This window comes from Tolumonas osonensis, assembly GCF_014202415.1.
Classification (GTDB): domain Bacteria; phylum Pseudomonadota; class Gammaproteobacteria; order Enterobacterales; family Aeromonadaceae; genus Tolumonas; species Tolumonas osonensis.
Genome location: NZ_JACHGR010000001.1, coordinates 57,672 through 173,014 on the forward strand (window position 1 = coordinate 57,672; position 115,343 = coordinate 173,014).

The window sequence follows — 115,343 nt, forward strand, 5'->3', positions numbered from 1 at the left end:
TGGTTTCCGGTAAACACAAGGCAGGCTGGATCAGTGAATCGATCCGTAAACTCTTATCCTCCAGCAATTGCGCCAGGACATCACGCTTGCGGATAATTCCCAGTGGCGCATCCCGGTTATTGTCACGGGTCACGACCAGCCGCGAATGCGGCGTTTGCGCGAGCAGTTGCAAAATGTCCTGTTGCGGCGCCGTCAGATCCAACATTTCAATATCACGGCGCACGGTCATCACCGCCCGGATCGGCAACGATGAAAGTTGCAATACCCGCGACACCATGTCTTTTTCTTCCTCACTGAAGATCTCTTCGCGCGGTTCGGAAAGACGGGATGTCTCTTCATGATGAGGTTGAGTTTCGGGTTTGACACCCAGCAGACTCATCACCATCTCCGCGGTACGTTCACGGCGGCGGAGCTTGCCTTTAAACAGTTTTTCCTGATTGGCGCGGGCCAGCTGGTTAAAAAACTCGATCAGGATAGAGAAACCGATCGCGGCATAGAGATAACCTTTCGGCACATGGAATCCCAGGCCATCCGCCATCAGACTGAAACCAATCATCAGCAGGAAACCCAGGCAGAGGATCACCAGCGTCGGATGACGGTTAATGAACAATGTCAGCGGTTTGCTCGCCCACATCATGATGACAATAGCGATAGTCACCGCAATCATCATGATCGCCAGATGATCGGACATACCAACCGCCGTGATCACCGCATCCAGAGAGAATACAGCATCCAGCACGACAATCTGTGCCACCACGACCCAGAAACCCAGATAGACTTTCTTCTGTTCATCACTGTGCAATACACCTTCTATCCGGCCATGTAACTCCCGGGTCGCCTTGAATAACAGAAAGAATCCGCCCAGCAGCAGGATCAGATCCCGTCCTGACAGGGGCAATGACCAGATTGTGAACAGTGGCTGGGTGAAGGTAACCAGATGCGACAGACTGGCCAGCAGGCCAAAACGCATCAGCAGCGCCAGCGCCAGACCGTAATAACGGGCGCGATCACGTTGTTCCGGCGGCAGTTTTTCCGCCAGAATGGCGATAAAAAGCAGGTTGTCGATACCGAGAACAATCTCCAGTACGACCAGCGTTAATAAACCCAGCCATGCCGTGGGATCAATCATCCACTCAAACATGTCTCACCTCCGGCGAAACAGAGTAAACACTCCGTTTTACAGGGAAATGATGGTGATCGGATAACAATTCAGACCAGACGGCTGAACCATCTGAAAAGGATGAGAAAAAACAGGAAAAACAGAAACTAGCTGAATAGTAGTCACGGTGACGACTGCTATCGTCCATACAGGGCCTCATAGGTTAACCAGACGGCACTAGCGTATTGATAGAAGCGGGTTCGGTCAAGCAGGAGAAGGAGCATCCGCTGCCGGATACTCCAAATTATGCAGTAAATCAGATCATGCTGCTGAGGATCAGCGTACCAACCAGTCCGCAAATCGCGATCAGCGTTTCCAGAACTGACCAGGATTTGAATGTTTCTGGAATAGAAAGGTTGAAATACTCTTTGAAAATCCAGAAGCCCGGGTCGTTCACGTGAGAGAAGATCACGCTGCCGGCGCCGGTAGCAATCACCATCAGTTCAGGGCTGACACCGGTCGTTGCAATGATTGGCGCAACAATACCGGCAGTAGTCATGGCTGCAACGGTGGCTGAACCCAGTGCCAGACGCAGTGCAGAAGCGACGCCCCATGCCAGTACCAGCGGCGAAATACCACTACCGTTCATCATGCCTGCAATATATTTATCGACGCCACTATCAACCAGTACCTGTTTGAAAGCACCACCACCCCCAATAACCAGAATGATCATGGCAATCGCACTGATCGACTCTGCAATAGTGCCCATCACCTCTTTCATGTCTTTACCGCAGTTCAGACCAAAGGTGAAGATAGCGATTAATACGGACAACATGGTCGCAATGACCGGATCACCGAAGAAGCCGGTGTAGTCCAGAATTACCGAATCGGCAGGCAATGTCATTTTAGCGATAGCCTGAATCGCCATCAGAATAACCGGTACCAGCGCAGTCAACACACTCACACCAAAGCCCGGCATTTCTTCTTCAGTAAACACTTTCGGGTTGTATAAACCGGCAGGAATTGGTTTATCGATTTTCTTCAGCATCATCGCAAACAGCGGACCAGAGATGATCACGGTCGGAATCGCCAGGATGATACCGTAGAGCAGGGTTTTACCCATGTCCGCACCATAAACGCCAGCGATGGCAGTCGGGCCCGGATGCGGCGGCAGGAAGCCGTGCGTTACCGACAGTGCAGCCGCCATCGGAACACCGATATACAGCAGAGGAATACGGGCTGATGCCGCAATGGTAAATACCAGCGGGATCATCAGTACGAAACCCACTTCATAGAACAGCGCAAAGCCCACCACGAAACCGGTCAGCACGACGGCCCACTGGATTCGTTTCACACCAAACCAGGCAATCAGTGTGGTCGCGATACGCTGTGCACCGCCACAATCAGCCATCAGTTTGCCCAGCATGGCGCCAAACGCCAGTACCAGTGCCAGACTGCCTAACGTACCACCCACCCCGGCCTTCACGGATGCCATGACTTTGGCAATCGGCATCCCTTCCATCAGTCCGACAGCTAATGCCACCAGAATCAGTGACAGAAAACCATTTACTTTAAAACGCAACATCAGCAGAAGCAGCAGCGCCACCCCGATAGCAACAATAATTAACGGCATGATTGAACTCCTGTAAACGCGCTGAATACACACACTGAAAATGAGCTCAGAATGCATGGCGGCGGCGATATTGGCATAATGACGGTGGTTGCAAACATAGTTGTCTCTCTTATTGGTGATGGTTCAGATTGAATTTGTGGCGCGCTTCACAAATATCCTTGTTACCGGTAACATGATACCGGTAACATGCTAAGGTACAACCATCATCCACCGGCAATTATCAAATTTGAGACTGAGGTCAAATTATGACAGGACATAGCATTATCCTGATGGGAGTATCTGGTTGCGGTAAATCTTCTGTAGGTGCCGCACTGAGTAGAGCTTTAAACGCGAAGTTTATTGATGGTGACGATCTGCATCCCCGGGCCAACATACAGAAAATGGCTAGCGGCTCACCACTGAATGATGATGACCGGGCGCCATGGCTGGAACGCCTTAGTGATGCGGCTTATAGCCTGTGCCACAAAAACGAAACCGGCATCATTGTCTGTTCTGCGCTGAAACGCCGTTACCGGGATCGTCTGCGGGAAGGGAATCCGACCATGCGCTTTATTTATCTGCATGGCAGCTATGAATTAATCGAAGCCCGCATGAAAGCCCGGGCAGGTCATTTCATGCCGACCGGTTTACTGAAAAGCCAGTTCGAAGCCCTGGAAGTACCGGGAGAAGAAGAACCGGATGTTTTACACGTCAGTATTGACGGTGATTTAAATACGGTGGTCAACCGATGTGTAGCCGCATTACAGGGGGAAACAACATGCACTCAGTGATTCAACAGGTAACTGACCGTATTCGTGAACGCAGTGCCGCACTGCGTACGGATTATGTCGCACGGATGCAGGCACAGGCGGCAGCCGGACGCCCTCGCGGCACGCTGGCTTGCGGCAACCTGGCACATGTGCTGGCCGCTTGCCCGCATTCCCAGAAAAACACCCTGATGGACATGACCCGCGTCAACGTCGCTATCGTTACTGCTTACAACGATATGCTGAGTGCCCATCAGCCTTATCAGCAATATCCTGATCAAATCAAAGCCGTGCTGGCGGCAGAAGGTCATAGTGCTCAAGTTGCCGGTGGTGTTCCAGCCATGTGTGATGGTGTCACACAGGGTCAGGCAGGCATGGATCTGTCGCTGTTTTCCCGTGATGTGATTGCCCAGGCCACTGCCGTATCACTGAGCCACAATGCGTTTGATGCCACCCTGTTGCTGGGGATCTGCGACAAAATCGCACCGGGTCAGCTGATTGGCGCACTTTCTTTCGGTCATCTGCCGGCGGCGTTCGTACCCGCTGGTCCGATGAGCACCGGCATCAGTAACGATGAAAAAGTCCGTATCCGTCAGAAATATGCCGCCGGCGAACTCGACAAAACCGCATTGCAGGAGATGGAGAACCAGGCCTATCACAGTCCGGGAACCTGTACTTTCTACGGTACGGCCAACACCAACCAGCTAGTGTTTGAAGCCATGGGGCTGATGCTGCCGGGATCAGCATTTATACCGCCTGATTCAGAACTGCGTCATGCACTGACCGATGAAGTGGCGGCACTGATGCCAACCCTGGTCTCCGGCTCTACCAACTACCGTCCGCTGTATCAGCTGGTTGATGAAAAATCGCTGGTGAACGGTCTGGTTGCTCTGCTGGCATCCGGTGGTAGTACCAACCATACCATGCATATGGTGGCGGTTGCCCGGGCAGCCGGTATCATCCTGACCTGGGACGACTTCCGCGATCTGTCTGATGTGGTTCCTCTGTTGGCCAAAGTGTATCCGAACGGTCCGGCCGATATTAATGCCTTCCATCAGGCAGGTGGCGTACCGCTGCTGCTGCGTGGTCTGGCCAGTCGTGGCATGCTGCATATGGATGCCACCCCACTGACCGGCAATATGCAGGATTACCTGCAGCATCCGTCGCTGGATAACAGCAAGCTGTGCTGGACACCTGTCACCCAGAGTCAGGATCCAGCTGTGTTATCGGATGACGAACAGGTATTCAGCGCCACCGGTGGTCTGAAAGTACTGTCCGGTAATCTGGGGCGCTGTGTTATCAAGGTCAGCGCGGTTGCCAAAGAGCACCACTATATCGAGGCAGAGGCTGTCATCTTTGATTCCCAGCATGATGTGGAAAAAGCCTACAAAGCTGGTGAGCTGAACCGGGACGCCATCATCGTGGTTCGTTTCAACGGGCCGGCCGCCAACGGGATGCCGGAACTGCACAAACTGATGCCAATACTGGGCAACTTGCAGAAAGCCGGTCACAAAGTGGCACTGGTTACCGATGGCCGTTTGTCGGGGGCTTCCGGCAAAATTCCTGCCGCCATTCACGTGACGCCGGAAGCGGCAAAAGGTGGTCCACTCGCACAACTGCAAACCGGTGATCGCATCCGTCTGGATGCAACCAGCGGTACCCTGCATGTACTGGACGATATCCGGCAGCGTCCTCTGGCACAAAGCGATCTGAAATCACAGCATTTTGGTCTGGGACGAGAACTGTTTGGCGCTTTCCGCCATATCGTCACCAGCGCAGAACAAGGTGCTTCTATTTTATTCTCTGATAACGATTGATAAGGATTACAACATGAACTGGACTTTGTCTCCTGCGACTGTTTTTGCAACCTCACCGGTAGTACCTGTGATGGTGATCGATAAAGTGGAAGACGCCGTGCCGATGGCAAAAGCACTGGCGGCTGGCGGTATTACCGTGTTTGAAATCACGCTACGTACCCCTGCCGCACTGGATGCGATTCGCGCCATTCGTGACGCGATGCCGGATGCGCTGGTCGGTGCCGGCACCGTGCTGAATCCGGAACAATATGATCAGGCGGTTGCTGCAGGCGCACAATTCATCATCTCTCCGGGCTTTACCGACAAACTGCTGGCTCACGCCGCCGCGAATGCCGTGCCATTGATCCCAGGCGTGAGCACGCCATCAGAAATCATGACCGCACTGGACCTGGGTTACACTCATCTGAAATTCTTCCCGGCAGAAGCAAACGGCGGCGCCCCTGCGTTGGCTGCAATTTCCGCTCCGTTGCCGCAGATCAAATTCTGTCCGACTGGTGGTGTCAGTCCGAAAAACGTTGCAGCCTATCTGGCACTGAAATGTGTCGCGACGGTAGGTGGTTCGTGGATGATCCCGGCTGACAAAGTCAAAGCCGGCGCATGGGATGAAATTACCAAGCTGTCCGCCGAAGCAGTCGCGCTGATTGATAGTTTAAAAAAATAGGTTACCAGGCAAGGACTGGTAATAAATAAGCAGACCGTCGGCGGCAAGGATGCCGCCGCTCGAGCGTCCATGGATGGATTAACAGCGAGTCTGCGTTTTATTACCAGTTCATGCCCGCTAAGGAATCAGATACTCTGCCCTGCCGACAGATCAAAACCTAAATCAATGATCGGGTCTGTTAATTCAGCACCATTAATCCGGGCTAATAACTGCTCAGCCGCGATCCGGCCGATCGCTTCACGCGGCGTGATCACACTCGCCAGTTTCGGCACCATGGCCTGTCCGATGTCATGACCGTGGAAGCCCGCAATACCTATTTCCTCCGGAATGGCAATGCCCTGACGCTGACACTCGAAAATGGCGCCAACGGCCAGGTCATCGTTGGTACAGATGATGCCATCCATATCGGGGTAGCGAGCCCGAGCCTCCAGCAACAATTTAGCCCCTAGCGAAAATGATGAAGCAGCATCGGTCGCCATACTGACCGGTTCCAGTCCGTGTGCCTGCATGGCGGCGGCATAACCTTCCATTTTCAGTTTGGTACGTACGTCCATCCGGGCACCAAAATAGACAATGCGTCGATACCCTTTTTGCAGCATCAGCTCTGTCATGGCATAACAGGCTGCCGCATTATCAAAACCCACTGCCTGTTCAATCACCGGAGAACAGGAGTCCATGATTTCCACCACCGGAATACCGGCGGTATGGATCATGCGCAGCGTCCGCTCGGTATGATAACTTTCAGAGAGGATCAGGCCATCAACATGATATGACAGCAATGAGGCAATACGCTCCTGTTCAACCTCGGAACTATAGCCATAGTGCGCCAGCATCGTCTGATATCCGGCTGCTTCAGTTATCGACTCCACCCCCCTGATCACTTCAGAGAATACCTGGTTGGTCAGCGATGGCAGTAACACCCCTATCGCCTTGCTTTTGGCATTCGACAGCAAATCAGGAGCCCGATTTGGGATATACCCCAGCTCATCCAGCGCGACTGCTATTTTTTCCTGAACCAAAGCAGATACCAGCGACGGATCTTTTAAATAACGGCTTACCGTCATTTTGGTGATACCGACACGATCGGCGACATCCTGCAGGGTTGGACGACGAGGCTTGCTGCTCATTTTCTCTTTTAATCCGGAATCAAAATGTTACTTGTAACATAACAAACTATTCCATTTGCTACCATGAAATTGCTGCAAATCCGTTTTTTCCATCTCTTTTGTTACAACATATTAACAATATAGGATTATTATGCTTATATTGTGATTCAGTGCACAGACAAGAACCGGAACATCATATGCGACCAATTAACAACCTCATCAGAACTGCGCTGGAATGGATGCAGGATATCGGTCTGGTGATCATCGCGATTGCCAGTATTTTTGCGATCGGTACAGAGGTCCTGTCCATGATCAGCCTGCAAAAAGTCGCGCTGGCTGATTTACTACTGATGTTTATCTATCTGGAGGTACTGGCGATGGTCTCCATGTATCTGCAGTCGGGAAAAATGCCGATCCGCATCCCACTCTATATCGCCATTGTGGCACTGGCCCGTTATCTGATTCTGGATATGAAATCGATGGATGCCTGGCAACTCGTCGGCGTCTCTGCCAGTGCGTTCCTGCTGGCGGTCACCGTACTGGTGATCCGTTATGGCCATCTTAAGTTTCCTTATGAATCTGACAGTAAAGATAAGCATTCCGAACTTTAATCTCTGCCGATTCTGGCAATCACCCCGATACATTCCGGTTGATTGCCATTATTCACCTGTTGATTGATAGGTTATTCCGATTAAAACATTCTGTTTTTTCAATTGGATATGCCACAGCTTTGCGCCTAATATTTATACATGCGCGGGAAATACCCCACAAATGTTTCGGAAAATCAAAGGCAACTAAGGAGCACACCATGTCACATCAACCCATTGATATCGGTATTACTGAAAAAGATCGTCTTGAAATCGCAGCGGGCCTTTCCCGTTTTCTGGCTGACAGTTACACCTTATATCTGAAAACCCATTACTATCACTGGAACGTGACAGGTCCGATGTTCAACACATTGCACCTGATGTTTGAAACCCAGTACAACGAACTGGCTCTGGCGGTGGATCTGATTGCTGAACGAATCCGGGCGCTGGGTGTCTATGCACCGGGTACCTACCAGGAATTTGCCAAACTGACGGTGATCCCGGAGGATACCAGTGTACCGAAAGCGGAAGAGATGATTAAAAACCTGGTGGCAGGTCAGGAAGCTGTCGTACGTACCGCACGTTCCCTGTTCCCGGTTGTAGAAAAAGCCAGTGATGAAGCCACGGCAGATCTGCTGACTCAGCGTATCCAGTTACATGAAAAAACCGCATGGATGCTACGCAGCCTGCTGGAGTAATCGCAGCTAAAGTTGGCCCGGCCTGAGTAAACAGATTCAAACAGGAGCGTTTATGAATCAAGCTATCTGGGCCGGATTGCTGGCCAGTTTTATCGCCGGCGGGATCGGCACAGCAGCCGGGGCCGGTGGTGTATTTGTTTTCCGCCAACTCTCCGCCAGACTGGAAGATGCCTTATTGAGTGTCGCTGCCGGCATTATGCTGGCAGCCACCTTCTTCTCGCTGTTATTACCAGCACTGGAACACGCGGAAGCATTAATCGGCCTAAAATTCCCCGCGGTACTCCTGGTCAGTAGCGGGATCTTGCTGGGGGCTGTCGGGCTCTGGTACCTGCACCAGCATTTGCCGCATGAGCATTTCATTATCGGCAACGATAATCAGATGAACACCAAAATACGCAAGATCTGGCTGTTTATCATGGCCATCACACTGCATAACTTTCCGGAAGGTATGGCGGTGGGCGTTGCGTTTGCTGGCAGTGACCCGGCAAATGCGATCACGCTGGCAACCGGTATCGGATTGCAGAACCTACCCGAAGGACTCGCCGTAGCAGCTTCCTTGCTCGCTATCAATTACAGCCGCAAACTGGCGTTTCTGATTGCTGCCCTGACCGGTCTGGTTGAACCGATTGGCGGATTCATTGGTGCATCATTAGGGATCGTTTCAGTTGCCATGCTGCCTTGTATGCTGGGACTGGCGGCAGGCGCCATGCTGTTTGTGATCAGCCATGAGATTATTCCGGAAACACACCGACGAGGCTACGAACACCTGGCCACATTTTCTCTGATCGCCGGTTTCATTGTGATGATGCTGCTGGATGCGACACTGGGCTGATAACCCATCATTAATGGAAACCATGTCATGGCACAGTTTACGCAGGAATGAGGCGTAATCATGTGCCAGCGTCTGTTTGTTATATTTGTCTTGTCGTTTTTGCTACATTTTTACTGTGATGCGACAATGCTCAAGGCCCGGCTGGCAATTCCTTTTCCCTTTATCAGAGGAATGTCCCTATGCCCTGCAGCTGTAAACAGAAAAAGAACAATCCCCCTATTTCCACAACCGATCGCTATATCACATTTGATGGTATCGACTGTGATGGTAATGCCCGCATCCTGATGTCTTACATCCGCAGCCATATCGATGACCCGCAGAAAACCAACAAATTCTGGGAATATTTCAAACAAAAGGCAGCAGGCGGTAGTGGTCCGAAACCGGATGATCTGTTCCTTATCCACAGTAATCTTAATCAAATCAGGGAATTATTCGAGCTGTATGAAGACAATGAAGCGCTGGCATTGCTGGATGTGGTCGAGATAGAGTGCTGCTGAAACAACAGAGCCCCAACAAGGGGCTCTGATGCAAGATTAATTTTCGCCGTTATACAGCTCTAAATCTGCCGTGGATTCGCTCCACTCACGATCCGCTTTCGCATCATCGTTACGCAGGCTATTCAGATAGGCCAGATAACTTTCATTGATATCACCGGTGATGTATTTACCGTTGAATACCGAGGTTTCAAACTGCTTGATCTCCGGATTGCATTCGCGCACGGCGGCTTCCAGATCAGGCAGATCCTGATAAATCAAACCATCAGCACGGATCAGCTGACAAATCTCATCCACTTCGCGCCCGTAAGCAATCAGCTCGCTGGCTACCGGCATGTCGATACCATAGACGTTCGGATAACGGATTTCCGGTGCAGCGGAGGCAAAGTAAACTTTTGCGGCTCCGGCTTCACGCGCCATATCGACGATTTGCGCTGAGGTCGTACCACGCACGATGGAGTCATCCACCAGCAGCACGCGTTTGCCTTTAAACTCGGAAGAAATCGCATTCAGTTTGTTGCGTACTGATTTTTTACGCTGCGTCTGGCCAGGCATAATGAAGGTACGACCGATATAACGATTTTTCACAAAACCCTGACGATAAGGCTTGTTCAGAACCTGGGCAATTTCCAGTGCGATGTCACAGGATGTTTCCGGGATCGGAATCACCACATCGATATCCAGATCTTTCCACTCGCGGGCAATTTTCTTGCCCAGTTTCTCACCCATATGCACCCGGGCTGCATACACCGAAACTTTATCAATGAATGAATCCGGACGGGCAAAATAAACGTATTCGAAGATGCATGGACAATGATTGGCATGCGCGCATTGCTGAGTAAACAGTTCACCGGCAGCAGAGATATAGACCGCTTCACCCGGTGCCACATCACGCATCACCTCAAAGCCCTGTACATCCAGCGCAACACTTTCAGAAGCCACCATATATTCATAGCGACCGGCAACTTCTTCGGATTTGCGACGACCTAACACCAGCGGACGAATACCATTCGGATCGCGGAATGCCAGCAAACCATGGCCGATGATCACGGCAACCACGGCATAAGCACCACGGATCTGAGCATGAACACGGCTGACTGCCGCAAAAATCTCGTCTGCAGAAAGTTCAGTGCCTTCGGTTTTATCCAGCTCATACGCGAAGGTATTCAGCAACACTTCGGAGTCAGAAGTAGTATTGATGTGACGGCGGGTCTGTTGGGTTTGCAGCTCGCGCAGTTCCTTGGCATTGGTCAGATTACCATTGTGTGCCAGAGCGATACCAAATGGCGAGTTAACATAAAACGGCTGTGCTTCTGCGGCGCTGGAACTACCGGCTGTCGGATAACGCACATGGCCGATACCGATATTGCCTTTCAGACGCTGCATATGACGCGTTTCGAACACATCTTTGACCAGACCATTGGCTTTACGCTGCTTGAACGTGTTATCACTGATAGTCACGATCCCTGCGGCGTCCTGCCCGCGGTGTTGTAACACCGTCAGTGAATCATATAAGGCCTGGTTGACAGGACTGGTGCCAACAATGCCGACAATACCACACATCTCTTTTTCTTCCTCGAAATGCCAATAATCACTTAATAAAACTTGATGAGTGTTTCATGAACTCAAAAAACCAGTTCACCACCACACCAAATTCTGGAATAAGTATGGATTGTTTCCACCAGACTGCATCATGTGCACTAGTGAAAGTATCCATAAAAAACAGCAACGCACTTACAATCAATACGCCACGAATTGCGCCGAAACAGACACCTAAAACCCGATCGGTTCCGGATAAACCGGTTTTGTTCACCAATACACTGACGACATAGTTAACAATGGCACCCACAACCAGCGTTGCGACAAACAACACGGCTATCGCCATGCCATTACGAACCATGCTATCGGAAACGGAAGTGAAGAATACGGCCAGATCACCAAAAAAACGACTGGCGATAAAGAATGCGGCAAACCAGGTTACCAGAGAAAGGGCTTCTTTAACGAAACCACGGATCAGACTGATCAGGGATGACAGACCAATCACCGCCATGATTGCATAATCAATCCAGACCACATGAACTCCCTGTATCCACTAAACTGGCGCGCATTTTAACAGAGAGGCAGAGGCATTGCTTGCAAAATATGGCCTCTGCCCTCCCGCCACTTAGCGGGTTCGTGCTCCGCTGCCTTGAGGGCGTTTATTTGACGCAGGTTTACTGTTTGCCGACGGCTTACCCCGTGCAGGTTTGGCTGCATTTGGTTTGGCCAGTACCGGTTTTTTATTCGAGCCGGGACGAGCATGACCTGCCGGTTTGGCTTTGCCACCCTCCGCAGAGGTGCGTTTCTGCTGTTCCATCGGCAAATGGCGGGTTAACGCGATCTGCCCCGATTTCTGCAATGCATCCAGCCGGCGCTGACGGCTCGGCGTTTTGCTCTCTTCCGGAATCAGGCAGCCCGGACCTTTACCAATCAGATGTCCCCAGCCGCGCGCCAGAAACTCTTCACGCAGTTTCGGCCAGTTCGCCGGGTCGTGATAGCGCAGCACGGCTTTATGGAAGCGGCGACGGATTTCACCTTTCGCCACAAACATCTTCTCCGACTTGTAATCCACCTTATGCAGCGGATCGAGTTCGGTGTAATACATGGTGGTGGCATTGGCCAGCGGTGACGGATAGAAGTTCTGCACCTGATCCAGACGGAAGCCATTTTGTTTCAGCCATAACGCCAGATTCACCATGTCCTCATCCGTTGTGCCCGGATGGGCGGAGATAAAATACGGGATCAGGAATTGCTCTTTACCGGCTTCTTTCGAATACTTGTCGAACAGCTCCTTGAATTTGTAATAGCTGCTCATGCCCGGCTTCATCATCTTCGATAACGGGCCTTCTTCGGTATGCTCCGGCGCGATCTTCAGATAGCCACCGACATGGTATTTCACCAGTTCTTTGACATAGCGCGGATCCTGCACGGCCAAATCGTAACGTACGCCTGATGCGATCAGGATTTTCTTGATGCCTTTCAGATCGCGGGCTTTGCGGTACAGCTCAATGGTTGGTGTGTGGTCGGTGTCCATGTGCGGACAGATACTCGGGAACACACAGGAGGCACGCCGGCAGGTTTCTTCGGCCCGCGGACTCTTGCAACGCAACTTGTACATATTGGCGGTCGGCCCGCCCAGATCGGAGATTACACCGGTAAAGCCCGGTACCTTATCGCGGATCTCTTCAATCTCGGTCAGGATTGATTCGTGCGAACGGCTCTGGATCTGACGTCCTTCATGTTCGGTAATGGAACAGAATGAACAGCCGCCAAAACAGCCGCGCATGATGTTGACCGACGTCTTGATCATGTCATACGCCGGGATCTTCGCGCCTTTATACGCCGGATGCGGCACACGCTGGAACGGCAGCGCAAACACCCAGTCCATCTCTTCGGTACTCAGCGGCAGCGCAGGCGGATTCACCCATACCGTCTTGTCACCATGCTGTTGCAGCAACGCACGGGCACAGCCCGGATTGGTTTCATGGTGCAGGATACGGGAAGTATGTGCATACAGCACACGATCGGCTTTTACCTTTTCATAGGACGGCAACAGCACATAGGTCTTTTCCCATGGTTTTGGTTTCGCTGGCTGCACAACTACCGCTTTTGGCTTTTCAGGCTCGGCAGGGGTGTCTGTCGCGCATGGCGCACCTTCCATATACGGATTCGGGATCGGATCAATATGACCAATCTGATCCAGACGGGATGAATCGACCCCTTTCCAGCCTGGCAGCGGCCCTTTGCGCATCACGGCGGTGCCGCGGATATCCTGCATATCTGCAATGGTTTCACCACGGGCAAAGCGATGGGCGATTTCAGTCAGCGGACGTTCGCCATTGCCGAATACCAGAATATCGGCTTTGGCATCAACCAATACGGAACGACGGATGGTTTCCGACCAGTAATCGTAGTGACCGATACGGCGCAGTGAGGCTTCAATACCACCCAGCACTACCGGCACATCCTTATAGGCTTCTTTACAGCGCTGCGAATACACCAGTGTGGCACGATCAGGGCGCTTGCCACCTTCGTTGTTCGGCGTATAAGCATCGTCGTGACGCAATTTTTTATCAGCAGTGTAGCGGTTGATCATCGAATCCATGTTGCCGGCGCTGACACCGAAAAACAGGTTCGGTTTACCCAGTTTCATGAAATCCGTTTTGCTGTTCCAGTCAGGCTGGCAAATCAGCCCTACCCGAAAGCCCTGCGCTTCCAGAAAGCGACCAACAATCGCCATCCCGAAACTTGGATGATCCACATACGCATCACCACAGATGATGATGATGTCACAGCTATCCCAGCCTAATTGATCCATCTCGTCGCGGGACATAGGCAGAAAAGGCGCTGGCCCAAAACATTCAGCCCAATATTTCGGATAATCAAACAGTAAGGTTTCTGGTTGGATCATGGTCTTTCTACATCACTGATAAAAATGGCGGCGGATTATAGCCCGTGTCACACACTTTGACGATGGTTATTTTTTAACCACTCAAAACACAGGGATTTCAGGTAAAGGTTACTTTACCGCTGTTTTCAAAACGGAAAACTCAGCCCACAGCGGATTATGATCAGAGGTATGAGTGTTCTTACTCTCGGCCCGTTGCAGATCCAGTTTGCGGTAAAAAATATGATCTACCGGCTCGGAAAGTACCTTCAGCCGTACATCAGGCGCAGGGATCACTTCGTCAAAACCACTTTGTTGTGCCAGCGTTGACAAATAATGACTCCGCTTATTGCCCCAGGCCGCAAAATCCCCCGCCAGAACAGCGGGTCCCGGATAACGTTTTGCCAGGTGGAATAAACGCGTCATCTGACGACGATAAGCCGCCACACCCAGTTCGAAATTAACGCCGTGGACATTAACCACCAGCAAGGGATAGCTGCTGCCATCCAGTGGATAGAGCGTCAGCAACGTGGATTTCGGAAGCCGGCTGACGGGTTCAGGTTCCCGTAATGAGCAATTATATAAGGCTGCTGCCGGCGCAGCATTCACCACCCCGGTCGCCTCGCCTTCCAGCCGGAACGCCTGTAACTGCAGCCAGTTAAAATTTGCTTGTTGCAGCAACTGACTTAGCGCAGGTCGCTCCATTGCTTCCTGCAGCAGCAACAAATCACTGCGTTGTGCCCAGCCATTCAGCTCCTGCTGCCAGCCGGCACGCCGGAATTTGTTCATGTTCCATGTGGTAATACGGAAGGTTGATTTTAAATCCCCGCCCTGCTGCCGGATCGCTGGCACGATCTCGGGGCAATGATCCACCAGCCGGGTTCCTTCATTGGTCGACAGGGTTTCCTGCGGCGGGATCTCCAGACATCCGCTTAATAACACAGCAGTAATGACGCTAGAAAAAGTAAGGAATCTCATCATTCACCTGTTGTTGTTTGTTGCAACCACTGCAGAAGATTACGAACCTGATATTGATAACCCGGTACTGACTCAATCTTGCTGGCATCAATCAGCTTGCCATCATCGTTCATGTGACTGAACAGTGGTAAAGCTAACCCGGCTAACTGACAGGCCTGGGAGTAAAACACCGCCCGGGCAGGATGATCAGGTGCAGCCAGATTAAAGATGTCACTGCGGGGATACGTCAGTAATGTCATGATGGCGCCAATCACATCGCATTGATGCACCAGATTGACCATCCGGCCACCACTATCCAGTGTTTTACCGCTAAGAAAACGACCGGGATACCGGCCCGGACCAAATAATCCGGAAGGACGCAAAATATGCCAGCAGGGAAAACCCGCGTCCTGCACCAATTGCTCAACCTGTATCAGTGTCGCAGCCTGTGCTGTTTCCGGCATCAATGGTGATGACTCATCACAACGTCCCGTTCCACCATAGACAGAGGTCGAGCTGATATAAATCAGATGGCTGACACCACCTTGCCGGGCCTGAGAAATCAGCGTCTGTAATGCGGCGCAGTAATTCCTGAGTTTGCCCGGCGGAATGGTGATGATCATAACCGGCGCACACAACGAGGACGGTAGTTGTTCTTCTGCCTGCCAGCACAGAACCTTCACCGCCGGCTCTTCGACCATGAGCTGTTGCTGTTTTGCTGTCGTCGTGACCGTGCCGGTAACCTGATATCCCTCCGCTACCAGCTGTTTTGCCAGAGGCCATCCCAGCCAGCCGAGGCCAATAATCGATATCTCGTTTGTCGGCATGCCGGCTCCGGATGATTAGTAACGTAAACGGCGTTCACTGTCGGTCAGGAAACGAACCGGCCGGTTCAGACGATCCTGATAGATAGCATTAAATACCAGCACATTTTGGACATAGTTACGGGTTTCTTTATACGGGATATTTTCCACCCACAGATCTACCGGCTGGCCACTGCTTTGCTGACGCCATTTGCGTACCCGACCCGGACCGGCGTTGTAGGCTGCGGTAGCCAGTACCCGGTTACCGTCATATTGCTCCAGCAATCGCTTGATATAGGCACTACCCAGACGGACGTTGGTATCGGCATTAGTCAGTGCCAGCGGTGATGGCGGTGTTTCACCTAATTTCTGTGCCGTTTCTGCCGCTGTCGCCGGCATCAGTTGCATCAGACCGGATGCACCGACAGATGACTGAGCCTGTTCATACATCGCACTTTCCTGGCGGGCCAGTGCATACAACAGACTGATATCCATATTGCGCTCTTTGGCATAACGACTGAATACCGCTTTTTTCGGGGTCGGGAACCGCAGCGCCAGCGCATCTTTGGCTTTCGCCCGGATACTGGCCTGGATCCCTAAGTGAGCCCATCCACGCTGCTGAGCAACCAGACCCAGCTGTAACTTGCTGTCATAGTTGGACTGATCCAGCAGGAACAGCCACTCGTTGCGGGCCATACTGGTTTCACTCAGCGCGATCAACTCTTCAATCCGCAGTAACGCCGGCCACTGACGAGCCGCATTTTTCCAGTTATATTCCGGTTGCAGGACTTCCTCGGTAATACGCAGCGGCATCCCGGACTGCAACGCAGCCATGAACCCATAATAGCTGCGATCATAACTCGCCTGCTGGAACAGGGCCCTGGCATGTGTTTTATTACCTAACTGCTGTTCCGCCCGGGCCAGCCAGTAAGTCCAGTGAATATCATCCCGACCCGCCCTTGGCATCAGATTGATCCACTTTTTAATGCCGCGCCAGTCCATTTCAGCCAGGGCAAGACGCACCCGTAACTCCAGCAGAGAATTATCACGCAGTTGAAGCAAGGTATTATCCAGCCAGGCACGGGATGTCTTAATCCGCTCCAGCATCATGTCTCGGGCAATCTGCTTTTTCACCACGATCAGATCAGCTTCGCTCAGCTGATAACGGGCCTTTAATGCCAGATAACGCGACAGAACCGCTTCGGTGTTTTTATCCGCCCAGCGTTGCAATGCAAGACTGGCAATTTCCCGGGTGCGGGCATCACGGGAAGCCGATACCAGGGTCTCGATATTTTCGGGTTGTGAGTAAACGGAAATCAGTTTACTCGCATAATAAATATTGTTTGTCGTGCTCATTTGCTGCAGCAAATGATTCATCAGACGCGGTTCGTTTGCCTTGAAAGCCAGCACCATCCGTTTCCAGATGTCCTCTTCCGTCATGCCGCCATTTTCTTTCCATAAGGAGAACAGGCTGTCGCAGGTGGTCGGGCGGGAATGGCCGTAAAACCAGATTTTCCGGGCAAAGCTGATTGCCTGATCTGTTTTCCCGGTCTGATATTGCGCCATCTGCCAGGCACAACGTAATGTCATGGATTGCGGTTCAGCCGGTTGTAATTGCAGATACTCCTTCCACATATTGTTCTGCATCATCAGGAGGGCGTAACGTTCTGTCAGCCGGCTGGCCAGATAACTTTGCGGATACCGTGCGACAAACCGTTTAACGTCGTTAAAACGGTTAATATCCGGCTGATATGAAAGAGCGTAATAATCCAGATAAGGAACCAATGGATAATCATCCAGCTCATCTTTCGCCGGGGCCAGCTCACTAAAATTACCATTTTTCACTTGCTGGGATACCGCAATAAAACGGGCACGCTGAGAAGTCAGAGATGATGCCACTGCATTGAATGCCATTAATCCACTCAGTAACAGCACAACTATTCGCGTTTTCATGAAAATGCAATCCATTCTGGGTCTAACAAGACAACAGCACCACTCCGGCTGTCACCTGAGAATTATAAACACAGCCAGAAAGAGCTGACAGTGAATTTACGGTCTGATATCAAAACTGACACATAACTGTTGTATAAAACAGCAAACTCATAGCCGGCAAAGATATGGATTATGTTCGCATAATAGTCAGCCCGGCATAAGGATCACACATTGAGAAATCCCGGGATTCCTATTCTTTATTAAGGTGATCCTGGTCGCAAATTTACTTTATCAAAACGGTATTCTTTAACCGTGGGTTGTAGAAAACAAAGCAGGAGGATGCGACTATGCTGATCGAAATTACCAGCAAAATTATTGATGTAACCCCATCCATCCGCGAGTATGTGGCGTCCAGATTCGAGAAGCTGGAGCGCATGCAGGTACCGATGATTTCTCCACATGTATATGTTGGCAAGGAAGGTGAACATTACGTTATCGAAGCAAAAATTCAGATTCCGTTTGGCAAATTATTCGCCGAAGCAGAACACGAAGATCTTTTCGCGGCAATCAATGCATTAGAGCAGAAACTGGAACGACAGATTATCAGACATATTCATCGTCCGGATGCTCGCCGCAACAGAAATATCCAGCGTCCGCATTCTATGGCGGCAATGTTCTGATATTCTTTCCCTGTGTTCTCAGACGCGCCTTCTCGGCGCGTTTTTTATTTCTGATTACAATACGGAACGCTGCAGCACTACCCCATACAATTGTTGCCGTAACACATCATAACGGGCATCAGATCGCAGCAGCCGCATCTTTTCACACCACAGCAGACTGATCATATCCACAACCGGTAACATCTTGACTACCCGCTCAGCAGCACAACCTCCACCCGCCGTCTGATAAACCGACACCAACTGGCGTAACTGTTCATCACTCAATTGTCCGGCGCGGCAGATCCCGGCCAGTTCAAAAGCCGGATCCCCCATCGCGGCATACTCCCAGTCAATCAGCCAGGGTTTCTTCCCCAGCAAGTTGGCCGGATTGATATCGTTGTGGCAAAACACGGCACGAGTCGGTGGTAATGCCTGCAGCATCGCCTGCAAATGGTCAATCCGGGACAACAACTCTGCCGGCAGTGAAGGTAAACTAGCGGTAAAACGCTGCAGGTAATCGGAAAGCGTTAGCTGTTTTAGGCTGGCGGGAAGTGCGTGAACCCGGGCAGCCAGTGCTCCCAGCCGGGTAATGCCCTCATCAGAGGAAAATGCAGCCATACTCCAGGCGGGCTCATCACACCATGCGAGTACCAGTTGCTGGCCATCTGCGGAATGATAATGAATCCGGGGCAATAACCCTGCGTCTGCGGCTATTCGCAGCGCCTGACGTTCCTGCTGACGATCGATGAAAAGGGTTTCCGGCTGGGCGATCCCCTGCCGGTAAAAATAGCGTGTACCACGAAGTTGCAAACGGTAGGCGCTGTTGGTTAATCCTTGCACCAACAGCGTGGCTTCGGCCTGATCATACGGTGCCGGTAATGCAGAGATGATCATTTACGCAGAGATTGTTTATCACTGAATAGCAGCTCGCCTGATTTCAGTTCCATCAGATGCGTCGTCAGTTGATAAGTATTGCTCTTTTGGACCCGGCTGACTGTCCCGTACAGAATCAGGTCAGCACCGGTCTGCCGCCCTAACTGCACCGCCGTGGACGGATTCATGGCGCCTTCACTCTGCTGATAGTCCAGTGATTGCTGATACGCCGCATTCTTTTCCAGCGGAATCAGCTTGAAGCGACCGGAACGAGCCAGCTCCTTGTGCAGGGTAGCGGTTATTTTCGCGGTATCCTGCTGTCTGCCGGTGCCGTTACGAAGCATATCGACATACAACGTCGGCTTTACTGCCAGCCCGAGCCCTGCACTGCGTTTTACAATCGACGCGGCCGCGCGTTTCGCCAGCGGCTGCAGATCCACCTGACGAGGCTTGGCTTGTGTGGCTGGTCGCGCCGTACCGGTCGTCACGGTCTGGCCGGACGGGCGTGAACCGGAAGATTGATACTGCGTGGTAGTACAGCCGGCCAGCGTAAATGCCGCCAGCCAGAACAACCAGCGGCGCTGAGTGACACGAGGTAACGTTAACGCCGTCATTATGCGTCCGCCTGAACCAGACGACCGATACGTTTTCCGCCCAGCAGATGCATGTGCAGATGGAATACTTCCTGTCCACCATCACGGTTGCAGTTCACCACCAGACGATAACCGGATTCATCGATCCCCTCTTCTGTGGCCAGCTTGCGGGCTACCGTGAACAGACGTCCCAGCGCCACTTCATCTTCTGTCGTCACATCATTCACTGTCGGGATCACTTTGTTGGGCACGATTAGGATATGTGTTGGCGCTTGCGGATGAATATCGCGGAACGCGCTGACCAGCTCATCCTGATACAGCAATTTTGCGGGAATTTCCTGACGGATGATTTTACTGAAAATGGTTTCTTCGGCCATGATGCTTCCTTAAATTCGACAGGGATAAAAAGAAAAAGCTGCGCCTATTCTGGCACAGCCTGTTGTTCAGTACAGCCTGAAAATCGCTTAACGGACTCAAAGCACTTCTATCGCGCCTTTACCCACGCCTTCATAGGCCACCACTTTCAGCTCTTTATCCTTTAACTGCGGTTTCAGCTGATGCGCGATGTAGGTTGCCAGCAGTTCAACCGTGGTATCGGTATCGATGATTTCACAGCTTTCTTTCGGAATGGCCAGCTGGAAATCGCCCTGCGCCGAGGTATAACGGAAACAATAATGCTGCTGGTCACTGACCAGTTCCTGTCCGGTTTCGCTCAGTGTCAGTTCAGCCACCGAGACCAGATCTGCCTCTGTGCCCAGATAGATATCCTGCCAGCGGGTCGCCCAGTATTGTTCCAGGGCATGATCGCGCACACCATCGACCCACAGTTCAATCATCGAACGATGACCATGCGCGATACGCTGACAGTTGCCGTCGTGCTTTTTCAGACCATGCGTATAGTGATAGCTCGGGGTCGGAATATGTTCATGCCGCAGCGTAATTTTCAGACCATCAATGTTGCCAGGCAACTGATCACGGATCAGCGTCAGCAGGTAATCGGTGACTGTTTCGGCCGTGATTTCAGTTGCTGGAATAACGGCAAACGCCTGCTCCGGACAATGCAGATGAATGGTATGTTCTTCGGAAAGGAAATCGACAAACAGATAACCCGCTTCTGCTGGTTCAATCATGGTTTCCGATGCTTTTTGTGGCACCAGCAGACGGTGATCGACTTCAGCATCAATAATGGCTTTCAGCTGTTTTTTTACCCGGGAGAAATCGAGCAGCATACTCATTTCATTGAGTTCACCGGTGAGCTCGACATCAACCAGCCAGCTTTCTCCCACCACACCACGGTGAGGACATAAATAAGCGGCATCAATTACAGTGAGATCGCGAACAAATAATATCATATGAAAAACCCTATAAATCCCGTGTATCTGACAGACATATTTGCGTTTATTATTACTACAACATCCCTGCAAATAAGTGTGTGACTACCATGGAAAGACTGTTAATCAAAAATGCCACCCTGGTCAATGAAGATCGTCAACAACAGGCCGATGTATTGATCGTTGGGCAGCGCATCGAAAAAATTGCGGCTGCTATTCCTCATGATGGTCAGTCTAAGTTACTGGATGCGACCGGACTACATTTATTACCCGGCATGATTGATGACCAGGTGCATTTTCGTGAGCCGGGTCTGACACATAAAGGCACTTTAGCCAGCGAATCACGCGCGGCGGTTGCGGGTGGTACCACCAGTTTTATGGAAATGCCGAACACTACGCCGCAAACCGTAACAGTAGAAGCGCTGGAAGCCAAATATGAATTGGCCAGCCAGAACGCGATTGCCAACCACAGCTTCTATTTTGGTGCTACGAACGACAACCTGGAACAGATCAAACGGCTGGAAGCTAACCAGACCTGCGGCATCAAGGTTTTCATGGGCGCTTCTACCGGCAACATGCTGGTCGATAATACCGACACACTCGCCGCTATTTTCCGTGAAGCCCCCATGCTGATTGCAACGCATTGTGAAAACACGCCGATGATCAAGGTACTGGAAGATGCGGCCCGCGAGAAATACGGTGAAGATGTGCCGGCATGGGAACATGCCAACATTCGTTCCGCCGATGCCTGTTATGCCTCATCCAGCATGGCCGTTGAACTGGCGAAAAAATACAATACCAAGCTGCATGTATTGCACATTACTACCGCCAAAGAGCTGGCATTGTTTACCGCCAGCAAGGATCTCAGCGAACTCGCCAGCAAAAACATTACGGCTGAAGTCTGCGCACACCACCTGTTCTTTAATCAGGCCGACTATGAACGTCTGGGCCATCTGATCAAATGTAATCCATCGATCAAGACAGCGGCGGATCAGCAGGCGTTAATGGCTGCCGTCAACAGCGGTGTCATTGACATTATTGCGACTGACCATGCGCCACACACCTGGCAGGAAAAACAGAATACCTATTTCAAGGCGCCGTCTGGTCTGCCACTGTGTCAGCATGCATTAGTGTCATTACTGGAGCATTATCACAACGGGATCTTCTCGCTGGAAACGATAGTGAAACGCACGTCTCACGCGGTGGCTGAACGCTATCAGATCCGTGAGCGCGGTTATATCCGCGAAGGCTATTTTGCCGATCTGGTGCTGGTGGATCTGAACAGCCCGTATCTGGTGACACCGGAAAACACACTGTATCTGTGTGGCTGGTCACCGTTCGAGGGATATCAGTTCCGCAGCCGGATCCATACCACGCTGGTGAACGGTACGATTGCTTACCAGAACGGTCTGATCCAGACCGCGCAGTTTGGTCAGCGTTTGCAATTTAACCGCCGGTAATTGTGCAGAACTTCAGCAATTGATGACACAGGAAACAGCGCACGGTTGACAAGGGTTCGCACCGGAACATAGACTCTTGGTAACCGTTAAACAATGATTTTGTTTAATATCCGGCGCGTAGCGCAGCCTGGTAGCGCACTGTCATGGGGTGTCAGGGGTCGGAGGTTCAAATCCTCTCGCGCCGACCAAATCATCCTCAAAAGCCACCTGAATTCTCAGGTGGCTTTTTTTATATCTGCGAAAATGGATATGGATAAAAATTGAATGGGGCAAGATCAATAAAGACCCAGACTAACCTCGGCAGGTCGCTTTTCTGCGGCTTTGCGTTCCGAACTATTCGTGTTTCGTCACGTTTCGTTGTGAAATATATTGTTACATTCAATATCAATCGGCGTATAATGAATACATTCCCTTATTTATTAAACTAATAAAATCAAGAGGCTATAATGATTGATACTAAAAACATCACGGTGAAACGAATTGATATCCATAACCAGTCTGAAGTCATGAACTGGTGTGAAGACTTTGGTTGCACTGAAAAACAGCTGACAGAAGCCATTAATAGTGTGGGTTCTATTGCTGCGGCAGTCAGAAAGCATCTGGATTTTTTAGCTTACTAATCACCCCGGTTCATATTTTACCGGTCTGATGTGCTGTCTTCGTTTTTTATTGAAAGAGAGCCATTTGTTTTGTGTAATAAGCGTCAGCTATACAGATAAAAGCCTTACTAAATGTAAGGCTTTTTTTTATTTTCTACTGCATTTCCTTCTCTGTGATGAGGTTTCGCCAATGGGTTATTTAGTGGCTGTGACGCTGCTCTGGGCATTTTCTTTCAGTCTGATTGGCGAATATCTGGCAGGTCAGGTCGATTCCTATTTTGCCGTTCTTACCCGAACTTTGCTGGCAACGCTGGTGTTTGTTCCGTTTCTGCGCCGCCGCTGGCTGAATCTGAAACTGGCAGTACAATTAATGCTGATCGGCGCGGTTCAGCTGGGCGTGATGTATATCTTTTACTATCAGTCATTCCTGTTACTGACCGTGCCTGAAGTTCTGATTTTCACCATTTTTACACCGATTTATATCACCTTGTATTACGACTGGCTCGCCCGTCGCTTTTCCCCCTATTATCTGCTGACGGCGGTGCTTTCCGTTATCGGTGCAGCCCTGATCCGGTATGACAACCTCACCAGTGACTATCTGGTTGGATTCCTGGTGGTACAAGGTGCCAATATCTGTTTTGCTACCGGACAGGTCGCTTATAAACAGTTACTGGCAAAGCAGACGACCCCGCCGCCACATCTGGCCATTTTCGGCTGTTTTCATATCGGAGCATTACTGGTTTCCATCATTAGCTGGCTGTTCTTTGGCAAGGCCCATTACCCGACCCAAACCATGCAATGGGTTATCCTGATCTGGCTGGGTGCCGGCGCTTCGGGGCTCGGCTATTTTCTGTGGAACAAGGGGGCGACTTTGGTCAACGCAGGCGCGTTAGCCATCATGAATAATGCATTGATTCCGGCCGGATTACTGGTGAATCTGCTGATCTGGAACCGGGATACCAACCTGCTGAAACTGTTCACCGGTGGCAGCGTAATTCTGTTATCGCTCTACTTAAATGAACGTTACACCCGGCGCAGAAAACCTTAACGTGATATCCCTTTATTCAAACCTTTGATACAGATCATCGGATTTTATTCAGTTCCATTTGCCAATAATATCCCTCATCCCGTAACCTGTACCCAACAGGGTACGGATTGAAGGGGATTGGTGTGTCAGAAAAATATTCAGTAAAGCTCTATGATGTTGTCATTGGCTATACCCGGTTCGAAAAGGCTGACCCGCCTCTTGGCATGGTGGCCGGCAAAATAGAATTGCTGAATATCGATTCAGGCTACGATTTCTTCTCTGTTTACTGCAAAGAAACGGAGGCTCAAATCAATGTCGATTACCCCGATTTTAAATTCCTCGATGCTGAATCGATTCGGGGGCTCGGTGTCTTCCATCCGCAGGAGGCCGCTGTCAATGGAACGGCCGTGACTATTCGCGGTTTCGACAGTGACGGTTTTGAAATTGAAGTCGCGGGAATTCCTAAAATCGAATACGAAACCTTCTTCCCGGAACATACCGCCGCGTATGAAGATATGTTCAATGTTCAGTTGCGCACAGAATAATTCTTTTCGTTAAAAGCACCGTTTCTGCGGTGCTTTCTCTCTGTAACCATCCCAGACAAATAACATCGAAGTCAGGCTGATGCCAGACGGGTATTATTTTTTCGCCGGCCAAAACATGTTAATATCATGCACATCTAAAGCAGACAGATTGACCGGCGGTGGCTATTCCGTCCGGGATTTCACCCCGTTAATCAGAAATAGGTGCAAAATGAGCGGTTTACCTCAATGTCCGAAATGTAATTCAGAATACACATACGAAGATGGCAACATGTATGTTTGCCCTGAATGTGCGCACGAATGGCCGCAACACGCTGAAGAAACTGCTGAAGAAGTGAAAGTTATTCGCGATGCCGTCGGTAATGAACTGAAAGACGGTGATACCGTGACTGTGATTAAAGACCTGAAGGTGAAAGGCTCTTCACTGGTGGTCAAAATCGGCACCAAAGTGAAAAACATCCGTCTGGTTGATGGCGACCACGATATCGATTGCAAAATCGACGGCATCGGTGCCATGGGCCTGAAATCTGAATTCGTGAAAAAAGTATAATTTCATCAGGCCGGATATCTGTTGTCCGGCCTGATTCCCATCTTCTTGTTCCCACCGGAAATTACTGTGACTAATAATGATGTTCTGCGTCGCCTTCGCTACGTGTTCAGTTTCAACGATACACAAATGATTCAGATTTTTGCACTGGCAAACTGGGAAGTGACCGCTTCTGATGTGCAAGGCTGGTTGAAACATGAAGAAGAACCAGGATATGTCCGTTGTGATGATATGAGCTTCAACTGTTTTCTGAATGGGTTGATCATTCATCGTCGCGGCGCCAAAGATGGTGAAGCGCCGAAACCAGAAAAAACAGCAATTAATAACAATCAGATTTTCAGAAAACTGAAAATTGCGCTCGATTTCCGCGATGAGGATATCTTAGAAGCGATGGCATTGGCTGATTTCCGTATGAGTAAACATGAACTCAGCGCTTTCTTCCGCAAGCCTGACCATAAAAACTACCGGGAATGTAAAGATCAGGTGCTGCGCTATTTTCTCAAAGGTATTCAACTGAAATACCGACCAGGAATTTCAGAAACCGCCGCGAGCAAAGCCAGCAAACAAACTCTCATCGCCAAGAAAAGTTCGCCTTGGGATTCAGCCAAAAAATAATCCGGACCCAGAGCCTTTATCCCATAATGAAAGCGCTCTGGTCTCACACCTTAAACGCTCACTGAACGTTGGATTGTCTATACTGACAACATGAGCGCCTATCCCGTTCCTATGTATCCCACCATCCTGTTTGGTGCCTTTGATCGCCATAACTTTGGTGATCTGCTGTTTCCCCATATAGCAGCAACCTTGCTGCAGGATACCCCTGTGCTGTTTGCCGGCCTGACTGCGGTTGATTTGCGCCAATATGGCGGTCATCAGGTTCAGGCTATTGCCCGGTTAGCGTCTGAATGGAAGAAATCGCCGGTGAACCTGATGCACGTGGGCGGAGAGATTCTGACCTGCGATGCCTGGCTGGCCGCGGTCATGCTGTTACCGCCGGAGCAGGTGCAGTCCGTGATTGCCCGGTTTGATAACAAACCGGCGGAAAGGTTAGGCTGGGCCCGGGAACAACTGGGGCTGGCCGGATTAGCCCCCTACTGTGCGCCGCGGACGTTATTCCCACAGATGAACCACATGATTTACACCGCCGTGGGCGGTGTGGATTTCAGTGATTACCCAGCTGAGTTCCGGGCGGAAGTGATCAGCAAACTCAAGGAGGCTGAGGTCGTCAGTGTCAGGGATCAGCAGACCTTATCACAGTTGCAACCTAACGGCATCGACGCCCGGCTCATCCCCGATCCGGCGGTGATGGTGGCAGAACTCTTCGCCCCGCAAATCCGGCACCATGCCCAATCGGCTGACATGCTTCAGATAAAAAACGCCTGCCCTCAAGGCTATATCGCCATGCAGTTCAGTGCTGATTTCGGCGATGATAAAACGCTTTCCACCATCGCCGCGCAACTGGATAACGTCGTTACCGCTACGGGTTATGCTGTCGTGTTCTTTCGCGCCGGCGCCGCTCCCTGGCACGATGATCTGAGCTGTTATCAGCGCGTCGCATCCCGCATGTCGGCACCGGCAGCCATTCTGTTTGAATCGCTGAATATCTGGGATATCTGCGCGCTGATCGCCGACAGCCGGCTCTATTGCGGCAGTAGCCTGCACGGCCGGATCATCGCGATGAGTTTTGCCCGGCCCCGCGTGAATTTGTGCCATTCTGTACAAAGAGACGGTATGACGAAACAGGCGGCTTTCGCTGCGACGTGGGAGCTCGCAAGTCTGCCTGCGACGGTGGTGCCGGAAACGATGACACAAGGGATCCTTGCCGCGCTGGCTATTGACCGGAGTGCGTTACAGCGAAAAGCCCATGACCTGGTGCAACGTTATCGTCAGGGATTCACCGCGCTCTGTGCTGGCCTGAAACCATAACCGCAGGGGAGACGTAGCATTATGATGTTCGTGTCGTCACCCACAGAACTGACCACCAGCGTCACCGATCTCCTGCTTGCCATCGAGAGTCTCGGTATCTTCTTTCTGTTACCGGATCGACACTGGCAGCAGCGGCTCTGGCGCCGGATTTTCGCCTTACTGGCCTTTTCATCCCTGCTGGGTGCGATCGCTCATGGTCTGGATTTGTCTGAAGAGACCAAAAGTCTGCTCTGGAAACCGCTGTATCTGAGCCTCGGCATCATGATGGCGCTGTTTTTTACGGTCGCTATTGCCGCTCGGGCAGGAGACGGGTTCGCCCGCCACCTGTTGCCGTTTTGCGTTGCCACCGGCCTTGTTTTTTACGGCCTGACCGAGTGGTTTGGCGGCAACTTTCTTATCTTCACTGTTTATGAAGCGATCATGATGCTCGGCGCCTTGTGGATTTACGGTGTCATTGCCGTGACCCGAAAACGGATGGCAGCTGGCATCATGTCTGTCGCCATTGGTATTAATCTGCTGGCGGCTGGCGTACAAGGCAGCAGTCTGTCGTTCCCGGTGGGGCCGATAATCTTTGATCATAACGGGTTGTTTCATCTGATTCAGATGATCGGTCTTGCTTTATTGGGGCTGGGTGCAAGCCGGATATCGGCTCCCGATGATGCCAAAGCGGAGGCATGAGATGTCATTTCGCCGGAGAACCCGCATTCTGATGATCATGGCCGTTGTTTGTCTGGCAGGAATTGCGCTGCTCCGCAGCTTGCTGCAACCGGGAGGGGACATCCGCCACTATCAGCACTATTACCTTCATGACCCCGCCGCGCCTCAGCCCGGTGAAGTAAAGATCACCTTTTTAGGTGCCACATCCTTTTTAATCGAGGATGACGAGACCCGCTTCATGCTGGACGGTTTTATCTCCCGCCCGCCTCTGTGGCGGGTGGCGTTCACCAAACTGGCAACCGATGAACAAGCCGCAGAAGTCATGCTGCAGCAATTAAAAATAACCCGGCTGGACGCTATGCTGGTCAGTCATTCGCATTATGACCATGCCCTTGATGTTGCCTATATTGCCAAACGTACCGGCGCGAAGATCCATGGCTCCGCATCCACCCTGAATATCGCCCGGGGAGGCGGTTTAGCCGAAGCTCAGTTGCAGGAGTACGACACGCAGAAAACTATTCGGGCCGGCAGGTTTGATATCTCGATTCGACCCTCGTTGCACACGCCGTCTCTTGCGTATATCAACGATGATCTCGGTGAACCGATCACCAGCCCTCTCCGGCAACCCGCCAGATACCGCGATTACAAGGAAGGCGGTTCTTATGATTTTCTGATCCGGCACGACCACATCCGAATTTATATCAAACCCGATACCAACTTCATCCCGGGCGCACTGGATCACATCCGGGCCGACGTATTATTTCTCGGTACCGCGACACTGGGTAAACAGCCGGCGGCTTTTCAGCAAACCTTCTACACCGAAACCGTGGGTAAACTGAAACCCCGCCTCCTGATCCCCATTCACTGGGATAATTTCTTTCAGCCGTTAACATCCGAGCTGACTGCATTGCCATGGCTGGTCGATGACCTGCAGCAAAGTTTCGATTTTCTGCTCGGGCGGACACAGGCAGATCAGATCCAATTCCGTATTCTGCAGGGATACCAAAGCCTGATCATCCGTCCTTCCGGATTACCCGCGACCGAGCTATGAACTGCAGGACAGCATCGAGCAGCCGGGTTTGTGCCGGGCCCAGTCCGGTCGTTTCTGTGCATATGCTTCTTTACCGGCTTGTTCGGTATAAGGTTGTCGCAGCACATCCAGCAGTTCGGAGATCGGCTGATAATCGCCCTGCTCTGCCGCATCAATCACCTGCTGCGCCAGATAGTTGCGCAACACATAAACGGGATTAACCTGATTCATCCGGGCTGCGCGATCTTCCGGCAACCGCTCTTCACTTAAGACCCGCTGCGCGTAATCACTCAGCCATTGCTGAAATTCGGGCTGATGCTGATGGTACAGATCGTCGCGGTAAAACGAACTGCGCAGTGACGCCGGATCCGGCGCATTGAGATCAAGCTCAGCCAGCTGACGGAAGAACAGAGTCATATCCACTTCGGCCTGTTCCAGCAGGGTAAACAGGCGTTCGGTCAGCGCAACGTCCGACTCCTGCCATTGCTGCCAGCCCAGCTTGGCCGCCAGCATCGTGTTCATGCCCTGTGTAAACACCTGTTCAAACTGCGCCAGACCCTCGGCCAGAATTGCATGATCGGTCATCACAGTGCCCAGCGCCTCGGCCAGCCGCTGCAGATTCCATCGCGCAATCGCCGGTTGCCGGCCAAAGCAGTAACGCAGCCCTTCGGCATCGGTGGTGTTCGGTGTCCAGTTCAGATCGAAATTATCTACCCAGCCATACGGGCCATAATCGATGGTCAGGCCCAGCACCGACATATTGTCGGTATTCATCACGCCATGCACGAAACCCACCCGCGTCCATTCCACCATCAGCTTTGCCGTAGTTATGCAGATTTCACTGAACCACAGCGCCCGGCGCTGTTCCGCCGGTTCGGCTGCCAGATGCGGAAAATCGCGATCAATGGTGAAATCGATGAGTTTGTTCAGTAAATCCAGCTCACCTCGCATCGCCGGCAGTTGGAAATGACCAAAGCGGATAAAGGAAGGCGCCACCCGGCAGACAATCGCACCCGGTTCCTGCTGCGGATTACCGTCATAAAACATATCCCGCCAGATCTGCTCGCCGGTCAGCACCAGACTCAGTGCCCGCGTGGTCGGCACCCCGAGATGGAACATCGCTTCGCTGCACAGAAACTCGCGAATTGACGAACGCAGCACCGCTTTGCCATCACCACGACGCGAATACGGGGTGACACCCGCGCCTTTGAGCTGCAGTTCCCAGCGCTGATCGTTATGGATCAGTTCACCGAGACTGATCGCCCGCCCGTCACCGAGTTGCCCGGCCCAGTTGCCAAACTGATGACCACCGTAACAAGTAGCAAAAGGTGACATTCCGGTCAGCAACCGATTACCGGACAATGCGGCAACCCACTCTGGTTTCTGCAAATCGTCCAATGAAATACCCAGTAAAGCGGCAACTTCCGCTGAACTGGCGATCAGTTGCGGATGCGGAACCGGCGCCGGTGTCACCGCAGACCACAACGCTGCGGTTACCTGACGAGGCTGGTTCAGTGTCAATGGATCACCCGGTAGTTCCCGGATAAAGCGGTTATCAAAATGCAGAAATGCCATGCGGCGGGCTCTTATTGCTGATTGTTGACTATAATCAGCAGTACGCAGTTCCCGGCTGAGCGATCAATTTATCGTACCATTCAGCTCATTTTCAGATCGGGCCACAGCACCAGGCGCCATCCTAGTTGTTGCGATTAAAGAGCAAAATTGCGCAATAAAATATCAATCTTTAACGCAAAAACGAGATTTTTCATCAAAAACGCGAGAAGTCATGCACGTAACGTTTGACAAGCATCAATAAAAAGCGTACACATAATCCAACAGTTCAAAAGGACACGTTTATGCGCTTGATTTCTCTGCTCCTACTTCTTCTTATCGCGGACTTTCGCGCGGGAATGTAGCAGCCGGAATTAAGGCCTGAACATAAGAACCCGTGCACACAGCGCGGGTTTTTTTATACCGCTAGCGCACGAAACCAGTTACCGAGGATAAAGATATGTCAGATCGCGTCATCATATTCGATACCACATTGCGGGATGGCGAACAGGCGTTGCCAGCCAGCTTAACAGTACGTGAAAAATTGCAGATCGCACTGGCACTGGAACGGCTGGGTGTCGATGTGATGGAAGTCGGTTTTCCGGTATCCTCCCCTGGCGATTTTGAATCGGTACAAACCATTGCCCGTCAGATCAAAAACAGCCGCGTCTGTGCATTGTCCCGCGCTCTGCAAAAAGATATTGATGCTGCTGCCGAAGCGCTGAAAGTGGCGGATCAGTTCCGTATCCATACCTTCCTGGCCACCTCCACCATTCACGTCGAAAACAAGCTGAAGAAAAGCTTCGAAGACGTATTGGAAATGGGCGTCAACGCGGTGAAGTACGCGCGCCGTTTCACCGATGACGTCGAGTTCTCCTGTGAAGATGCGGGCCGTACCCCGATCGACAATCTGTGCCGTATGGTGGAAGCCGCGATCAACGCCGGCGCCCGTACCATCAATATTCCGGATACTGTCGGTTACACCATTCCGACTGAATTCAGCGGCATCATTCACAACCTGTTCAACCGCGTACCGAACATTGATAAAGCGATCATCTCGGTACACTGCCATGATGACTTAGGCTTGTCGGTCGCCAACTCGATTGGTGCGGTACAGATGGGTGCCCGTCAGATCGAATGTACCATCAACGGTATCGGTGAGCGTGCGGGTAATACCTCACTGGAAGAAGTCGCGATGATCCTGAAAACCCGTCAGGATTTGATTGGTGTGCACACCAACATCAAGCATCAGGAAATTCACCGCACCAGCCAGCTGGTCAGCCAGTTGTGCAACATGCCGGTGCAGCCGAACAAGGCGATTGTCGGTGCCAATGCTTTCTCGCACAGTTCCGGTATCCATCAGGATGGCGTACTGAAAGCGAAAAACACCTATGAAATTATCACCCCGGAAAGCGTAGGTTTGAATCAGAACACGCTGAACCTGACATCCCGTTCCGGCCGTCATGTCATCAAGCACCGTTTAGCTCTGTTGGGTTATCCGGAAGGCTCTTATGATTTGGATCAGATTTACACCAGCTTCCTGCAATTGGCTGATAAAAAAGGCCAGGTCTTCGATTATGATTTGGAAGCCTTGTTGTTCTTCTCTCAGATCCAGGAAGAGCCTGAGCACTTCAAACTGAACTATCTGAGCGTACAGTCCGGTGGCAGCGTGATGGCCACGGCCAGTGTGCGGATGCAGGTCGGTGATGAAGAAGTGACCGAAGCAGCGACCGGTAATGGTCCGGTGGATGCGGTGTATCAGTGCATCAACCGTATCACCGGCTATGAAATCAATATCAGCAAGTATGATCTGAAGAGCAAAGGCATCGGTAAAGATGCGCTGGGTCAGGTGGATATCGTGGCAGAATTCAAGGGCCGTAAATTCCACGGCATGGGTCTGGCCACCGATATCGTTGAATCGTCTGCTCAGGCTTTAGTACATGTGATCAATAATATTTATCGTGCTTTGCAGGTCGCAGAGCATAAAGAACGTTTCGCACAAAAAACAGTCATGGAGACTCTGTAATGGCAAGTTACCAAATCGCGGTGTTGCCCGGTGATGGCATCGGTCCGGAAGTAATGGCCGAAGCGATCAAGGTTCTGGACAAGGTTCAGTCCGTTTTTGGCATCGAATTCAAATTCAGTCAGCATGATGTCGGTGGTATCGCTATCGACAATCACGGCTGCCCGCTGCCAAAAAGCACACTGGAAGCCTGTGAAGCGGCGGATGCCGTCCTGTTCGGTTCTGTTGGTGGTCCGAAATGGGAACACCTGCCACCTAACGAACAACCGGAACGCGGTGCCCTGCTGCCATTACGCGGTCACTTCAAACTGTTCTGTAACCTGCGCCCAGCTCAGATCCACAAAGGTCTGAACGCGTTGTCACCACTGCGTGCGGATATCTCTGATCGCGGTTTTGACATCGTCTGTGTACGCGAACTGACTGGCGGTATCTACTTCGGTCAGCCAAAAGGCCGTGAAGGCGCCGGCGATATGGAAAAAGCGTTTGATACCGAAGTTTATCACCGCTACGAAATCGAGCGTATCGCCAAGATCGCGTTCGAATCTGCCCGCGTCCGTCGCCATAAAGTCACTTCTATCGACAAAGCCAACGTCCTGCAGAGCTCCATCCTGTGGCGTCAGGTGGTGACTGAAGTCGCGAAAGATTATCCGGATGTGGAACTGAACCACATGTATATCGACAACGCGACCATGCAGCTGGTGAAAGATCCATCCCAGTTCGACATCCTGCTGTGTTCTAACCTGTTCGGCGACATCCTGTCTGACGAATGCGCGATGATCACTGGTTCTATGGGCATGCTGCCTTCTGCCAGCCTGAATGCTGATGGTTTCGGTCTGTACGAGCCAGCGGGTGGTTCTGCCCCGGACATCGCCGGTAAAGGCATTGCCAACCCGGTAGCACAGATCCTGTCTGCCGCCCTGATGCTGCGTTATAGCTTCAAAGAAGAAAACGCAGCCCTTGCGATTGAACGCGCGATTGCGGAAACTTTGGCTGACGGTTACTTCACCGGTGATCTGGCGCAGGGCGAAGGCAAGCATCCGGTGCAAAGCACCAGCGATATGGGTTCACAGATTGCCGCACGCATCCGGGAGATCTAAGCATGGCTAAGACGCTGTATCAGAAAGTATTTGAAGCGCATGTGGTGTATGAAGCCGCAGGCGAAACCCCGATCATCTATATTGATCGTCACCTGGTGCATGAAGTGACCAGCCCGCAGGCCTTTGATGGTCTGCGTGAAAAAGGTCGTCAGGTACGTCGCACCGACCGAACCTGGGCCACCATGGATCACAACGTCTCCACTACCACCAACGACATCAACGCTTCCGGCGAGATGGCGCGTGTGCAGATGCAGACGCTGATGAAAAACGCCGAAGATTTCGGTGTGCCGTTGTATGGTCTGAACCACAAATGGCAGGGTATCGTGCACGTGATGGGTCCGGAAATCGGCCTGACCCTGCCGGGCACCACCATCGTTTGTGGTGACTCCCACACCGCAACCCACGGCGCGTTTGGCGCACTGGCGTTCGGTATCGGTACTTCCGAAGTGGAACACGTGCTGGCCACCCAGACGCTGAAACAGAACCGGGCGAAAACGATGAAAATCGAAGTCACCGGCAAAGTGGGTCCGGGTGTGACGGCGAAAGATATCGTGCTGGCGATCATCGGTAAAACCGGCACTGCGGGTGGTACCGGTTATGTCGTCGAATTCTGTGGTACTGCCATTCAGGCACTGACCATGGAAGAGCGTATGACCGTCTGTAACATGGCGATCGAACTGGGTGCCAAAGCCGGTATGGTTGCGCCGGATCAGACCACCTTCGATTACCTGCAAGGTCGTCCGTTTGCACCGAAAGGCGCCGACTGGGATGCAGCGGTTGAATACTGGTCCACCCTGAAAACCGACGTCGGTGCCCAATTCGATGCTGAACTGGTATTGGATGGCGCAGCGATCGAACCACAAGTGACTTGGGGTACCAACCCGGGCCAGGTGATCAGCATCAATACTCCGATCCCGGCACCGGAAGATTTCGCAGATCCAGTTGCCCGCAGTTCTGCACAGAAAGCGCTGGAGTACATGGATCTGACTGCTGGTCAGAAACTGTCTGATGTGAAGATCGATAAAGCCTTTATCGGTTCTTGCACCAACGGCCGTATCGAAGATATCCGGGCTGCGGCTGCGGTAGCGAAAGGCCGTAAAGTAGCGCCGGGTGTTCAGGCGCTGGTAGTGCCTGGTTCACAACAAGTGAAAGCGCAGGCGGAAGCGGAAGGTCTGGACAAGATCCTGACCGAAGCCGGTTTTGAATGGCGTCTGCCGGGTTGTTCCATGTGTCTGGCGATGAACAACGACCGTCTGGAACCGGGCGAACGTTGTGCAGCGACCAGCAACCGTAACTTCGAAGGCCGTCAGGGCCGTGGTGGTCGTACCCACCTGGTCAGCCCTGCAATGGCTGCCGCTGCGGCGATTGCCGGTCATTTCGTTGACGTTCGTGAACTGTAAGGAGCACTGCCATGCAAGAGTTTAAACAACACACTGGTCTGGCCGTGCCATTAGACAGCGCCAACGTGGACACCGACCAGATCATTCCGAAGCAGTTTTTACAACGCGTTTCCAAACTGGGTTTTGGTCAGAATCTGTTTCACGACTGGCGTTTCCTGGATGATGCCGGCACTCAGCCAAATCCGGAATTCGTACTGAACTTCCCGCGCTACAAGGGTGCATCCATCCTGCTGGCGCGTGAAAACTTCGGTAACGGTTCCAGCCGTGAACACGCACCGTGGGCACTGGCAGACTACGGCCTGAAAGCTGTGATCGCACCGAGTTTTGCCGACATTTTCTACGGCAACTCGCTGAACAACGGCCTGCTGGTCGTGCGTCTGAAAGATGACGAAGTGGATGCGCTGTTCAAGCTGGTGGAAGCGAACGAAGGCCAGACCATTACTGTGGATCTGGAAGCGAAAGAAGTACGCGCCGCGGATTACTGCTTCAAGTTTGAAATCGATGACTTCCGTCGTTACTGCATCATGAACGGTCTGGACAACATCGGCCTGACACTGCAGCACGCGGATGCGATTGATGCGTATGAAGCAAAACAGCCTGCCTGGTTGTAATTGATCATTGCATAACTAGTGATGCCTGAAGGGAAGCCATTGTGCTTCCCTTTTCTTTTCTCTTTCTTTTTCCTGTCTTTTTTCCTCTCTTTTTTCGCTGCAACAATTCTCCTGCTGACATCGTCTTGCATATCTTCTCAATTCCCACTTGAGAAGAAGAAGCATTCTCTTTATATTTATTGAGAATAATTATCAATACTAAACAAACTCTCAATCGGAAGAGACTCATCATGCAGCAGCAATCAAAACAGATCCTGACCCGTACTCTCCTCGCTTCCTCATTATCTTTAGCGCTCTTTGGCCAAACTGTACTGGCTGGAGAAACCGTAAATGAACTGGGTCAGGTTGAAGTCACAGCAGATAAAGAAAAAGCGGTAACCGCCAAGCAGCTGGAACAAAAACAGGCGGCCTCATTGCAGGAAGTCTTCAAAGACCAGACCGATTTTAATGTCGGTGGCGGTTCGCTGCCTGCAGCGCAGAAACTGTATGCCCGTGGTCTGGAAGATACCCTGATGAATGTTTCTATCGATGGCGCACAACAGACCGGCTATCTGTTCCACCATCAGGGGCGCGTAGGGATTGATCCCGATATCATCAAAGCCGTTGAAGCGGATGCCGGCACTGGCGCGGCAACAGCTGGCCCGGGCGCACTGGCAGGTTCCGTCAACTTTGAAACCAAAGATGCGACTGACATCCTCCGTAAAGATGAAAAAGCCGGCGCGATAGTAAAAAGTACCTATCACAGCAACGGCCAAGGATTTAAAAACACCGGTACGGCGTTCGGCCGGATCGGTGAGCAGAGCGGCATTCTGGTCAGTGCCTCGCAGTTGGATACTGACAGTTACAAAGACGGCAATGGCGATACCGTCAAAAACACCGACATCAAACAGGAAGATTTTTTCACCAAGCTGAGCGGTGATCTCAATGAAAAACACTACGCCAGCCTGAGCCATGAAAACCGGGTGGATGAAGGTAACCGCAACCTGCGCGCGCACATGATCGCCTCCGACTGGAATCCGGAAACCGAGCAGAAAAACGCCCGGGCGACCACCACGTTCAACCATAAATACCAGTCCGGTAATCCGCTGTTTAATACCAAAACCACGATTTATCACACCGATGCCAGCCTGGACATTACCAATGATGGTTCCCAGAGTGGTGCCGGTGTCGAGACGTGGGGCAGCGATCTGCGCAACACCATGAACCTGGACAAAGCCGATATCACCATCGGTACCGACTACCATCATGACCGCGCTTACCAGACCGGTAGCGGCACGGCCGGCGATGAAGATCTGACCGTGTTGGGGCTCTATCTGCAGAGCGATTACCATTTTGCGCCTGACTGGCTGTTGTCTGCCGGAGCCCGCTTTGATCGCTATGACTACAACGACAACATCGGCCAGAACTTCAGCAGTGAAGGCCTCAGTCCGAATGTGGGTCTGACCTGGTTTGTCACCGATGAGGTGAATCTGTTTGCCCGTCACTCCCGTGCCTTGCGGGGCGTTGGCACGAAAGAAGCCTATGTCATGTCCCGCACCACCAATGACAGCGATATTGATCCGGAACGCGCCCATACCACAGAATTTGGTACGGAATACGAACACGGCAATCTGCACGCCAAGGTACAGGGCTTCACCCAGCGGATCGAAAATTTCATTCCTAACTCGACCGGCACCCGTGACAATGCAGGCACGGTTGCGGTCTGGGGCTATTCGGCCGATGCCGGCTATCGCTGGGGACAACTGGATAGCCGGGTCGGAGTGACGTTAAGCCGTCCGACCCTGAATGGCGAGCCGCTGAGTGACAGTAACATGTCACTGGGTACCTCGACCGGCCGCACCTGGACAACCGGGCTCGATTATCACTTTACCGAACAACGCGTGGATATCGGCTGGACTGGCCGGGCCACAGAACGCCTGACCGAGGTGCCGGCCGGTTCAAAAGAAAAACCGGGTTATGCCGTACATGACGTCTATGTCAGCTGGACACCCGTCGCCAATACCGATTTTGACCTGAAATTCGCGGTCATTAACCTGTTTGATAAACAGTATCTGGATCAGGCCAGCTACGGCTACACCGCCCGCTACAACATGTGGGCCGGTGTGCCGGAAGCAGGCCGCGACTTCCGCCTGACAGCCGCCATGCGTTTCTAAACAATACCCCCGGAGCAATCCGGGGATTATCGCCATGGCATCCGGAACCATGACATCTGATTGATTTCCCTGCTCACTCTGGCAACATGAGCCACAACATGATGTCGTAACGGGAGTGAAATCATGACACCAACCCCACCGGTTAAGCACCTGTGGCGCAACTTCTGGATGCTGCTAAAGCCATTCTGGGCTTCCAAAGAAGGAAAAACGAAAGGTCTGATGCTGCTGGTTGTAGTGCTGGCACTGACAGCCGGTTCAGTCTATCTGCAGAAAGTGCTGAACAGCTGGCATAACCAGTTCTATAACTCCATTCAGGGTTATGACTTCCCCGAATTCAAAAGTCTGCTGCTGACGTTCTGCTGGCTGGCAGCCATCTGGGTGCTGGTCGGAGTCCACCGGACTTACTTCAACCAGATGCTGCAGATTGTCTGGCGCCGCTGGCTGACGCAGAACCGCATCGTCCACTGGCTGGCGGATAACAACTTTTACCGGTTGCAACTGACCGACCGGCAAACCGATAACCCCGATCAGCGTATTGCGGAAGACATCAACGAGTTTGTCGGATCGACACTGTCACTTTCCATTGGTTATCTGCGTGAACTCGCCACCCTGTTCACCTTTCTCGGTGTGTTATGGACCCTCTCCAAACCCTCCGAGCTGACCATCGGTAACACCACCTTTCAGCTGGCGCAGGGCTATATGGTCTGGGCGGCACTGGCATATGCCATTTTCGGTACGGTGCTGACCTTCTGGATTGGTCGTCCGCTTGTGCGGCTTAACTTTAACCAGCAACGCTATGAAGCGGATTTTCGTTTCTCGCTGGTGCGGATGCGGGAAAACGCGGAATCCATCGCGCTGTATCAGGGCGCGCAGGAGGAAGGCGGTTATCTGCGTGGCCGCTTCCTGCAGGTAGTCGACAACTTCTATGCGCTGATGAAGCGACAGAAGATACTGGGTTTCTTTACCCTCGGTTTTAACCAGACCGCCGTGATCTTCCCGGTGGTACTGGGCGCCCCGCTCTATTTCGCCAAACAGATCACGCTGGGCGATCTGATGCAGACCCTGTCTGCCTTCGGCATTGTTCAGGGATCGATGTCGGTGCTGGTTGACAGCTATACCGATCTGGCCCGCTGGAAATCCGTGGTGGATCGTCTTGCCACCTTTGAACAGGGTTTACAGCATGCAGAACAACTGCCACGGCTGGAACCGGAGCGAGCCGGTGAAGCCCTGCGACTGCAGCAGGTCAGCATTGAACATCCGGACGGTTTTGCCCTGATGAATGACGCCAACTGGCAACTGAAACAAGGCGACTCGTTGCTGATCCAGGGGCCATCCGGTTGCGGCAAATCGACCCTGCTGCGCACGCTGGCCGGCTTATGGCCGTTTGCCAGCGGCAAGGTGACTTATCCGGCTGGCAGCCAGACCCTGTTCCTGTCGCAAAAACCTTATCTGCCACTGGGCAGTCTGCGTCAGGCGCTGAGCTATCCGTTGCCGGAAGTCAGTAATACCGAAGCGATTAAAGCGCTGCAGATGGTCGGGCTGGAAAAACTGGCACAGCGGCTGGATGATGTGGAATTGTGGGGACAGATGCTGAGCCTCGGTGAGCAACAACGCGTCGCGTTCGCCCGTATTCTGCTGGTGAAACCGGATGTGCTGTTCCTGGATGAAGCCACATCGGCACTGGATGAACAGAGTGAAGCCCAGCTTTACCGTTTACTGCGCGACGAACTGCCGCAGACCATTATGGTCAGTGTCGGTCACCGCAGCACCCTGCATCCGTTCCACGAGAAGAAACTGTTATGGCAGGAAAACGGACAATGGCAGTTCGCCTGAGCCTGCTGCTTGGTTTCACGCTGGCAGTACTGCACGGTGCTGCCAGCGCGCAGCAACAGGCATTTTCCCGTGAAACCCGGCAGTTGCATTACGTGTGGCAATACGAGGATGCCGCGACGCAGGCCTTCACGCTGAGGCTGCCGGACAGCCAGATACTGCCGGTCTGGACGACATGGCACGCCGGACGGGCGCAGGAATTTGTGCTGTCACAATTAATCCGAAATGCCCGGCAACGGTATCCCGGTGTTACCTTTAATCTTCGCAGAACCGCTGATGGTGATATCGTTGATTATCAAAGCTTCGATGAGCGGCAAATCGAGCAGATAAAAACCTGGCTGCCGCAGCAGCAGGAGATATTGTTTAACGCCTGGCTGGCACAGCATTATTACAAACGGCACGGCGATGACAGCAGTCATCTGATCCGCCCGGATCACACCCGCATTGCCGCAGACAGCAGCACCGGTCTACGGGAGCTCGCTCGGACCCTGCAACGCGTTATCATTGCCTCCGCTCCGCCAACGCTGAAACAGCGTTACCAGCAGGATGAACGGGCGCTGGTCGTGGCCGGTCTGCTGAATTTTGTTCAGTCCATCCCCTATGACCCGCTGCAGTCGGCCGATGGACTACGCGGTGTGGCCTTTCTGATGCCGGAACAGGTGCTGACCCAGAACCGGGGCGATTGTGACAGCAAAAGCGTGCTGATGATGGCCTTGCTGAAGGCGCTTTATCCCGAGCTGACGCAGGCCATCGTGTACATTCCGGAACACGCGTTTCTGGCGGTCGCATTACCACCACCGACCGGGAATGAACAAACGCTGCAAATCGGTGACACCCTTTTCCTGCCGCTGGAAGTAGCCGGACCGGCAGAGATCCCGCCCGGTGTCACCGGGGAAAAAAGCCGGCTGGCAATCCTGAATCAGCAGTATCAGTACGATCTGCTGCCGGGTGCCGCCCGGCGTGACAATGAACCTTAACCACATTTTATGGAGTACCGCATGCGTCCTTTATGGTCATGTTTTCTGGCGGCCGCGTTACTGAGCGCATCCGCATTTTCTCAGGCGGCAGAACAGAAGCCGGTCTTAACCGTCTATACCTATGATTCGTTTGCCGGTGAGTGGGGCCCCGGCGCCAAAATCAAGCTCGCCTTTGAAGCGGAATGCAACTGCACCCTGAAATGGGTTGCGCTGGAAGATGGGGTGGCCATCCTGAACCGGCTGAAACTGGAAGGGGCACACAGCAAGGCCGACGTGGCGCTGGGCATGGACGAAACCATGTTGGCGGATGCACGCAACAGCAACCTGTTTGTTCCGCATAACACCGACCTGAACAGCCTGACCTTGCCGGGTGGCTGGCAGGATACGACGTTCCTGCCGTTCGATTATGGCTATTTCGCGTTTGTGTACGACAGCAGCAAACTGAAACAGCCGCCGCAAAGCCTGAAAGAACTGGTGGCACGGGATGATCTGAAAATCATTTATGAAGATCCGCGGACCAGCACACCGGGACAAGGTTTGCTGATGTGGGTCAAACAGGTGTATGGCGACACCGCACCGGCGGCCTGGGAACAGCTGGCCAGGAAAACCGTCACCGTCACCAAAGGCTGGAGCGAAGCCTATGGCATGTTCCTGAAAGGACAGGCGGATCTGGTGCTGTCGTATACCACTTCACCCGCTTATCACCGTCTGGCCGAGGACAAGCAGCAATACCGTGCCGCCCTGTTCAGTGAAGGTCATCTGCGGCAGGTGGAAGTAGCCGCGCAACTGAAAACTGCGCCGCAGCCTGAGCTGGCGCAGCGCTTTATGCAGTTCATCTTACATGAGCATTTTCAGAATCAGATCCCGGAAGGCAACTGGATGTATCCGGTCACCAACGTGAAACTGCCGGATGGGTTTAACCAGAATGAGACCCCGGCACAGACGCTGCAGCCGGATCCCGCACAGATCGCCGCTCAGCGTAAAGCCTGGGTGAAAGAGTGGCTGCAGGCCGTCAGCCGCTGATGCCACGTCGTTTCTGGTGGTGGCCGGGCGGTCTGGTGGCCGCCCTGATTTTATCGGCCACGCTTGGTCCGCTGGCGGCCTTATTAAGCCAGCCCGGTACCGCGACTATTCTGCTCTGGCAGGACAGCTATCTGACGCATGTGGCCTGGTTCAGTCTCAAACAGGCGGCCCTGTCCACCCTGTTCAGTCTGTTGCTGGCCGTTCCGCTGGCGCGGGCGCTGTTCCATCGTCAGTTTCCCGGCAAAACGCTGTTGCTGCATCTGTTCGGGCTGTCACAGGTGCTGCCGGTCATCATTGCGCTGTTCGGCCTGGTGGCCGTACACGGTGCGCAGGGATGGCTGACCGCTCTCGCGCAAGCCGCCGGTCTTCCTCTGCCGGATTATCTGTTTGGCTTATCCGGCATTCTGCTGGCGCATGTGTTTTTTAACATGCCGCTCGCCACCCGCTGGCTGGTGCAGTCACTGGAACAGATCCCGCACGATTACTGGCGACAAGCCGCCCAGCTGGGTTTACCGGAGTGGCAGCGTTTCCGCTTACTGGAATGGTCGGCGATGCGCCGGTTGCTGCCGGGGTTGGCAAGCCTGATCTTCATGCTCTGTTTTACCAGCTTCACCATCGTGATGGCGTTGGGTGGCGGCCCGCAGGCCACCACGCTGGAAGTGGCCATCTATCAGGCGCTGCGTTTTGATTTTGATCTGGCTTCGGCCGGACAACTCGCCTGCTGGCAATTACTGCTGGGCGGCCTGGTGGTTGCCGGCTATGGCTGGCTGAAGCCGGCTGCCGCCTCACTGGCATCCGCGACCGGGCAAAGCTGTCCGCATTATCAACCACGTCACTGGCTCCCCGATCTGCTCGCTTTAATCGCCGGACTGTCCCTGTTTCTGCCGCCACTGGCGGCCATTGTCTGGTATGGCCTGCAGGCCCTGTTCAGTCTGGTCTGGCAACAGTCCCTGCTGCTACAGACCACGCTGCAGTCGTTGCGGATCGCCGTCAGCGCCGGGCTTTTATCCCTCCTGCTAAGCACCGGATTGCTGCTGAGCAGCCGGCACCTGAGCATTCGCTGCCATGCTCCGCGTCTGGGCGGATTGCTTGCCGGCACCGGTTCACTGATCCTGCTGATCCCGACCTCGGTGCTCAGTACCGGCCTGTTTATCCTGCTGCAGGGAGAAATGAACCTGTTTGCGCACGGATTCTGGCTGGTCATGCTGCTGAACGCGCTGGCGGCCCTGCCCTATACCTTGCGTGCACTGCAGCAGCCGATGCAGGATCTGCTGCTCCGTTATGACCGGCTGGCTGACAGTCTGGGGCTGCAAGGGGTGTCCCGTCTGCGCTGGCTGGAGTGGCCGCTGCTCTGCCGTCCGGCTGGCCGCGCGCTGGCGCTGGGCATGATCTTCTCGCTGGGCGATCTGGCCGCAATCGCAATGTTTGGTAGCGATGAATTACAAACCCTGCCCTGGCTGCTGTATCAGCAACTGGGGCATTATCAGATGGATGCGGCCTCGGCGACCGCGCTGGTGTTACTGGTACTCTGTCTCACCCTGCTCTGGCTGACCGAGTGGCTGGCCAGCCGGAATGAACACCGGGAACCCCCGTCTTTACTGGAGTAAGCATGTTATTGGTTGAAAAGTTGCAGACCCGTCGTCAGGGGCGCACGTTCGAGTTCTCTCTGCAGTTGCAACCCGGCGAAATCGGCCTGTTACTGGGACGTTCCGGCAGCGGCAAATCGACGCTGTTGGAGTTACTGGCCGGTTTTCTGCCAGCCAGCAGCGGTGTACTGTCCGCAGATGGCCAGAACATTGCGCACCTGCCGCCGGCACAGCGTCCGTTTACCATGCTGTTTCAGCAAAATAATCTGTTTGAACACCTGACCGTCTACCAGAATATCGCGCTTGGTCTGCGTCCGGATCTGAAACTGTCCTTGCAGGAACAGCAGACGCTGCAGCTGGCGGCGGAACGGTTACAGATCGCCGATCTGCTCACGCGCCGCCCCGGTTCACTGTCCGGCGGACAGCAGCAGCGCGTCGCCCTGGCCCGTTGTCTGGTACGCCGCAAACCCTATCTGCTGCTGGATGAACCTTTTTCGGCGCTGGATCCGGCGCTGCGTCAGGAGATGATGCAGGAAGTCCGGCAACTGGCGACCGAACAGCACATTGGCGTGCTGCTGGTATCACATCAGCCACAGGAAGCGAAGGATCAGGCCGACTGGCTCGGCTTTATTGATGATGGCCAGCTGAAATTCACGGCGCCGGTGAGCACATTGCAGCAGCCACCGACAGCCGAATTTGCTGCCTATCTGGGGATGTCGTCACTCGGCTAAAAATGCCCCCGGACAAGACCGGGGGCTGAGAGGCCAGCGTTTACAGATTCTCTTCGGCAAACGAAGCCAGGCGGCTGCGCACGACGCCATTCAGGAAGATATTGGCGCTGCCTTCAAAATCCTTGAAACGTTCCACGATGTAGGTCAGACCGGACGTGACCGGTGTCAGATAGTTGGAATCAATCTGTGCCAGGTTACCGGAACAGACAATCTTGGTGCCCTCCCCGCAGCGGGTGATGATGGTTTTCAGCTGGGAGGCGGTCAGGTTCTGGCATTCATCCAGCAGGACGAGGGTATTCTGGAAACTGCGGCCACGCATGAAGTTGACCGATTTAAACTGAATATTGGCCTGCTCCATGATGTATTGCAGCGAACTTTCCCGGCTTTCATCATGCTTGTGCAGTACTTCCAGCGTATCGGTTATCGCCGCCAGCCAGGGCAGCATTTTCTCTTCCTCGGTACCCGGCAGGAAGCCGATACTTTCCGCGATTTCCGGGGTATTGCGGGTGACAATGATGCGCTCGTAAATTCCCCGCTCGATGACCAGTTCCAGCGCGGCAGCCATGGCCAGCAAGGTCTTGCCGCAACCGGCCGGGCCGGTCAGGATCACCAGATCCAGCGTCGGGTCCAGCAGGGCGTCCAGCGCCATCCCCTGATAAATGTTCTTCGGATGCACGCCCCAGGCATGCCGGTTCATCAGCCGCTCATAGCCAATGTCCTTGATCAGCAGCGCCCCTTCTTCCCGCTTATGCACCCGGCCGGCAAAGGTTTCCGCCTCATCAATCAGATACTGGTTGATGTGGGTACCCTGTAACACCTTCTCATCAAGACGATGGAACACATCCCGGCCATGCGATTCGGTTTCGCACTGCCCGACTTTGTCCCAGAACGCGCCTTCTATTTTCTGAAAACCTTTCGCCAGCAAGCGGATATCATCGATCAGCTGGTCGGTGCGGTAATCCTCCACCTTCGCCAGCCCGGCCCCTTTGGCCTTCAGCCGCATATTGATATCTTTGGTCACCAGCACGACGAGGCGATCTTTACGGACATTCTGCAGATAAAGCGCCAGATTGATGATGCGGTTGTCAGCCTCCTTGTTGGTGAAGACCTCTTCCCCTCCGGGTAAATGATGATCGGCGACAATGGAAATCAGCCCGCTGCACCCGGAACTGCCGGTTTTTTCTTTTAAACAAATGCCGCTGCTGATCTGCTCGGGGGTAGCATCACGGAACAGATCTTCCAGCGTACGAATCGCCACCCGCGCTTCGCGGCTGACATCTTTCTGACGATCTTTAATGTTGTCGAGCTCTTCGAGTACTGTCATCGGGATGACAATATCGTGTTCCTGAAAGGAGTAGACGGAGAGGGGTTCGTGTAGCAGCACGTTGGTGTCAAGGATGAATAACTTACGTTCATCGCTATCCATAGGCAGCCTCCTTTGGCCTGATGCGCCGATGACAAATACATGTCAATGACAACACACTTCAATGAATCAACCTATATAACTATATGATAAACATTATATTTTTATTAAACAAAATTATTCTTTTTTGTGGGGTGTGATACACCGTTTGATCTAACTATTACTTAGATTACTCAAGCAATCAAATGAAGAGCGACAAATGAAGCTTGAAATATCTTGCACCACATCAACGTGTCGCTAAACCACTATCGCACAACCGATAATCCATGCCAATTTGAAGGTGATGCCACTGGCGGATGTCTGATACAAGGCTGTTCAATTTTTGACTAATCAGCAAATTTATCGAATACTATTCTTATAGTAATTTTGTATAAAAAAGTGAGCCTGAAAATGCACAGAATTTTAGCAGAACATACCGTCAGTATGACTGAGCTGCGCAAAAATCCGGCGCAGTATTTTACTGATGAACCCATCGCCGTTTTATCAAACAATAAACCAGCAGGGTATATGCTCAGTGCCAGCCTGTTCGAAGCCATGGTTGATCTGTTAGAAAAACAGCAGGCAAACCGGCAATTCGTTGCAAAATTCCGTCCGACCGCAGAGCAACTGAAAGCCATTGCATTACATGGACAAGAGCTCATCGGACAGGTAACAGACGAAACCGAACCATCTAATTAAGCCACTGCCGCTCAAACCCAACGACAGTGGCTTATGGTCAACGCTGCCAGGAGACATCCGGCTTATTTCACGGAGTGAAGCCCGATCATGTTGCCTTCGGTATCCACGATCAGCGAGATAAAACCATACTCGCCAATCGACATTTTATTGCGGTGGATCTGTCCGCCCAGTGCGACCACCCGGCTTTCCTCCACGCCACAATCTTCACAGCTGAAATAGACCATGGTACCGCCACAACCGGATGGCACACCTTCCATTTTTGTCAGCGCACCGCCAGCCCCCCAGCGATCCATCTCCGCCGGAAAACTTAACATCTCACTCGGTGAATCCGGTGCCGTTAATGCCTCCAGCTGAATCTGAAAGACAGACTCGTAAAACATTCTGGCGCGTTCAAGATCCTGAACATAGATTTCAAACCAACAGACAGGATTGTTCTTCATCACTCCCCCTTCAACAAGGCTGATAACCGAATAAACATAGTCAGGAATGCGTGCTGGTGCCATTGCCTGCCCTGCCGTACCAAATTATTTTTTCACCAGATTTTACTGATGCTTCCCCACACACATTCAGACAATCCCACAATTATCTTTAGTCATTCCGCCGATAACACGCATGCCGGCTGTTTTTAAGATAAGCAGACGGAAATGGGTAAAAAGGTGGGAAACATGGAACAGCAACGACTGGTGATTCAGATAAAAAATGCGGAATTTGAGGTTGCCCTGTATGACAATCCTTCGACGGAAAAGCTGGTTTCGGCCTTGCCGCTGTCGATCTCGATGAGCAAATGGGGTGGTGAATATTACGGTACCCTGCCAGTGCCGATCCCGGCGCATGGCAAAAAAACCGAGCTGTTTGAGGAAGGTGAAGTGGCCTTATGGCCCGATGGTAACGGTTTTTGTATCTTCTTCGGCCCGACGCCGGTGAGTACGGATGCGCGTCCGAAAATGGCGTCACCCGGTATCGCGTTTGGCAAAATCACCTCGGATTTCTCCGCGCTGCATCAGCTCGGTGATTCGCTGCGTGAGGTGAAGCTGTTCCTGCGTCAGTAGTCCTGGCGCATAAAAAAGCCTGCGGTACGGCTGCAGGCTTTTTATTACAGAGACAACGGCTCAGGCATAAGCCGGGGCAAATTCACCCATCTTCTCCAGATCTGGTTTGTTCTGTACCCAGTATGGCGACAATGAACGCAGACGCTCGATCACCGGTGGCAGTTTTTCCAGCACATAGTCGATCTCTTTCTGGCGGGTATAACGCGACAGTGAGAAGCGGACACTACCATGTGCCGCGGTATACGGAATATTCATTGCCCGCATCACATGCGAAGGTTCCAGTGAACCGGAGGTACAGGCGCTACCGCTGGAGGCGGCAATGCCCAGCTGATTCAGCATCAGCAGGATCGCTTCCCCTTCGATATATTCAAACGCGATATTCAGTGTATTCGGCGTGCGGCTATCAACATCACCGGTGACGATAGAGCACGGTACTTTTTCCAGCAATCCGGCCTGCAGTTCATCGCGCAGTTCTGCCAGATGCGACATCATCGGCATATGTACTTCCGCCAGTTCACACGCCATACCGAGGCCGACAATCCCGGCCGCATTTTCGGTACCGGCACGACGACCGCGCTCCTGATGACCACCGCGCAACAGCGGACGGAAACGGGTGCCACGTTTGACATACAGCGCGCCCACGCCTTTCGGGGCATGCAGTTTGTGACCGGAAAATGACAACAGATCGATGTCGCTGCTGGCCAGATGGATCGGGAATTTGCCGACCGCCTGCACCCCGTCGGTATGAAACAGAATGCCCTTCTCTTTCGCCATGGTGGCCATGGTTTGTACCGGGAAGACGGTGCCGGTTTCATTATTCGCCCACATCACCGTCACCAGCGCGACATTGTCGCTGAGCAGTGACTGGTAATGCGCCAGATCCAGACGCCCCTGCCCGTCGACCGGCAGACGATGAATGGTGTAACCACGCCGTTCCAGATGTTCGCACACTTCCAGAATCGCCGGATGTTCCACCACGGAGGTGATGATCTCTTTGCGCTCTGGCAGCGCTTCCACGGCTGACAGAATCGCGGTGCTGTTGGCTTCGGTCGCACAGGAGGTAAAAATGATTTCGCTGTCGTGTGCGGCGCCCAGTAAGGCAGCTACCTGTTCACGGGCACGTTCAATGCCCTTGCGCACCGGTTCACCGAAGCCATGAATCGAGGACGGGTTGCCATAATTCTCCGTCATAAACGGCATCATCGCTTCCAGCACCATAGGGTCGAGACGGGTAGTCGCGTTGTTATCCAGATAGATCGCTTTCATGTTCCGTCTCCTTAAACCAGCGCGGTTTCAGCCTGAGTGATACTGACCACCTGAATGTAGCGGCCCATTTTTTCCATCAGGGTCTGCTGGATCCAGGCAATCGTCATGTCGGTCATCATGCAGCCTAAACAGCTGCCTGACAGCGCCACTTCCACTTTGCTTTCCGTCACACTGATCAGGGTGACATCACCGCCATCGGCCTGCAGACGCGGACGCATATCTTCCAGTACCGCAGCCACGGTACGCCAGTTTTCATCTTTCTTCGCCAGATCGACATGCGGTGCGACCTTGCTACGCTCCATGCTGGTGGTGGCAATACGCGCTTCGTTACAAGGCTGACTGGCCAGCACTTTCTGCAATGCCTGTTCAATCTTTTCATGACAGGCGCCGCAACCGCCGCCCGCTTTGGTGTAGTTGATCACATCGGCAATGGAGGTCAGACCGTTCTCTTTGACTGCTTTGATGATTTTGACTTCATCCACGGCAAAGCATTTACAGATCAGCGCGCCTTCTTCATGGTCGTCATGCCATTCTTCACCACGGAAATTGGCAATGGCGGCTTGCAGGGCTTCCTGCCCCATCACCGAACAGTGCATTTTTTCCGGTGGCAAACCATCCAGATAATCGGCGATGTCCTGGTTGCTGATCTTCAGCGCATCATCCAGTGATTTACCGATCACCATCTCGGTCAGGGCAGAAGAGGACGCAATAGCGCTGCCGCAGCCGAAGGTCTGGAAACCGGCATCTTCGATAATTTCGCTCTCTGCGTTGACCTGCAACATCAGACGTAACGCATCACCGCAGCTGATAGAGCCCACATCACCGACGGCGTTGGCATCGGCAATGACTTTGGCATTGCGCGGATTAAAGAAGTGATCCTTAACCTTTTCTGAATAGTTCCACATGACTCGTCTCCTTTGCACGTATTTTTTAATTTACACTGGCGGTTGAAGGGCAGTTCGTTGATTGCGCCGGACTGCAACTACCGTGACTACAGTGACAATCGGCAGGCTGCGGCTGAATGTTGAAGCCGGGTTGCCCCTGTCGTTCTGCCAGTGAGATCTGACAATCTTTTAATAGCGGCCACTGACGGCGATCCGCCAGAAACACCAGACCGCTCTGACGATACAAGACGTCGTCAGGCTGTTGCGTGGCAGTCCAGCCCATATCGACCTTGATCCCCGAGCAGGGATCACCTTTGGCAATCAGACGCAAACCGATACATTCCTGCGCCAGTTGTTGTTGCAGACGTTGTAACTGCGTCAGTGCATTCTCTTCGATTTGAATCATGGCATTTCTCCCTGTGACCGTGATCACAAAGCTGCAAGTGAAGTGCCACATATAAAATCTTTATTTTTCAAATGGATGATGAGAGAAAGAAGCTGTTTTGTCTGACAACGCAGCAGGCTTTGTCGGCTTTTGTCGCAGTTAAGACAGGATGTCTGATCCGGACATAACAGACGACATTGCCTCCTGGATGGTACAATCCGCTTTCTTGTCCGGCGGGACTGATCAACGGAGAACAGGGTGGCAACAGCAGCAACAAAACAGGTCGCGATCATCGGGGGTGGTCCAGCAGGGCTCATCGCGGCAGAAATACTCAGTCAGCACAACATCCGGGTTGATCTGTTTGATGCCATGCCTTCCGTGGGGCGCAAGTTTCTGCAGGCCGGCAAAGGCGGCATGAACCTGACCCATTCCGAAGCGTTTGAGCCGTTTGTGAACCGTTACCGGCAGCGCCAGCAGGAAATGCGGCCCCTGCTGCAGGCTTTCGGCGCCAGTGAATTACGCCAATGGGCACATGAGCTCGGTTTTGAAACCTTTGTCGGCAGTTCCGGCCGGGTGTTTCCGACCGATATGCGTGCCGCGCCCCTGCTGCGGACGTGGTTACAACGTTTACGCGAAGCGGGTGTGAAGTTTCATGTGCGTCATCGCTGGACCGGTTGGGATGAGCAGCAACGCCTGGTTTTCTCTGCCCCGGAAGGTGACATCAGCGTACAGGCGGATGCCGTCCTGCTGGCGTTAGGCGGCGGCAGCTGGTCGCGACTCGGTTCGGATGGTGCCTGGGTACCGTTGCTGCAGCAAAAAGGCATCGCGGTGGCCCCGCTGAAAGCGGCGAATTGTGGGTTTGAGTGCGACTGGTCGGCCGATTTTCGCAGTCGTTTTGCCGGTACGCCGATGAAAACCGTGGTTGCCAGCCTGACCGACCGTGACGGTAACCGGACCGAGCGACAGGGCGAGTTTGTCATCACCGAACGTGGTATTGAAGGCAGTCTGATCTACGTGTTTGCCGCCGAATTGCGCGATCAGCTGGCACAGAATGGCAAAAGCACGCTGACGCTGGATCTGCTGCCGCATAAAACCGCGGAGCGCATCGAGCAGGAACTGCGTTCCCGTGGCTCAAAATCCCTCTCCACACAGCTGAAAAGCAAGGTCGGCATTGATGGGGTCAAAGCCAGTCTGCTGCGTGAGTGTCTCACCAAAGAAACCTTCACCAATGACCGTCTGCTGGCACAGGCTATCAAACAGTTTCCGCTGCGGGTCTTGCGTACCACGCCCATGGATGAAGCCATCAGCACGGCCGGTGGCGTCTGTTTTTCTGAGCTGAATGCACAGCTGATGCTGAAAGATCTACCGGGTGTGTTCTGTGCCGGTGAAATGCTGGACTGGGAAGCACCGACCGGCGGTTATCTGCTGACCGGCTGTTTTTCCAGTGGTGTTGCCGCAGGTCACGGCATCCTGCAGTGGCTGCATACGCCAGCATAGACAAGATAAAAAAGCCCGGATCACTCCGGGCGAAAACGCAGTCGGGTGTTGCCACCCAAGATTGCAAAGGACTCTTTTAATTACGCCGGCATGGCAGCGTGTGAATGACAGTTTTTCGGGCAGACACGGGAACAGGCGCCGCAGCCGATACAGTCGTCCGCATTCGCGACTGTCATCACCATCATGGCATCGTCTTCCTCATCATCCAGATCGTCATCCAGCACATCAGCACGATCAACCAGATTAAACACATCGCGGGAACAGACTTTGTAGCAACGGCCACAACCGATACAGGTATGGGCATCAACCGCCGTCACAAACTCCGGTGTCCATGCCGCGCCGCCACGAGTAAGACCGGTAATGAATCCACTCATATTTCCTCTCCTCTGAGCTAGGTTTTTGTATTGATATTGATAGTTATTCGTCCCAGCCCGCGTCTTCCAGCGCATCCGCCAGACAGTCTGCAGAGACTGTCTTCTGCGGTTTATGCGGGACCCGTTGTGGCCATTGCTCCTGCAACGCCTGGATAAGGCTGCCGATGGTGACACCGGGTTCGACCCGGATGGCACGGATACCATGAGCCATTAACTGCCGGAATACCGCTTCGCCGACCGCGTTGCAGTACACGGCAAAACAGCCATCTATCACTTCGATCCGGGTCGATACTTTGGCCGGAACATGCCCTTCAATGACCTGGAATTCAGCGGCCTGCAGCAATTCATAACCATCCGGTTCCACCCCATAAACCAGCAGACTCTCGCAGGAGCCGAAATGCTGATTCACTGTTTTCATATCCGAACTGGCAAAAGCGACTTTAAGATGTGGCACATGGGCTTCACTGACGCGCAAATGTCTTTGCAGATGACTCATGCCAATACCTCCTCTGTACGGAATGCATCCTGAGCAAAAGCTTGTTTCAGCGGTGAGTGATACACCGGACGCCCATGGCAGGCCTGTTGCTGATAGTTGGCGATTTCAAACAGATTATCGCGGATACCGGCATAACCCTGACGGACACGACGAAACTCACCAAAACGATCGAAAATCGGGAAACCAATGCGCATCAGTGGCAGTTTCAGCTCGTCGGCCATCACCGCGCCATGCGAGTTGGCCAGCAGCAGATCACAGCCTTTTTCTTCCACCTGTTGCTGCAGATCTTCCAGATCCCCAATCAGTACCTTATCGACGGACAAACCAGCCAGACAGGGCTGGTTCACCGGTGCCACTACCGATACCGGCGTCATGCCCACCGCGTCGGCAAACGCCATCCACGCCACCAGCAGATCGGCTTCCGCCCCGATCGCAAACCGGGTGTCATTGACCCAGGTATGGGTATCGATCATGGTGTCGGTCACCTGCCCGCGCTGACGCTCAATCCATTCCGGGACCTGACGATCAGCGACCTGCTGCAGGGTATGAATAAAACGATCCACCTCGGCCAGGGTCATCAGATGCGGGAAATAGACGCTCTCCACGCCACTGCGGGAGTTGAGCAGTTGTCCGGCGCGTTGCATCGACGCCCCCACCACCAGCGTCAGGCTGCTTTGCCCCAGCTGGCGCAGCAGATTGACATCTGCCCCGCCCTGGCTGACGGAAAGATAATCCTGCTTCACCAGATGACCATCCATCGAGCGGGAAAGATCCGGCACCAGGATCGGCTGTAAGCCGAATGCCTCGACATACTGACGGATCAGCTCAATATCGCCCGGTGTCAGCATGTGACTGAGCAATAAATTGATGCGTTTCTTGCGGATGCTGCGCAGCTTCTGCTCCGGCACCAGTTGCGAGATCAGATTTTCCACCAGCGCGCTGTAGCCATTCTCCAGCGAGCCATAGAAATCGGGCGTGTTTACCGTGACGATCTCGTTGCGTTCATATTTCGGATATTGCTTGCGGAACTCTTTCAGCGCACGGTTCATGTCCGAGCCCTGCGCTTCCGATAAGCCGGAGCTCATCAACACTACCAGCCGCGGATTACTTTTCTCGCACAGATGCGCCAGCGCCTGAATGATGTTGTCGTCAGATCCCATCACCGTGGTGATCGGATCCATCGCCGTCGATTGCAGCGGGATCGGTTCGTTGAAATGCTGAATAAAGAAAATCTTGGCGAAGGCACTGCAACCCTGCGCGCCGTGGATCAACGGAATACAGCGTTCGATACCCAGACTGGCCAGAATCGCACCCAGCGGTTGTCCACTTTTGATCGGTTGGGTCGCCAGTGGTTTATGTGTTTTGATGACTTGAGCCATAGGGGGGTCTCCTGCGTTATTGCCACGGCGCGCGTTGTTTGACCTGCGTCCAGATCGGACTTTCCAGTGAGCGGCAGATCTGACGTGCCAGCTCGACCATGCCGTCATAACCGGCATAGGCATGTTCACGTTCCTGATTGATATCGAGGAATGGCAGCCGTGCCTTGTACGCGGTGAACATGTTGCGGCCACCGGCGATCATCAGATCAGCCCGGTACTGGTACGCGACATCCAGCAGATTGCGGGCGTTGCCGTCTTCCAGCATCAGCGCGTTATCCCCCATCAGTTCACGGATACGGGCTTTGTCTTCTTCGGTCGATTTACGGGTGCCGCTGGCCACTACTTCCATGCCCAGATCCTGCAGGGCAGCGACCACCGACCACGACTTCACGCCACCGGTATACAGCAGCACCCGCTTGCCTTTGAGACGGGCACGGAACGGCGCCAACTGTGCTTCGGTCTCGGCCTCTTTACAGGCAATCAGCGCTTTAGTACGGGCGATCAAATCAGGATCGCCCAGCATTTCGGCGACGGTCAGCAGGGATTTGGAGGTATCGGTGACACCGTAAAAACTGCCTTCAAACCACGGCGTGCCGTATTTGGTTTCCAGTTTGCGCGCCACGTTGATCAGCGCGCGGGAGCAGACCAACATGTTCAGTTCCGCCCGGTGCATGGTCTGCACCTCATGGAAACGGGCATCGCCGGCCAGCGTGCAGAGAATGCGTACCCCCAGCTCATCAAACAGCGGCTGCACATTCCAGAACTCGCCGGCAATGTTGAATTCGCCAATCAGGGCAATGTCGTGTCCCTGCTCAGCCGGAATGGCGCAGTCAGCCGGCCATGGAGCAGGCTCTGCCGTACCGACCACCCGATCCACCATAACCTCACCGGCGATGCGGTTACCCAGATTCTTGCTGCCGTAAAAGCCGGCGGCGTCCACTGGGATCACCGGCACCCCGACCTTGCTTTCCGCGGCTTTGCAGATGGCAATAATGTCGTCACCTTCCATCGCCGGCACGCAGGTGTTGTAGACAAACACCGCCGCGGGCTGGTAACGATCGACAATATGTTTCACCGAGTGATAGAGGCGGCGTTCACCGCGCCCCATGATCACGTCCTGTTCATTTAAATCGGTGGTAAACCCCAACCGGTACAGCGCCGGACCGGAACTGCGGGCTCCCCGGTTATCCCATGAACTGCCGGTACAACCAATCGGACCATGCACCAGATGCGCCACATCGGCGATCGGTAACAGCGTGATTTGCGCACCATCAAACGCACAGCCACCGGCGGTTGCCCCCGGTTTCGGCGCACTGCAGCCGGATTTGGCTTTACTGTTATGGCCACAGGCGGGCTCATCCATCAATGCCGCTATTTCGTTGCCTTTCATCGCTCCCTCCTGAAATGTGCGCGGGCTCTCATTTTTGAGTGGTGCAAGGAGCAGTCCATGTTTAACTTATTGATTTAAATGATTTTGTTATTGTCGCTTTCACAACAAACACGACAGGACGCTATCACCCCTGCGGATTTCACCCCCCAGCCAAATCCGCAAGGGTAATAGCTTTTGATATCGCGGTGGTTCGTGACGCCTGAGCATTCACTCCAGCTCGGATAACTCATCGTTAAAACGCTTGCCCAGATCGTCCTTGCGTCCCAGCGCTTTCGCCAGCCAGGGCGGCAGTTGCCCCTGCATCAGCTCCTGCAAGGCATCCAGTTGGGTACTGATTCGGTTGTCTTTCTTGATTTTGACCGGATGAATACCATGACGAATGATGCGCGCCGCCGCCGGGCCGCCAATCGCTTCACAGAACAGCAGATGACAGCTGTGCAGCAGGCGGGCGCGGGTTTCGTTATCTTCCAGCGATTCATCCGCCACAAAATGTCGGATGTCGATCAGCTGTGAGCCGTTGCCGGTGACCTGATAGATAAAGAACAGATGGCAATTGCCGAAGTGACCATTCACATGCAGACCATCATTCGAGGAAAACGCGACCCGCAGGGCATCCGCTTCCGCCACGGCTGGTTTCGGATCCAGATGTACCGGCAGTTCACCCTGCAGACATTCCAGCAGTACCTGCCAGCGTGCGTTGCTGAATCCGGCCAATTCGGCCGGCGCCTGAGACTGCAGGGTCTCGACCGTGAGTTTTTCCAGTTGCGCCGTGCTCAGCGGGCCATTCAGCGCGCCGCTGATCCAGTCAAACAGGATCCCTTGCTCCACTTCCGGTACGGCCTGTGCCAACGCGATAAGACGCCAGTAAACCTGACTTTCCAACAGTGCTTTCATCACCGCCTCCTGTGATCAGAATTAATCGTCTTCGCCGGCGCGTTTCAGACGCAGCGTGACCGGCAGTGAGGGTTTTCCCTGCGGCGCCAGGAAATAGGCTTCACCGTTATCCAGTTCAACGCGGCCGCCCCAGTTGTCATCGGCTTCAAATTCAAGCTGTGCAACTTTTGCTTCCAGATCGCGCTTGGCGATGTAGCAGTACAAACCATCGTCGTGCTGACGGAACATGATGTTAGGCATATGACAATTCCTTCCTTTGCAACCACTTGAATTTCTTATGATCGATATGATTGAGATAAATAAGCCCGGAACGTTGCAAGAACGGCTCCGGGCTTCGGGTGGAGCAGGCTTCCGGCCCGCTCCCGATAACAACGACGATTAACGAACCAGATCGAAGTTGTAATCTGTTTTGCCCAGTTCCATGGTTTCGCTGTCCAGTTTTTCCATCACAGCGTTCACCAGTGTGGTCAGCATGTACATGGCGCCTTCGTAACCGAGGGTGGTCATGCGATGCAGGTGATGACGGTCGAAAATCGGGAAGCCCAGACGGATCAGTGGGACTTCAAACGCTTTGCCCTTCGCCAGGGTGTCGCGCTGAATGAACTTGCCGTAGGAGTTACCAATCATGAAGTCCGGTTTGTTGGTGAACATCAGTGAACGGAAGTGCCACAAATCGTTACCGACATAGACTTCGCTGCCCTGGCCGTAAGGTGAATCCGCCAGCATTTTCTCAATGGCTTTTTTCCATTTTTTGCTGCCGTTGTTGCATAGGATCACGGTTGGTTCACAGCCCAGTTCGAGCAGGAATTTAACCAGACCTTCGACGAAATCAGGGTCACCGTAGACACCGAATTTCTTGCCGTGCAGCCAGGTGTGAGAGTCGGTGATCATGTCGACCAGACGACCGCGTTCCAGCTCCAGTGACGCCGGGATCGCTTTGCCAGTCAGTGCCGAGACTTTCATCAGGAAGTCGTCAGTCCATTCCAGACCCATCGGGATGTTCAGCTCGGTGCCAGGCTGGCCCCAGGATTCTTTCACCACTTTCTTGGTTTTCACCAGGTGCCATGGTTGCAGCATCAGCGTATCAATGGCGTTTGGCGCATCTTTCATTTCGGCCTGAGTGGTACCACCGGCATACATGCGGTACTGACCATCCGATGGAGTGTCCAGCACTTCTGACGGATCAGACAGCATGGAGAATGGCACACCCATTTCGGTCAGCATGCGCTTGATCACGCGGTAGTTACCCAGATAGGTTTCAAAACCGGTCACGATGTTCAGTTTACCGTTGCTGCCTACGGTGTAGTCGCCGCCGGCAGTGAAGGTATTGGCAAAGCCTTCGAACATGTTGTCCCAACCGGTGATGTGGCTACCGACGAAACTAGGAGTATGGGCATACGGCACCGGGAAATCTTGCGGAATAAAGCCGTCTTTTTTCGCGTTGTTGGTGAATGCCTGCAGGTCGTCACCGATAACTTCCGCCATACAGGTGGTCGATACCGCAATCATTTCCGGTTTGTAGAGCGCCAGCGCGTTCTGCAGACCATCGTTCATGTTGGCGTGACCGCCGAATACGGCTGCATCTTCGGTCATGGAGTCAGACACACAAGCCACAGGCTCACGGAAATGACGGTTGAAGTAAGTACGGAAGTAAGCCACACAACCCTGTGAACCATGCACATACGGCAGGGTTTTCTCAAAACCCAGGGAGCACAGCACCGCACCCAGTGGCTGACAGGCTTTCGCCGGATCAATGGTCAGCGCTTCACGTTTGAAGTTCAGATCTTTGTATTCTTCGGTGGTGGTCCACTCGAACACTTCACGTACTTTTTCCGCATCGTGCGCTTCTTCGAAGTTGGCACGTTTACCTGCAAACAGGTTTTGATATTCGTCCTGTTCGAACAGCGGATAACAGGATTTGATGTTCTCTACATTCTGACTCATAACATTCTCCTTCCCGCGCCACTCATCTGTGAACTAACGGGGTAATGGAATCAACTACCGGGGCCATTACGCGCTTTTCTTCCATGGCGCAGTCTGTTTCGACCAGCACGGGTTGTTCAGTGTCATATCCATGTCACGGGCGAAGATCGCGAAACCGTCATAACCGTGGTAAGGGCCTGAATAATCCCAGGAGTGCATCTGACGGAACGGAATACCCATTTTCTGGAAAATGAATTTTTCTTTGATACCGGAACCGATCAGGTCAGGTTTCACCGCCTTCACGAATTCTTCGAATTCATAACCAGTCACGTCGTCAAACAGCAGCGTGGCTTCTGGCAACTCTTTCAGCGTACGGTCGTAGTCATCGTTGTGCGCGAATTCATAACCGGCACCAACAATTTCCATACCCAGATCTTCATAAGCACCAATCACGTGACGTGGACGCAGACCACCGACGTACAGCATGACTTTCTTGCCTTCCAGACGCGGTTTGTATTTCGCGATAACAGCTGCAGTCTGCGCTTCGTATTTGGCGATCACTTCTTCCGCTTTTTTCTGGATGGTTTCGTCAAACTGGGCCGCGATTTTACGCAGTGATTCGGCAATTTTGGTCGGGCCGAAGAAGTTGTATTCCATCCACGGGATGTCGTACTTCTCTTCCATATGACGCGAGATGTAGTTCATGGAACGGTAGCAGTGCACCAGGTTCAGTTTTACCTTCGGTGTGTTTTCCATTTCCGCCAGGGTACCGTCACCAGACCACTGAGCTACTACGCGCAGACCGATCTCTTCCAGCAGAATACGGGAAGACCAGGCGTCACCACCGATGTTATAGTCACCGATGATCGCGACGTCGTAAGGTGTACCTTCGAATTCGGTTTCATCACGGTTACCAAGGATCCAGTCACGAACTACGTCGTTCGCAATATGGTGACCAAGAGACTGAGACACACCGCGGAAACCTTCACAGCGTACAGGCACGACGGTTTTACCGGTTTTCGCTTTCGCCTGTTTGGCCACGGATTCGATATCGTCACCGATCAGACCAACCGGACATTCTGACTGTACGGTGATGCCTTTAGACAGCGGGAACAGCGTTTCCATTTCTTCGAGAATTTTCGCCAGCTTTTTATCGCCACCGAATACGATGTCTTTTTCCTGGAAGTCAGAGGTGAAGTTCATGGTGCCGAAGCTGTTTACACCAGTCAGACCAGTGTAGTAGTTACGACGACCAGCACGAGAGTACTGACCACAACCGACAGGACCATGCGACAGATGGATCATGTCTTTGATTGGGCCGAACACTACCCCTTTGGAACCGGCGTAAGCACAACCACGGATGGTCATAACGCCCGGCAGAGACTTACGGTTAGAAGTAATACATTTGCTGGCTTTTTCCAGCGACGGGTCGTTAACAGTCAGATGTTTTTTACGATCCTTACGCGCTTTTTCCGGATAGGCTTCGAGCACTTCCTGAATTAACGCCAGATTCTCTTCGCGAGTTCTGTTAGTCATAGCAGTAATTCCTTGAATGGGCGGACAATCCGGGCTGGCAGCATCCCTGCCAGCCGCCGGGTAAGACTTAAACGGTGGCTGCTTCTTCTGCAGCGGTCTTACCGATGATGGACTCGTCTTCAACGTCCATGATGCCGAATTCCATCAGCAGTGCTTCCAGCTCATCCATGGTGACCGGAGTCGGTACCACCAGCAGTTTGTTATCAACTACTTTACGAGCCAGCGCGCGGTATTCATCAGCCTGTTGGCATTTCGGATCGTATTCAATAACGGTCATACGACGGATTTCAGCGCGTTGAACGATGTTGTCGCGTGGTACGAAGTGAATCATCTGGGTACCCAGTTTTTCTGCCAGGGCGATGATCAGTTCATCTTCACGGTCAGTTTTACGGGAGTTACAGATCAGACCACCCAGACGTACAGAACCGGATTTCGCGTATTTCACGATCCCTTTGGAGATGTTGTTCGCCGCGTACATTGCCATCATTTCACCGGAGCAAACGATGTAGATTTCCTGCGCTTTGTTTTCGCGGATTGGCATAGCGAAACCACCGCAAACTACGTCACCCAGTACGTCGTAGAATACGAAGTCCAGATCTTCTTCGTACGCGCCTTCTTCTTCCAGGAAGTTGATAGCAGTGATAACACCACGACCAGCACAGCCTACTCCTGGCTCTGGACCACCAGACTCAGCACAACGCACTCCGCCGTAACCGATCTGCAGTACATCTTCCAGTTCCAAATCTTCGACTGAGCCTACTTCCGCCGCCATTTCCATGATGGTGTTCTGCGCTTTTGCGTGCAGGATCAAACGGGTAGAATCCGCTTTCGGGTCACAACCGATGATCATCACTTTTTTGCCCATTTCTGCTAAGGCAGATACCAGGTTCTGAGTAGTGGTAGATTTACCGATACCACCTTTACCGTAGATTGCACATTGACGTAAGGCCATGTCGTTTCTCCTCTGAATGACGTTGACGTATTACTATGTGCACGGTACGTACCAATCCGGATAAATATCGCAAGGTATTGAAAATAAAGGATTATCTTTAAAATCGTGATTTGTGTCGCAGAAACGATCGATACAAACTCGGACTTTTTGTATGGAAATAGACAAGGGAATGTCAGCTTTGTGAAGTGGTTCAAACTTATGGGCCAGGCTGAATGCCATAACGCGATCCAGCTCAACATTGTCTTTTTCTCCTCCCTGTAACTCCTCCCCTGCGCCGAAATCATAAGGATGAGGCTGAATTCGCCATCAGAGGCAGACTAGTACGACACCCAATCTGCTTATTATTCAAGGATGGAACATGAAACGTCTCGCCTTGCCGTTGTTCTTACTGTTACCGCCTGCCGCATCGGCGCAGTGGCAGCTCGCCGGCGTCCCAGCCTTTACAGAAAATCCCGCCGGGATCTTCACCAGCGTCGCGACACTGAAAAAAGGGGCTTATCCGCTGCGTTTTAAAACGGACAATCAGTGCTGGCAACCCACCACCGCCCCGAAACTGAACCAGATGCTGTCGCTGCAACCCTGTGGCGCACAACCTGCCACCGATTGGCGTTTATATCGCGACGGCGACTATCAGATAAAAATCGACACCCGCAGTGGTACGCCGACGGTCATGCTCAGCGTCAAAGCCCCGGTTGTCAGTAACCCGACACCCCTGACGCAGACCTGCCCGCGCTCGGATGGCAAGCCGCTGAGTATTGATGTCAGTAAAACATTCAGGGATGGCGAAACCCTCCGGGATTATTACAGCGGCCAGACGGCTGTTGTCCGACAGGGTAAAGTGACTTTGCAACCCACTAAGGAAAGTGGTGGACTGCTGTTACTGGAATCGGTAGCGACCACCACCAAAGCCCCTTTCAGCTGGCATAACGCCACCGTCTATTTTGTGCTGACCGATCGCTTCGCCAATGGCAATCCGGCCAATGATCATAGCTATGGCCGGCAAAAGGACGGTCAGCAGGAAATTGCCACCTTCCACGGCGGCGATCTGGCCGGACTCACTGGTAAACTGGACTACCTGCAACAGCTCGGCGTCAATGCGCTCTGGATCAGCTCCCCGCTGGAGCAGATCCACGGCTGGATTGGCGGTGGCACTGCCGGTGATTTCCCGCATTATGCCTATCACGGTTACTACGCAGCTGACTGGACCAGACTCGACGCCAACATGGGCACAGAGCAGGAGCTGAAAACGCTGGTCAGCGAGGCACACAAGCGCGGTATCCGTATCCTGTTTGATGTGGTGATGAACCATGTCGGCTATGCGACACTGGCCGACATGCAGGAATTCCAGTTCGGCGCCTTACACCTGAATCAAGCGGAACAACAAAAAATACTCGGGAAACACTGGACTGACTGGAAACCCGGCAAAGGCGAAAACTGGCACAGCTTCAACAATTTCGTCAATTTCAGTGATGGTGCTGCCTGGGAAAAGTGGTGGGGTAAAAAATGGATCCGCAGTGGTATCGGTGATTACGATGCCCCCGGCTATGACGATATCACCATGACACTCGCCTTCCTGCCAGATATCAAAACCGAGTCCACCCAGGCCAGCGGATTACCGAACTTCTACCGGTATAAAAAAGACACCCGCGCCCGGGAAATCGCCGGATTTACCCCGCGCGATTACATCACGCACTGGCTGAGTCAGTGGGTACGCGACTATGGCATCGATGGTTTCCGTGTTGATACCGCCAAACACGTCGAAAAACCGGCCTGGGATCAGCTGAAAAAACAGGCTGCTGAAGCCTTGGCCGACTGGAAAAAAGCCCATTCGCAGGAAGCGCTGGATAATGCGCCGTTCTGGATGACCGGTGAAGCCTGGGGGCATGGCGTCATGAAAAGCGATTATTACCAGCACGGCTTCGACAGCATGATCAACTTCGATTTTCAGGATCAGGCGAAACAGGCGCTCGGTTGTTATGCCAGCATTGATAGCACCTATCAGCAGATGGCAGCAAAGCTCCGGGACATGAATGTGCTGAGTTATCTCTCGTCACATGACACCCGCCTGTTCTTCCATGACGATGCGAAAAACGACACCGCCAGACAGAAGCTGGCCGGCAGTCTGTTACTGCTGGCGCCCGGTGCCGTACAGATTTACTACGGTGATGAAAGTGGCCGTCCTTTTGGCGCCACCGGCTCAGATCCGCTCCAGGGCACCCGCTCGGATATGAACTGGTCAGAACTGAAAGGTGACAAGGCAGCCCTCCTCGCTCATTGGCAGAAACTCAGCCAGTTCCGCGCCCGTCATCCGGCGGTAGGCAACGGTCAGCAGACCACGCTGCCAGCCAGCGGCTATTACGCCTTCAGCCGTCAGTATCAGCAAGATAAGGTGATGGTGGTGTGGGCGGGAAATCCGAATACGCTTGTTAAACACATGTTAAATCGGTTACATTGAGTTGCCAGCAATTATATTGCGCACAATTAATGATTCATCTGCAAGGAGACAATGACATGGCAACTGTAACTCTGGCCGGTAATCCGGTAACTGTAACCAGCGACTTTCCGCAAGCTGGCTCTATCGCCAAACCTTTTTCTCTGGTGAGCAAAGAACTGGCTGATGTCACCCTGGCTTCTTTCGCCGGTAAACGCAAAGTACTGAACATTTTCCCAAGTGTGGACACTTCTGTGTGTGCCGCATCTGTGCGCCGCTTTAATGAAGTCGCCGCCGGTCTGGATAACACCGTTGTATTGTGTATTTCCGCCGATCTGCCATTTGCACAGGCACGTTTCTGTGGCGCGGAAGGTCTGGACAACGTGGTCACCTTGTCCACCCTGCGCGGCAGCGAGTTCAAACAGAATTACGGCGTAGAAGTGGCCGATGGCGTATTGGCAGGTCTGACTGCCCGCGCCGTGGTGGTACTGGATGAAGCAGATACCGTGCTGCATGCCGAACTGGTGGGTGAAATCACCAACGAACCCGACTACGACGCAGCACTGAAGGCACTGATTTAAAACAGATAACCTACTGGCACCATGATGCCGTGTCAGTAGGTATATTCTGGCTTGGTGTAAAACTAAAGTTCTTAATGATCACTTCCACTTCCTGACCATCGGTTGGTGCCAGCCCCTGCCGTAACCACAGATTGATATGAAGTGGCATCGTCACCTGCGGGATCGCTTTCCGGTAGTTTTTGGGCGCGAATTGCCAGCTAGCGATTTTGTCGCTGAGTGGCGGTTCGTCACTGCCATTGTCATTGAACATCTGAAAACATACCGTAGTACTATTCCAGCTATAACGCTGCACCGTATCCGTTCCGGTTGGCGCAACGGCAAACCGCTGAGTGCTCAGAGGTAGCGTGGATACGGCCGGATAGACCGTAAAATTCCCGAGTGGTGCCGCTGCATCTCCCCATCTGGCCATTTCAATGTCGATTTCATTCTGTCCATCCGGGCCTTGGTAATGAAATAAACCGAGAACGACATTTTCATTTAATTGATCTAACTGACCACTGACATGCCATTCATAATTACCAAAGCCTTTATTGGTCAGTTGATAAACTTCCGCGGCATACCAGGCCCCGTTCAGATAACTTATCTTTAAATGCAATTGTCCGAGTTCATCCACCCAGGCGTTATCCTCACTCCAGTTATTCGGTCCCGGCCCTGCCACCCCGCTTTTCACTTCCCATTGCTCACCGGCAAACGAGAGGGTTTTCGCCACTACGTTACCCGCCGAACAACACAACCCGGCAAGCAGCCCTAGCCATCCGTATTTCTTTGTTATCCGCATTATTATTGCCTCCGTGCATTGTTATGAAACATGAAATGACCCTGCCATTTCGTCAGAATATCGTGCTGATATGCGACCAGACATTATTCCGGGTGTAATGAAAACGCACCGATACCGACAGGCCCTCAATCACTTGTGCCGGCATGTGCTCCAGTGTTAACACCACTTTCAGTGCGGCCTTGTTATTCTCGAACGGGCCGGCCAGTTGCGCCGGCACCTTCTCGGTGATTTTAGTCGGTTCACTCACCGTGGCGGCGATGGTTTCACCATCCGGTAATGACACGGTTGCCTGTTGTCCGATAGCGGAGAATTGCACGTCAGAAGGCGTCAGATAAGCTACCACCACCGGTTGTGAACGAATGGCATACAACATTAACGCGTCGCCGCTACGCACCGTCATCCCCGGCTGTACCAGCACATCTTTGACTTCCCCATCCATCGGGGCCACAACCTGCAGCTCCGCTTGTCTGGCTTTCAGCAGTTGTAAACGTAGTTTGAGTTCGTTCAGATACTGCGCCGCGCTGCCGCTGATTTTATCCTGGTTCAGCGCGTACAGATTGCGGTTGCTTTCCAGCAGCAACAATTCGGCATTCATTTTCAGCTGACTGACATTGGCCCATTGTTCTAACTGCAACAATCCGTCCTGATTGAAATTCATGTATTTCTGATACAACGCGCTTTTTTCCTTCAGATCCGCATCGGCAATATCAATTTTCTGTTTCAGTAGTGTTTCCTGTTTTACCCAGTCATCGGTTAATGTTTTTTCCAATGACGAAATGTTATTTTCCAGTTGCTTTATTTCTGCCTGTAAAACCGGTTTATCCAGACTAATCAGCACATGACCCTGTTTCGCCGACTGTCCCTGTCTGATATTGACGGCAGAAATAACGGCATCCTGGCTGGCCTGAATATGTAATGGCTCCGTTGTCAAAATACCCGGCGATGCCACAACCACTTTATCTTTCGTGATATACCAGACGAAAATCAGCACCGGGCTGATAATTAAAAACAGAATCAGATACCAGCGGAAACGAAATGCAACCCGTTTTCCTGCGCCATAATTGATATTCACACCGCCGTGCTGTGCGGGATTTCTTTGTTTGTCGAGATGAAATTTGATTTTCATATCAGAAACGCTTTCCTCTTTTTAATACCCACCACGGCGCCATATTGCTTTCCTCATGACTACGCCGGATCTGTTCATTGAACACGGCAACGGCATTGATTATCCGCATGACAAAGCCATACAGCGGATAAAAAGGCAGCCATTTCAGATAATGAATATCCTTGTCGGGCCGCTCGGAAACGGCAAGCAGAAACACCAGAAAATGCAGCACGGTTAAAAACAGATAACACAAATACTGAATGGCAAATCCGGCAACGACCACCGGTGCCGGATAATTAATGAAAACCCACACGGTGTATAAAACAACCAGATAAGGCAGCAGGATATTCTGGACTACGCCATAGAGCACCGTGGAGATATAATTTTTCCAGCCCAGCAACCGGGGGGACAATCCCTGTTTATGTTTTCGCAGATAAAGAAAATAGAGGTCCCCATCCCACCTTATTCTTTGCATGAACAAAGATTTAAACGTAACCGGAACATCGGTGTATCCCATGGCATGCGTTGCAAAGGGGATTCTTAAACCGGGATGTCTGGCCATATATTGTTTAATACGCAGCGTCATATCCAGATCTTCACCCGAGTGCGTATCCCATCCGCCAATCTGGCGGACAAACCGGGTGCGAAAGGCACCAAAGGCACCGGAAATGCTGTTGATAATGTTCCATTCCGCCAGCCCGGTTTTAGCCCCATGCAACGAGATCATGTATTCCATGGCCTGCATACGGGAAACCAGACTCGCTTTGTCATTTCTAACCCGCAACGCGCCACCCACCGCCGGCACATCAGGGTCGGTAAACTCCTTTACCACCTGGCCGACCATATCATTATCAAATGACGTATCGGCATCCAAAGCAAAAAACAGCTCGCCTCTGGCAATACGTAACGCGGCATTGGAGGATGACACCCGCCCTCCGCGCTGCCATTTCGGCAGAATAATCAGATTCCGGCGCGGATAACGCGCCACAATATCCCGGCACTCCAGCGCAGCCTGATAAGTGTGCGTGTTCACACTGGCACCATCAACCACCGCAATAATCTCGATATGGCCGCTATAGAGCTGTTCACACAGTGTCAGGATCGTCTTTTTGATATCCTCACCTTCGCTGTAACAGGTAATGCCGCAGGTCACGACCGGCCGGTAATACGGTTTTTCCCGCTCATGGTGTTTACGCCAGAACCAGCGGCCGATACCCAGCAGTACCATCAGACTCAGCGGCACATCAAATATCAGAAACATTGGCAGAAATAAGGCGACCGCCGACAGATCCGACAATAAGGTATGTTTAAACTGCAGAAAAAAATGACCGATTATCAGCAGCTGATCACTCACGAAGTAAATTCCCCGAGCAACTGCTGTACCCAGATGGTCGCATTATCATCTAATGTCGGGTCCGGCAACGCGCGCAGTCTGAAATCAAGCCGCAGATGCTGTGTCGTCTGTTCTTCACTTAAGGCGATGAGTTTGCCGGTGATCACACTGACATGATTGGCCGGTGTATTCGGCAGGAAAAACAGCAGCATATCATCCCGGTAATGACAACAGACATCCGTCACCCGCAATACCGATTGCAGACGCTGCGTCAGGGCATCAATCCGGGTGATCGCTTCCGCCTCGCCCAATTGATAAATCACGGTGGCCAACTCGGTATACCGCAGCGCCACGACCAAGTGCGAATTCTGATGACGCAACGCCAGTTTGTTTTGCCACAGTAACAGCCAGTAAAAATGCTCTTCCGTAACGTGCGCGCCGATCCATTCCGGGATCAGATTTCGCTGGGCGCCATTGCGCATATACATCACACCGCTATCAGTCAGTTTGTAGTGCCGGATAGACCGCACGATCAACTGCTCCGGTGTCTGTTCATGCCCGGACTCCAGACAACGCACCTTGACCGCACCATCCACAAACAAGGCATGACAGCTGTGACAGCGGTAATTTTCCAGCGGGCGATCGTAATCCACCCCGATATGCCGTAACTGGCTGAGACAATTCGGGCAGGAAAGATGACCGCTATGTAAGAAGTCGGTCTGTGTGGCCACATGACCACAGGCGAAACAATGCAGGGCTGATTCCGCCGCCACATCAATGCTGCCGCATTCCGGACAGGCTTCGACATAATTCAGATGGCCGCTGTGACAAACAGAACAATAACGCACCCGATCCACCAGCGTGGCGCCTTCGATCAGGCCTTCCCGTTCCAGCGAGTGAAGCCAGGGAAACAATTCATTGTCCTGATCCACCCAGAGCGCCGCCAGCGGATAATCATACAGACGGGGGCTTTCCGGATGCGGTTTCGCCATCAGGGTTCGTCCCGGCCATAACCAGAGATACGTCAGTAAGCGTTCCGTCAGCCCTTTTTCCGGATCCACCTTTAATATCTGATAGCGCTGCTCAAACTGTTCTATCCTGATCAGGAGATCATCCGGCGGCAGACCATCCGATAAATACGGGGATAACGGACTTGGCTGCACAGTAAAAACCGGAAACGCAAACCAGTGGGGATGCTGTCTGATATGGATTAATAACGCATCCTGTTGTTGCGGATCTGCCGGATCAAGAATGAAGCAGGCCGTTCCATGGATGACATCAGGTAATGAAGTGTACTGAAGTACCGGCAGTGGATGACGCAGAATATTATTTGACGCCTGTGACCCTATCAGTAATAACTTCATCTATATCCAATACCAAGACAATAAGTTGAATGATCCGGCGAATATACCAATAAAAATCATTTGATATACATAAAATATGTAATCAAATGTAATAAGGTGCGCCACGCCAAATTTTATTATCATTGAACAAGTTATCCGTCATAAGAAGGATCAGGTCATGCTCTATCTCTACTCTCCCGAGCAACAGGATCATTATCACCGCCTGCTGCAGGAAGCCCTGCCTGACTGGTCAGTAGCCAGCTGGCCGCAGGAGGTTAATACCGAAGCCGTCACCCATGTTGTAACCTGGAAACCGCCGGTCAATTTCTTCAGCCGTTTCCCCAATCTGCAGGTCATTTTCACACTGGGCGCCGGGGTAGATAAGTTTCTGCAGCGGGACGATATACCGGACCACGTGACGATCATCCGGCTGACCGATGCCGGGATGGCACAGCAGATGACGGAATACGCCCTGTATGGTCTGCTGCATTATCAGCGGCAGATGGATATTTATCGCCGGCAGCAACAGGCGGGAATCTGGCAACCACAACCAACCCGGCTGGCCAGAAACACCCGCGTGACCGTGCTCGGATTAGGTCAGCTGGGTATGCAGGTGGCACAGAATCTGGCACAACTGGGCTACCCGGTCAGCGGCTGGAGCCGGCAACCGAGAACCATCGACAACGTCCGCTGTGTGCATGGCTGTGCCGCGCTGGATGATCTGCTTAAAGAAACCGATGTCTTGTTCAGCGTATTGCCTTCCACCACTGAAACACAGCATCTGCTGAATGCGCAGCGCCTGGCATTACTGCCCAAAGATGCCGCGCTGATCAACGCCGGGCGCGGTACGCTGATCGATCAGGACGCCCTGCTTGATTTACTGAATCAGCAGCACCTGCGTTTTGTCCTGCTGGATGTCTTTGCCGAAGAACCGTTACCGGCCACGCATTCGTTCTGGCAGCATCCATCGGTGCTGATCACGCCGCATGTCGCCGCCGATACCATCCCTGAAGAGGCCGTAGCCCAGATTGCCGCCAATATGCAGGCACTGGCCAGCGGACACCCGGTACAGGGTATGGTCGATCGGCACCGGGGCTACTGATCCAGCAGGAAAACAGCATCGCGCCTGTGATAATCTTACGGCGCAATTCCCTATTTAAATCCGGTGGAGAACAAGCGATGGAAAACCAGTGGGCACTTTGCCATGTAGACAGTTCCTTTGATGCATCCTTGCTGGGTAATAAAGGCAGTCAGTGGCATTGGTTTCATCAACGGGATGATCTGATCGAATATCTGCTGAATGACTATATCTATCTGCTGGCAGATACCGGAGAACTCGATGAGTATCAGACCGAAAATGCCCGTGAACGCTTTGAACTGCTGATTGAACAAAGCCGTAATGATCAGGAACTGACAGAGCAGCTCAATGATCTGACCGTCAATCTGCGACGCATTGTCTGGTTCGGTACACTGGCACAACTGGCGGAAATCGATGACGAGTTTGCCAACGCGCTGCGCAGTTATTTCTGGTACGACTACGGCGATAACGAAGACGATCCGGAAGCAGCGGTGCCGGAAGAGCTGTGGCCTGAGTTTACCGATGTGATTGATGAGTTTCTGATTGAAGGTGAATACTGCTGATATCAGTACTGATACTCTGAATGAAGCCCGGGACACACTGTCCGGGCTTTTTTTCAGGCAAGAATTAACGGATAGCGCCGGTGGCCAGATTAACGGTACCGTTCTTCCACACAGGAATATTCGGCAGGAACGCACCGACATCGACCGATGCTTTCACCGCATACGGTACTTCCTGCTGCAGCGGATTGCTCAGCAGCGCATTGGCCAGCGACAGTCCATTCATCAGATCAGCCACCGCTTCGATTTCCACATCCTGTTCGCCGTGAGCCGGAATGGTCGGTTGATTCTGCGCGTTACCTGACACCACCTGCTGATCAGCCAGCGCAACGGTATAGTTCACGCCATGGATCGGCAGCGGGATCGAGTTCGGATTCTGTACATGCAGACCGATCAGAAAACGCATATTCAGTCCCTGCCCCGGCAGCACCTTCACTGAATTCACCGCCACGGTGGGTGCTTCCAGTTTGGGTTGCAATGCAGCACATCCTGCCAGTGTTAACGCAATTCCGGCCAACACATATCGGCACCACTTCAACATACAACTACTCCTGTGATTACAACTTGGTTCTGTTTAAAAATCAGTTATCCGACTCGCTGATATTTATCACGCCAGCGCTTTTGCGATCAGCGTTTTCTGTTCATCCGGTAACGGCAGACTTAATGCCGCCTGATGGCCGGCCTCCGACATTTTACGCCATGTTTTCTGCAGAATATCAATCAGTTTGGCTTCATCATGCACTTTGGCAAACTCCGCAAAATAATACTGCAGGAAAACCAGACAAATCACATCTTCCAGCATCTGGCTTTCTTCATCGCTTTTCAGCTTTTCTTTTTTCAGTAGCGCCGCCACCCGCTCACACATTGCAGCATCATAACCTTCTGCCAGCATGATTTCGCCAGCCCGCGCGGCATGCCGTAATTTCAGCTCGCTGCGCCACTGCAGATACCCCTTCCGATCCATCGGGTAATGATCGCGGGGTAACAGCCAGCGCTCAATATGCTGACTGCGGGCCGCCAGTTGCAACGCCTCCGACGCCTGAGGACAAAAGCGCAGCAGCGCATCACTCATCCGCCGGGCATACAGCACCTCATATGCCACCGGAATACCATTTTCATCCTGTTCCTGACGGGGATCGTTTGCATTCGCCTGATCAAATGCTGCAATCGTACGGGTAAAGCGCAAATCAGAGATCATTTCTGCAGACATAACATTCTTCTCATATAGCGATAACATTCTTTTAAATAGTAACGCATCCCGCTGCGTTCACCTATTACCGTATCCAGCAGCAATTCATGTGTTCGGGGGATTTTTCGCTGCCATGACCGTCGTTTTATGGCATAGTGTTGCGCCATTATTGGTCGTGGCCCTTTCTAAGGAAAACCCCGGGATGAAACGCAAAATCCTTCTGACTGACTGCCCTGATGCTCAGGGTTTGATCGCAAAAATTACCTATATTTGCTACAAGCATCAGCTGAACATTATTAAAAACGATGAATTTGTCGATCACACCGAAGGTCGTTTTTTCATGCGTACCGAGCTGGAAGGTCGTTTCAATGATGAAACGCTGCTGGGCGATCTCGACGATACATTGCCTGTTGGCGCAAAACGCCGTTTAGTCCCGGCTGGGAAAAAACGCGTTGTCATCATGGTGACCAAGGAAGCCCACTGCCTGGGTGATATCCTGATGAAGTGTTATGAAGGAGCGCTGAATCTGGATGTGGTTGCGGTTATCGGCAACTATGATGTACTGGCGGATCTGACCGGCAAATTCAATATTCCGTTCCATCATGTCAGTCACGAAGGCTTAAGCCGTGAAGAACATGAAGCCAAGATGCGCGCCATCATTGATGAATACGCACCGGAATATGTGGTACTGGCCAAATACATGCGCGTACTGACACCCGGCTTTGTGGCGTCTTACCCGTATCGCATCATCAACATTCATCACTCCTTCCTGCCGGCCTTTATCGGAGCCCGCCCTTATCAGCAGGCGTTCGATCGCGGTGTGAAAATCATTGGCGCGACCGCCCATTTCGTCACCAACGATCTGGATGAAGGTCCGATCATCGAGCAGGGCGTGATCCGGGTTGACCACAATTTCTCCGCCGAAGACATGGCCAAAGCCGGTCGCGACGGTGAACGTTCCGTGCTGAATCAGGCATTAACCGCCGTGTCAGAAGAGCGTGTGTTTGTTTACGGCAACAAAACCGTGGTCTTCAAATAACCGTGATTCTGACGATCACCGCCTCTGAAGAAGTGGTGTTTCCCGGTCACAACAAAAACGGCGATATGAATTATCGCCGTTTTTGTTGCTGTCAGATAACCCGGGATCAATAAGGTACCGCGACACCATTTGCCGACAATTTACCGTTTACCATCCGGATTTTTGTTGAAATGTCTCCGGCCGCATTCTGTTCCAGATAACCGTCCGTCAGTAGATCCGGCAATACCTCCGGAGCGGAAGCAAACTGCTGTGCCAGCGTACGAGCGATCACTACCGAGACATCACCCTGCAGCAACGAACGCATCGATTCGATTTCATGCACCTGAGCAACATCAAACGGCCGGGTAGTCAATTGACCATGGACGCTGACCGGCTGACGATTCAGCTGCAGATTAAAGGGGTCCAGACGGAAGTGAACACCACTGCGGGTAATCAGATTCAGACCCGCTTTCCACTTCGCCGCGTTAGCCGCATCCAGTCCTGAGTTCATCAGTAATGCCTCAACACCTTCACGATTCACACCGCCCAGCGCAAAACCGGCTTTCAGATCACTCAGCAGATAATCATTCTGCCGGCTGGTATACGAGAGACGCTTGATATTGGAGTGACTGTTCACATCCACCACACTGAGCAGACCATCGCTGTTTTCACTGATATCCGTCAGCCAGTGCCACTGCTGTAACTGTAGTTGACGATCCGGCTGCCGTAATTCCAGCAGCCCGAGATTGAGTTTGGCCTGCGGCATCAGCCACAGACCATGATTGACGACCAGCTGGCTGTCCAGCGTCAGATCCGCCAGTTTACCCTGTTCCTCATTATCGTCGTTCCGCCATTCCATCCCCTGCCAGAATACAGAAAGGTCGATATGTTCTGTGTCGGCAAATCCGGCGCGTACCCGCAATGGTGAAACCAGCCAGGTTTGTTCATCACGGAACCAGCTCCACTGCGCCATATTCAGGCCAGCAACGATATTTCCGCTATAACTGTTAATGTTCCAGTAAATATCGTGCGGAATATTCAGCTTTTCGGGCAGATCGGCAAATGAACTGCGCTGCATGTTGATTTGGGCAGTCCCCTGAACAAAGCCAGGAACAATGGAATGCCGGATCTCAATATACAGATCAATGGTTCCCTGGCGCTGTAACCAGTTCTGCAGCCGGTTGTCCCCATTCAGTGAAGGCACCAGCGTCAGTAACGTGGCAGGTTCTGCTATCAGCAGATGTAATTCGGCTTTACGCGTGAAAAGATTTTTTTCCAGATCGAACCAGCTGGTTGCAATGCCCGGAACCTGGTCGGCACGGCTGACCCAGTCCCCCAGACGGCGATCAACCTGATAGCCTGTATACCAGGTCATAACCAGCGTCAGTAACAGCACACCAGTCAGCGGGAAAACGATCCATTTGATGAATTTATGCATGCACGCATCCTTTATAGTGCAGAACCGGACAGAGCGATATCCGGCTGCACCATAAAGGAAAGATATGACAAGGCTATGACATCAATAATAAAATCAGAACGTTATTTGTTTTGAAGCTTAAACTCTCCGAGCGGTATATTTTTGCCATTTGCGGTCAGTTGCCCGCTCTGTAATTGCAGGTTACTGCTCAGACCCTTATTGTCAGCCTTGATAAAACCATCCTGCTGCAATACAGAGATTTGCTGCCGCATCTCTGCCGGCAAAGCACGTACCGCATTCGTTTCAGCGGCAATGGTGAAATTACCCTGCAGCATGTATCTGAACGGATTCGGGGTATCGGCTGCGCTGGCACGAATCAGCTGTTCCACCTCAAATGGCAGCGATTCCAGGGTACCGCTTGCGGTCACCGCCGCGTTATTCAGCTTCATACTGGCCGGCGCCAGTTCCAGACGCATCGTTTTGGTCGTGATCTTATTGAGGCTTTTCATCATTTGCGTGAAATCAGGCTTTTCTGCCCTAGCCTGCAGGGCCAGCTCTTCCACACCCTGTTTATTCAGACCGGAAAAATTCAAACCCAGAGAAAGATCATTAATCGTGAACTGTTGCTGTGGAGTATGGATAGCAAAATCAGCCAACGAGACCCGTTGTTTCGTATTCAATACCGTGCCGGTTTCGGTCTCAGCTTCATCCATGACGGAATCAAAACGTAACTGTCCCATTTCGGCTTTACCGTCGGCATCAGACATCCGCATACCATTCAGCTGAGCATGCCCTTCCGGTGAGATCCAGATACCAGAAAAATTACGCAGCAAGGCAACCCCATCCAGTGGCAAAATCTCCATCTCACTCCGGACAGGCTGCTGGCTAGTGGCTTTGACCCCTTCCCAAGCATAGTTGAGCTCCAGTTCATCCTGCATGTTGCCATCCAGTGATATTTCCGCAGGGCCGACGTCGACACTATGCTCTGGCTGCGTAACCTGCCAGCGCTCCATACTGAGCCGCAGATCAAAATCCTGATTATAGGCTTTATAGGTCCATGCCATGGAAACAGGCAAAGAAGGAGGAACCGCCTTTCGCTGCACCAGTTCATAAGGTGTCCCGCGGGACATATCCAGCGTCGCTTCCCCTTTTACAATAAACGGGAACATTTTATTGGAAACATTAATATATAACTCGAAAGGCTTCTGTCTCTCTTCTGTCTGCGGTTCAGCCATCTGTTCCTGTACCCGCTGCAAGGATTCAGGATCGCCGCTGTTCACCGGCTCCATTTTCGCGTTTTCCTGCATTTGTTCACTCAGTACTACGATGTGTAATACACCGCCCCGGGAAAACGGAAAAGACAATTGCGGATACCAGCTGGCCCGCATGACATGGCTCTGGTTGATACTCTCAACACCAGCCTGGACATATTCATCCAGTTTTTGTGCGGTATACCAACTGGAAGCCGCAGCAGCTATGCCTCCGGCAACTGCAATGCTGACTAACGAAAGTACAAGTTTTGAACTCATGAAGTGCTCCCTCTTTTTATTTTTCCTGGATTCCGGTTTCTCTGTCGTAAGGTAACAGTTGTCACAGCAGCGGACTGAACAGATAGAATACATTTTCCAGCATACGCTGTATCCATGACCGCTCACGCCATTCTGTCAGGCGAAGTCGTTTTCCCTGCTGAATATAACTTTGTTGCAACTCTTTCAGCATAGCTGCAAATGAACAATCATCTACCAGTAAAGTGGCCTCAAAGTTGAGCCAAAGGCTACGGCGATCAAGATTCACTGTGCCAATCAAAGCAATCTGATCATCAACCAGCACACTTTTGGTATGTAACAATCCTTTCCGGAAACGGTAGATCTCCACACCGGCCGCCAGCAATTCTTCCAGAAATGCGTTACAGGCAAAACTCACCATCCGGGAATCATTGCGTTCCGGAATAATCAGCTGAACCGCAACCCCGCGAGCTGCCGCCGACTGTAATGCCGCGACCAGCGGATCATCCGGGACAAAATAGGGACTGGTCAGAACCAGGTTGTGTTCGGCCTGATAAATGGCCTGCAGCAGGATTTGCTGGATACAATCGCCGCCGACAAAAGGTCCAGATGGTATCAGTTGAATATTATGGCCATCTACGTGCAGGCTCTCGGGCTCATAACGCCGGGAATCCAGTAACCGCTCCCCGGTTTCCATTTCCCAGTCCCGCACGAACAACGACCACACCACCGAAACGACAGGCCCCGTCACCCGGACCATGATGTCTATCCATTGTCCGACACCACTGGATTGCTTGAACAATTCCGGATCGACCAGGTTCATAGAACCGGTGTAGGCGATCTGTTCATCAATCACCACCAGTTTACGGTGCATGCGCAGATCCTGCCGGTGCAACGGCACCCGCCATGGTTTTACAGGTAACACCTCCACAATTCTGACGCCGGTATCATGAAAACGCCTTGGCCAGCCCGTATCAAACAATGCCGCACTGCCCACCGAATCCAGAAGAATCCGGCAGTCAACCCCCCGGGCTGCCGCCTGAATAAGCGCTTCTGCGACCTGATCTGCCCGGCCGCCCTCCTGCCAGATATAAAATTCCAGGTAACAGGAGATCTTCGCCTGCCGGATATCCACAAGCAATTGATCCAGGATCGTTTCCGGTTCGGACAACAAAGTGATGTTATTCCCGCCGAGTAAAGGCATACCAAGGCGGGACTGAATCAGGGCAACCAGCGGCGCCGCCTTGGCAGAAGGCGTAACCGGATAATGCGGAAAGCCAGCGACCAGCTTCTGCAGCCAGGTAACATAGGGACGGTACATGGCTTTCGCCAGTTTGGCTCTGCGTCGCCCTAAACGGACCTCGCCCACAATCAGGTATGCCGAGATCCCCACTACCGGCACCGCCAGAATGAGCGCCAGCCAGGCCAGAGACACACCGATAGGACGCCGTTTCATAATGACCCGGAGCACAACGACCACGACCAGCAGGGCATAAAAACCAAACACCAGAAAACCCAACACGTTATACAACACATCCAGCAAGGTCATCTGTGGCCGCATTTGACTATCCTCAATTTTCATGCGCTGGCATGATACGCAACGAATGATATGATGCTCCCGCACACAGCTATTTGATAAGGCGGTATCATGTTGCATGCTCTTCTTTTGACTCTGTCCCTTAGCGGTCAGACCAGTGGTCCAATCGACATCACAGAACAAGAACTAACCCAATATGTAAATCAAAAAGCTAAATATCAACAGCAATATGGCCTACCCGGCTTGTTTGATGTTGATCTGAATATCGATACCATGCAGGTTCGTCTCGGCCGGCAAAAAGCCGGGATGGCACAAGTCCTGAGTAATGGTCGCTTTACTCTTAGTTTACCCGGTAAACCGGCTATAGATGGAACTATCCGTGCTGATTTTGAAGCCAAACCGAGATATCAGCAGCAAAGCGGTGCGGTCTATCTGGATAATTTCACCCTGACCAGCTATTCCATTCAACCATCGGCAGTACAACAACAATTTGCTCCGTTTGTGAGCTATCTGGTACAGGGCTTACAGAGTCGTTTAGAGCAACAGCCAGCGTATCAGCTTAATACGCAGGACAAGGATCAACTCTGGCTGAAACAGCATGTTACCCGGTTCGAACTCATGCCTGGCAAACTGCGACTCCATACTGACTAAACAGGGATCAAAGGAATGAATTTACCCCATCATCTGTCAATTCCGTTTCTTCTGTGCTGGCTCGTGCTGTCAGCCCTGCTACTGACCGGCTGTCAGAGTACGATCCCCGAGTCGTCTCATTACTCATCTAGTCTGAGCGATCCGGCCTATGCACGTTCAGCCTTGTATGAGCAATATCAGGAATGGAAAGGTGTTCCCTACCGGGATGGTGGGGAAAGCCGCAGAGGGGTCGATTGTTCCGGTTTTATCCAGCTGACTTTCCGGGAACAATTTGCTATCCGACTGCCACGGGATACCGGCAGTCAGGCACAACTCGGGCGGTCCATTTCCGCCCGTCAGCTACGCCCGGGGGATCTGGTGTTCTTCCATATCGGCAAGCAGACCCGCCATGTCGGGGTGGTGGTGGAAAAAAACAAATTCCTGCATGCCTCAACCAGCAAAGGCGTTATGATCTCCGATCTGAATCAGCCTTACTGGCAACGCTCCTACTGGCAGGCACGCCGCCTGTCGCAATAACGCTCCCCATAATGGCAGACGTCATAACTTCATATCTGCTGTTTACTGACCATAAAAAAAGCCGCTCTGATGAGCGGCCTCTTATTAGCATGGTACGAATTAACCGATAAACACACGTGCGTTACGGAACATACGCAGCCATGGGCTGTTTTCACCCCATTCGTCAGGATGCCATGAGTTGGCAACGGTACGCATCACACGTTCCGGATGTGGCATCATGATCGTTACGCGGCCATCTTTGGTAGTCAGACCGGTGATACCTGCTGGCGAACCGTTCGGGTTGAACGGATAACGTTCAGTCGCCACACCATAGTGATCAACAAAACGTACCGCCACAGTGCCACTGTTCTGAATCGCAGACAGATGGTCGGCATCACGCACTTCCACACGACCTTCACCGTGAGATACCGCGATCGGCATACGGGAACCGGCCATACCCTGGAAGAACACAGATGGAGACTGCTGAACTTCAACCAGGCTGAAGCGCGCTTCAAAACGCTCGGATTCGTTGCGCACGAAACGTGGCCACAAGTCAGCACCCGGGATCAGATCACGCAGGTTAGACATCATCTGACAACCGTTACAGATCCCCAGCGCAAAGGTGTCGTTGCGGTGGAAGAAGCTCTGGAACGCATCACGGGCACGGTTGTTAAACAGTACCGATTTCGCCCAGCCTTCACCAGCGCCCAGTACGTCACCGTACGAGAAACCGCCACAGGCAGCCAGACCCTGGAATTCAGCCAGATCCAGACGACCTTCCAGAATATCGCTCATGTGGACGTCGATGGCGCTGAAACCGGCACGGTCAAACGCCGCAGCCATTTCGCTCTGCGAGTTCACACCCTGCTCACGCAGGATAGCCACTTTCGGATAAGCGCGTTTGGCAATAAACGGTGCCGCGACGTCCTGATTCAGATCGAAAGTCAGATTCACATTCAGACCTGGATCTTTTACATCCTGCTTCGCCTGGTGTTCACTGTCAGCACAAGCCGGGTTATCACGCATGCGCTGCATCAGATGGGTGGTTTCCGCCCAGATCTTACGGAAGTGAACACGCGGTTCAGACATCACGATCTGATCATTACGGGTGAAGCACAGAGTATCTTTCTGGTTCAGGGTACCGATGACGAAAGCATTCGCTGCCAGACCATGACCCGCCAGGGTATTCATTACCGCTTCTTTGTCTTCACGACGAACCTGAATGACCGCACCCAGCTCTTCGTTGAACAGCACCGCCAGGTCATCGGACGCCAACTGATCCAGCTGGACGCTGATACCGGTCTTACCGGCAAACGCCATTTCCGCCAGGGTCACAAACAGACCACCGTCAGAACGGTCGTGATAAGCCAGCAGCTTGCGATCAGCCACCAGCGTCTGCATCGCGTTGAAGAAGCCTTTCAGCTGAGAAGGACAATCCACATCCGGCGCTTTGTCACCCAGTTGTTTGTAAACCTGAGCCAGACAGGAAGCACCCAGACGGTTTTTACCGTTACCCAGATCGATAAAGATCAGGTCGGTTTCACCTTTGTCGGTGCGCAGCTGTGGCGTCACGGTATTACGCACGTCATCCACACGGGCAAAGGCAGTAATGATCAGGGACAGTGGTGCAATCACCTCTCTCTGCTCATCACCCTGCTGCCAGCGGGTCTTCATCGACATGGAGTCTTTACCAACCGGTACTGTCAGTTCCAGCTCAGGACACAGTTCTTCACCCACCGCTTTCACTGCGGCATACAAACCGGCATCTTCACCCGGGTGACCGGCAGCAGCCATCCAGTTTGCAGACAGCTTAACGCGTTTCAGTTCACCAATTTGTGCAGAAGCGATGTTGGTCAGGGACTCGGCAACCGCCATACGGCCAGAAGCGGCATGGTCCAGCAACGCCAGCGGAGAACGCTCACCCATGGACATCGCTTCACCGGCATAGGTGTCGTAAGAAGCAGCTGTTACCGCGCAATCCGCTACCGGGATCTGCCAAGGGCCAACCATCTGATCACGGGCAACCAGACCGGTTACGGTACGGTCACCGATGGTGATCAGGAAGGTTTTTTCTGCCACGGTCGGCAGACGCAGAATACGTTCAGCCGCATCCTGTACCGTCACACCGGAGAGATCCAGTGCTTTACCCTGTGCCTGCTGAGTAGTCACATCGCGATGCATTTTAGGGGCTTTGCCCAGCAATACATCCAGCGGCATATCGATCGGGTTGTTGTCGAAATGGCTATCGTGCAATGTCAGATGCTGTGCTTCGGTGGCTTCACCAATCACGGCATACTGTGCGCGCTCACGACGGCACAACTCTTCAAACAGCGGCAGCTGATCAGCAGCCACAGCCAGAACATAACGTTCCTGTGATTCGTTACACCAGATTTCCAGCGGCGTCATTCCCGGTTCATCATTCGGGATAGCGCGCAGCGAGAAGTTACCGCCGCGGCCACCATCATTAACCAGTTCAGGCATCGCATTGGACAAACCGCCTGCACCCACGTCATGGATGAACAGGATCGGGTTGTGCTCACCCATCTGCCAGCAGCGATCGATCACTTCCTGACAACGGCGTTCCATTTCAGGGTTTTCACGTTGCACCGAAGCGAAATCCAGATCTTCCGCAGACTGACCAGAGGTCATGGAAGATGCCGCACCGCCACCCAGACCGATATTCATCGCCGGGCCGCCCAGTACCACCAGTTTTGCACCGACAGAAATTTCGCCTTTCTGCACGTGCTCGCCACGAATGTTACCTAAACCACCCGCCAGCATGATTGGCTTGTGATAGCCACGGATCTCTTCACCATTATGGCTAGGTACTTTTTCTTCATAGGTACGGAAGTAACCCAGAATGTTCGGACGACCAAATTCGTTGTTGAACGCCGCACTACCCAACGGACCATCAATCATGATGTCCAGCGCACTGACGATACGGCTTGGTTTACCAAAATCGGTTTCCCATGGCTGATGATGACCCGGGATTTGCAGGTTAGACACGGTGAAACCGCTCAGGCCCGCTTTTGGCTTGGAACCACGACCGGTTGCGCCCTCATCACGGATTTCACCACCGGAACCGGTAGCAGCACCCGGGAACGGCGAAATCGCGGTTGGATGGTTATGCGTTTCCACTTTCATCAGAATGTGGATCGGTTCCTGATGATACTGATATTCACCGGTTTCAGGGCTCGGGAAGAAGCGACCTGCTTCGCTGCCCACCATGACTGCCGCGTTATCTTTATAGGCGGACAATACATAGTCGCTATGTTGCTCAAAGGTGTTTTTGATCATCTTGAACAGGGATTTATCCTGTTTCTGACCATCAATCGTCCAGTCAGCATTGAAAATCTTGTGACGGCAGTGCTCGGAGTTGGCCTGCGCGAACATATAGAGTTCGATATCGTTCGGGTTGCGACCCAGTTTCTGGAAACTGGCCAGCAGATAGTCGATTTCATCTTCTGCCAGCGCCAGACCCAGTTCAATGTTGGCTTTCACCAGCGCTTCACGACCACCACTCAGTACATCAATTGATGTCAGCGGACGTGGTTCGTGGTGCGCAAACAGTGCGGTCGCTGCATTCAAATCAGCGAACACCGTTTCCATCATCCGGTCATGCAACAGCGCAGCAATGGTTTGTTGCTGTTCAGCCGTCAACGCATCTGCCGTAATGTAATAGGCAATACCACGTTCCAGACGATTGATTTGTTTCAAACCACAGTTGTGTGCAATGTCGGTAGCTTTCGATGACCAGGGGGAGATGGTACCAGGGCGGGGAGTAACCAGAACTAACAAACCTGTCGGTGTATGTTCTGCGATAGTCGGGCCATAGGTTAACAATTTTTCCAGTATTACCCGTTCCGCCTCCGAGAGGGGAGCCGAGACATCGGCAAAGTGCATATATTCGGCATAGACATCATGCACAGGTAAGGATTTTTCAGCAAATGCATCCTTCAATTTGCTGATACGAAACTCGGATAGCGCAGGCGCACCTCGTAAGATTTCCATGTTGCCAGTTCTCTCACTAAGTAATAGAGGGGGGAAATTGCAGTGTGCGTATTATAGGAAGGCGGGGGGGGAGCTGTCGACCGAAAAGCAGCATTCTGTCACGGAACAATGTGATTTAATGCTGGATCGCGCTTTAAACCATGTAACAAGGCGCGCTTTTTTCTTTTCTTTGCCATATCGGATGTGTTATCACTAATCTGATAATAACAAGACAACGATAATAGAGGGGGAAGCCCTATGTTAACCAGAAGAAGAATTCGTTTACGTAAGACTCCAACGCTTCATAACGGCGTCAGACGCCTTGTGGCCCGGATAGCCCGGCACCGTAAAAACCTGCACCGTCACCGTTCTTTTTTTCTGATCAGCGAACAACTCTGATCCAGAGTGTGCCGTTTGTGATGTTCACAAACGGCACATCCGCCAAACTACTCAGGACTTAGAAGGCAATACAACTCCCGCAGGATCCTGCAGCAGCGCCACCAGCTCATCTTCACCCCAGACCGGAATACCCAGCTGCTGAGCCTTTTCCAGCTTGGAACCCGCCGCTTCGCCCGCTATCACCAAATCTGTTTTGGCTGATACTGAGCCAGCCACTTTCGCACCCAGCGTCTGCAAAGCCTGCTTGGCGGCATCCCGGTTCAGTTGTGACAATGTCCCGGTCAGTACCAGCGTCTTTCCATTGAGCGGCAATGTATCTGCAGCCACCTTTTCTACCGGTTTCCAGCTGATACCTGCCCCACCCTCACTGATCGGCGCCAGCAGACGCTGAATGACTTCCAGATTATGTTCCTGACGAAAGAAGTAATAGATATGTTTTGCCATCACTTCACCGACGTCCGATACTTTTAACAAGGTTTCCACGGACGCGTCCTGCAGCGCCGGCAAATCCGCAAAATGCTGCGCCAGCGTCTGCGCCGTTGTTTCCCCGACCTCGCGGATCCCCAGTGCAAACAGGAACCGGGCAAAGGTGGTTTCGCGCGCATTTTGCAATGCTATCAGCAGCTTATCTGCCGACTTCTCACCCATTCGCTCTAGCCCCAGCAGTTGTGCTTTGGTCAGCGCGAACAGATCCGCCGGCGTATGAACCAGTTCATGATCCACCAGCTGTTCAATCAGTTTATCGCCAATGCCATCCACATCCATGGCCCGGCGGGACACAAAATGTTTCAGTGCCTCTTTTCGCTGTGCTGCACAATAAAGCCCCCCGGAACAGCGGGCAACCGCTTCTCCCGGTAAACGTTCCACCTGTGAATCACAGACGGGGCAACGTTCGGGAAAATCAATCTCCCGGCAGGCAGTATCCCGTCGATCCAAGACCACATTGACGATCTGCGGAATGACATCCCCGGCACGGCGCACCACGACCCAGTCGCCGATTTTGACACCCAGTCGGGCAATTTCATCGGCATTATGCAAGGTCGCATTAGACACGGTTACACCGCCTACCTGTACCGGTTCTAGCCGGGCGACAGGGGTAATGGCGCCGGTACGACCAACCTGAAACTCGACATCATTCAGACGCGTCAGCTCTTCCTGAGCCGGGAATTTATGGGCTACCGCCCAGCGGGGCGCTCTGGAAACAAATCCCAGTTGCTGCTGCTGAGCAATCGCATCGACCTTGAAAACGACACCATCAATTTCAAACGGGAGCGCATCGCGTTTAGCCAGAATGTCGTCGTGATAATCCTGACAACCACCCATGCCCACGACCTGACGAATTTCATCACACACCGGCAAACCGAACTGTTTCAGATATTGCATCCGGGCGTAGTGCGAATCTGGCAGAGCAGTTTCTTCATCCACGACGCCAATGCCATAGGCATAAAAAGCCAGCGGACGCTGCGCGGTAATTGCCGGATCAAGCTGACGCAGGCTGCCTGCTGCGGCGTTACGCGGATTGGCAAACACCTTATCGCCTTTCACCAGCGCCTGTTTGTTCCAGCGTTCGAAACCGGCTTTTGGCATGAACACTTCACCGCGGACTTCAATACGGGCCGGAACATGCTCCCCACCCAGTCGTAGCGGTATCACCCGAATAGTCCGGACATTCTGTGTGATATCTTCACCAGTGACACCATCACCCCGGGTTGCAGCGCGGACCAGTTCACCCTGTTCATACAGAATACTGACCGCCAATCCGTCCAGTTTCGGTTCACAACAGAAAGTAACCGCCTCATTGGTAAATAATCGTTCCTGTACCCGTCGGCCGAATGCGTTCAGATCGTCTGCATTGAATACGTTATCCAGGGATAACATGGGCTGCTCATGATGAACGGTTCCGAAGGTTGCCAGCGCGATACCGCTCACCCGTTGTGTCGGGGAATTTGCATCCCGCCACTGCGGATGCGCCGCTTCAAGCGCCCGCAGTTCTTTCATCAGGCGATCATATTCTGCATCCGGTACAGAGGGCTCATCGTACAGGTAATACTCGGTGTCATAGCGCTCAAGTAATTGTTGTAACGCCCGCATACGCGACTGGATTTCATTCATACTGGTTCGTCTCAAATTCACAGACAACTTAAAATCACAGAAAAAAAATGCGGCCAAGGCCGCACTCATATATAAATCAATTGGTTATCTTATTGATGATCGTAGGCTTTCAGCTCATCACGGCATTGCGTCAGATAATATTCACTCAACGGCTGACGAGATGCATCCAGTAAAATGCCATCGACCTCACTGGCCAACTTATCTGCTGCTTTCAGCATCAGATCAAAATGTGCCAACCCCCGGCCAGCCGCCGGCAATTGCATGAACAAAGACACACCCGGCGTCATCATACGATCCATTTTGCTTGGCTCGAACGTCCCCGGTTTGATCATATTGATGAGACTGAATAACACATCACCCTCACCATCCATCTCCAGATGACGATGATAAATATCCATTTCACCAAAACGGAATCCCAGAATACGCAGCGCGTGTTTCAGATCGCGACCGTAAATATATGAACCGTCACGGGCAGAAATGTTGATGACATAGACATCTTTCCAGTTGCCCTTGACCGGCTCCTGCTGCGATTCAAGTTCAGGTTCAGCCACGACTGCAGTGGCAATGTCTTCCTGTTCAGCCAACTCATCATCACCGGCAGAAAACTGGGGTACCGAGGAAATAACCGGTTCAGCATCCCGTACCGGCGCGCCATTACGTGGCACGACTCTGACCTTCCCGACACCATCCGCATCAAATCCGTCAACATCCCGGGCATCACCATTTCGTTTTGTCGGCGCAGATTTGGACACCGCATTTTTTTGCTGTGCCCGTTTATTTTTCTGATTTGTCCATAAACCATGGATCACCAACGCCGCAATTGCCAGTGCGCCTACAATAACCAGTACTATTCGCAAATCCTGCATTTGTCGTTGCTCTATATGTAATTGGTTGTCGAACGTATCTTTATCAGTGCCCGGTAACTGCAATTTCCCGCAGTCCGGCGGAACATGTCATCGCATAAAAATCACTGACAAGAAACCATGTCAATCAATCCAGAAATCCCTTCCGGGACAGATTGAGCTGTTTTCTCTGTTCGGTTTGATTATACCTCAGTCATTATAAACGATAAGTTCTTGTTCCTGATTCACATTATCCGTTTTGCAGTGCAGGCTGACAACGCTTATTAACAGATTTCAATAAAATCTGTTATCTCATACGCTACCAAAGTAGCAGGCTATCTGTAATAGTCGCAATCAGTATCACAGCAGGGAAAATAATAATGGTAAATATTCAGCCACTCAGTGCTTTTGGGTATCTGCTTCGGGGTCTGCATCTGATGACACAGCCCGGAATACGACGTTATGTATGGTTTCCTTTATTAATCAACATATTACTCTTCTCTATCGGTTTTTATCTGCTTTTTCAGCGCTTTGATATCGCCATGAATGCATTAACCGCCTGGTTACCTGACTGGCTGGACTGGCTCACCTTTCTGCTCTGGCCATTGGCGGTATTAATCATCCTGTTCGTCTCCAGCTTTATTTTCGGTATGGTAACCAACTGGCTGGCAGCGCCGTTTAACGGCATGCTGGCAGCACGGGTTGAACAATATCTGGTCTCTGATATGCACCGGGTTGATGAACGCCCCTTATGGCAGGAGGTTCATCACGCATTCCGCCGTGAATGGCAGAAACTCAAATACTGGCTGCCGCGAATGCTGCTTTGTGCCGTGCTGTTTTTCGTCCCGGTAGCCGGACAATTTCTGGCGCCCTGGATATGGTTGCTGTTTTCAGCCTGGATGATGGCTATCCAGTACTGTGATTATCCGTATGACAATCACCAGGTCTCCTTTCCCGATATGCGCCGGCAACTGGCCCGCCAGCGCTGGCGTAATCTGTCCTTCGGCGGTCTGGTCATGTTGCTGGGATCTATTCCGCTGCTGAATTTATTTCTGATGCCAATGGCAATCTGCGCCAGTACCGCAATGTGGGTCGACGATCAGAACCACAAATGAAAAAACGGGGACATAAGTCCCCGTTTCTATTTTAGTGTCCGCGACAATACTAATTGTCTAGCTATGTTGCCCAATCAGGCTGGTCATCACCGCCGTATTAGCCATGTCCGCATCATCATCGAACTGATAGATGTCGTCACGAAACTGCAACTGTCCCTGCTTATCAACCCAGCTACGCCAGTAAACCGTGTAAACCGGCACTGGATCTGGCACGGACAACCATTTGGTCGTATCTTCCTTCAGCATCTGCTCCAGCTTGGTGATGTTCCATTTTGAGCCTTTCAATAACAAACGGGCAAAATCATCAGCCTCCTCCACCCGGACACAACCAGAACTCAGCGCTCTCAAATCACGGTTGAAATAAGCGGGAGAAGAAGTGGAATGCAGATAAATCGCATCATTGTTCGGCAAATAAAACTTATACCGGCCAAGCGCATTGTGATCACCCGGTTTCTGTCGCAAACGATAAGGGAAGTTTTCTTCTGTACCATCCCACACCATAGCCTCCGGCGCCACGGTCATCCCCTGCGAATCAACCAGTTCAAACTGCCCTTTATCCAGAAAATGTTTGTCTTTTTGCAACTTGGGCACTAAATCCTTCTGCAGGATACTTTCCGGTACATGCCAGGCCGGATTCACCACAACGCTGGATATCTCACTGGACAATATAGGGGTCTGGCGTTGTGTCTGACCTACGATAACCCGACTGGAGAATATCTCCTGCTGTTTATCCAGAACCCGTAAACGAAACTCCGGTATATTGACCAGAACATACCGGCGGGAAGAGATATTTTGCGGCAAATCACTGCGTAAAATACTACGGGCCAGAATCACCGCGCGCACCTGTGGCGGCAAACGCAGCCATTTCAGAGTCCGGTGTCCAATAACGCCGTCCGCTTCCAGCCCGTGTCGTTGCTGAAAGTGTTTCACCGCCTGAACCGTCACTGCATCATAATCAGGCTGCCCCATCTGCTCGTCAGTCAACGCGCCGGATTGCAAATCACCGTTGCGTAACAGCACATTCCTGAACAACGGCAATACCGTATTTTGTTCACCCGGTTTTACTTTCACTGAAGGTAGTTCCGGCCACGGCGCTTTTCTGGATTCACTGAGCAGGGACAGTAATACGCGGCGACTGTCCAGATAACTCATCGTGTGCGGACGTAATTTATTGATATAGGTTTCAGCGTCGGTACGATGCAGTAACAAGACATATTCATGTCGGCTAAGCGCCGGGGCAGACGGATTAAATTTTTTCAGATGAAATCGTTCCCGTGAATCCCAGTCCAGCGCGTGCCATTCACGGCGGAACTGCCGCAGCAGCGTATAGATCCGGTAATATGTCTCCGGTTCCTGCGCCAGTTCAGGTCGTCTGATTAATTGCAGCCAGATATCAGCGAAAACCGGGTGAATTCCTGTCATTGCAACTTCCATCAGCTGCTGGGTCAGCTCTGACCGGATAGCAGCGGATGGTAATGGCAATACAGTCGTTACCTCATGATGAGTATCCAATGGCACAGCATCGCCATGACGGGTATTTACCGCAAAACACTGACTGTTCCATGCCAGCAGAAGCACTACTGCAGCAGGCACAAATTTGCCACGCATCTACTTCCTCCTAATCCCTGTCGTCATATCAGCCATATAACAGGGTTGCGCAATAAGCTTATTGTTCTGAATTACATTAATTATGCCTAAAACAAGGCCGGGAGATCTGGTTATTTTTAACAGTAGCGGAATATCATTTTCCGCTGAATAAGCTATATCTTGTTATTACATATGGTTATAACAAAACAGCATTTCCTATCCTTGCATTTAAGATTAACCTACATGCAACAAAGACCTACCCCGCAGGAGCGAACATGAGCAAAATCTATGCAGATAACTCACTGACCATTGGTAACACTCCGCTGGTTCGCCTGAACCGCGTAAGTAAAGGCAATGTATTAGCTAAAGTTGAAAGCCGTAATCCGAGCTTCAGCGTAAAATGCCGTATCGGCGCAAACCTGATTTGGGATGCAGAGAAAAAAGGCATTCTGAAACCAGGCAAAGAAATTATCGAACCAACCAGCGGCAACACGGGTATCGCTCTGGCATTTGTTGCCGCCTCCCGCGGTTATGGTATTACACTGACCATGCCTGCCACCATGAGCCTTGAACGTCGTAAACTGCTGAAGGCACTGGGGGCAAATCTGGTACTGACCGAAGGCCCGCTGGGGATGAAAGGTGCGATTGCCAAGGCAGAAGAGCTGGTGAACTCGGATCCGGAAAAATACGTTCTGCTGCAACAGTTTGAAAACCCGGCCAACCCTGAAATTCATGAAAAAACCACCGGTCCGGAAATCTGGAATGATACCGATGGTCAGGTTGATGTCGTGGTAGCGGGTGTTGGCACCGGCGGTACCATTACCGGTATCTCCCGTTATATCAAGAAAACTCAGGGTAAACAGATTATCAGTGTGGCGGTAGAACCTGCCGAATCACCGGTGATCAGCCAGAAACTGGCCGGTGAAGAGATCAAACCAGGTCCGCATAAAATTCAGGGTATCGGCGCCGGTTTCATTCCCGGCAACCTCGATTTGTCCCTGCTCGATCGCGTGGAAAAAGTATCCAGTGACGATGCGATTGCCATGGCCCGTCGCCTGATGGAAGAAGAAGGTATTCTGGCAGGTATCAGTTCCGGCGCTGCGGTTGTTGCCGCAAACCGTCTGGCAGAACTGCCTGAGTTCGCAGATAAGACAATCGTCGTCATTCTGCCAAGTTCCGGTGAACGTTACCTGTCGAGCGTATTGTTCCAGGGTATTTTCACTGAACAGGAACTGCAGTCCTGAGTTTCGCTCCGGTTGCCTTACATTAAAAGCACGCTGCGGCGTGCTTTTTTTATTCTATTCTCCCCTACTTTTACTCAACTAGCGGTCTTTTCTTAGGCTGAAAAGCAAAAGAGTAACTCTTTGGTTAACGAAGCAGCTGGATCCGTACTACAACTCGTTATTTTATCAATAACATCTCGGTAACATTATGCAAAAAGTCGCGTTTTAATATGCAAAATCGTTTATCTCAGCAGCAGGTCGATGGTATCCTTAGCTCGCTCGACAATATGGATTTATTTAATTTGGGGTGAACAAATGTACGAGAAGTCTGTACTGATTACTGCTGAAAACGGTCTGCACACACGTCCTGCAGCTCAATTCGTTAAAGAAGCAAAAGAATTTCAAAGCGAAGTAACCGTGATCAGCGGTGGTAAAACTGCCAGCGCCAAGAGCCTGTTCAAACTGCAAACTCTGGGTCTGACCAAAGGCACTACCATCACTATCCGCGCTGAAGGCAGTGATGAGCAGAAAGCTGTTGATAAACTGGTTGCACTGATGGACGAGCTGGAATAATCCGGCTCTTTCTGTTTTTGCACTTTTTTTATCCCTATTAACACAACATAGGTACGGCTATGATCTCTGGTATCCTGGCATCACCTGGCGTTGCATATGCCAAGGCCCTGGTGCTGAAAGAACAACACATTGTTATCAATCAGGCTCCTATCTCCTCCTCTCAGGTTGATAGCGAAGTAGCTCGTTTTTACGAAGCCCGCACTAAGTCTGCGCACCAATTGGAAGCCATCAAAGAAATGGCGGGTAAGACTTTCGGTGAAGAGAAAGAGGCTATTTTCGAAGGTCATATCATGCTGCTCGAGGACGAAGAACTCGAACAGGATATCCTGACCCTGATCCGTGATGAAATGTTTAGTGCGGACCGCGCTATTCATCAGGCTATCGAGCAATATGCTTCCATGATGGCTGAACTGGATGACCCATACCTGCGTGAACGTGCAACCGACTTCCGTGACATCGGCAGCCGTCTGATTAAAAACGTTCTGGGTATGGAAATTGTTAACCTGAGCACTATCGATGAAGAAGTGATTCTGGTTGCTAACGATCTGACTCCATCAGAGACTGCCCAGATCAACCTGAACTACGTACGTGGTTTCGTAACCGATATCGGCGGCCGTACCTCTCATACCTCTATCATGGCGCGTTCACTGGAACTGCCAGCGATTGTTGGTACTAACGATATTACCAAGCAAGTACAAAGCGGTGATTTCCTGATCCTGGACGCGATCCACAATCAGGTACATATCAATCCGTCAGAAGAAGTACTGGCACAAACCAAAGCGGCTCAGGCTAAATTCCTGGCTGAGAAAGCTGAACTGGCTAAACTGCGTGAACTGCCAGCGACCACTCCTGATGGTCACCAGGTAGAAGTCTGTTCTAACATTGGCACCGTGAAAGATATGGATGGTGCACACCGTAATGGTGCGGAAGGTGTTGGTCTGTACCGTACCGAATTCCTCTTCATGGATCGTGATGCACTGCCATCAGAAGAAGAACAGTTCCAGGCTTACAAAGAAGTGGCTGAAGCCATGCCTGATAAGCCAATCATTGTCCGCACCATGGATATCGGTGGCGACAAAGAACTGCCTTACATGAAGTTTCCGAAAGAGATGAACCCGTTCCTGGGCTGGCGTGCTGTGCGTATCTTCTTCGATCGCAAAGACATCATGCATACCCAGCTGCGTGCGATTCTGCGTGCATCCAAATTCGGTAAACTGCGCATCATGTTCCCGATGATTATCGGCGTTGAAGAATTCCGTTCACTGAAAGCTGAACTGGAAGAGCTGAAAGCGGATCTGCGCGCTCAGGGCATTCCGTTCGATGAAAGCATCGAAGTCGGTATCATGGTGGAAACACCTGCTGCAGCGGTCATGGCTCGTCATCTGGCGAAAGAAGCAGACTTCTTCAGTATCGGTACCAACGATCTGACCCAGTACACTCTGGCGGTTGACCGTGGTAACGAGATGATTTCCCGTCTGTATAACCCGCTGTCACCTGCGGTACTGAACCTGATCAAACAGGTTATTGACGCTTCTCATGCCGAAGGTAAATGGACCGGTATGTGTGGTGAACTGGCCGGTGACGAACGCGCTACCGTGCTGCTGCTGGGTATGGGTCTGGATGAGTTCTCAATGAGTGCTATCTCTATCCCACGCGTGAAGCAACTGGTTCGTAACACCAGCTTCGCTGATGCGAAAGCACTGGCAGATCGCGCACTGGCAGCGGCAACAGCTGCTGAAGTTGAAGCGATTGTGGACGACTACTTTGTGAAGAACGAAGCCGTCTGATAGAATCGTATTGATCAACATTATAATTCAGGAGCTAACCCATGGGCTTTTTTGATTTTCTGAAGAAGATGGTCTCTTCTGACAACAGCGCAGCTGATACCGCTGGTATCGAAATTTTTGCGCCGCTGTCTGGTGAGATTGTACCGATTGAAGATGTACCGGATGTGGTTTTCGCTGAGAAAATCGTTGGTGACGGTATTGCTATCAAGCCAACCGGCAACAAAATGGTTGCTCCGTGTGATGGCGTGATTGGTAAAATCTTCGAAACTAACCACGCATTCTCTCTGGAATCTGATACCGGTATCGAACTGTTTGTTCACTTCGGTATTGATACTGTTGAGCTGAAAGGCCAGGGCTTTACCCGCATCGCGCAGGAAGGCCAACAGGTCAAGAAAGGCGACACTATCATTGAGTTCGATCTGGCATTCCTGCAAAGCAATGCAAAATCAACTCTGACTCCAGTTGTTATTTCTAACATGGATGACGTGAAATCACTGACCAAACTGTCTGGTCCTGTGACTCTGGGTGAAACCCCGGTACTGCGCATCAAGAAATAAGAACCCTTCGGGTTACCAGAAAAGCCGGCTGAAAATGCCGGCTTTTTTTATTCGTTCAATTCCCGCTTGTTGATATTCTCTGCCCGCTGTTTGCAGTATTTGCAGATACAAAAAAACCCTCCAGGGAGGGTTTTGATAACACGAAAAGATAAAACTTACGCCATCAGAAACTCACGCAGCTTCGCAAAATCTGCCGGCATGAAAGCAGACAGCAGCGGCAGATCTGCACGATCAGCCAGCGCTTTCGGCAATGGCAGTTCGATATTCAGGATCTCTTCCACGCTTTCTTTGAATTTTGCCGGATGTGCTGTACACAGGAAAATACCGACTTCATCAGCAGCCAGCTGAGATTGCAGTACATCCCACGCGATCACGCCGTGTGGCTCGCACAGATAGCCTGCTGCATACAGTTTTTTCAGGCTAGCGCGGGTTTCTTCATCAGTACGGGCCGCATAACCCAGTTCTTTCAGATCCCAGCCTTTCACCTTGAACAGCTCTTCAACACGAGGCCAGTTGTTAGGGCGGCTGACATCCATTGCATTCGACAGCGTCGGCACGGTTTCTTTAGGAGCCCAGGTACCTTCTGCCAGATAACGTGGCACCGTATCGTTGGCATTAGTTGCCACGATGAAGCGCTTAACTGGCAGTCCCAGCGCCTTGGCAATCAGACCTGCAGTCAGGTTACCGAAGTTGCCGGACGGAACAGCAATCACCGCCTGTTCACGCTGTGCTTTTGGCAACTGGGCGATTGCTTCAAAGTAGTAGCAGATCTGTGCAGCCAGACGGCTGATATTGATGGAGTTTGCAGAGTTCAGACCGATCGTTTTTTTCAGCTCTTCATCATCAAATGCATTTTTTACCATCGCCTGACAGTCATCAAAGGTGCCTTTAATGGCGATAGTGCGGATGTTACCACCCAGTGTGCAGAACAGTTTTTCCTGCAGCGGGCTGATCTTGCCTTCCGGATACAGAATGACAACTTCGATATTCGGCAAACCATAGAAAGCATGCGCTACGGCGGCACCGGTATCACCGGAAGTCGCTGTCAGGATGGTGATCTTCTCGCCATTGCTGAAGGCGGTCAGACATTGCGCCATGAAGCGGCCACCAAAGTCTTTGAATGCCAGCGTTGGGCCGTGGAACAGTTCCAGCGCATAGGTGTTATCAGCAACTTTTGCCAGCGGAGCCGGGAAAGAGAACGCCGTCGCCACCATCTCCTGCAGTTTTTCCGAAGACAGTTCATCACCGATCAAATGCTTCAGGATAGCCACAGAACGTTCAACCAGCGGTTTATCCAGCAGCGCATCCACATCGGCTAACGGTGCGATCTGCTCTGGGAAGAACAGACCCTGACCGCGGCCCAGCCCCTGTTTTACGGCCTGAGCAAAGCTGACCTGTTCTGAATGATCCTTGATGTTGTAAAGCTTCATAGTCCTTGTCCTGTAATTTGAGTTCCCTGGCGATCGATTTTGCACACATGGCAGAAACCATCTTCATTCTGGATGAAGTTGGCTTCCAGCCAATCTTTCATGCGTAACGCCTGTTGTTTATCTGTCATTGCAATAAAGACGGTTGGGCCTGAACCGGAGATGCCGGTCGCCAGCGCGCCTGACATGGCTGCATGCTGACGTACTTCGTTGAATTTCGGAATCAATGCCTGACGATATGGCTCAGCAATAACGTCTTTCAGCATTGCTGAAGCCAGTTTCTCCTGACCGGTGTGGCTGGCATGCACAAACGCAGCCAGACGACGGCCATAGGTCAGACAATCGCTGCGGCGGTACTGCGCAGGCAGAATAGCGCGCGCTTCCGCAGTGGAAATGCTGATGCCCGGATAGCAGGCAACCCAGTACCAGTTATCAAAGGTCGGCACTGACTGGCTGATCACGCCTTCTTCTTCGATCATCAGCTGCAGGCCGCCCAGATAGCATGGCGCCACGTTATCATAATGGACAGAACCGGAAATCTGACCTTCCAGCTCGCCCATCAGCAGTAATGCTTCGTTCTGATCCAGCGCATAATCATGGAAGGCATTCAGTGCGGCTAATGCGGCCACAATACTGGAAGCACTGGAGCCCAGTCCTGAACCGATAGGCAGATTTTTTTCCAGTACCATGCGCAGCGGTTTAACGCTTAAACCACGTTTTTTCAGTGCGGCGGCATAACCCAGATAGCAATCGTAAACGATGTTCTTTTCTGCTTCTGCCGGCAATTTATGCGAAAAACGGCCTTTGCAGCTTAGCGCAAACGGGGCGTCGTGATCGGCCACTTCAACCCGGTCTCCCAGCAGCGCACCATCGATAGGTGCCAGAGCGGCACCTAATACGTCAAAACCAACGCTAACGTTACCAATAGAGGCCGGAGCATATGCTACTACGGTCATGGAGTTATACCTCTTGCTTCCAGTTCAGAGTACGCAGCACATCCGCGAATACGCCGGCTGCGGTCACTTCAGTGCCCGCACCGTAACCGCGCAAGACCAAAGGAATCGGTTGATAATAAGTGGAGAAGAACGCCAGCGCGTTTTCACCATCTTTCACTTTGTATAACGGATCGTTTTCGTCCACTTCTTTGATCGCAACTTTGCACTGACCGTTTTCGATGCTGCCAACATAACGCAGCACTTTACCTTCGGCTTTCGCCGCGGCAACGCGCTCACGGAACCAGGCATCGGCTTCCGGCAGACGCTTGATAAACTCTTCGGTAGAACCTGTTGCATCGAATCCCGGTGGCAGAGCCTGTTCAACGACGACATCGCTCAGCTCCAGCGGCATACCGGCCTCACGGGCCAGAATCAGCAGCTTACGGGCCACGTCCATACCACTTAAATCATCACGCGGATCCGGTTCGGTGAAACCGTTGCCTTTGGCAGTCAGAGTGGCTTCGGAGAAACTACAGCCTTCATCCAGCTTACCGAAAATGAATGACAGCGAACCGGACAGAATACCGTTAAAGGCCTGTAGTTTATCACCAGCCTTGATCAGATTCTGCAGGTTTTCGATAACCGGCAGACCTGCACCCACGTTGGTTTCATACAGGAATTTACGACGGGTAACCTGAGCGGTACGACGCAGTTCACGGTAGTACTGGATGGAACTGGTGTTGGCTTTTTTGTTCGGTGTGACCACATGGAAACCGGCGGCCAGGAAGTCGGCATACTGATTCGAGATATTCTCGTCAGAAGTACAATCCACAATCACCGGGTTGATCAGATGGCTGTCATCCACTAACTGCTTGATTGCCTGCAGATTAAAACGTTCTGTCGCTTTTTCGAGAGCTTCCTGCCAGTTGTTCAGATCCAGTCCGTCCTTCGACAGCGCCATCTTGCGGGAGTTAGCCAGGCCAACCACGCGCAGACCGATACCCTGCTTGCTCAGCACCGCCTGCTGGCGACGAATTTGCTGCAGCAAGGCACCGCCAACACCACCCAGACCAACCAGGATGATATCGATGAATTGCTGAGTGCCAAACAGGTTCTGGTGACAGGCTTTGATCGCTTCAGTCACTTTCTTGTTGCCCACAACCGCAGAGATAGAACGTTCGCTGGACCCCTGAGAGATCGCAACGATGTTGATGGCAGCCTGAGCCAGCGATGTGAAGAAGCGGGCTGCGATCCCTTTCATGGTACGCATGCCATCACCGACCAGTGACAGAATCGCCAGATCATGACGGATTTCGATCTCTTCCAGCAGACCGGCTTGCAGTTCCAGTTCAAACTCCTGATTCAGCACTTTCAGTGCTTTCTCGGCATCATAAGTATGGATACAGAAGCTGATGCTGTATTCGGAAGAAGCCTGGGTGATCAGTACTACGGATACACCGGCACGGGAAACTGCAGTAAACATACGACCAGCCATGCCAACCATGCCCTTCATGCCAGGACCACTGACGTTGATCATAGAGATACCGGACAGATCAGAGATCCCTTTCACCGGATATTGATCGTCGCCGTGATCAGCGCTGATCAACGTGCCCTCACCCTGTGGGTTGAAGGTATTTTTGATCAGGCATGGAATATGGAAACGGGCGATAGGAGCGATAGTACGTGGATGAAGAACCTTGGCACCGAAGTAAGAAAGTTCCATCGCTTCTTTATAAGACATGCGTTTCAGCAGTACCGCATCCGGCACCAGACGCGGGTCGCAGCTGTAAACGCCGTCCACGTCAGTCCAGATTTCACAGCAGTCTGCGTTGACACAAGCTGCCAGCACTGCGGCAGAATAGTCAGAACCGTTACGGCCCAGCAGTACCAGTTCACCTTTAGCGTTACCACCGGTGAACCCCGCCATCAGATACACATGACCTTCATTGACCGGCTGCGCAGCAAAACGGGCACGGGAAGCATCGATATCGACGTGAGATTCAAGGAAACTGCCTTCAGCCAGCAGCATTTCAACCGGGTTGATCAACGTGACTTTTTCACCACGCGCCAGTAACAGTTGTTCCATGCAAGCAATGGATAAGGCTTCGCCACGGCTCAGAATCAGCGCCTGTACACTGTCAGGGCACTGGTTCAGCAACTGGATACCCTGCATTTTGCTGCGGATGGTGCCCAGTTCCTGCTGCAGACGCTGCATTAACTGTTCGTCAGCCAGATTGGCATAACGCGCTTTCAGTCCGGTGATCAGACGGGTGAAAATACCTTCGATTTCCGCCAGCGTCGCGCTGGCATCCTCACCTTTGCTGGTCTGAGCAACCAGTGCTACCAGCAGGTTAGTCACCTTGGCCGGTGCGGATAACACCAATGCCACCTGAACCTGTTGCTGATTGTTCACAACGATATCGGAGACCCGTAGGAATCTTTCCGCATCGGCCAGTGAAGAACCACCAAACTTAAGTACACGCATATACCTCTCCCTGTAACGAAAAAGCCCGTACCTGGTTAGGGGACGGGCTTCGTGAATTTTTTCTGTTATTCGTGCATCAGCCCGCGCCAGTACCACCAATTGTGGTGCCGGTAATGATAATAATTGTGCGGGTAGCAATAATAGACAGCATAATCGGACTTCGGATAAAAAGTGACATAGCAATACCGGATCAGGTGCATGGCTGTCAACAAAATTCTGTCACAATCCATTCTTTCAGGCTATTCACAATCGCTGAAACGCCTATTTGTTCTGCGTCGCGGCATGTATTGTTAATAACATTGAAAAAACAGATCTACTGTCATATGAATGCAGCAAATATGTTAAAATCAGAACAATTTCATTTACCACAGAGAATTTCCATGCAAACACCACAGATCTTGATCGTTGAGGACGAGCTCGTTACGCGGAATACGCTGAAAAGTATTTTTGAAGCGGAAGGCTATCATGTTCTGGAAGCCAGCAATGGTGATGAAATGCACCATACACTGGCAAACCAGCGAGTCGATCTGGTGATCATGGATATTAATCTGCCAGGCAAGAATGGTTTATTACTGGCCCGCGAAATTCGTGAAAAAGGCGAAATGGGGCTGATATTCCTGACCGGCCGGGATAACGATGTGGATCGTATTCTGGGTCTGGAAATCGGTGCCGATGACTACATCACCAAACCATTCAATCCGCGCGAGCTGACTATCCGTGCCCGTAACCTGCTGGGCCGTACCCTGCGTGGCGAACCAGCGGAAGAACCGGTCGCCGGAAATGTCACTGCCTATCGTTTCAATGGCTGGACGCTGGATATCAACAGCCGCTCGCTGATCAATCCGTCCAATGTAGCTTATCGTCTGCCTCGTTCCGAGTTCCGTGCCTTGCTGCACTTCTGTGAACATCCGGGACAGATCCAGACCCGGGCCGACCTGCTGCTGAAAATGACCGGTCGCGAACTGAAGCCTCATGATCGTACTGTGGATGTCACCATTCGTCGTATTCGCAAGCATTTCGAGGATTACCCAGACACACCGGAACTGATCACCACCATCCATGGTGAGGGGTATCGTTTTTGTGCTGATCTCGAGCAAGAAACCAACGCTTAGTTAAATTTTGTTAAGCAAACAAACAAAAAGGCCAACCTGTGTTGGCCTTTTTGTTTTCTGCGCGCTAGATTGGCACAAATTAAGGTATATATGTACCCGTATGCGGATTGAATCGTGTACAACGGGGTTTGCCTAAGAGTGAAAGAACGACGGGAGCCGACATCATGAAGTACTGGTATCTGGCTTACTGCCGCCCGAAAGAAGAAGAGCGGGCAAAGCTGCATTTGCATAATCAGGGGATAGACAGTTATTACCCGCTGGTCCTGACGCGTAAAATCATCCGCGGAAAAATCACGGAAAAAATCGAACCGATGTTTCCGCGCTATCTGTTTATCCATATGGATATCGACGAGTTCTCGCCAATCAAGATCCGTTCTACCCGTGGTATTCATCATATCATCGGTCATGGTTCTCACTGGGATAAAGTGCCTGCAGAACTGGTCTACCAGCTGATGCGCAATGAAGACGATGACGAGTGCCGGAAGGTGGCCAGCCGTTTACCCAAACCTGGTCAGAAAGTCATCATCGACGAAGGTCCATTCAGTGGTCTGCAAGCCATCTATCAGGAACCGGACGGTGAACAACGTTCATTGCTGCTGATCTCCATGCTGAATCAGGACATTCATGGCAGTTTTGCCAACAACTGTTTCCGTTGCGTCACAGACTGACATCCGGATTAGTTCACACCCAGCCATTCAGCAGGCGATATTCTTCCAGCACATAGGTATCCGTCATGCCACTGATAAAATCGAGTAATAATCTGACCCGGTAATACCATTCCTGTTCGGCAAGACGCTGAAAAAAGGGATCCGCTATTTCCGTGGCGCGCTGATATGCAGCTACGTGCCGGCGGGACAAGCGGTGACACAGACGCAACGCATGCTGATAGCGGTGATGCCCTTCGCCATTAATTAATTGCCGGAACACCGGCGCCGGCAACATCAATAACTCGCTGTATGTCTGCAGAACACCCCGGACGGCGGCATAACCGGACAGTTCCAGTTTTTCCACTTCCCGCTGACCAAAAATCGATTGCCGGGCCAGCTGTTTCAGCACATTCAATACGGTAATCGCCGGATGTTCGCGTTCCAGCAGATGCCCGACAAAACGACCGGCCAGAATATCCGCCTTATGCTGTAAATAGGATTCCGCTGCCAGTTGCACCCAGTCATTGGTCAATAAATAACGCAACCGGGGAAAGAATCCCTGTTCATCCTGCAAGGCATCATCCAGCAAAGGTTGCAGGTAAGTTCTGGTACCATCATCAATCTGCCGGGTCAGAAATCGCAATACGTCATCAATGGTCAGCAGATGACGATCCACTGCATCATCCACATCGGCAATGCTGTATGAAATATCATCGGCTGCTTCCATGATGAAGACCAGCGGATGACGGACACCGGCGGGCAGTTGCAGTACCTCGCGGATGCGGTTGATCAGCGGACGCTCACTGATGAAAACGCCTATCTTGCCGTCCAGCGCGATCACGGATTCATCAATGACCCGGGGATATTTAATAATGCAGGCCAGCTGACTCAGCGTCAGGTTCAGCCGTTGCAGTGAGTGTACCAGACGCAGACTCTGTGCATTTCCGTCAAAACTGCAAAGATCCGGCGCCAGCACTTTCTGCCATTGCTCGCTGGGCGCCGCGGCCAGTGAAGCAACGAACAGGCTATCCAGTTCATCATGCAGCCATTCCCGCAGCACAGCTTCACCAAAATGACCAAACGGCGGGTTGCCGACGTCGTGCAGCAAGCAGGACATTTCGATCAGATTGGTAACGGCCTGTTCTGGCCAGGCGGAGGATTTCATTTGCCGGATCGCAAAGATAATCTGACGACCGGCCTGCTGAACTTCCAGCGAATGCGTCAGCCGGCTGCGGACCGAGGCTTTGACATCCAGCGGAAACACTTGTGTTTTCTGCTGCAACCGCCGGACCGGCGCACTCTGCACGATCCGGGTTCGATCCAGTTCCGTCGCCGCCAGTAAAGACTGCGGTTCTGCCAGATAATAACGTTCAGGCTGAAGCAAATGCTGATAATGCAACATGAACCGGTTCCTTCAGTAATGACGGTTATCCCTGCAGACCATCCACCTGCGAGCGTTGCAGTTGCAACCATTCACGCAGGCGGTCCAGATCGCCCTGATACTCCGCACTGATGCTATCCACCCAGTCGTGAATATTTTCCTGCCATGCCGGCAAATCAGGCGATTGAGCCTGTTGTGCCAGCTGATAAATACGTTTCAGACCAATCGCCCCGGCAGCACTTTTTATCTTGTGCGCTTCTTCCACAGTCCCCTGCTTATCCTTCGCCATCAGCGCACTGTTAAGAATACTCAGATATTCCGGCATTGACTGTTCAAACAGATCGATCGCAGAGAGCATCACATCACAACCCACGACACTGGTAAAATCCTGCAAAAATACAATATCCAGCACGTGTTTTTCCTGTGTATCAACGACCGGCGCAATCGGCAATGCACAACCCACAAACAGCTCATTCAGTGTCTTGCGCAGATTGCCCAGTGCCAGCGGTTTACCAATCACCGACTGCATACCATGCTGCTGATACTGCCGCGGATCATTGACTAGGTTGGCCGTCAGTGCGACCAGTGGCGGCAACTGCTCAGGATAACGCCGGTGCAGTTCATCAGCGACATCAAACCCGGTCATATCCGGCAACTGAATATCCAGCAAAACCAGGTCATAACGTTCCGGTTTGAATTTTTCCAGTGCTTCAGTACCGCACATCGCGACATCGACCTGATGTCCGAGTTTATTAAGCATAGCGGTTGCGACCGTGACATTCAGGGCAATATCTTCCACCAGCAGAATACGCAGTGCCGGCAACTCCTGCGCCAGTAGCTCTTCTGTTTCGTCGATCAGGTCATCGGGCAACGCAACCACATCCAGTTCAATCGTGAAACAGGAGCCATGCCCCAGCTCACTGTCCACATGAATCGTGCCGTCCATCGCATCCACCAGCTGCTTGGTGATAGCCAGACCGATGCCGGTACCTACCGCCCGTTTGGTGCCGGGGACCTGATAGTACATCGCAAAAATATTTTCCTGCTCATGTTCAGGAATACCGATCCCGGTGTCTTCGATATCAAAGCGCAGATGCACTTTGTTCTCCGCCGATGGCGATACCTGTACGCCGAACGTGATCCCGCCTTCGGCTGTGAATTTGACCGCATTGCTCAGCACATTCCACAGGATCTGACGCAGACGGGTACCATCGGCAATGATCCAGTGCGGTACATCACCATCAATATCAAAATGCAGATACAGCCCCTTGGCTTCCACCATGAGCGCACTCAGGGTCTGTAAATCCGAGAGCAATAGCCGCAGATCGATTTTACTGTTTGCGATCTTCAGTTTACGGCGCTCGATCTTGTCCAGATCGATAATGTCGTTAAAGATATTACCCAGCGTGACCGCACTCAGATGAATCGTATTCAGATACTGACGCTGCATATCATCCAGCGGTGTATCCAGCAGAATGTGGCTTAATCCTACGACTCCATTTAACGGGGTTCGCAGTTCATGACTGATGGTGGAAATAAAGGTCGTTTTGTCCTGACTGGCTTTTTCCAGTTCGTCCTGGTAGCGCTTATGTTCGGTAATATCACGGCCAAAACCAACTAGCCCCAGCCGTTCTCCGTTGTCAGCAAAGAAAGGGACCTGGCGCATTTCAAAACAGGCGCGGCGGCCGTCCGGATAAGGAAACCACAGCTCATAGGTAATCGGCTGATTCTTTTCGAAAACTTCCCGATCCCGGCTGATGATTTGCTCCGCCATCTGCGGTTCGTAAACACCATATGGCGTGCGACCAATAATGTCGCTGCGGCTGCGGCCAAGCAAGGTTTCCAGTGCCCGGTTACAGCTTAAAAACTCTTCCCGTTCATTACGGTAAAAAACCAGATCGGGGGAGCTGTCGAGAAAAGAACGCAGCAAGGCACTCTGCTCTTCCAGCTCTTTTTGCGCCTTTTCGCGCTGGATGGCCTCTGCTTCCAGCTCACTCAGCACCCGTAACCGGGCTGCTTCCGCCCGCCGGGTTTCTTCAATCTGATTATTCATCTGGCTGATGTTGCTACGCAGACGCTGGTTCAGCGCCTGATCACGCTCCCGCATCACCTGCAGCTTATGCACCATATCAGTCAGACGACGCCGGGAATCCTCCAGCTCATCAATCACCGCCGTCAGGAAATAGGCGGCCCAGGGGGTCACCAGTAGACCAAAGAAAACGGAACGCACCAGATCGACAACATCCACCACACCGCGTAACAGCAGTGTTATGGTGCCCTGAATGACGACCGCGATAGAAATAATGCAGAAGGCCAGCAGCAGACTGAACCGGATGATACCGATGCGGGTGATCCAGTCTACGTACAGCTGTACCCAGGTTTTGATTTGACGCATTGCCCTGTCCTGTGGCGAAAAAACCAAGCAGGATCAGCATAGCGGGTTATCAGGGAGCTTCCTAGCCCGGAAACCGAAAGGGTTGACCTAATGCACTACCCTGCGGACCCAATTGTTCCAAATGACGGTAAATATCCAGCATGACACCCCAGCGACGCTCGCACCACTCCGGTGCCAGCAGGGTTGGTCGTCGGGCGGTTGCCGTCACCCGGTGATAAACCACTTCCGGTGGTGTATGCCGGATCATGTTCGCCGCTATCTCGGCATATTCTTGCTGCGACAAGGTCGGTAAACGTCCGGCACGCCAGGCTTTGGCCATGGTACTGCCTTCCACCACATGCAGCGGATGCAGTTTGATGCCATCAGTCCCGGTCGCCACCACCTGCTGCAAGGTGGCTAAGCACTCATCCTTGCCCTCGCCCGGTAATCCCACAATCAGATGCGTACAGATCTTCAGATTTCTGGCTCTGGCCCGTTCAACGGCATCGGCGTAAGCGCTGTAATCATGACCGCGGTTGATACGCTTCAGGGTATCCGCATGCGCACTTTGCAAACCCAGTTCCAGCCAGATTTCAAATCCCTGCTGCTGATAACTGCTCAGCAGGTCGAGCACTGCGTCAGGAACACAGTCCGGACGTGTTCCCACGCAGAGTCCGACCATGTCCGCAACCTGCAGTGCTTCTTCATACATTTTTTGCAGATAGGCCACTTCGGCATAGGTACTGGTATAGGCCTGAAAATAGGCCAGATAGCGCCGGGCCCGGGCGATTTCATCCTTGCGGGCTGCCAGCTGTTCGCAGATCGATAGCTGCTGACTATGCTCATCCGCAAATGAAGCCACGTTGCAGAAAGTACAGCCACCCTTCCCCAGTGTGCCGTCCCGGTTCGGGCAGGTGAACGCACCATGCAATGTCAGTTTATGGATCTTCTCACCGTAACGATGCTGCAGATCCTGACCAAAGGTATTCACCAAAAGATGTATATGCATGACGACTCCCGAAATTAAGCGGCGCTATTGTAAGGGAAAAGCACCGCTGCCGCATCGTGGTGACTCGTCACATTGCATGGATCTTGCTATGATCAGTGACAATATTTATTTGCCATAGCCGCATGGCGGACTCTTCGAGGTAGTGATGAAAATAGGAATCATCGGCGCAATGGAGCCGGAAATTGCCATTTTACGGGACCAGATCAACAACCGTGAAACACTGACTATCGCCGGTTGCGAATTTTATCGCGGTGAGCTGGCTGGTCATGACGTGATCCTGACCCGTTCCGGTATCGGCAAAGTTGCCGCCAGTATCGCCACTACCATTCTGCTGGATCGCTTTGAGCCGGACTGTGTGATCAATACTGGTTCCGCCGGCGGTTTTGATCCGGAACTGCGGGTCGGCGACGTCGTGATTTCCGATGAAGTCCGTCACCATGACGTGAACGTGACCGCGTTTGGCTATGAACCTGGCCAGTTGCCGCAACAACCGGCTGCCTTCATTTCTGACAGCAAGCTGATTGACGTGGCCAGACAGGTCATGCATCAGTTGCCGGAGCTGCAAAGCCGCATCGGTCTGATCTGTACCGGTGATCAGTTCATGTGCGATCCGGAGCATATCGAGCAGGTACGCCAGACCTTCCCGGATATGATGGCAGCAGAGATGGAAGCGGCTGCTATTGCGCAGGTTTGTCACCAGTTCAAGGTGCCGTTTGTCGTGATCCGCTCACTGTCGGATATCGCTGGTACCGAGTCGCCAAGTACCTTTGAAGAGTACCTGGAAATCGCGGCGAAAAACTCCTCCGCCATGATCGTGGCGATGTTAAAGCAACTCTGATAATCCCCGGGCCGGCAGCCAATGCCGGCCCGGATTGTATTTGCTGGACGGTTCACCTATGTCAATCCGGTTCCCACGTTTACTATCCTGGCTGTTATTGTGGCTGCCAATGTCCGCACTGGCGACACCGCAACGGATTGTCAGCCTGACACCCCACATCACCGAGATGCTCTATGCCATTGGCGCCGGCGCGCAGGTTGTCGCCACTGATCAGGCCAGTGACTATCCGGAAGAAGTGAAAAAACTACCCAAAGTGGCGAATTATCAGAGCCTGAATAGTGAAAGCCTGCTGATGGCAAAACCGGATCTGGTGATTGCCTGGGGCTCGACACAGGCGCTGATGCAGCAACAGATAACGGCACTGGGTATTCCGCTATTGTTGCTTGAATCGCAGCAACTGGATGACTTACCGAAAGAACTGCGCTTGCTGGGCGAACGAACCGGCCATGCTGCACAGGCAGAGCAGCTTGCCGCGCAGATAGCGGACAAATTCGACTTCTACCGCCGGCAAAACCAGCAACGCCCTAAAATCAAAGTTTTCTATCAGCTCTGGTACCCGCCATTGACCACGGTGGCCAACGGTTCCTATATCCAGGAAATCATGACCTTGTGCGGCGCCGAAAACCCGTTTGCTGACAGTAAGGCCCCTTATCCGCAGCTCAGCGAAGAATCCGTCCTGGCAGCAGATCCTCAAATCATCTTTGCCACCCAGCATGGCAGTGATCTGAAACACTGGCTGAAATGGCCACAACTGACTGCGGTTAAACAACAGCATTTATACCTGTTGAAGGCAGACTGGTTACACCGGTTATCTCCCCGGCTCTTGCTGGGCATTGAACAGATGTGTCACAAGATCGATGATGTGGTGAAAACACAGAAATAATCAAAACTGCCGATTGAGCCGCGTTAACATAATATTTACAATCGCAGCCCTGAAAACCATTAGCAGCCGAGAGCATTATGCAGCCTTCGTTTATTGATAATTTGATCTTCTTTTTCGATCTGCTGGGAACCGTGGTCTTTGCGTTTTCCGGTGTGCTGGTCGCCGGCCGGCTGAAAATGGATATCATCGGCGTATTGGTTTTGGCTGCAGTGACCTCCATCGGCGGCGGTACCATCCGTGATCTGCTGATTGGCGCCACACCGGTCTTCTGGATCAAGGACTCGCATTATCTGCTGACCATCGCCCTGACCGCTATCGCGGGTATGGGGATTGCCCGGATACAGCATCGTTTCCCCTGGTATCTGTTACCACTGTTGGATGCGGTCGGTCTTGCCCTGTTCGTGGTGATCGGGGCACAAAAAGCCCTGAGCTACGGCACTTCTGGTGTCATCGCCGTCATCATGGGCTGTATTACCGGTGTTGCCGGTGGTGTGGTACGCGATATTCTGGCCGGAGAAATTCCGATGGTATTGCGTAAAGAGGTCTATGTGACTGCCTGCATCCTGAGCGGCTCAATCTACGTCATTTTGCTGAATCTTGGACTGGGTCATGTTGCCGCCATGTTTGCCAGCATGCTGAGCCTGCTGTGTGTGCGGGTGCCGGCCATTTTCCTGCATTTATCACTGCCGACCTTCCATCTTGGTAAAGACGAATAATCAGGCGGCGGAGAGCTAAAACAACGAACTTTTCCTAAATTTTGCATAACAAAAAGGCCCGTCTCATCGAGACGGGCCTTTTTATTTGGTGGAGCTACGCGGGATCGAACCGCGGACCTCTTGCATGCCATGCAAGCGCTCTCCCAGCTGAGCTATAACCCCGAAATTCGGTATGTCTCTGATAATGAAATCAGAATTTGGTGGAGCTACGCGGGATCGAACCGCGGACCTCTTGCATGCCATGCAAGCGCTCTCCCAGCTGAGCTATAACCCCACAATGCTGGATGCAACCGTATAACGGAAGCGAGACGAATAATAGGGATAGCCTGTTACGCTGTCAATAACAATTCCGTCACGGGTAAACCAAGTGGTGAACAAATCACCAAAAGAAAACGGCCTCATCGCGAGGCCGTTGTTATCTTTGTCGTAATCAGTCAGTACTGAGCATGATCAGGCGTGCAGTGAGCGATCACCACGGGCAATGCCACACACACCGCTGCGTACGACTTCCACAATGTCCGTCACCTGAGCCAATGTATGCAAGAAGGCATCCAGCTTATCGCTGCTGCCGACCAACTGCACGGTGTACAATTCAGGTGTGACATCCACGATCTGACCACGGTAGATCTCGGACATACGCATCACTTCATCACGGGAAGCACCGGCGCAGCGGGTTTTCACCAGCATCACCTCACGCTCGATATGCGCGCCTTCGGTGATATCCGATACCTTCAGTACATCGACCAGTTTGTGCAATTGCTTGGTGATCTGTTCGATCACCTGAATTTCACCAGTGGTAACGATGGTCATACGGGACAAAGTAGCATCTTCTGTTGGCGCTACAGTTAATGACTCAATGTTATAAGCACGCTGTGAAAACAGACCGACGACACGACTCAAAGCGCCAGCTTCGTTTTCCAGCAGGACAGAAATGATATGTCGCATCAGGTACGCTCCGTTTTACTCAGCCACATTTCGTTCATCGCACCGAACTTGATCTGCATCGGATAAACGTGTTCATCCGGATCAACGGCGATATCCATAAACACCAGGCGATCTTTCAATGCAAAGCACTGTTCCAGCGCGCTCTCCAGATCATCAGGATGATCAACACGGATCCCGACATGACCATAGGACTCGGCCAGTTTGACGAAATCAGGCAGTGAGTCCATGTAGGAATGGCTTTGGCGGCCACCATAGAACATCTTCTGCCACTGTTTCACCATCCCGAGCGAACGGTTGTTCAGGGCAATGATTTTCACCGGAATACCGTATTGCAGGCAGGTAGACAGTTCCTGAATGTTCATCTGGATAGAGCCGTCGCCGGTTACACAGCAGACAACCTGATCCGGACAAGCCAGTTTCGCGCCCACCGCGGCAGGGAAACCAAAGCCCATGGTGCCGAGACCACCTGAGTTGATCCACTGACGAGGACGGTTAAACGGATAATACAGTGCCGCGAACATCTGATGCTGACCAACGTCAGATGCGATGATCGCTTTGCCTTCTGTGACCTTGTACAGCGCTTCAATCACCTGCTGAGGCTTGATCACCGCGGCTTCTTTCTGGTAACTCAGACAACGGCGGGCACGCCAGCCATCAATCTGTTCCCACCAGTCAGCCAGGCCATCATTGTCCGTATCCAGCTGCATTTCGCTAATCGCATCCAGCATCTGTTCCAGAACCGTATCCACCGCGCCAACAATCGGTACGTCAACCGGCACGGTCTTCGCGATCGAGGTTGGATCGATATCAATATGGATGATTTTGGCATCCGGACAGAACTTGGCGACATTGTTGGTCACGCGATCATCAAAACGCGCACCCACCGCCAGGATCAAATCAGCATGATGCATGGCATTATTGGATTCATACGTACCATGCATACCCAGCATGCCAAGGAACTGATGATGAGAACAAGGGAATGAACCCAGGCCCATCAGCGTTGACGTTACCGGCAGACTGAACAGTTCAGCGATACGCATGATCTGCTCGCCGGCATTGGCGGCAATCGCACCGCCACCGATATACATCACCGGTTTGCGGGCATCGGCCAATAGCTTGGCGGCACGTTTGATCTGACCTTTATGACCTGATTTGGTCGGATTATAAGAGCGCAGGCTCACTGACTCAGGATATTCGTAAGGAACCTTGATTGCCGGATTCTGCACATCCTTCGGCAGATCAACGACCACTGGACCCGGGCGACCGGATGCGGCGATATAAAATGCCTTTTTGATCGCTAAAGGAATATCAGCGGCTTCTTTACACAGGAAGCTGTGTTTCACTACCGGACGGGAGATCCCGATCATATCGGTTTCCTGAAACGCATCGTTACCGATCAGACTGGTTGGCACCTGACCAGACAGGACTACCAGTGGAATAGAGTCCATATAGGCCGTTGCAATACCAGTGATACAGTTCGTTGCTCCCGGACCGGAAGTGACCAGTACTGCACCCACTTTACCGGTTGCGCGTGCATAACCATCCGCCATATGAACCGCTGCCTGCTCATGACGAACCAGAATATGCTCGATTTTGCTGTTCTCGAAAAGGGCATCATAAATATCGAGCACAGACCCGCCGGGATATCCGAAAATATGTTCGATCCCTTCGTCTTCGAGCGCTCGTACTACCATTTCCGCGCCTGATAACATCTCCATGCTAAGCCCTCCCAGGCTTCTCTCGATTACGTGAAGTTTGCTCGCGCTGCCGCCTGAAGCGGACTTTGTGCCACGCTGTTCATCCTTAACAGGTAACTAACGGGCTGCGGAGGCTCCCGGTAGCTTGTCACTTGTCCTGCGCTACGACCCGCCTGACAGTACAATCAGCTACCTATCCGGGTGGAAAAGATCATCCGCTTGCCGCAATAGGGGTTCTATCCTAACGATTCTTTGCCGTTACGCCAACAGGCAACATACCTTAAGAACAGTTTCACTATATCGCCAAGTCAGCCCGAGCGATCAGAGAGGACTCAAAAACGAGGGGCAAGTCATGAAAAAAACGCTCAGACCTGCATGATCTGGCCATTCGATAAATCCATTCCCATACCCAGTTCATGGATACGTTCCATCACTGTTTCCGGGAAAAGAACCTGACGCCACAATCTTTCTGCCAGCACAGATACAGGCTCCTGACGTCCTTTTGCCAGCCAGACAGCAATTGCGGCGGCCACATCCGGATAGTAAACCTGACCATTATTTTCCGAGCTCAGCCATTGACGGACCAGTCCCGGATCGAGCTGTTGCATGACATGAGCCAGTCCCAGCAGTTCCAGTGTCATCGCATTTGATGCCTGCTCAAACTGCCCCTGCAACGGTTTCAACAGTAGCCGTTTACCCAGCGTCAGCGCTTCCGAAGCCAGTTCAAATCCGGCATTACAGATCACGCCATGACAACCACATAACGCTTTTACAAAGCTCTCCCTGCCAGGCGGCATAAAACGCAGATTATTCTGCTCAACCGGCACCGTAAATTGCGGGTGAAAACAGATAAAATGTCTGGATTTAAAGCGGGATAACAGCTCAAAAATGGCATGAGGAGATTCAAAGGGCAGATACACCAGAATATCCCCGCTTTCCTTGGTGGGCTGCAATGTTTCAATGACCGGTGGCAGAATAGGAAAACCAAAGTGATACCAGTGCAGCCCAACGGCATGATGAACCGGCGCGAAATGACGCATCATAAGACGCCCGAACATATTGTTACCTTTTTGCGGGATCCCGTAATTGAACGAGGCCTGATGACTGATTCCCAGACTCGGTATTTTATTTTTTTTAGCGGCCCATGCGGTCACCGGCTCAAAATCACTGACCACAAAATCATAATCATGCAACGGCAACTGCTTGATATCACCTAACAATCGTAATAGCTGGCTGCGGCCGACCGTTGCCAGTAAATCAATGGAACCATCGCGGGTCACAAAGGTGAGACCCGGCAAGGACTTGTATTCACCGAATTCATCCATATCGAAATAGGCGTGTGCTTCCCTGCCGCTCAGCACATAATCCACCGCAACCTGTTCCCGTTGTAACGCCCGGGCAATCATCCGGCAACGGGAAATGTGTCCGTTTCCTGTACCTTGTACACCGTATAAAATTCGCATTCTTATCAACCTTTAAGGCAACACACACCACGCGGCGAATAAACCCAGCCCCGCCCCGGCAATCAGATCTGTCAGATAATGCACACCCAGCAACAAACGCGATGCGCCGATAAATCCGGCCCAGATGAACGCAAACCACAACATCATGGGATAAAACACCGCAATGGTTTCTGCCATCAGAAACGCGGCGGCAGTATGTCCTGAAGGTAGGCTGTAACGATCAGAAGGAGTAATAAAGACCGGCAGATTACGTGGCCGTTCACGTTTAAAACTGTTTTTGAGAACCCAGTACACAGGCAGTTCGACAGTGAAAGCCATCACTGCATACAGAAAAAAATCCTGTCCACGGACACCATCACACCAGGCGAGAGTAATACCCAATAACAGATAAAATGGGCCATCGCCGGTACGGGATATATAGCGGCTGATTTTTGCCTGAAACCGGTTATAACCGTGCAATAAGAAGAGCTGGCTGGTTTTTTGATCCCAACGCTGAATAAATTGCATATTCTTCTCCGCTTACAAGGTCTTTAAATACCAAATTAAAAGCAGAGCATGACAATTCGTTGAAAGAGGGATAACAGAATAGTGACAGAAGAGAGATCCGGCATTTATCGACGATAAATGCCGGTTATATCAGATTATTCAGCCGTTACAGCAGACTGTTCAGGCACACGCCACAACAGGCTGACAACCAGTGCCGCCAGGGTTGGCAATAACCATGCGAGTCCCATATCAAACAATGGCAGAAAATTCATTGCACTCAGGTCAAAACCTGCCGCCTTGATACCATCCAGAGAGCCGAATAACAGCGCAACACTCAGTACCAGACGGAAAGCAACGCCCTGGTTGAAAAACCAGCTGCGCATAAAGGTAAGGGCAACCAGCGCGACCGCAACCGGATAAATAGCCACCAGCACAGGAATAGAGATCACCAGCAGTTGTTTCAGACCCACATTCGCCACAATCGCACATAACACGGCAATCACGACGGCACACTGTTTATAGCTGAACCGTGGCCATAGGGTATGGAAGAAGTCAGCACAGGCAGAGGTCAGACCGACAGAGGTTGTCAGACAAGCCAGACCAACGATGCCGGCCAGGACGACCGAGCCCATTGGGCCGAACAGTTGTGCGACATAGGCAGCAACCAGTTCACCCCCATTCTGCGGATTTGCAAGAACACCACCCGCAGTGCCACCAAGTCGGAACAAAGCGATATAGACCAGCGCCAGTCCAGCGGCAGCAATCACACTGGCCACAGCCAGATAACGGGTTTGCTGTGAAACATTATCGACACCGCGGGATTTCAGTACATCAATAATCAGCATGCCAAACATCAACGCGCCGAAGGTATCCATGGTGTTATAACCTTCCAGCAGTCCCTTCACCATCGGATATCGCATATAGTCAGGCGAAACCGCCGGCACGCCGCCCTGAGGGGCAATCAGTACCGCGATACCCAGCACTGCCAGCAATAAAGCCAGTACCGGAGTCAGTACCTTGCCAACCGCATCCAACAGTTTACCCTGATTCAGTGAAAGGAATAATGTGAGCCCAAAATAAGCCGCACTGAACAGCGTCAGGAATAACTGACTATCCAATGAACCAATAAACGGTTTTACCGCCATTTCATAGGTCACCAGACCGGTACGCGGTGTCGCGAATGCAGGGCCAATGATGATATAGGTTGCGATAGCGATTGATGTACCGACCCAGGCCGGCAACATCCGGGTCATGGTCAGCAAACCACCACCGGCATAGGCAATTGCAAGCAGAGTCGCCAGCGGTAAACCGACCGCGGTGATCAGAAATCCCACCATCGCGAATCCCATGTTTTCGCCAGCAAGATATCCCGCCATCGGAGGGAAAATGATATTACCTGCCCCCAGAAAGAAGGCAAAAGTCATAAAGCCGAGACCAAGCAAGTCGGCTCGCGTCATGGTTTGTTTCAAAATTAACTCCAATTACACCGGATTGTCAGCTCTGACTTCCTGTCAGATAACAAACCTTGCCGGAGCGCATGAACCATCCATGGCAGCGAACAACACAAAGGCCTGAAAAGGGATGCAAGCATACGTGAGCTTTCAGACTGAATAAAGCTCAAAATGCAGAAAAATAACCACATCAGAGCCATTAATGCCCTGAATCCGATATTTTATGCTAATAAGACGTGGAATTAAGAAAATAACTTATCTCTGTGTAAAAGCCAGCTTGATAGCCAAAGCAGCAAATACACTGCCGGCAACCCGGTTCATCATCACCTCTGCCTTAGGACTCTGACTAAACCAGTTGCCGACTTTTCCGGCCAGGAGACTGATCAGACCAAATACCAGCAAGGTACAAACTATAAACACAGCCCCCAGCTCCAGCAGTTGCAAGGTCAGATGACCACGCGACGGGTCGGTAAACTGGGGTAAAAATGCCAGAAAAAAGATGGAAACCTTGGGATTCGTGATGTTCATGAAAATACCGCGTCGGTAAAGCGTCATTTTATCCAGAGAAGAGGCGTTCAATGTGCCCAGTCCACTGGCGCCAGCCCGGAATGCACCCCAGGCCAGATAGAGCAGATAAGCGGCACCGCAAAGTTTGAGGATGGTAAACGCCAGCAGAGACTGCTGAAAAATGACAGCCACGCCCAGTGCAACCGCGGACGTATGCACCAACAGCCCGGTACACAATCCCAGCGTGACCAGGAAGCCGGACACCGTTCCCCGCAGCATGGACTGTGTCAGGACGAAGATATTGTCCGGCCCGGGAGCCAGACAAAGCAGCAGGGAGGTAGTAAGGAATAACAGGAAAACATCCGGACTCAGCATCACTCTCTCCGTAAAATCAGAAAACCGGGTCCGATTCTAGCACTATTTTTACTCTTCGGGCGCAAAACACCCGTCCCGTTCGACACACTCATCACAACTGGGAGAACGGCAGACATAATTGCCACCGGTAGCACAAAGCTGACGGTAGAAGAATTTCTTCCAGCGCATGTTCTGCGTGTTCAGCGCCGCCAGCTCAGGAAAACAGCATTGCATCAGCTCGCGCAGACTCTGTCTCGAATCCAGCCCCAGATCCTGCCAGAGATGATTGTAGCCCATACTGGCCACAGCAATGATCCGGGCCATCGGTGCGGCATCCGGCAGCAGATAAGCGGACAACCACTGCTCCAGCTCCTGACACTCCGGCTCACGCATCGCCAGCAGTTCGGCAAGTAACTGCTGACGTTGTTGCTGCAGCAGCCCCATCACCACCGATGGCACATTACAGGTGATTAACAGTTGCTGAAACTGATCCGCATCCAGCCCCATATACCTGGGTAACTGACTGCTTCCGGTCTGAAATCGCCAGACCAGCTGTGTCAGCCATTCCTGCGCAGAACCGGATGGCTCAGCCGTCAACACTGAGACCTGTAACGGCATATCACACCGGATGGCCTGGTTCATAATGAATCGCTCCTTCTACCGGGCAGATCTGGATACAGCGCGGTCCGGCAATATGTCCTTTACACTCATTACAGCGTTTGGCAGAAATGGTGAAGATTCGGTCCTGCTCGCGGACAGCCCGTTTCGGACACACCTCAACACAACTGAAACAGCCCACGCATTTGTCTGTAATAGAACAGCTCATTATGCCACTCCGCGAACATGTAGCTTCACGTCATGTTTGTCTTTCGGCTGTAGCTGCCACCACGCCGTTAATGCTTCCCGGATAGGCTGCCAGGCGTAATCCACGACTGGTTGTACCCCTGCCGCTTCCAGCTTCTGCCACGGACCAAGCCCTAAACGGGAGCAGAATACCGCATCCATGTCCGCCAGCAGATTGAGCGTGTCCGCCATCACATCATCATGGTCATCACACTCGGTCTGCCCCTGACAATACTGCGCCACATGACGTTCCCCCACCAGCGTGACGCCTTCGCCACTGATGCTGTAAATATGGAATCGCTTCGCATGACCGAAATGCTGATCAATGACCTGTCCCTGTTGCGTTGCAACTGCGACCAGACGGGCATCTTCGTCGTCTGAAGCGCCGGCGCTGGCAATCGCGGCCTGAACCCGGGTTCGTTGCTGCATGACAGCGGAATAGTCCTGTTGTTGTGCCGGCAATGCAGACAGGTTGAATTCCTGACTGCGATCCTCGCCCAGCATACCGACTGCATCCGCGCGGCATTGCTGGCAATGCGCCATCTGCGGCATAAAGGCGCCGCTGCGTTCGCGCACCTGCGTTACCTCTTCCGCGGTCGGTTCACGTTGACCATTCAGACCATAATAGGTGCCATGTTCGGGTTTGGAGATCAGCGGCATAATATTATGCAGGAAGGCGCCCATATCCCGGATCGCATGGCTGACTTCGGCCAGATGCAGATCATTCACCCCCGGGATCAACACCGAGTTAATCTTCACCAGCACGCCGTTTTCCATCAGTTTTCGCATGCCTTCGATCTGCTGATCGATCAGGATCTGCGCGCCTTCCTTACCGCGGTAACGGACGCCATCGAAATAGATCCAGTCGTAGATCCCGGCAGAGACATGCGCATCAATCGCATTCATAGTGATGGTGACATGATCCACGCCCAACTCGACCAGCGAATCGACCGATTGCGGCAAAGCGAGACCATTGGTGGAAACACACAGTTTCACATCAGGCAATGCCGAACGTAATCCTTCCAGCGTATCAAACGTGCGGGTCTGGTTTGCCAGCGGATCGCCCGGACCGGCAATACCGATCACCGACAATTGCGGAATAGCGGCCGCGACCGCTTTTGCCTTCTGTAGCGCCTGTTCTACATTCAGTAATTCAGAGACCACACCGGGACGGGATTCATTGGCACAATCATATTTACGGTTACAGTAATGACACTGCACATTACAGGCCGGTGCTACCGCCAGATGCATGCGGGCATATTTATGATGAGCACTGGGTGAATAACAGGGATGATGCGCCACTTTCTCAGCCTGTGCCATAGAGAAATCCGTCGCGCTGTGTGTTCCCCCGCAACCATTGCCTTTGCTCTGGCTGCCACATTTTTGTCGCATTACCGCAGTATTGTTTGTCATGGTGTATCTGCCTTATTTCACCCAGTCTTTACCGGGAATAATGCAAACATCACTCCGGAATAAACAATAAACTCAACTTATTGAAAAATAAGAATTTTATGTTTGACGGAATAGCTACAAGATACGACAGAGATGTCACACAGAGACAACAATGTGACAAAGTGCACATAAATTAGTGAAAACATCAAATTTGCTAACCCGGTTTAGCCCTAATTTCGGGGCATTTGCTCAGATCTATTGTGTTAGATCAGGAAAATACCGAAAAATCTATTCTGACATCATCAAATGTCATTATTCCCTGTATAATGCGCGCCACAAAAAGTGTTATCGCTATTTTTATATCCCTGAACTGTTGGAGTTATCCTTCCATGAAAAAAACCAAGATCGTATGTACTATCGGTCCTAAGTCTGAACCGAAAGAAGTAATGGCCAAAATGGTTGCCGCTGGCATGAACGTTATGCGTCTGAACTTCTCTCACGGTGACTTTGAAGAGCACGGTGGTCGTATCAAGACTGTTCGTGAAATCTGCGCTGAAACCGGTAAGAAAGTCGCAATCCTGCTGGATACCAAAGGCCCTGAAATCCGTACTATCAAACTGGAAGGCGGTAACGACGTATCTCTGGTTGCAGGCCAGACCTTCACTTTCACTACCGACGTAACTGTAGTTGGTAACAACGAGCGCGTAGCAGTAACCTACCCAGGTTTCGCGAAAGACCTGAAAGCAGGTAACACTGTCCTGGTTGACGACGGTCTGATCGGCATGGAAGTTATTTCTACTACTGACACCGAAGTAGTATGTAAAGTAATGAACAACGGCGACCTGGGTGAAAACAAAGGTGTTAACCTGCCAGGCGTATCTATTCAACTGCCAGCACTGGCTGAAAAAGACAAAGCTGACCTGGTCTTCGGTTGCGAACAAGGCGTTGACTTCATCGCTGCTTCTTTCATCCGTAAGAAAGAAGACGTTCTGGCTATCCGTGAACACCTGAAAGCGCACGGTGGCGAAAACATCCAGATCATCTCTAAA

At 52.2% G+C, this 115,343-nt stretch carries 104 protein-coding genes and 3 tRNA genes (2 of these 107 cut by a window edge); 49 read left to right on the top strand and 58 right to left on the bottom strand.

Annotation, left to right across the window (positions count from 1 at the left end; all coding sequences use genetic code 11):
- Positions 1 to 1,141 carry the 5' portion of a TerC family protein gene (locus tag HNR75_RS00265; protein ID WP_188025017.1) on the bottom strand. The gene continues 410 nt to the left of window position 1, outside the view, so the window shows 1,141 of its 1,551 coding nt (coding positions 1–1,141); its start codon is at positions 1,139 to 1,141; its stop codon lies off the left edge, out of view.
- Between the two features lie 274 nt (positions 1,142 to 1,415).
- Positions 1,416 to 2,732, bottom strand: coding sequence for a gluconate transporter (gntT, locus tag HNR75_RS00270; protein WP_188025018.1), 1,317 nt, complete (start codon positions 2,730 to 2,732; stop codon positions 1,416 to 1,418).
- A 245-nt stretch (positions 2,733 to 2,977) separates the two neighbouring features.
- Here gntT and HNR75_RS00275 point away from each other — a divergent pair, with 245 nt between their 5' ends.
- Genes HNR75_RS00275 through HNR75_RS00285 form a run of 3 tightly spaced genes read left to right on the top strand, consistent with a single transcriptional unit; the run spans position 2,978 to position 5,956 of the window.
- Positions 2,978 to 3,502: a gluconokinase gene (locus HNR75_RS00275; protein WP_188025019.1), complete on the top strand. Its 525-nt coding sequence runs from the start codon at positions 2,978 to 2,980 to the stop codon at positions 3,500 to 3,502.
- Entirely contained in the window at positions 3,490 to 5,295 is a 1,806-nt protein-coding gene (edd, locus tag HNR75_RS00280; protein WP_188025020.1) for a phosphogluconate dehydratase, read from the top strand. The genes HNR75_RS00275 and edd overlap by 13 nt, the downstream gene beginning before the upstream one ends.
- A 13-nt stretch (positions 5,296 to 5,308) precedes the next feature.
- Positions 5,309 to 5,956: a bifunctional 4-hydroxy-2-oxoglutarate aldolase/2-dehydro-3-deoxy-phosphogluconate aldolase gene (locus HNR75_RS00285; RefSeq protein ID WP_188025021.1), complete on the top strand. Its 648-nt coding sequence runs from the start codon at positions 5,309 to 5,311 to the stop codon at positions 5,954 to 5,956.
- 125 nt (positions 5,957 to 6,081) lie between these two features.
- On the opposite strand, the gene gntR is transcribed toward HNR75_RS00285, so the two are convergent.
- Positions 6,082 to 7,083 (bottom strand): gluconate operon transcriptional repressor GntR, encoded by a 1,002-nt coding sequence (gene gntR / locus HNR75_RS00290; RefSeq protein ID WP_188025022.1) that lies wholly within the window; start codon positions 7,081 to 7,083, stop codon positions 6,082 to 6,084.
- A 176-nt stretch (positions 7,084 to 7,259) separates the two neighbouring features.
- Between gntR and HNR75_RS00295 the strand changes: the two genes are divergently transcribed.
- The 4 genes from HNR75_RS00295 (at position 7,260) to cowN (ending at position 9,676) form a co-directional block, all read left to right on the top strand.
- Positions 7,260 to 7,673 (top strand): phosphate-starvation-inducible protein PsiE, encoded by a 414-nt coding sequence (locus tag HNR75_RS00295; RefSeq protein WP_188025023.1) that lies wholly within the window; start codon positions 7,260 to 7,262, stop codon positions 7,671 to 7,673.
- Between the two features lie 197 nt (positions 7,674 to 7,870).
- The gene (locus tag HNR75_RS00300; protein WP_188025024.1) at positions 7,871 to 8,347 is read left to right on the top strand and encodes a Dps family protein; all 477 of its coding nucleotides are present in this window, start codon (positions 7,871 to 7,873) and stop codon (positions 8,345 to 8,347) included.
- A gap of 52 nt (positions 8,348 to 8,399) precedes the next feature.
- On the top strand, positions 8,400 to 9,179 hold the full coding sequence (locus HNR75_RS00305) for a ZIP family metal transporter (protein ID WP_188025025.1): 780 nt from the start codon (positions 8,400 to 8,402) through the stop codon (positions 9,177 to 9,179).
- Between the two features lie 179 nt (positions 9,180 to 9,358).
- Positions 9,359 to 9,676 carry a N(2)-fixation sustaining protein CowN gene (gene cowN, locus HNR75_RS00310; protein ID WP_188025026.1) on the top strand — a complete coding sequence of 106 codons (318 nt, stop codon included), beginning with the start codon at positions 9,359 to 9,361 and terminating at the stop codon, positions 9,674 to 9,676.
- Positions 9,677 to 9,712: 36 nt separating this feature from the next.
- Here cowN and purF read toward each other — a convergent pair whose 3' ends face one another.
- The 6 genes from purF to HNR75_RS00340 form a co-directional block, all read right to left on the bottom strand.
- Positions 9,713 to 11,236 carry an amidophosphoribosyltransferase gene (gene purF, locus HNR75_RS00315; RefSeq protein ID WP_188025027.1) on the bottom strand — a complete coding sequence of 508 codons (1,524 nt, stop codon included), beginning with the start codon at positions 11,234 to 11,236 and terminating at the stop codon, positions 9,713 to 9,715.
- A gap of 28 nt (positions 11,237 to 11,264) precedes the next feature.
- Positions 11,265 to 11,747, bottom strand: a complete 483-nt coding sequence (locus HNR75_RS00320; protein WP_188025028.1) for a CvpA family protein — start codon at positions 11,745 to 11,747, stop codon at positions 11,265 to 11,267.
- Between the two features lie 90 nt (positions 11,748 to 11,837).
- Entirely contained in the window at positions 11,838 to 14,120 is a 2,283-nt protein-coding gene (locus HNR75_RS00325; protein WP_343043234.1) for a YgiQ family radical SAM protein, read from the bottom strand.
- Between the two features lie 111 nt (positions 14,121 to 14,231).
- On the bottom strand, positions 14,232 to 15,077 hold the full coding sequence (locus HNR75_RS00330; protein ID WP_188025030.1) for an endonuclease/exonuclease/phosphatase family protein: 846 nt from the start codon (positions 15,075 to 15,077) through the stop codon (positions 14,232 to 14,234).
- Positions 15,077 to 15,883: an NAD-dependent epimerase/dehydratase family protein gene (locus HNR75_RS00335; protein ID WP_188025031.1), complete on the bottom strand. Its 807-nt coding sequence runs from the start codon at positions 15,881 to 15,883 to the stop codon at positions 15,077 to 15,079. The genes HNR75_RS00330 and HNR75_RS00335 overlap by 1 nt, the downstream gene beginning before the upstream one ends.
- A gap of 15 nt (positions 15,884 to 15,898) precedes the next feature.
- Complete coding sequence (locus tag HNR75_RS00340) at positions 15,899 to 17,812, bottom strand: transglycosylase SLT domain-containing protein (RefSeq protein ID WP_188025032.1); 1,914 nt, start codon at positions 17,810 to 17,812, stop codon at positions 15,899 to 15,901.
- 326 nt (positions 17,813 to 18,138) lie between these two features.
- On the opposite strand from HNR75_RS00340, the gene hpf reads away from it, so the two are divergent.
- Positions 18,139 to 18,471, top strand: coding sequence for a ribosome hibernation-promoting factor, HPF/YfiA family (hpf, locus tag HNR75_RS00345; protein WP_188025033.1), 333 nt, complete (start codon positions 18,139 to 18,141; stop codon positions 18,469 to 18,471).
- Positions 18,472 to 18,525: 54 nt separating this feature from the next.
- On the opposite strand, the gene HNR75_RS00350 is transcribed toward hpf, so the two are convergent.
- The 4 genes from HNR75_RS00350 to HNR75_RS00365 all read right to left on the bottom strand — a co-directional run bounded on the left by HNR75_RS00350 (position 18,526) and on the right by HNR75_RS00365 (position 21,268).
- Positions 18,526 to 19,344 (bottom strand): choline/ethanolamine kinase family protein, encoded by an 819-nt coding sequence (locus tag HNR75_RS00350; RefSeq protein ID WP_188025034.1) that lies wholly within the window; start codon positions 19,342 to 19,344, stop codon positions 18,526 to 18,528.
- Complete coding sequence (locus tag HNR75_RS00355) at positions 19,341 to 19,937, bottom strand: penicillin-binding protein activator LpoB (RefSeq protein ID WP_188025035.1); 597 nt, start codon at positions 19,935 to 19,937, stop codon at positions 19,341 to 19,343. Before HNR75_RS00355 ends, HNR75_RS00350 begins: the two co-directional genes overlap by 4 nt.
- Positions 19,937 to 20,293, bottom strand: coding sequence for an HIT domain-containing protein (locus tag HNR75_RS00360; RefSeq protein ID WP_188025036.1), 357 nt, complete (start codon positions 20,291 to 20,293; stop codon positions 19,937 to 19,939). The genes HNR75_RS00355 and HNR75_RS00360 overlap by 1 nt, the downstream gene beginning before the upstream one ends.
- A 96-nt stretch (positions 20,294 to 20,389) precedes the next feature.
- Positions 20,390 to 21,268, bottom strand: coding sequence for a 6-carboxytetrahydropterin synthase (locus HNR75_RS00365; RefSeq protein ID WP_188025037.1), 879 nt, complete (start codon positions 21,266 to 21,268; stop codon positions 20,390 to 20,392).
- An 89-nt stretch (positions 21,269 to 21,357) separates the two neighbouring features.
- On the opposite strand from HNR75_RS00365, the gene HNR75_RS00370 reads away from it, so the two are divergent.
- From HNR75_RS00370 to HNR75_RS00415, 10 genes are all read left to right on the top strand, one after another.
- Positions 21,358 to 22,707 (top strand): dihydroorotase, encoded by a 1,350-nt coding sequence (locus HNR75_RS00370; RefSeq protein WP_188025038.1) that lies wholly within the window; start codon positions 21,358 to 21,360, stop codon positions 22,705 to 22,707.
- Between the two features lie 111 nt (positions 22,708 to 22,818).
- Positions 22,819 to 22,895, top strand: a tRNA-Pro gene (locus HNR75_RS00375).
- A 258-nt stretch (positions 22,896 to 23,153) separates the two neighbouring features.
- Positions 23,154 to 23,327 carry a DUF3606 domain-containing protein gene (locus HNR75_RS00380; protein WP_188025039.1) on the top strand — a complete coding sequence of 58 codons (174 nt, stop codon included), beginning with the start codon at positions 23,154 to 23,156 and terminating at the stop codon, positions 23,325 to 23,327.
- Positions 23,328 to 23,496: 169 nt separating this feature from the next.
- On the top strand, positions 23,497 to 24,354 hold the full coding sequence (locus HNR75_RS00385) for a DMT family transporter (protein WP_188025040.1): 858 nt from the start codon (positions 23,497 to 23,499) through the stop codon (positions 24,352 to 24,354).
- 122 nt (positions 24,355 to 24,476) lie between these two features.
- Positions 24,477 to 24,878, top strand: coding sequence for a hypothetical protein (locus tag HNR75_RS00390; RefSeq protein ID WP_188025041.1), 402 nt, complete (start codon positions 24,477 to 24,479; stop codon positions 24,876 to 24,878).
- A 208-nt stretch (positions 24,879 to 25,086) separates the two neighbouring features.
- Positions 25,087 to 25,425 carry a zinc ribbon domain-containing protein YjdM gene (locus HNR75_RS00395; RefSeq protein WP_188025042.1) on the top strand — a complete coding sequence of 113 codons (339 nt, stop codon included), beginning with the start codon at positions 25,087 to 25,089 and terminating at the stop codon, positions 25,423 to 25,425.
- A 66-nt stretch (positions 25,426 to 25,491) separates the two neighbouring features.
- Entirely contained in the window at positions 25,492 to 26,037 is a 546-nt protein-coding gene (locus HNR75_RS00400) for a DUF1456 family protein (protein WP_188025043.1), read from the top strand.
- A 90-nt stretch (positions 26,038 to 26,127) separates the two neighbouring features.
- Entirely contained in the window at positions 26,128 to 27,348 is a 1,221-nt protein-coding gene (locus HNR75_RS00405; RefSeq protein ID WP_246358654.1) for a polysaccharide pyruvyl transferase family protein, read from the top strand.
- A 21-nt stretch (positions 27,349 to 27,369) separates the two neighbouring features.
- Positions 27,370 to 28,026: a DUF6962 family protein gene (locus HNR75_RS00410; protein ID WP_188025044.1), complete on the top strand. Its 657-nt coding sequence runs from the start codon at positions 27,370 to 27,372 to the stop codon at positions 28,024 to 28,026.
- Position 28,027: 1 nt separating this feature from the next.
- Positions 28,028 to 29,056 (top strand): MBL fold metallo-hydrolase, encoded by a 1,029-nt coding sequence (locus HNR75_RS00415; protein WP_188025045.1) that lies wholly within the window; start codon positions 28,028 to 28,030, stop codon positions 29,054 to 29,056.
- Here HNR75_RS00415 and HNR75_RS00420 read toward each other — a convergent pair.
- Positions 29,051 to 30,610: a protein adenylyltransferase SelO gene (locus tag HNR75_RS00420; RefSeq protein ID WP_188025046.1), complete on the bottom strand. Its 1,560-nt coding sequence runs from the start codon at positions 30,608 to 30,610 to the stop codon at positions 29,051 to 29,053. The genes HNR75_RS00415 and HNR75_RS00420 overlap by 6 nt on opposite strands.
- 436 nt (positions 30,611 to 31,046) lie before the next feature.
- On the opposite strand from HNR75_RS00420, the gene leuA reads away from it, so the two are divergent.
- The 10 genes from leuA (at position 31,047) to thiQ (ending at position 44,017) form a co-directional block, all read left to right on the top strand.
- Positions 31,047 to 32,612: a 2-isopropylmalate synthase gene (gene leuA / locus HNR75_RS00425; RefSeq protein ID WP_188025047.1), complete on the top strand. Its 1,566-nt coding sequence runs from the start codon at positions 31,047 to 31,049 to the stop codon at positions 32,610 to 32,612.
- Entirely contained in the window at positions 32,612 to 33,706 is a 1,095-nt protein-coding gene (gene leuB, locus HNR75_RS00430; RefSeq protein WP_188025048.1) for a 3-isopropylmalate dehydrogenase, read from the top strand. The genes leuA and leuB overlap by 1 nt, the downstream gene beginning before the upstream one ends.
- Before the next feature lie 2 nt (positions 33,707 to 33,708).
- Positions 33,709 to 35,106, top strand: coding sequence for a 3-isopropylmalate dehydratase large subunit (leuC, locus tag HNR75_RS00435; protein ID WP_188025049.1), 1,398 nt, complete (start codon positions 33,709 to 33,711; stop codon positions 35,104 to 35,106).
- Positions 35,107 to 35,117: 11 nt separating this feature from the next.
- Positions 35,118 to 35,717: a 3-isopropylmalate dehydratase small subunit gene (leuD, locus tag HNR75_RS00440; protein WP_188025050.1), complete on the top strand. Its 600-nt coding sequence runs from the start codon at positions 35,118 to 35,120 to the stop codon at positions 35,715 to 35,717.
- 230 nt (positions 35,718 to 35,947) lie between these two features.
- On the top strand, positions 35,948 to 37,870 hold the full coding sequence (locus tag HNR75_RS00445) for a TonB-dependent receptor domain-containing protein (RefSeq protein WP_188025051.1): 1,923 nt from the start codon (positions 35,948 to 35,950) through the stop codon (positions 37,868 to 37,870).
- Positions 37,871 to 37,993: 123 nt separating this feature from the next.
- Positions 37,994 to 39,703 (top strand): ABC transporter ATP-binding protein/permease, encoded by a 1,710-nt coding sequence (locus tag HNR75_RS00450; protein ID WP_188025052.1) that lies wholly within the window; start codon positions 37,994 to 37,996, stop codon positions 39,701 to 39,703.
- A complete protein-coding gene (locus HNR75_RS00455) occupies positions 39,688 to 40,677 on the top strand; it encodes a hypothetical protein (RefSeq protein WP_188025053.1) in 990 nt (329 codons plus the stop codon). Before HNR75_RS00450 ends, HNR75_RS00455 begins: the two co-directional genes overlap by 16 nt.
- A gap of 21 nt (positions 40,678 to 40,698) precedes the next feature.
- On the top strand, positions 40,699 to 41,700 hold the full coding sequence (gene thiB, locus HNR75_RS00460; protein WP_188025054.1) for a thiamine ABC transporter substrate binding subunit: 1,002 nt from the start codon (positions 40,699 to 40,701) through the stop codon (positions 41,698 to 41,700).
- Complete coding sequence (gene thiP, locus HNR75_RS00465; RefSeq protein ID WP_188025400.1) at positions 41,700 to 43,307, top strand: thiamine/thiamine pyrophosphate ABC transporter permease; 1,608 nt, start codon at positions 41,700 to 41,702, stop codon at positions 43,305 to 43,307. The genes thiB and thiP overlap by 1 nt, the downstream gene beginning before the upstream one ends.
- Before the next feature lie 2 nt (positions 43,308 to 43,309).
- Positions 43,310 to 44,017 (top strand): thiamine ABC transporter ATP-binding protein, encoded by a 708-nt coding sequence (gene thiQ / locus HNR75_RS00470; protein ID WP_188025055.1) that lies wholly within the window; start codon positions 43,310 to 43,312, stop codon positions 44,015 to 44,017.
- A 40-nt stretch (positions 44,018 to 44,057) separates the two neighbouring features.
- On the opposite strand, the gene HNR75_RS00475 is transcribed toward thiQ, so the two are convergent.
- Entirely contained in the window at positions 44,058 to 45,443 is a 1,386-nt protein-coding gene (locus HNR75_RS00475) for a PhoH family protein (RefSeq protein ID WP_188025056.1), read from the bottom strand.
- A 387-nt stretch (positions 45,444 to 45,830) separates the two neighbouring features.
- On the opposite strand from HNR75_RS00475, the gene yafN reads away from it, so the two are divergent.
- Positions 45,831 to 46,118, top strand: coding sequence for a type I toxin-antitoxin system antitoxin YafN (gene yafN / locus HNR75_RS00480; RefSeq protein WP_188025057.1), 288 nt, complete (start codon positions 45,831 to 45,833; stop codon positions 46,116 to 46,118).
- A gap of 62 nt (positions 46,119 to 46,180) precedes the next feature.
- Here yafN and HNR75_RS00485 read toward each other — a convergent pair whose 3' ends face one another.
- Positions 46,181 to 46,558: a VOC family protein gene (locus tag HNR75_RS00485; RefSeq protein WP_188025058.1), complete on the bottom strand. Its 378-nt coding sequence runs from the start codon at positions 46,556 to 46,558 to the stop codon at positions 46,181 to 46,183.
- Between the two features lie 225 nt (positions 46,559 to 46,783).
- On the opposite strand from HNR75_RS00485, the gene HNR75_RS00490 reads away from it, so the two are divergent.
- Positions 46,784 to 47,167 carry a cyclophilin-like fold protein gene (locus HNR75_RS00490; protein WP_188025059.1) on the top strand — a complete coding sequence of 128 codons (384 nt, stop codon included), beginning with the start codon at positions 46,784 to 46,786 and terminating at the stop codon, positions 47,165 to 47,167.
- 60 nt (positions 47,168 to 47,227) lie between these two features.
- Here the strand turns inward: HNR75_RS00490 and nifS are convergent, their stop codons facing one another.
- The 3 genes from nifS to HNR75_RS00505 are packed head-to-tail and all read right to left on the bottom strand — an operon-like array spanning position 47,228 to position 49,723.
- Positions 47,228 to 48,433 carry a cysteine desulfurase NifS gene (gene nifS, locus HNR75_RS00495; protein WP_188025060.1) on the bottom strand — a complete coding sequence of 402 codons (1,206 nt, stop codon included), beginning with the start codon at positions 48,431 to 48,433 and terminating at the stop codon, positions 47,228 to 47,230.
- Between the two features lie 11 nt (positions 48,434 to 48,444).
- A complete protein-coding gene (nifU, locus tag HNR75_RS00500) occupies positions 48,445 to 49,338 on the bottom strand; it encodes a Fe-S cluster assembly protein NifU (protein ID WP_188025061.1) in 894 nt (297 codons plus the stop codon).
- Between the two features lie 25 nt (positions 49,339 to 49,363).
- Complete coding sequence (locus HNR75_RS00505) at positions 49,364 to 49,723, bottom strand: iron-sulfur cluster assembly accessory protein (protein ID WP_188025062.1); 360 nt, start codon at positions 49,721 to 49,723, stop codon at positions 49,364 to 49,366.
- A gap of 237 nt (positions 49,724 to 49,960) precedes the next feature.
- Between HNR75_RS00505 and HNR75_RS00510 the strand changes: the two genes are divergently transcribed.
- Complete coding sequence (locus HNR75_RS00510) at positions 49,961 to 51,199, top strand: TIGR03862 family flavoprotein (RefSeq protein WP_188025063.1); 1,239 nt, start codon at positions 49,961 to 49,963, stop codon at positions 51,197 to 51,199.
- A gap of 80 nt (positions 51,200 to 51,279) precedes the next feature.
- Here the strand turns inward: HNR75_RS00510 and fdxB are convergent, their stop codons facing one another.
- From fdxB to nifH, 9 genes are all read right to left on the bottom strand, one after another.
- Positions 51,280 to 51,573, bottom strand: coding sequence for a ferredoxin III, nif-specific (fdxB, locus tag HNR75_RS00515; RefSeq protein WP_188025064.1), 294 nt, complete (start codon positions 51,571 to 51,573; stop codon positions 51,280 to 51,282).
- 43 nt (positions 51,574 to 51,616) lie between these two features.
- Positions 51,617 to 52,069, bottom strand: a complete 453-nt coding sequence (locus tag HNR75_RS00520) for a NifB/NifX family molybdenum-iron cluster-binding protein (protein WP_188025065.1) — start codon at positions 52,067 to 52,069, stop codon at positions 51,617 to 51,619.
- Entirely contained in the window at positions 52,066 to 53,448 is a 1,383-nt protein-coding gene (nifN, locus tag HNR75_RS00525; protein ID WP_188025066.1) for a nitrogenase iron-molybdenum cofactor biosynthesis protein NifN, read from the bottom strand. Before nifN ends, HNR75_RS00520 begins: the two co-directional genes overlap by 4 nt.
- Before the next feature lie 16 nt (positions 53,449 to 53,464).
- On the bottom strand, positions 53,465 to 54,838 hold the full coding sequence (gene nifE, locus HNR75_RS00530) for a nitrogenase iron-molybdenum cofactor biosynthesis protein NifE (RefSeq protein ID WP_188025067.1): 1,374 nt from the start codon (positions 54,836 to 54,838) through the stop codon (positions 53,465 to 53,467).
- 207 nt (positions 54,839 to 55,045) lie between these two features.
- Positions 55,046 to 55,732 carry a NifB/NifX family molybdenum-iron cluster-binding protein gene (locus tag HNR75_RS00535; RefSeq protein ID WP_188025068.1) on the bottom strand — a complete coding sequence of 229 codons (687 nt, stop codon included), beginning with the start codon at positions 55,730 to 55,732 and terminating at the stop codon, positions 55,046 to 55,048.
- 21 nt (positions 55,733 to 55,753) lie between these two features.
- Positions 55,754 to 55,972, bottom strand: coding sequence for a putative nitrogen fixation protein NifT (gene nifT / locus HNR75_RS00540; RefSeq protein WP_188025069.1), 219 nt, complete (start codon positions 55,970 to 55,972; stop codon positions 55,754 to 55,756).
- Between the two features lie 138 nt (positions 55,973 to 56,110).
- A complete protein-coding gene (gene nifK / locus HNR75_RS00545; protein ID WP_188025070.1) occupies positions 56,111 to 57,676 on the bottom strand; it encodes a nitrogenase molybdenum-iron protein subunit beta in 1,566 nt (521 codons plus the stop codon).
- A gap of 66 nt (positions 57,677 to 57,742) precedes the next feature.
- On the bottom strand, positions 57,743 to 59,191 hold the full coding sequence (gene nifD, locus HNR75_RS00550; RefSeq protein WP_188025071.1) for a nitrogenase molybdenum-iron protein alpha chain: 1,449 nt from the start codon (positions 59,189 to 59,191) through the stop codon (positions 57,743 to 57,745).
- 67 nt (positions 59,192 to 59,258) lie between these two features.
- Positions 59,259 to 60,143: a nitrogenase iron protein gene (gene nifH, locus HNR75_RS00555; RefSeq protein WP_188025072.1), complete on the bottom strand. Its 885-nt coding sequence runs from the start codon at positions 60,141 to 60,143 to the stop codon at positions 59,259 to 59,261.
- A gap of 358 nt (positions 60,144 to 60,501) precedes the next feature.
- Between nifH and HNR75_RS00560 the strand changes: the two genes are divergently transcribed.
- On the top strand, positions 60,502 to 62,598 hold the full coding sequence (locus HNR75_RS00560) for an alpha-amylase (RefSeq protein WP_188025073.1): 2,097 nt from the start codon (positions 60,502 to 60,504) through the stop codon (positions 62,596 to 62,598).
- Positions 62,599 to 62,654: 56 nt separating this feature from the next.
- Complete coding sequence (tpx, locus tag HNR75_RS00565; protein ID WP_188025074.1) at positions 62,655 to 63,155, top strand: thiol peroxidase; 501 nt, start codon at positions 62,655 to 62,657, stop codon at positions 63,153 to 63,155.
- A gap of 10 nt (positions 63,156 to 63,165) precedes the next feature.
- Here the strand turns inward: tpx and HNR75_RS00570 are convergent, their stop codons facing one another.
- The 4 genes from HNR75_RS00570 to HNR75_RS00585 are packed head-to-tail and all read right to left on the bottom strand — an operon-like array spanning position 63,166 to position 67,735.
- Positions 63,166 to 63,933: a LamG domain-containing protein gene (locus tag HNR75_RS00570; protein ID WP_188025075.1), complete on the bottom strand. Its 768-nt coding sequence runs from the start codon at positions 63,931 to 63,933 to the stop codon at positions 63,166 to 63,168.
- Positions 63,934 to 63,985: 52 nt separating this feature from the next.
- On the bottom strand, positions 63,986 to 65,059 hold the full coding sequence (locus HNR75_RS00575; RefSeq protein ID WP_188025076.1) for an HlyD family secretion protein: 1,074 nt from the start codon (positions 65,057 to 65,059) through the stop codon (positions 63,986 to 63,988).
- A 1-nt stretch (position 65,060) separates the two neighbouring features.
- Positions 65,061 to 66,392 (bottom strand): glycosyltransferase, encoded by a 1,332-nt coding sequence (locus HNR75_RS00580; protein ID WP_188025077.1) that lies wholly within the window; start codon positions 66,390 to 66,392, stop codon positions 65,061 to 65,063.
- Positions 66,389 to 67,735 carry a TackOD1 domain-containing metal-binding protein gene (locus HNR75_RS00585; RefSeq protein WP_188025078.1) on the bottom strand — a complete coding sequence of 449 codons (1,347 nt, stop codon included), beginning with the start codon at positions 67,733 to 67,735 and terminating at the stop codon, positions 66,389 to 66,391. The genes HNR75_RS00580 and HNR75_RS00585 overlap by 4 nt, the downstream gene beginning before the upstream one ends.
- A 157-nt stretch (positions 67,736 to 67,892) precedes the next feature.
- Between HNR75_RS00585 and HNR75_RS00590 the strand changes: the two genes are divergently transcribed.
- Together HNR75_RS00590 and HNR75_RS00595 are read left to right on the top strand one after the other, a co-directional pair.
- Positions 67,893 to 68,816: a 2-hydroxyacid dehydrogenase gene (locus HNR75_RS00590; protein ID WP_188025079.1), complete on the top strand. Its 924-nt coding sequence runs from the start codon at positions 67,893 to 67,895 to the stop codon at positions 68,814 to 68,816.
- Positions 68,817 to 68,893: 77 nt separating this feature from the next.
- Complete coding sequence (locus tag HNR75_RS00595) at positions 68,894 to 69,355, top strand: hypothetical protein (protein WP_188025080.1); 462 nt, start codon at positions 68,894 to 68,896, stop codon at positions 69,353 to 69,355.
- A 64-nt stretch (positions 69,356 to 69,419) separates the two neighbouring features.
- Here HNR75_RS00595 and HNR75_RS00600 read toward each other — a convergent pair whose 3' ends face one another.
- Together HNR75_RS00600 and HNR75_RS00605 are read right to left on the bottom strand one after the other, a co-directional pair.
- Complete coding sequence (locus HNR75_RS00600; protein WP_188025081.1) at positions 69,420 to 69,893, bottom strand: LEA/WHy family protein; 474 nt, start codon at positions 69,891 to 69,893, stop codon at positions 69,420 to 69,422.
- Between the two features lie 66 nt (positions 69,894 to 69,959).
- On the bottom strand, positions 69,960 to 70,562 hold the full coding sequence (locus tag HNR75_RS00605; RefSeq protein ID WP_188025082.1) for a DUF4202 domain-containing protein: 603 nt from the start codon (positions 70,560 to 70,562) through the stop codon (positions 69,960 to 69,962).
- A gap of 181 nt (positions 70,563 to 70,743) precedes the next feature.
- Between HNR75_RS00605 and purU the strand changes: the two genes are divergently transcribed.
- Positions 70,744 to 71,580 (top strand): formyltetrahydrofolate deformylase, encoded by an 837-nt coding sequence (gene purU, locus HNR75_RS00610; RefSeq protein ID WP_188025083.1) that lies wholly within the window; start codon positions 70,744 to 70,746, stop codon positions 71,578 to 71,580.
- Positions 71,581 to 71,686: 106 nt separating this feature from the next.
- Here purU and HNR75_RS00615 read toward each other — a convergent pair whose 3' ends face one another.
- The 3 genes from HNR75_RS00615 to cls all read right to left on the bottom strand — a co-directional run bounded on the left by HNR75_RS00615 (position 71,687) and on the right by cls (position 76,042).
- A complete protein-coding gene (locus HNR75_RS00615; protein ID WP_188025084.1) occupies positions 71,687 to 72,997 on the bottom strand; it encodes a DUF945 family protein in 1,311 nt (436 codons plus the stop codon).
- Positions 72,998 to 73,098: 101 nt separating this feature from the next.
- Positions 73,099 to 74,505 carry a DUF945 family protein gene (locus HNR75_RS00620; protein ID WP_188025085.1) on the bottom strand — a complete coding sequence of 469 codons (1,407 nt, stop codon included), beginning with the start codon at positions 74,503 to 74,505 and terminating at the stop codon, positions 73,099 to 73,101.
- A 61-nt stretch (positions 74,506 to 74,566) separates the two neighbouring features.
- A complete protein-coding gene (cls, locus tag HNR75_RS00625; RefSeq protein WP_246358656.1) occupies positions 74,567 to 76,042 on the bottom strand; it encodes a cardiolipin synthase in 1,476 nt (491 codons plus the stop codon).
- 87 nt (positions 76,043 to 76,129) lie between these two features.
- Between cls and HNR75_RS00630 the strand changes: the two genes are divergently transcribed.
- Both HNR75_RS00630 and HNR75_RS00635 read left to right on the top strand, forming a co-directional pair.
- Entirely contained in the window at positions 76,130 to 76,669 is a 540-nt protein-coding gene (locus tag HNR75_RS00630; protein ID WP_188025086.1) for a YceB family lipoprotein, read from the top strand.
- Between the two features lie 15 nt (positions 76,670 to 76,684).
- Entirely contained in the window at positions 76,685 to 77,185 is a 501-nt protein-coding gene (locus HNR75_RS00635) for an NlpC/P60 family protein (RefSeq protein WP_188025087.1), read from the top strand.
- A 99-nt stretch (positions 77,186 to 77,284) separates the two neighbouring features.
- Here the strand turns inward: HNR75_RS00635 and purL are convergent, their stop codons facing one another.
- The 3 genes from purL to zipA form a co-directional block, all read right to left on the bottom strand.
- Positions 77,285 to 81,175, bottom strand: coding sequence for a phosphoribosylformylglycinamidine synthase (gene purL, locus HNR75_RS00640; RefSeq protein ID WP_188025088.1), 3,891 nt, complete (start codon positions 81,173 to 81,175; stop codon positions 77,285 to 77,287).
- A 429-nt stretch (positions 81,176 to 81,604) separates the two neighbouring features.
- A complete protein-coding gene (ligA, locus tag HNR75_RS00645) occupies positions 81,605 to 83,665 on the bottom strand; it encodes an NAD-dependent DNA ligase LigA (RefSeq protein ID WP_188025089.1) in 2,061 nt (686 codons plus the stop codon).
- Positions 83,666 to 83,754: 89 nt separating this feature from the next.
- The gene (gene zipA, locus HNR75_RS00650) at positions 83,755 to 84,531 is read right to left on the bottom strand and encodes a cell division protein ZipA (RefSeq protein WP_188025090.1); all 777 of its coding nucleotides are present in this window, start codon (positions 84,529 to 84,531) and stop codon (positions 83,755 to 83,757) included.
- A gap of 356 nt (positions 84,532 to 84,887) precedes the next feature.
- Here zipA and cysZ point away from each other — a divergent pair, with 356 nt between their 5' ends.
- Positions 84,888 to 85,622, top strand: a complete 735-nt coding sequence (gene cysZ / locus HNR75_RS00655; protein ID WP_188025091.1) for a sulfate transporter CysZ — start codon at positions 84,888 to 84,890, stop codon at positions 85,620 to 85,622.
- 57 nt (positions 85,623 to 85,679) lie between these two features.
- Here the strand turns inward: cysZ and HNR75_RS00660 are convergent, their stop codons facing one another.
- Entirely contained in the window at positions 85,680 to 87,230 is a 1,551-nt protein-coding gene (locus HNR75_RS00660; RefSeq protein ID WP_188025092.1) for a L,D-transpeptidase family protein, read from the bottom strand.
- A gap of 254 nt (positions 87,231 to 87,484) precedes the next feature.
- Here HNR75_RS00660 and cysK point away from each other — a divergent pair, with 254 nt between their 5' ends.
- From cysK to crr, 4 genes are all read left to right on the top strand, one after another.
- A complete protein-coding gene (cysK, locus tag HNR75_RS00665) occupies positions 87,485 to 88,453 on the top strand; it encodes a cysteine synthase A (RefSeq protein WP_188025093.1) in 969 nt (322 codons plus the stop codon).
- Between the two features lie 294 nt (positions 88,454 to 88,747).
- Positions 88,748 to 89,005 carry an HPr family phosphocarrier protein gene (locus HNR75_RS00670; protein ID WP_188025094.1) on the top strand — a complete coding sequence of 86 codons (258 nt, stop codon included), beginning with the start codon at positions 88,748 to 88,750 and terminating at the stop codon, positions 89,003 to 89,005.
- A gap of 59 nt (positions 89,006 to 89,064) precedes the next feature.
- On the top strand, positions 89,065 to 90,792 hold the full coding sequence (gene ptsI, locus HNR75_RS00675; protein WP_188025095.1) for a phosphoenolpyruvate-protein phosphotransferase PtsI: 1,728 nt from the start codon (positions 89,065 to 89,067) through the stop codon (positions 90,790 to 90,792).
- A gap of 41 nt (positions 90,793 to 90,833) precedes the next feature.
- Complete coding sequence (gene crr, locus HNR75_RS00680) at positions 90,834 to 91,349, top strand: PTS glucose transporter subunit IIA (protein WP_188025096.1); 516 nt, start codon at positions 90,834 to 90,836, stop codon at positions 91,347 to 91,349.
- A gap of 155 nt (positions 91,350 to 91,504) precedes the next feature.
- Here crr and thrC read toward each other — a convergent pair whose 3' ends face one another.
- The 3 genes from thrC to thrA are packed head-to-tail and all read right to left on the bottom strand — an operon-like array spanning position 91,505 to position 96,196.
- On the bottom strand, positions 91,505 to 92,779 hold the full coding sequence (thrC, locus tag HNR75_RS00685) for a threonine synthase (protein ID WP_188025097.1): 1,275 nt from the start codon (positions 92,777 to 92,779) through the stop codon (positions 91,505 to 91,507).
- Positions 92,776 to 93,732: a homoserine kinase gene (thrB, locus tag HNR75_RS00690; RefSeq protein WP_188025098.1), complete on the bottom strand. Its 957-nt coding sequence runs from the start codon at positions 93,730 to 93,732 to the stop codon at positions 92,776 to 92,778. The genes thrC and thrB overlap by 4 nt, the downstream gene beginning before the upstream one ends.
- Before the next feature lie 4 nt (positions 93,733 to 93,736).
- On the bottom strand, positions 93,737 to 96,196 hold the full coding sequence (gene thrA / locus HNR75_RS00695) for a bifunctional aspartate kinase/homoserine dehydrogenase I (protein WP_188025099.1): 2,460 nt from the start codon (positions 96,194 to 96,196) through the stop codon (positions 93,737 to 93,739).
- 380 nt (positions 96,197 to 96,576) lie between these two features.
- On the opposite strand from thrA, the gene arcA reads away from it, so the two are divergent.
- Entirely contained in the window at positions 96,577 to 97,308 is a 732-nt protein-coding gene (arcA, locus tag HNR75_RS00700; RefSeq protein WP_188025100.1) for a two-component system response regulator ArcA, read from the top strand.
- Between the two features lie 164 nt (positions 97,309 to 97,472).
- Positions 97,473 to 97,976 carry a transcription/translation regulatory transformer protein RfaH gene (rfaH, locus tag HNR75_RS00705; RefSeq protein ID WP_188025101.1) on the top strand — a complete coding sequence of 168 codons (504 nt, stop codon included), beginning with the start codon at positions 97,473 to 97,475 and terminating at the stop codon, positions 97,974 to 97,976.
- A 13-nt stretch (positions 97,977 to 97,989) separates the two neighbouring features.
- On the opposite strand, the gene dgt is transcribed toward rfaH, so the two are convergent.
- From dgt to mnmL, 3 genes are all read right to left on the bottom strand, one after another.
- Positions 97,990 to 99,357, bottom strand: a complete 1,368-nt coding sequence (gene dgt, locus HNR75_RS00710) for a dGTPase (protein WP_188025102.1) — start codon at positions 99,355 to 99,357, stop codon at positions 97,990 to 97,992.
- A 25-nt stretch (positions 99,358 to 99,382) separates the two neighbouring features.
- Complete coding sequence (arcB, locus tag HNR75_RS00715; protein WP_188025103.1) at positions 99,383 to 101,731, bottom strand: aerobic respiration two-component sensor histidine kinase ArcB; 2,349 nt, start codon at positions 101,729 to 101,731, stop codon at positions 99,383 to 99,385.
- Positions 101,732 to 101,792: 61 nt separating this feature from the next.
- Entirely contained in the window at positions 101,793 to 102,719 is a 927-nt protein-coding gene (gene mnmL / locus HNR75_RS00720; protein WP_188025104.1) for a tRNA modification radical SAM protein MnmL/YtqA, read from the bottom strand.
- 145 nt (positions 102,720 to 102,864) lie between these two features.
- Here mnmL and mtnN point away from each other — a divergent pair, with 145 nt between their 5' ends.
- From mtnN to HNR75_RS00735, 3 genes are all read left to right on the top strand, one after another.
- Positions 102,865 to 103,557, top strand: coding sequence for a 5'-methylthioadenosine/S-adenosylhomocysteine nucleosidase (mtnN, locus tag HNR75_RS00725; RefSeq protein ID WP_188025105.1), 693 nt, complete (start codon positions 102,865 to 102,867; stop codon positions 103,555 to 103,557).
- A gap of 58 nt (positions 103,558 to 103,615) precedes the next feature.
- Positions 103,616 to 104,440, top strand: a complete 825-nt coding sequence (locus HNR75_RS00730; protein ID WP_246358658.1) for a cobalamin-binding protein — start codon at positions 103,616 to 103,618, stop codon at positions 104,438 to 104,440.
- Positions 104,441 to 104,517: 77 nt separating this feature from the next.
- Positions 104,518 to 105,156, top strand: a complete 639-nt coding sequence (locus HNR75_RS00735; protein ID WP_188025106.1) for a trimeric intracellular cation channel family protein — start codon at positions 104,518 to 104,520, stop codon at positions 105,154 to 105,156.
- 86 nt (positions 105,157 to 105,242) lie between these two features.
- On the opposite strand, the gene HNR75_RS00740 is transcribed toward HNR75_RS00735, so the two are convergent.
- From HNR75_RS00740 to nifB, 11 genes are all read right to left on the bottom strand, one after another.
- Positions 105,243 to 105,318: transfer RNA gene (locus HNR75_RS00740), tRNA-Ala, on the bottom strand.
- Positions 105,319 to 105,354: 36 nt separating this feature from the next.
- Positions 105,355 to 105,430 (bottom strand) — tRNA-Ala (locus tag HNR75_RS00745).
- A 176-nt stretch (positions 105,431 to 105,606) separates the two neighbouring features.
- Positions 105,607 to 106,101, bottom strand: coding sequence for an acetolactate synthase small subunit (gene ilvN, locus HNR75_RS00750; RefSeq protein WP_188025107.1), 495 nt, complete (start codon positions 106,099 to 106,101; stop codon positions 105,607 to 105,609).
- The gene (locus HNR75_RS00755; RefSeq protein WP_188025108.1) at positions 106,101 to 107,819 is read right to left on the bottom strand and encodes an acetolactate synthase 3 large subunit; all 1,719 of its coding nucleotides are present in this window, start codon (positions 107,817 to 107,819) and stop codon (positions 106,101 to 106,103) included. Before HNR75_RS00755 ends, ilvN begins: the two co-directional genes overlap by 1 nt.
- 344 nt (positions 107,820 to 108,163) lie before the next feature.
- Positions 108,164 to 109,261, bottom strand: a complete 1,098-nt coding sequence (locus HNR75_RS00760) for an MJ1255/VC2487 family glycosyltransferase (RefSeq protein WP_188025109.1) — start codon at positions 109,259 to 109,261, stop codon at positions 108,164 to 108,166.
- A gap of 12 nt (positions 109,262 to 109,273) precedes the next feature.
- Positions 109,274 to 109,768, bottom strand: coding sequence for a phosphatase PAP2 family protein (locus HNR75_RS00765; protein ID WP_188025110.1), 495 nt, complete (start codon positions 109,766 to 109,768; stop codon positions 109,274 to 109,276).
- Positions 109,769 to 109,902: 134 nt separating this feature from the next.
- Positions 109,903 to 111,216, bottom strand: a complete 1,314-nt coding sequence (brnQ, locus tag HNR75_RS00770; RefSeq protein WP_281364910.1) for a branched-chain amino acid transport system II carrier protein — start codon at positions 111,214 to 111,216, stop codon at positions 109,903 to 109,905.
- A 237-nt stretch (positions 111,217 to 111,453) separates the two neighbouring features.
- A complete protein-coding gene (locus tag HNR75_RS00775) occupies positions 111,454 to 112,080 on the bottom strand; it encodes a LysE family translocator (RefSeq protein WP_188025111.1) in 627 nt (208 codons plus the stop codon).
- A 48-nt stretch (positions 112,081 to 112,128) separates the two neighbouring features.
- Positions 112,129 to 112,701 (bottom strand): nitrogen fixation protein NifQ, encoded by a 573-nt coding sequence (locus HNR75_RS00780; protein ID WP_223157711.1) that lies wholly within the window; start codon positions 112,699 to 112,701, stop codon positions 112,129 to 112,131.
- Positions 112,679 to 112,885: a 4Fe-4S dicluster domain-containing protein gene (locus HNR75_RS00785; RefSeq protein ID WP_188025112.1), complete on the bottom strand. Its 207-nt coding sequence runs from the start codon at positions 112,883 to 112,885 to the stop codon at positions 112,679 to 112,681. The genes HNR75_RS00780 and HNR75_RS00785 overlap by 23 nt, the downstream gene beginning before the upstream one ends.
- On the bottom strand, positions 112,885 to 114,315 hold the full coding sequence (gene nifB / locus HNR75_RS00790; protein WP_188025113.1) for a nitrogenase cofactor biosynthesis protein NifB: 1,431 nt from the start codon (positions 114,313 to 114,315) through the stop codon (positions 112,885 to 112,887). The genes HNR75_RS00785 and nifB overlap by 1 nt, the downstream gene beginning before the upstream one ends.
- Before the next feature lie 368 nt (positions 114,316 to 114,683).
- Here nifB and pykF point away from each other — a divergent pair, with 368 nt between their 5' ends.
- A protein-coding gene (gene pykF / locus HNR75_RS00795; RefSeq protein ID WP_188025114.1) for a pyruvate kinase PykF crosses the window boundary here: on the top strand, positions 114,684 to 115,343 show its 5' portion. It continues 753 nt past the right edge of the window; only the first 660 of its 1,413 coding nucleotides appear in the window; the start codon lies at positions 114,684 to 114,686; its stop codon lies off the right edge, out of view.

Bases quoted from the DNA above. Each gene is read 5' to 3' on its own strand.
- gntT (WP_188025018.1), bottom strand. From the start codon at position 2,732: ATGCCGTTAATTATTGTTGCTATCGGGGTGGCGCTGCTGCTTCTGCTG.
- HNR75_RS00275 (WP_188025019.1), top strand. From the start codon at position 2,978: ATGACAGGACATAGCATTATCCTGATGGGAGTATCTGGTTGCGGTAAA.
- edd (WP_188025020.1), top strand. From the start codon at position 3,490: ATGCACTCAGTGATTCAACAGGTAACTGACCGTATTCGTGAACGCAGT.
- HNR75_RS00285 (WP_188025021.1), top strand. From the start codon at position 5,309: ATGAACTGGACTTTGTCTCCTGCGACTGTTTTTGCAACCTCACCGGTA.
- gntR (WP_188025022.1), bottom strand. From the start codon at position 7,083: ATGAGCAGCAAGCCTCGTCGTCCAACCCTGCAGGATGTCGCCGATCGT.
- HNR75_RS00295 (WP_188025023.1), top strand. From the start codon at position 7,260: ATGCGACCAATTAACAACCTCATCAGAACTGCGCTGGAATGGATGCAG.
- HNR75_RS00300 (WP_188025024.1), top strand. From the start codon at position 7,871: ATGTCACATCAACCCATTGATATCGGTATTACTGAAAAAGATCGTCTT.
- HNR75_RS00305 (WP_188025025.1), top strand. From the start codon at position 8,400: ATGAATCAAGCTATCTGGGCCGGATTGCTGGCCAGTTTTATCGCCGGC.
- cowN (WP_188025026.1), top strand. From the start codon at position 9,359: ATGCCCTGCAGCTGTAAACAGAAAAAGAACAATCCCCCTATTTCCACA.
- purF (WP_188025027.1), bottom strand. From the start codon at position 11,236: ATGTGTGGTATTGTCGGCATTGTTGGCACCAGTCCTGTCAACCAGGCC.
- HNR75_RS00330 (WP_188025030.1), bottom strand. From the start codon at position 15,077: ATGAGATTCCTTACTTTTTCTAGCGTCATTACTGCTGTGTTATTAAGC.
- HNR75_RS00335 (WP_188025031.1), bottom strand. From the start codon at position 15,883: ATGCCGACAAACGAGATATCGATTATTGGCCTCGGCTGGCTGGGATGG.
- HNR75_RS00340 (WP_188025032.1), bottom strand. From the start codon at position 17,812: ATGAAAACGCGAATAGTTGTGCTGTTACTGAGTGGATTAATGGCATTC.
- hpf (WP_188025033.1), top strand. From the start codon at position 18,139: ATGCTGATCGAAATTACCAGCAAAATTATTGATGTAACCCCATCCATC.
- HNR75_RS00350 (WP_188025034.1), bottom strand. From the start codon at position 19,344: ATGATCATCTCTGCATTACCGGCACCGTATGATCAGGCCGAAGCCACG.
- HNR75_RS00355 (WP_188025035.1), bottom strand. From the start codon at position 19,937: ATGACGGCGTTAACGTTACCTCGTGTCACTCAGCGCCGCTGGTTGTTC.
- HNR75_RS00360 (WP_188025036.1), bottom strand. From the start codon at position 20,293: ATGGCCGAAGAAACCATTTTCAGTAAAATCATCCGTCAGGAAATTCCC.
- HNR75_RS00365 (WP_188025037.1), bottom strand. From the start codon at position 21,268: ATGATATTATTTGTTCGCGATCTCACTGTAATTGATGCCGCTTATTTA.
- HNR75_RS00370 (WP_188025038.1), top strand. From the start codon at position 21,358: ATGGAAAGACTGTTAATCAAAAATGCCACCCTGGTCAATGAAGATCGT.
- HNR75_RS00380 (WP_188025039.1), top strand. From the start codon at position 23,154: ATGATTGATACTAAAAACATCACGGTGAAACGAATTGATATCCATAAC.
- HNR75_RS00385 (WP_188025040.1), top strand. From the start codon at position 23,497: ATGGGTTATTTAGTGGCTGTGACGCTGCTCTGGGCATTTTCTTTCAGT.
- HNR75_RS00395 (WP_188025042.1), top strand. From the start codon at position 25,087: ATGAGCGGTTTACCTCAATGTCCGAAATGTAATTCAGAATACACATAC.
- HNR75_RS00405 (WP_246358654.1), top strand. From the start codon at position 26,128: ATGAGCGCCTATCCCGTTCCTATGTATCCCACCATCCTGTTTGGTGCC.
- HNR75_RS00410 (WP_188025044.1), top strand. From the start codon at position 27,370: ATGATGTTCGTGTCGTCACCCACAGAACTGACCACCAGCGTCACCGAT.
- HNR75_RS00415 (WP_188025045.1), top strand. From the start codon at position 28,028: ATGTCATTTCGCCGGAGAACCCGCATTCTGATGATCATGGCCGTTGTT.
- HNR75_RS00420 (WP_188025046.1), bottom strand. From the start codon at position 30,610: ATGGCATTTCTGCATTTTGATAACCGCTTTATCCGGGAACTACCGGGT.
- leuA (WP_188025047.1), top strand. From the start codon at position 31,047: ATGTCAGATCGCGTCATCATATTCGATACCACATTGCGGGATGGCGAA.
- leuB (WP_188025048.1), top strand. From the start codon at position 32,612: ATGGCAAGTTACCAAATCGCGGTGTTGCCCGGTGATGGCATCGGTCCG.
- leuC (WP_188025049.1), top strand. From the start codon at position 33,709: ATGGCTAAGACGCTGTATCAGAAAGTATTTGAAGCGCATGTGGTGTAT.
- leuD (WP_188025050.1), top strand. From the start codon at position 35,118: ATGCAAGAGTTTAAACAACACACTGGTCTGGCCGTGCCATTAGACAGC.
- HNR75_RS00445 (WP_188025051.1), top strand. From the start codon at position 35,948: ATGCAGCAGCAATCAAAACAGATCCTGACCCGTACTCTCCTCGCTTCC.
- HNR75_RS00450 (WP_188025052.1), top strand. From the start codon at position 37,994: ATGACACCAACCCCACCGGTTAAGCACCTGTGGCGCAACTTCTGGATG.
- HNR75_RS00455 (WP_188025053.1), top strand. From the start codon at position 39,688: ATGGCAGTTCGCCTGAGCCTGCTGCTTGGTTTCACGCTGGCAGTACTG.
- thiB (WP_188025054.1), top strand. From the start codon at position 40,699: ATGCGTCCTTTATGGTCATGTTTTCTGGCGGCCGCGTTACTGAGCGCA.
- thiP (WP_188025400.1), top strand. From the start codon at position 41,700: ATGCCACGTCGTTTCTGGTGGTGGCCGGGCGGTCTGGTGGCCGCCCTG.
- thiQ (WP_188025055.1), top strand. From the start codon at position 43,310: ATGTTATTGGTTGAAAAGTTGCAGACCCGTCGTCAGGGGCGCACGTTC.
- HNR75_RS00475 (WP_188025056.1), bottom strand. From the start codon at position 45,443: ATGGATAGCGATGAACGTAAGTTATTCATCCTTGACACCAACGTGCTG.
- yafN (WP_188025057.1), top strand. From the start codon at position 45,831: ATGCACAGAATTTTAGCAGAACATACCGTCAGTATGACTGAGCTGCGC.
- HNR75_RS00485 (WP_188025058.1), bottom strand. From the start codon at position 46,558: ATGAAGAACAATCCTGTCTGTTGGTTTGAAATCTATGTTCAGGATCTT.
- HNR75_RS00490 (WP_188025059.1), top strand. From the start codon at position 46,784: ATGGAACAGCAACGACTGGTGATTCAGATAAAAAATGCGGAATTTGAG.
- nifS (WP_188025060.1), bottom strand. From the start codon at position 48,433: ATGAAAGCGATCTATCTGGATAACAACGCGACTACCCGTCTCGACCCT.
- nifU (WP_188025061.1), bottom strand. From the start codon at position 49,338: ATGTGGAACTATTCAGAAAAGGTTAAGGATCACTTCTTTAATCCGCGC.
- HNR75_RS00505 (WP_188025062.1), bottom strand. From the start codon at position 49,723: ATGATTCAAATCGAAGAGAATGCACTGACGCAGTTACAACGTCTGCAA.
- fdxB (WP_188025064.1), bottom strand. From the start codon at position 51,573: ATGAGTGGATTCATTACCGGTCTTACTCGTGGCGGCGCGGCATGGACA.
- HNR75_RS00520 (WP_188025065.1), bottom strand. From the start codon at position 52,069: ATGAGTCATCTGCAAAGACATTTGCGCGTCAGTGAAGCCCATGTGCCA.
- nifN (WP_188025066.1), bottom strand. From the start codon at position 53,448: ATGGCTCAAGTCATCAAAACACATAAACCACTGGCGACCCAACCGATC.
- nifE (WP_188025067.1), bottom strand. From the start codon at position 54,838: ATGAAAGGCAACGAAATAGCGGCATTGATGGATGAGCCCGCCTGTGGC.
- HNR75_RS00535 (WP_188025068.1), bottom strand. From the start codon at position 55,732: ATGAAAGCACTGTTGGAAAGTCAGGTTTACTGGCGTCTTATCGCGTTG.
- nifT (WP_188025069.1), bottom strand. From the start codon at position 55,972: ATGCCTAACATCATGTTCCGTCAGCACGACGATGGTTTGTACTGCTAC.
- nifK (WP_188025070.1), bottom strand. From the start codon at position 57,676: ATGAGTCAGAATGTAGAGAACATCAAATCCTGTTATCCGCTGTTCGAA.
- nifD (WP_188025071.1), bottom strand. From the start codon at position 59,191: ATGACTAACAGAACTCGCGAAGAGAATCTGGCGTTAATTCAGGAAGTG.
- nifH (WP_188025072.1), bottom strand. From the start codon at position 60,143: ATGGCCTTACGTCAATGTGCAATCTACGGTAAAGGTGGTATCGGTAAA.
- HNR75_RS00560 (WP_188025073.1), top strand. From the start codon at position 60,502: ATGAAACGTCTCGCCTTGCCGTTGTTCTTACTGTTACCGCCTGCCGCA.
- tpx (WP_188025074.1), top strand. From the start codon at position 62,655: ATGGCAACTGTAACTCTGGCCGGTAATCCGGTAACTGTAACCAGCGAC.
- HNR75_RS00570 (WP_188025075.1), bottom strand. From the start codon at position 63,933: ATGCGGATAACAAAGAAATACGGATGGCTAGGGCTGCTTGCCGGGTTG.
- HNR75_RS00575 (WP_188025076.1), bottom strand. From the start codon at position 65,059: ATGAAAATCAAATTTCATCTCGACAAACAAAGAAATCCCGCACAGCAC.
- HNR75_RS00585 (WP_188025078.1), bottom strand. From the start codon at position 67,735: ATGAAGTTATTACTGATAGGGTCACAGGCGTCAAATAATATTCTGCGT.
- HNR75_RS00590 (WP_188025079.1), top strand. From the start codon at position 67,893: ATGCTCTATCTCTACTCTCCCGAGCAACAGGATCATTATCACCGCCTG.
- HNR75_RS00595 (WP_188025080.1), top strand. From the start codon at position 68,894: ATGGAAAACCAGTGGGCACTTTGCCATGTAGACAGTTCCTTTGATGCA.
- HNR75_RS00600 (WP_188025081.1), bottom strand. From the start codon at position 69,893: ATGTTGAAGTGGTGCCGATATGTGTTGGCCGGAATTGCGTTAACACTG.
- HNR75_RS00605 (WP_188025082.1), bottom strand. From the start codon at position 70,562: ATGTCTGCAGAAATGATCTCTGATTTGCGCTTTACCCGTACGATTGCA.
- purU (WP_188025083.1), top strand. From the start codon at position 70,744: ATGAAACGCAAAATCCTTCTGACTGACTGCCCTGATGCTCAGGGTTTG.
- HNR75_RS00615 (WP_188025084.1), bottom strand. From the start codon at position 72,997: ATGCATAAATTCATCAAATGGATCGTTTTCCCGCTGACTGGTGTGCTG.
- HNR75_RS00620 (WP_188025085.1), bottom strand. From the start codon at position 74,505: ATGAGTTCAAAACTTGTACTTTCGTTAGTCAGCATTGCAGTTGCCGGA.
- cls (WP_246358656.1), bottom strand. From the start codon at position 76,042: ATGCGGCCACAGATGACCTTGCTGGATGTGTTGTATAACGTGTTGGGT.
- HNR75_RS00630 (WP_188025086.1), top strand. From the start codon at position 76,130: ATGTTGCATGCTCTTCTTTTGACTCTGTCCCTTAGCGGTCAGACCAGT.
- HNR75_RS00635 (WP_188025087.1), top strand. From the start codon at position 76,685: ATGAATTTACCCCATCATCTGTCAATTCCGTTTCTTCTGTGCTGGCTC.
- purL (WP_188025088.1), bottom strand. From the start codon at position 81,175: ATGGAAATCTTACGAGGTGCGCCTGCGCTATCCGAGTTTCGTATCAGC.
- ligA (WP_188025089.1), bottom strand. From the start codon at position 83,665: ATGAATGAAATCCAGTCGCGTATGCGGGCGTTACAACAATTACTTGAG.
- zipA (WP_188025090.1), bottom strand. From the start codon at position 84,531: ATGCAGGATTTGCGAATAGTACTGGTTATTGTAGGCGCACTGGCAATT.
- cysZ (WP_188025091.1), top strand. From the start codon at position 84,888: ATGGTAAATATTCAGCCACTCAGTGCTTTTGGGTATCTGCTTCGGGGT.
- HNR75_RS00660 (WP_188025092.1), bottom strand. From the start codon at position 87,230: ATGCGTGGCAAATTTGTGCCTGCTGCAGTAGTGCTTCTGCTGGCATGG.
- cysK (WP_188025093.1), top strand. From the start codon at position 87,485: ATGAGCAAAATCTATGCAGATAACTCACTGACCATTGGTAACACTCCG.
- HNR75_RS00670 (WP_188025094.1), top strand. From the start codon at position 88,748: ATGTACGAGAAGTCTGTACTGATTACTGCTGAAAACGGTCTGCACACA.
- ptsI (WP_188025095.1), top strand. From the start codon at position 89,065: ATGATCTCTGGTATCCTGGCATCACCTGGCGTTGCATATGCCAAGGCC.
- crr (WP_188025096.1), top strand. From the start codon at position 90,834: ATGGGCTTTTTTGATTTTCTGAAGAAGATGGTCTCTTCTGACAACAGC.
- thrC (WP_188025097.1), bottom strand. From the start codon at position 92,779: ATGAAGCTTTACAACATCAAGGATCATTCAGAACAGGTCAGCTTTGCT.
- thrB (WP_188025098.1), bottom strand. From the start codon at position 93,732: ATGACCGTAGTAGCATATGCTCCGGCCTCTATTGGTAACGTTAGCGTT.
- thrA (WP_188025099.1), bottom strand. From the start codon at position 96,196: ATGCGTGTACTTAAGTTTGGTGGTTCTTCACTGGCCGATGCGGAAAGA.
- arcA (WP_188025100.1), top strand. From the start codon at position 96,577: ATGCAAACACCACAGATCTTGATCGTTGAGGACGAGCTCGTTACGCGG.
- rfaH (WP_188025101.1), top strand. From the start codon at position 97,473: ATGAAGTACTGGTATCTGGCTTACTGCCGCCCGAAAGAAGAAGAGCGG.
- dgt (WP_188025102.1), bottom strand. From the start codon at position 99,357: ATGTTGCATTATCAGCATTTGCTTCAGCCTGAACGTTATTATCTGGCA.
- arcB (WP_188025103.1), bottom strand. From the start codon at position 101,731: ATGCGTCAAATCAAAACCTGGGTACAGCTGTACGTAGACTGGATCACC.
- mnmL (WP_188025104.1), bottom strand. From the start codon at position 102,719: ATGCATATACATCTTTTGGTGAATACCTTTGGTCAGGATCTGCAGCAT.
- mtnN (WP_188025105.1), top strand. From the start codon at position 102,865: ATGAAAATAGGAATCATCGGCGCAATGGAGCCGGAAATTGCCATTTTA.
- HNR75_RS00730 (WP_246358658.1), top strand. From the start codon at position 103,616: ATGTCAATCCGGTTCCCACGTTTACTATCCTGGCTGTTATTGTGGCTG.
- HNR75_RS00735 (WP_188025106.1), top strand. From the start codon at position 104,518: ATGCAGCCTTCGTTTATTGATAATTTGATCTTCTTTTTCGATCTGCTG.
- ilvN (WP_188025107.1), bottom strand. From the start codon at position 106,101: ATGCGACATATCATTTCTGTCCTGCTGGAAAACGAAGCTGGCGCTTTG.
- HNR75_RS00755 (WP_188025108.1), bottom strand. From the start codon at position 107,819: ATGGAGATGTTATCAGGCGCGGAAATGGTAGTACGAGCGCTCGAAGAC.
- HNR75_RS00760 (WP_188025109.1), bottom strand. From the start codon at position 109,261: ATGCGAATTTTATACGGTGTACAAGGTACAGGAAACGGACACATTTCC.
- HNR75_RS00765 (WP_188025110.1), bottom strand. From the start codon at position 109,768: ATGCAATTTATTCAGCGTTGGGATCAAAAAACCAGCCAGCTCTTCTTA.
- HNR75_RS00775 (WP_188025111.1), bottom strand. From the start codon at position 112,080: ATGCTGAGTCCGGATGTTTTCCTGTTATTCCTTACTACCTCCCTGCTG.
- HNR75_RS00780 (WP_223157711.1), bottom strand. From the start codon at position 112,701: ATGAACCAGGCCATCCGGTGTGATATGCCGTTACAGGTCTCAGTGTTG.
- HNR75_RS00785 (WP_188025112.1), bottom strand. From the start codon at position 112,885: ATGAGCTGTTCTATTACAGACAAATGCGTGGGCTGTTTCAGTTGTGTT.
- nifB (WP_188025113.1), bottom strand. From the start codon at position 114,315: ATGACAAACAATACTGCGGTAATGCGACAAAAATGTGGCAGCCAGAGC.